General features: G+C 64.1%; 106 protein-coding genes, 1 tRNA gene and 1 other RNA gene (2 of these 108 running past the window's edge). 54 read left to right on the top strand and 54 right to left on the bottom strand.

Going from position 1 to position 115,343, the window contains the following annotated elements; all coding sequences use genetic code 11:
• From ASG84_RS12000 to ASG84_RS11985, 4 genes are all read left to right on the top strand, one after another.
• Positions 1-426, top strand: partial view of a PIN domain-containing protein gene (locus tag ASG84_RS12000; protein ID WP_057477246.1) — the 3' portion only. Its footprint begins 18 nt before the window's first position; only the last 426 of its 444 coding nucleotides appear in the window; its start codon lies beyond the left edge, outside the window; the stop codon is at positions 424-426.
• A 129-nt stretch (positions 427-555) separates the two neighbouring features.
• A complete protein-coding gene (locus ASG84_RS11995) occupies positions 556-4,935 on the top strand; it encodes a non-ribosomal peptide synthetase (RefSeq protein WP_235581633.1) in 4,380 nt (1,459 codons plus the stop codon).
• A 50-nt stretch (positions 4,936-4,985) separates the two neighbouring features.
• Entirely contained in the window at positions 4,986-5,462 is a 477-nt protein-coding gene (locus ASG84_RS11990; protein WP_057477244.1) for a DUF2231 domain-containing protein, read from the top strand.
• Positions 5,455-6,174 (top strand): VIT1/CCC1 transporter family protein, encoded by a 720-nt coding sequence (locus tag ASG84_RS11985; RefSeq protein WP_057477243.1) that lies wholly within the window; start codon positions 5,455-5,457, stop codon positions 6,172-6,174. The genes ASG84_RS11990 and ASG84_RS11985 overlap by 8 nt, the downstream gene beginning before the upstream one ends.
• A 6-nt stretch (positions 6,175-6,180) precedes the next feature.
• Here the strand turns inward: ASG84_RS11985 and ASG84_RS11980 are convergent, their stop codons facing one another.
• The 3 genes from ASG84_RS11980 to ASG84_RS11970 all read right to left on the bottom strand — a co-directional run bounded on the left by ASG84_RS11980 (position 6,181) and on the right by ASG84_RS11970 (position 7,934).
• Complete coding sequence (locus ASG84_RS11980; RefSeq protein ID WP_057477242.1) at positions 6,181-7,062, bottom strand: M56 family metallopeptidase; 882 nt, start codon at positions 7,060-7,062, stop codon at positions 6,181-6,183.
• The gene (locus ASG84_RS11975) at positions 7,059-7,433 is read right to left on the bottom strand and encodes a BlaI/MecI/CopY family transcriptional regulator (protein WP_057477241.1); all 375 of its coding nucleotides are present in this window, start codon (positions 7,431-7,433) and stop codon (positions 7,059-7,061) included. The genes ASG84_RS11980 and ASG84_RS11975 overlap by 4 nt, the downstream gene beginning before the upstream one ends.
• A 129-nt stretch (positions 7,434-7,562) precedes the next feature.
• Complete coding sequence (locus tag ASG84_RS11970; protein ID WP_057477240.1) at positions 7,563-7,934, bottom strand: MerR family transcriptional regulator; 372 nt, start codon at positions 7,932-7,934, stop codon at positions 7,563-7,565.
• 111 nt (positions 7,935-8,045) lie between these two features.
• Here ASG84_RS11970 and ASG84_RS11965 point away from each other — a divergent pair, with 111 nt between their 5' ends.
• The 4 genes from ASG84_RS11965 to ASG84_RS11950 all read left to right on the top strand — a co-directional run bounded on the left by ASG84_RS11965 (position 8,046) and on the right by ASG84_RS11950 (position 11,981).
• A complete protein-coding gene (locus tag ASG84_RS11965) occupies positions 8,046-9,008 on the top strand; it encodes an aromatic alcohol reductase (protein WP_156399483.1) in 963 nt (320 codons plus the stop codon).
• 93 nt (positions 9,009-9,101) lie between these two features.
• Positions 9,102-9,956, top strand: coding sequence for a tryptophan 2,3-dioxygenase (locus tag ASG84_RS11960; RefSeq protein WP_057477239.1), 855 nt, complete (start codon positions 9,102-9,104; stop codon positions 9,954-9,956).
• The gene (locus tag ASG84_RS11955) at positions 9,956-11,164 is read left to right on the top strand and encodes a kynureninase (RefSeq protein WP_057477238.1); all 1,209 of its coding nucleotides are present in this window, start codon (positions 9,956-9,958) and stop codon (positions 11,162-11,164) included. Before ASG84_RS11960 ends, ASG84_RS11955 begins: the two co-directional genes overlap by 1 nt.
• Positions 11,145-11,981 carry a PaaX family transcriptional regulator gene (locus ASG84_RS11950; protein WP_057477237.1) on the top strand — a complete coding sequence of 279 codons (837 nt, stop codon included), beginning with the start codon at positions 11,145-11,147 and terminating at the stop codon, positions 11,979-11,981. The genes ASG84_RS11955 and ASG84_RS11950 overlap by 20 nt, the downstream gene beginning before the upstream one ends.
• Here ASG84_RS11950 and ASG84_RS11945 read toward each other — a convergent pair.
• From ASG84_RS11945 to ASG84_RS11905, 9 genes are all read right to left on the bottom strand, one after another.
• Positions 11,978-12,721 (bottom strand): queuosine precursor transporter, encoded by a 744-nt coding sequence (locus ASG84_RS11945; RefSeq protein ID WP_057477236.1) that lies wholly within the window; start codon positions 12,719-12,721, stop codon positions 11,978-11,980. The genes ASG84_RS11950 and ASG84_RS11945 overlap by 4 nt on opposite strands.
• A gap of 79 nt (positions 12,722-12,800) precedes the next feature.
• On the bottom strand, positions 12,801-13,682 hold the full coding sequence (locus ASG84_RS11940) for a hypothetical protein (RefSeq protein WP_082520942.1): 882 nt from the start codon (positions 13,680-13,682) through the stop codon (positions 12,801-12,803).
• Between the two features lie 103 nt (positions 13,683-13,785).
• Positions 13,786-14,646 (bottom strand): tRNA glutamyl-Q(34) synthetase GluQRS, encoded by an 861-nt coding sequence (gene gluQRS, locus ASG84_RS11935; protein ID WP_057477234.1) that lies wholly within the window; start codon positions 14,644-14,646, stop codon positions 13,786-13,788.
• 57 nt (positions 14,647-14,703) lie between these two features.
• Positions 14,704-15,678, bottom strand: coding sequence for an NAD(P)H-quinone oxidoreductase (locus ASG84_RS11930; RefSeq protein WP_057477233.1), 975 nt, complete (start codon positions 15,676-15,678; stop codon positions 14,704-14,706).
• A complete protein-coding gene (locus tag ASG84_RS26910) occupies positions 15,675-16,493 on the bottom strand; it encodes a nuclear transport factor 2 family protein (protein WP_082520941.1) in 819 nt (272 codons plus the stop codon). Before ASG84_RS26910 ends, ASG84_RS11930 begins: the two co-directional genes overlap by 4 nt.
• On the bottom strand, positions 16,494-17,435 hold the full coding sequence (locus tag ASG84_RS11920; RefSeq protein ID WP_082520940.1) for a 3-carboxyethylcatechol 2,3-dioxygenase: 942 nt from the start codon (positions 17,433-17,435) through the stop codon (positions 16,494-16,496).
• Positions 17,436-17,446: 11 nt separating this feature from the next.
• Entirely contained in the window at positions 17,447-19,066 is a 1,620-nt protein-coding gene (locus tag ASG84_RS11915) for an FAD-dependent monooxygenase (protein ID WP_057477232.1), read from the bottom strand.
• A gap of 43 nt (positions 19,067-19,109) precedes the next feature.
• Positions 19,110-19,961, bottom strand: a complete 852-nt coding sequence (locus ASG84_RS11910; RefSeq protein WP_057477231.1) for a fumarylacetoacetate hydrolase family protein — start codon at positions 19,959-19,961, stop codon at positions 19,110-19,112.
• Between the two features lie 35 nt (positions 19,962-19,996).
• Positions 19,997-21,331 carry an MFS transporter gene (locus ASG84_RS11905; RefSeq protein WP_057477276.1) on the bottom strand — a complete coding sequence of 445 codons (1,335 nt, stop codon included), beginning with the start codon at positions 21,329-21,331 and terminating at the stop codon, positions 19,997-19,999.
• Between the two features lie 169 nt (positions 21,332-21,500).
• Between ASG84_RS11905 and ASG84_RS11900 the strand changes: the two genes are divergently transcribed.
• On the top strand, positions 21,501-22,205 hold the full coding sequence (locus tag ASG84_RS11900; protein WP_156399482.1) for a GntR family transcriptional regulator: 705 nt from the start codon (positions 21,501-21,503) through the stop codon (positions 22,203-22,205).
• Positions 22,206-22,256: 51 nt separating this feature from the next.
• Here the strand turns inward: ASG84_RS11900 and ASG84_RS11895 are convergent, their stop codons facing one another.
• Complete coding sequence (locus ASG84_RS11895; RefSeq protein WP_057477229.1) at positions 22,257-22,967, bottom strand: haloacid dehalogenase type II; 711 nt, start codon at positions 22,965-22,967, stop codon at positions 22,257-22,259.
• Between the two features lie 159 nt (positions 22,968-23,126).
• Between ASG84_RS11895 and ASG84_RS11890 the strand changes: the two genes are divergently transcribed.
• Complete coding sequence (locus tag ASG84_RS11890; protein WP_235581632.1) at positions 23,127-24,563, top strand: radical SAM domain-containing protein; 1,437 nt, start codon at positions 23,127-23,129, stop codon at positions 24,561-24,563.
• Positions 24,564-24,617: 54 nt separating this feature from the next.
• Here ASG84_RS11890 and ASG84_RS11885 read toward each other — a convergent pair whose 3' ends face one another.
• Both ASG84_RS11885 and ASG84_RS11880 read right to left on the bottom strand, forming a co-directional pair.
• Positions 24,618-25,577, bottom strand: a complete 960-nt coding sequence (locus tag ASG84_RS11885) for a ferritin-like domain-containing protein (protein ID WP_057477227.1) — start codon at positions 25,575-25,577, stop codon at positions 24,618-24,620.
• A gap of 520 nt (positions 25,578-26,097) precedes the next feature.
• Complete coding sequence (locus ASG84_RS11880) at positions 26,098-27,459, bottom strand: FAD-binding protein (RefSeq protein WP_156399481.1); 1,362 nt, start codon at positions 27,457-27,459, stop codon at positions 26,098-26,100.
• Positions 27,460-27,899: 440 nt separating this feature from the next.
• Here ASG84_RS11880 and ASG84_RS11875 point away from each other — a divergent pair, with 440 nt between their 5' ends.
• From ASG84_RS11875 to ASG84_RS11830, 10 genes are all read left to right on the top strand, one after another.
• On the top strand, positions 27,900-28,790 hold the full coding sequence (locus tag ASG84_RS11875; RefSeq protein ID WP_162248331.1) for a polysaccharide deacetylase family protein: 891 nt from the start codon (positions 27,900-27,902) through the stop codon (positions 28,788-28,790).
• Between the two features lie 24 nt (positions 28,791-28,814).
• Positions 28,815-30,479 (top strand): NAD-dependent malic enzyme, encoded by a 1,665-nt coding sequence (locus ASG84_RS11870; protein WP_057477225.1) that lies wholly within the window; start codon positions 28,815-28,817, stop codon positions 30,477-30,479.
• A complete protein-coding gene (gene fumC / locus ASG84_RS11865) occupies positions 30,476-31,945 on the top strand; it encodes a class II fumarate hydratase (RefSeq protein WP_235581631.1) in 1,470 nt (489 codons plus the stop codon). Before ASG84_RS11870 ends, fumC begins: the two co-directional genes overlap by 4 nt.
• 76 nt (positions 31,946-32,021) lie before the next feature.
• Positions 32,022-32,720: an SDR family oxidoreductase gene (locus ASG84_RS11860; RefSeq protein ID WP_057477224.1), complete on the top strand. Its 699-nt coding sequence runs from the start codon at positions 32,022-32,024 to the stop codon at positions 32,718-32,720.
• A complete protein-coding gene (locus tag ASG84_RS11855; protein WP_057477223.1) occupies positions 32,717-33,289 on the top strand; it encodes an ester cyclase in 573 nt (190 codons plus the stop codon). The genes ASG84_RS11860 and ASG84_RS11855 overlap by 4 nt, the downstream gene beginning before the upstream one ends.
• Positions 33,290-33,344: 55 nt before the next feature.
• Positions 33,345-33,533: a hypothetical protein gene (locus ASG84_RS11850; RefSeq protein WP_057477222.1), complete on the top strand. Its 189-nt coding sequence runs from the start codon at positions 33,345-33,347 to the stop codon at positions 33,531-33,533.
• Positions 33,534-33,569: 36 nt separating this feature from the next.
• Positions 33,570-34,454 carry a LysR family transcriptional regulator gene (locus ASG84_RS11845; protein WP_057477221.1) on the top strand — a complete coding sequence of 295 codons (885 nt, stop codon included), beginning with the start codon at positions 33,570-33,572 and terminating at the stop codon, positions 34,452-34,454.
• A 20-nt stretch (positions 34,455-34,474) separates the two neighbouring features.
• A complete protein-coding gene (locus ASG84_RS11840) occupies positions 34,475-35,704 on the top strand; it encodes a restriction endonuclease (protein ID WP_057477220.1) in 1,230 nt (409 codons plus the stop codon).
• Between the two features lie 136 nt (positions 35,705-35,840).
• Positions 35,841-36,176 (top strand): DUF3732 domain-containing protein, encoded by a 336-nt coding sequence (locus ASG84_RS28740; protein ID WP_082520939.1) that lies wholly within the window; start codon positions 35,841-35,843, stop codon positions 36,174-36,176.
• Positions 36,177-36,208: 32 nt separating this feature from the next.
• A complete protein-coding gene (locus ASG84_RS11830) occupies positions 36,209-37,642 on the top strand; it encodes a hypothetical protein (protein WP_057477218.1) in 1,434 nt (477 codons plus the stop codon).
• Positions 37,643-38,313: 671 nt separating this feature from the next.
• On the opposite strand, the gene ASG84_RS11820 is transcribed toward ASG84_RS11830, so the two are convergent.
• From ASG84_RS11820 to ASG84_RS11805, 4 genes are read right to left on the bottom strand one after another with little or no spacing between them, the layout of a single operon-like run.
• Positions 38,314-39,345 carry an ABC transporter ATP-binding protein gene (locus ASG84_RS11820; protein ID WP_057477216.1) on the bottom strand — a complete coding sequence of 344 codons (1,032 nt, stop codon included), beginning with the start codon at positions 39,343-39,345 and terminating at the stop codon, positions 38,314-38,316.
• The gene (locus ASG84_RS11815; protein WP_057477215.1) at positions 39,342-40,130 is read right to left on the bottom strand and encodes an ABC transporter permease; all 789 of its coding nucleotides are present in this window, start codon (positions 40,128-40,130) and stop codon (positions 39,342-39,344) included. The genes ASG84_RS11820 and ASG84_RS11815 overlap by 4 nt, the downstream gene beginning before the upstream one ends.
• Positions 40,127-40,966 (bottom strand): ABC transporter permease, encoded by an 840-nt coding sequence (locus ASG84_RS11810; protein WP_057477214.1) that lies wholly within the window; start codon positions 40,964-40,966, stop codon positions 40,127-40,129. The genes ASG84_RS11815 and ASG84_RS11810 overlap by 4 nt, the downstream gene beginning before the upstream one ends.
• Positions 40,963-42,198, bottom strand: a complete 1,236-nt coding sequence (locus tag ASG84_RS11805; protein WP_156399479.1) for an ABC transporter substrate-binding protein — start codon at positions 42,196-42,198, stop codon at positions 40,963-40,965. Before ASG84_RS11805 ends, ASG84_RS11810 begins: the two co-directional genes overlap by 4 nt.
• Before the next feature lie 144 nt (positions 42,199-42,342).
• Here ASG84_RS11805 and ASG84_RS11800 point away from each other — a divergent pair, with 144 nt between their 5' ends.
• Positions 42,343-43,011, top strand: a complete 669-nt coding sequence (locus ASG84_RS11800) for a TVP38/TMEM64 family protein (RefSeq protein ID WP_235581630.1) — start codon at positions 42,343-42,345, stop codon at positions 43,009-43,011.
• Entirely contained in the window at positions 43,008-43,619 is a 612-nt protein-coding gene (locus ASG84_RS11795; protein WP_057477213.1) for a CDP-alcohol phosphatidyltransferase family protein, read from the top strand. The genes ASG84_RS11800 and ASG84_RS11795 overlap by 4 nt, the downstream gene beginning before the upstream one ends.
• Here the strand turns inward: ASG84_RS11795 and ASG84_RS11790 are convergent.
• The gene (locus ASG84_RS11790; protein WP_057477212.1) at positions 43,591-45,057 is read right to left on the bottom strand and encodes a dihydrolipoyl dehydrogenase family protein; all 1,467 of its coding nucleotides are present in this window, start codon (positions 45,055-45,057) and stop codon (positions 43,591-43,593) included. The genes ASG84_RS11795 and ASG84_RS11790 overlap by 29 nt on opposite strands.
• A 36-nt stretch (positions 45,058-45,093) precedes the next feature.
• Between ASG84_RS11790 and ASG84_RS11785 the strand changes: the two genes are divergently transcribed.
• The 4 genes from ASG84_RS11785 to ASG84_RS11770 all read left to right on the top strand — a co-directional run bounded on the left by ASG84_RS11785 (position 45,094) and on the right by ASG84_RS11770 (position 47,852).
• Positions 45,094-45,744: a class I SAM-dependent methyltransferase gene (locus tag ASG84_RS11785; RefSeq protein WP_057477211.1), complete on the top strand. Its 651-nt coding sequence runs from the start codon at positions 45,094-45,096 to the stop codon at positions 45,742-45,744.
• 114 nt (positions 45,745-45,858) lie between these two features.
• Positions 45,859-46,287 (top strand): NAD(+)--rifampin ADP-ribosyltransferase, encoded by a 429-nt coding sequence (gene arr / locus ASG84_RS11780; protein ID WP_057477271.1) that lies wholly within the window; start codon positions 45,859-45,861, stop codon positions 46,285-46,287.
• 47 nt (positions 46,288-46,334) lie between these two features.
• Entirely contained in the window at positions 46,335-47,201 is an 867-nt protein-coding gene (locus ASG84_RS11775) for an alpha/beta hydrolase (protein WP_057477210.1), read from the top strand.
• A 33-nt stretch (positions 47,202-47,234) separates the two neighbouring features.
• Complete coding sequence (locus ASG84_RS11770; protein ID WP_057477209.1) at positions 47,235-47,852, top strand: dihydrofolate reductase family protein; 618 nt, start codon at positions 47,235-47,237, stop codon at positions 47,850-47,852.
• A gap of 13 nt (positions 47,853-47,865) precedes the next feature.
• Here ASG84_RS11770 and ASG84_RS11765 read toward each other — a convergent pair whose 3' ends face one another.
• A complete protein-coding gene (locus ASG84_RS11765) occupies positions 47,866-48,588 on the bottom strand; it encodes a mycothiol-dependent nitroreductase Rv2466c family protein (RefSeq protein WP_057477208.1) in 723 nt (240 codons plus the stop codon).
• 68 nt (positions 48,589-48,656) lie between these two features.
• A complete protein-coding gene (locus ASG84_RS11760; RefSeq protein WP_057477207.1) occupies positions 48,657-49,340 on the bottom strand; it encodes a hypothetical protein in 684 nt (227 codons plus the stop codon).
• Between the two features lie 235 nt (positions 49,341-49,575).
• Here ASG84_RS11760 and ASG84_RS11755 point away from each other — a divergent pair, with 235 nt between their 5' ends.
• Positions 49,576-50,793, top strand: coding sequence for a diaminopimelate decarboxylase (locus tag ASG84_RS11755; RefSeq protein WP_156399478.1), 1,218 nt, complete (start codon positions 49,576-49,578; stop codon positions 50,791-50,793).
• On the opposite strand, the gene ASG84_RS11750 is transcribed toward ASG84_RS11755, so the two are convergent.
• The 7 genes from ASG84_RS11750 to ASG84_RS11725 form a co-directional block, all read right to left on the bottom strand.
• A complete protein-coding gene (locus tag ASG84_RS11750; protein WP_057477205.1) occupies positions 50,756-51,454 on the bottom strand; it encodes a response regulator in 699 nt (232 codons plus the stop codon). The two genes, ASG84_RS11755 and ASG84_RS11750, sit on opposite strands and share 38 nt — an antisense overlap.
• A complete protein-coding gene (locus ASG84_RS11745) occupies positions 51,447-53,993 on the bottom strand; it encodes a sensor histidine kinase (protein WP_057477270.1) in 2,547 nt (848 codons plus the stop codon). The genes ASG84_RS11750 and ASG84_RS11745 overlap by 8 nt, the downstream gene beginning before the upstream one ends.
• A gap of 32 nt (positions 53,994-54,025) precedes the next feature.
• The gene (locus ASG84_RS11740) at positions 54,026-54,664 is read right to left on the bottom strand and encodes a potassium-transporting ATPase subunit C (RefSeq protein ID WP_057477204.1); all 639 of its coding nucleotides are present in this window, start codon (positions 54,662-54,664) and stop codon (positions 54,026-54,028) included.
• A 1-nt stretch (position 54,665) separates the two neighbouring features.
• The gene (kdpB, locus tag ASG84_RS11735) at positions 54,666-56,762 is read right to left on the bottom strand and encodes a potassium-transporting ATPase subunit KdpB (RefSeq protein ID WP_057477203.1); all 2,097 of its coding nucleotides are present in this window, start codon (positions 56,760-56,762) and stop codon (positions 54,666-54,668) included.
• Positions 56,759-58,531 carry a potassium-transporting ATPase subunit KdpA gene (gene kdpA / locus ASG84_RS11730; RefSeq protein WP_057477202.1) on the bottom strand — a complete coding sequence of 591 codons (1,773 nt, stop codon included), beginning with the start codon at positions 58,529-58,531 and terminating at the stop codon, positions 56,759-56,761. The genes kdpB and kdpA overlap by 4 nt, the downstream gene beginning before the upstream one ends.
• A 4-nt stretch (positions 58,532-58,535) precedes the next feature.
• Positions 58,536-58,634, bottom strand: a complete 99-nt coding sequence (kdpF, locus tag ASG84_RS26900) for a K(+)-transporting ATPase subunit F (RefSeq protein WP_082520937.1) — start codon at positions 58,632-58,634, stop codon at positions 58,536-58,538.
• Between the two features lie 281 nt (positions 58,635-58,915).
• Positions 58,916-59,824 carry a LysR family transcriptional regulator gene (locus tag ASG84_RS11725; protein ID WP_156399477.1) on the bottom strand — a complete coding sequence of 303 codons (909 nt, stop codon included), beginning with the start codon at positions 59,822-59,824 and terminating at the stop codon, positions 58,916-58,918.
• 139 nt (positions 59,825-59,963) lie between these two features.
• Between ASG84_RS11725 and ASG84_RS11720 the strand changes: the two genes are divergently transcribed.
• Together ASG84_RS11720 and ASG84_RS11715 are read left to right on the top strand one after the other, a co-directional pair.
• A complete protein-coding gene (locus ASG84_RS11720) occupies positions 59,964-61,379 on the top strand; it encodes an MFS transporter (protein ID WP_057477200.1) in 1,416 nt (471 codons plus the stop codon).
• Complete coding sequence (locus tag ASG84_RS11715; protein ID WP_057477199.1) at positions 61,376-62,122, top strand: 3-hydroxybutyrate dehydrogenase; 747 nt, start codon at positions 61,376-61,378, stop codon at positions 62,120-62,122. The genes ASG84_RS11720 and ASG84_RS11715 overlap by 4 nt, the downstream gene beginning before the upstream one ends.
• A gap of 282 nt (positions 62,123-62,404) precedes the next feature.
• Here ASG84_RS11715 and ASG84_RS11710 read toward each other — a convergent pair.
• A tRNA-Ser gene (locus tag ASG84_RS11710) sits at positions 62,405-62,492 on the bottom strand.
• Positions 62,493-62,587: 95 nt separating this feature from the next.
• Here ASG84_RS11710 and ffs point away from each other — a divergent pair.
• Positions 62,588-62,682: signal recognition particle sRNA small type (ffs, locus tag ASG84_RS26895), an RNA gene on the top strand.
• Between the two features lie 55 nt (positions 62,683-62,737).
• A complete protein-coding gene (locus tag ASG84_RS11705; RefSeq protein ID WP_057477198.1) occupies positions 62,738-64,024 on the top strand; it encodes an aminotransferase class I/II-fold pyridoxal phosphate-dependent enzyme in 1,287 nt (428 codons plus the stop codon).
• Positions 64,025-64,091: 67 nt separating this feature from the next.
• Here the strand turns inward: ASG84_RS11705 and ASG84_RS11700 are convergent, their stop codons facing one another.
• Positions 64,092-65,609, bottom strand: a complete 1,518-nt coding sequence (locus tag ASG84_RS11700) for a DHA2 family efflux MFS transporter permease subunit (protein WP_057477197.1) — start codon at positions 65,607-65,609, stop codon at positions 64,092-64,094.
• A 105-nt stretch (positions 65,610-65,714) separates the two neighbouring features.
• On the opposite strand from ASG84_RS11700, the gene ASG84_RS11695 reads away from it, so the two are divergent.
• Both ASG84_RS11695 and ASG84_RS11690 read left to right on the top strand, forming a co-directional pair.
• Positions 65,715-66,386, top strand: coding sequence for a TetR/AcrR family transcriptional regulator (locus tag ASG84_RS11695; RefSeq protein WP_057477196.1), 672 nt, complete (start codon positions 65,715-65,717; stop codon positions 66,384-66,386).
• 173 nt (positions 66,387-66,559) lie between these two features.
• A complete protein-coding gene (locus tag ASG84_RS11690) occupies positions 66,560-67,804 on the top strand; it encodes a lipase family protein (RefSeq protein ID WP_057477269.1) in 1,245 nt (414 codons plus the stop codon).
• A 24-nt stretch (positions 67,805-67,828) separates the two neighbouring features.
• Here the strand turns inward: ASG84_RS11690 and ASG84_RS11685 are convergent, their stop codons facing one another.
• Positions 67,829-68,158, bottom strand: coding sequence for a YnfA family protein (locus ASG84_RS11685; protein WP_057477195.1), 330 nt, complete (start codon positions 68,156-68,158; stop codon positions 67,829-67,831).
• 100 nt (positions 68,159-68,258) lie between these two features.
• On the opposite strand from ASG84_RS11685, the gene phoU reads away from it, so the two are divergent.
• Genes phoU through ASG84_RS11670 form a run of 3 tightly spaced genes read left to right on the top strand, consistent with a single transcriptional unit; the run spans position 68,259 to position 71,021 of the window.
• Positions 68,259-68,912, top strand: a complete 654-nt coding sequence (gene phoU / locus ASG84_RS11680; protein ID WP_057477194.1) for a phosphate signaling complex protein PhoU — start codon at positions 68,259-68,261, stop codon at positions 68,910-68,912.
• Positions 68,913-68,949: 37 nt separating this feature from the next.
• Positions 68,950-69,753 (top strand): transglutaminase-like domain-containing protein, encoded by an 804-nt coding sequence (locus tag ASG84_RS11675; protein WP_057477193.1) that lies wholly within the window; start codon positions 68,950-68,952, stop codon positions 69,751-69,753.
• Positions 69,754-69,788: 35 nt separating this feature from the next.
• Positions 69,789-71,021 carry a hypothetical protein gene (locus ASG84_RS11670; RefSeq protein WP_156399476.1) on the top strand — a complete coding sequence of 411 codons (1,233 nt, stop codon included), beginning with the start codon at positions 69,789-69,791 and terminating at the stop codon, positions 71,019-71,021.
• A 20-nt stretch (positions 71,022-71,041) separates the two neighbouring features.
• Here ASG84_RS11670 and ASG84_RS11665 read toward each other — a convergent pair whose 3' ends face one another.
• Positions 71,042-71,626, bottom strand: a complete 585-nt coding sequence (locus ASG84_RS11665; RefSeq protein WP_057477191.1) for a DUF6461 domain-containing protein — start codon at positions 71,624-71,626, stop codon at positions 71,042-71,044.
• A gap of 48 nt (positions 71,627-71,674) precedes the next feature.
• Between ASG84_RS11665 and ASG84_RS11660 the strand changes: the two genes are divergently transcribed.
• The 3 genes from ASG84_RS11660 to ASG84_RS11650 are packed head-to-tail and all read left to right on the top strand — an operon-like array spanning position 71,675 to position 77,090.
• Complete coding sequence (locus ASG84_RS11660; RefSeq protein WP_057477190.1) at positions 71,675-72,250, top strand: HhH-GPD-type base excision DNA repair protein; 576 nt, start codon at positions 71,675-71,677, stop codon at positions 72,248-72,250.
• 53 nt (positions 72,251-72,303) lie between these two features.
• Complete coding sequence (locus ASG84_RS11655) at positions 72,304-74,697, top strand: helicase-associated domain-containing protein (protein WP_057477189.1); 2,394 nt, start codon at positions 72,304-72,306, stop codon at positions 74,695-74,697.
• A 44-nt stretch (positions 74,698-74,741) separates the two neighbouring features.
• Positions 74,742-77,090 carry a DNA polymerase III subunit gamma and tau gene (locus ASG84_RS11650; RefSeq protein WP_057477268.1) on the top strand — a complete coding sequence of 783 codons (2,349 nt, stop codon included), beginning with the start codon at positions 74,742-74,744 and terminating at the stop codon, positions 77,088-77,090.
• Between the two features lie 12 nt (positions 77,091-77,102).
• Here the strand turns inward: ASG84_RS11650 and ASG84_RS11645 are convergent, their stop codons facing one another.
• Entirely contained in the window at positions 77,103-77,339 is a 237-nt protein-coding gene (locus ASG84_RS11645) for a hypothetical protein (protein WP_057477188.1), read from the bottom strand.
• Positions 77,340-77,573: 234 nt separating this feature from the next.
• Here ASG84_RS11645 and ASG84_RS11640 point away from each other — a divergent pair, with 234 nt between their 5' ends.
• Positions 77,574-78,785: an acetyl-CoA C-acetyltransferase gene (locus tag ASG84_RS11640; protein WP_032379975.1), complete on the top strand. Its 1,212-nt coding sequence runs from the start codon at positions 77,574-77,576 to the stop codon at positions 78,783-78,785.
• An 8-nt stretch (positions 78,786-78,793) separates the two neighbouring features.
• On the top strand, positions 78,794-80,929 hold the full coding sequence (locus ASG84_RS11635; protein WP_057477187.1) for a 3-hydroxyacyl-CoA dehydrogenase NAD-binding domain-containing protein: 2,136 nt from the start codon (positions 78,794-78,796) through the stop codon (positions 80,927-80,929).
• 42 nt (positions 80,930-80,971) lie between these two features.
• Here ASG84_RS11635 and ASG84_RS11630 read toward each other — a convergent pair whose 3' ends face one another.
• The 5 genes from ASG84_RS11630 to fadD5 form a co-directional block, all read right to left on the bottom strand.
• On the bottom strand, positions 80,972-81,637 hold the full coding sequence (locus ASG84_RS11630; RefSeq protein ID WP_057477186.1) for a GntR family transcriptional regulator: 666 nt from the start codon (positions 81,635-81,637) through the stop codon (positions 80,972-80,974).
• Positions 81,638-81,650: 13 nt separating this feature from the next.
• Positions 81,651-82,823, bottom strand: a complete 1,173-nt coding sequence (locus ASG84_RS11625) for a cation:proton antiporter (protein WP_057477185.1) — start codon at positions 82,821-82,823, stop codon at positions 81,651-81,653.
• 19 nt (positions 82,824-82,842) lie between these two features.
• Positions 82,843-83,325: a cation:proton antiporter regulatory subunit gene (locus ASG84_RS11620; protein ID WP_032379978.1), complete on the bottom strand. Its 483-nt coding sequence runs from the start codon at positions 83,323-83,325 to the stop codon at positions 82,843-82,845.
• Between the two features lie 47 nt (positions 83,326-83,372).
• Entirely contained in the window at positions 83,373-83,687 is a 315-nt protein-coding gene (mihF, locus tag ASG84_RS11615; RefSeq protein WP_008712632.1) for an integration host factor, actinobacterial type, read from the bottom strand.
• A 234-nt stretch (positions 83,688-83,921) separates the two neighbouring features.
• Positions 83,922-85,496 (bottom strand): fatty-acid--CoA ligase FadD5, encoded by a 1,575-nt coding sequence (gene fadD5 / locus ASG84_RS11610; RefSeq protein ID WP_057477184.1) that lies wholly within the window; start codon positions 85,494-85,496, stop codon positions 83,922-83,924.
• 120 nt (positions 85,497-85,616) lie between these two features.
• Here fadD5 and ASG84_RS11605 point away from each other — a divergent pair, with 120 nt between their 5' ends.
• Entirely contained in the window at positions 85,617-86,669 is a 1,053-nt protein-coding gene (locus ASG84_RS11605) for an alpha/beta hydrolase (RefSeq protein ID WP_057477183.1), read from the top strand.
• 1 nt (position 86,670) lies between these two features.
• Here ASG84_RS11605 and ASG84_RS11600 read toward each other — a convergent pair whose 3' ends face one another.
• Together ASG84_RS11600 and ASG84_RS11595 are read right to left on the bottom strand one after the other, a co-directional pair.
• Positions 86,671-87,588 carry an oxygenase MpaB family protein gene (locus tag ASG84_RS11600; protein ID WP_057477182.1) on the bottom strand — a complete coding sequence of 306 codons (918 nt, stop codon included), beginning with the start codon at positions 87,586-87,588 and terminating at the stop codon, positions 86,671-86,673.
• A gap of 2 nt (positions 87,589-87,590) precedes the next feature.
• A complete protein-coding gene (locus tag ASG84_RS11595; RefSeq protein WP_442970927.1) occupies positions 87,591-89,108 on the bottom strand; it encodes an aldehyde dehydrogenase family protein in 1,518 nt (505 codons plus the stop codon).
• 107 nt (positions 89,109-89,215) lie between these two features.
• On the opposite strand from ASG84_RS11595, the gene ASG84_RS11590 reads away from it, so the two are divergent.
• Positions 89,216-89,890, top strand: a complete 675-nt coding sequence (locus ASG84_RS11590) for a GntR family transcriptional regulator (RefSeq protein WP_057477180.1) — start codon at positions 89,216-89,218, stop codon at positions 89,888-89,890.
• Positions 89,891-89,896: 6 nt separating this feature from the next.
• Here ASG84_RS11590 and ASG84_RS11585 read toward each other — a convergent pair whose 3' ends face one another.
• Genes ASG84_RS11585 through ASG84_RS11575 form a run of 3 tightly spaced genes read right to left on the bottom strand, consistent with a single transcriptional unit; the run spans position 89,897 to position 93,171 of the window.
• Positions 89,897-92,263, bottom strand: coding sequence for an FdhF/YdeP family oxidoreductase (locus ASG84_RS11585; protein ID WP_057477179.1), 2,367 nt, complete (start codon positions 92,261-92,263; stop codon positions 89,897-89,899).
• A gap of 49 nt (positions 92,264-92,312) precedes the next feature.
• A complete protein-coding gene (locus ASG84_RS11580; protein ID WP_057477178.1) occupies positions 92,313-92,573 on the bottom strand; it encodes an acyl-CoA-binding protein in 261 nt (86 codons plus the stop codon).
• Between the two features lie 28 nt (positions 92,574-92,601).
• The gene (locus ASG84_RS11575; protein WP_057477177.1) at positions 92,602-93,171 is read right to left on the bottom strand and encodes a TetR/AcrR family transcriptional regulator; all 570 of its coding nucleotides are present in this window, start codon (positions 93,169-93,171) and stop codon (positions 92,602-92,604) included.
• Positions 93,172-93,194: 23 nt separating this feature from the next.
• On the opposite strand from ASG84_RS11575, the gene ASG84_RS11570 reads away from it, so the two are divergent.
• Both ASG84_RS11570 and ASG84_RS11565 read left to right on the top strand, forming a co-directional pair.
• On the top strand, positions 93,195-94,127 hold the full coding sequence (locus ASG84_RS11570) for an oxygenase MpaB family protein (protein WP_057477176.1): 933 nt from the start codon (positions 93,195-93,197) through the stop codon (positions 94,125-94,127).
• Positions 94,128-94,156: 29 nt separating this feature from the next.
• Entirely contained in the window at positions 94,157-94,939 is a 783-nt protein-coding gene (locus ASG84_RS11565; RefSeq protein WP_057477175.1) for an alpha/beta fold hydrolase, read from the top strand.
• A 54-nt stretch (positions 94,940-94,993) separates the two neighbouring features.
• On the opposite strand, the gene ASG84_RS11560 is transcribed toward ASG84_RS11565, so the two are convergent.
• Positions 94,994-96,310 (bottom strand): class I SAM-dependent methyltransferase, encoded by a 1,317-nt coding sequence (locus ASG84_RS11560; RefSeq protein ID WP_057477174.1) that lies wholly within the window; start codon positions 96,308-96,310, stop codon positions 94,994-94,996.
• Positions 96,307-97,752 carry an FAD-binding oxidoreductase gene (locus tag ASG84_RS11555; protein WP_057477173.1) on the bottom strand — a complete coding sequence of 482 codons (1,446 nt, stop codon included), beginning with the start codon at positions 97,750-97,752 and terminating at the stop codon, positions 96,307-96,309. Before ASG84_RS11555 ends, ASG84_RS11560 begins: the two co-directional genes overlap by 4 nt.
• 258 nt (positions 97,753-98,010) lie before the next feature.
• Between ASG84_RS11555 and ASG84_RS11550 the strand changes: the two genes are divergently transcribed.
• Entirely contained in the window at positions 98,011-98,445 is a 435-nt protein-coding gene (locus tag ASG84_RS11550) for an SRPBCC family protein (RefSeq protein ID WP_057477172.1), read from the top strand.
• Here the strand turns inward: ASG84_RS11550 and ASG84_RS11545 are convergent.
• Positions 98,442-99,092 (bottom strand): hypothetical protein, encoded by a 651-nt coding sequence (locus ASG84_RS11545; RefSeq protein WP_235581628.1) that lies wholly within the window; start codon positions 99,090-99,092, stop codon positions 98,442-98,444. The two genes, ASG84_RS11550 and ASG84_RS11545, sit on opposite strands and share 4 nt — an antisense overlap.
• 63 nt (positions 99,093-99,155) lie before the next feature.
• Between ASG84_RS11545 and ASG84_RS11540 the strand changes: the two genes are divergently transcribed.
• From ASG84_RS11540 to ASG84_RS11525, 4 genes are all read left to right on the top strand, one after another.
• A complete protein-coding gene (locus ASG84_RS11540; protein ID WP_057477170.1) occupies positions 99,156-99,587 on the top strand; it encodes a cytidine deaminase in 432 nt (143 codons plus the stop codon).
• A gap of 234 nt (positions 99,588-99,821) precedes the next feature.
• Complete coding sequence (locus ASG84_RS11535; protein ID WP_217901741.1) at positions 99,822-100,133, top strand: YbaB/EbfC family nucleoid-associated protein; 312 nt, start codon at positions 99,822-99,824, stop codon at positions 100,131-100,133.
• A gap of 3 nt (positions 100,134-100,136) precedes the next feature.
• Positions 100,137-100,745 (top strand): recombination mediator RecR, encoded by a 609-nt coding sequence (recR, locus tag ASG84_RS11530; protein ID WP_032379989.1) that lies wholly within the window; start codon positions 100,137-100,139, stop codon positions 100,743-100,745.
• A gap of 127 nt (positions 100,746-100,872) precedes the next feature.
• On the top strand, positions 100,873-101,895 hold the full coding sequence (locus ASG84_RS11525; RefSeq protein ID WP_057477169.1) for a type IV toxin-antitoxin system AbiEi family antitoxin domain-containing protein: 1,023 nt from the start codon (positions 100,873-100,875) through the stop codon (positions 101,893-101,895).
• 18 nt (positions 101,896-101,913) lie between these two features.
• Here ASG84_RS11525 and ASG84_RS11520 read toward each other — a convergent pair whose 3' ends face one another.
• From ASG84_RS11520 to ASG84_RS11510, 3 genes are all read right to left on the bottom strand, one after another.
• Positions 101,914-102,624, bottom strand: a complete 711-nt coding sequence (locus tag ASG84_RS11520; RefSeq protein WP_057477168.1) for a type 1 glutamine amidotransferase — start codon at positions 102,622-102,624, stop codon at positions 101,914-101,916.
• A complete protein-coding gene (locus ASG84_RS11515; RefSeq protein ID WP_057477167.1) occupies positions 102,617-103,879 on the bottom strand; it encodes a Mur ligase family protein in 1,263 nt (420 codons plus the stop codon). The genes ASG84_RS11520 and ASG84_RS11515 overlap by 8 nt, the downstream gene beginning before the upstream one ends.
• 119 nt (positions 103,880-103,998) lie before the next feature.
• Positions 103,999-104,895, bottom strand: a complete 897-nt coding sequence (locus tag ASG84_RS11510) for an EamA family transporter (protein WP_057477267.1) — start codon at positions 104,893-104,895, stop codon at positions 103,999-104,001.
• Positions 104,896-104,967: 72 nt separating this feature from the next.
• Here ASG84_RS11510 and ASG84_RS11505 point away from each other — a divergent pair, with 72 nt between their 5' ends.
• Positions 104,968-105,879, top strand: a complete 912-nt coding sequence (locus ASG84_RS11505) for a LysR family transcriptional regulator (protein WP_057477166.1) — start codon at positions 104,968-104,970, stop codon at positions 105,877-105,879.
• Here ASG84_RS11505 and ASG84_RS11500 read toward each other — a convergent pair.
• From ASG84_RS11500 to ASG84_RS11490, 3 genes are all read right to left on the bottom strand, one after another.
• Positions 105,848-106,225 (bottom strand): SHOCT domain-containing protein, encoded by a 378-nt coding sequence (locus ASG84_RS11500; RefSeq protein WP_156399475.1) that lies wholly within the window; start codon positions 106,223-106,225, stop codon positions 105,848-105,850. The genes ASG84_RS11505 and ASG84_RS11500 overlap by 32 nt on opposite strands.
• A gap of 210 nt (positions 106,226-106,435) precedes the next feature.
• Positions 106,436-108,247, bottom strand: coding sequence for a 2-isopropylmalate synthase (gene leuA, locus ASG84_RS11495; protein WP_057477164.1), 1,812 nt, complete (start codon positions 108,245-108,247; stop codon positions 106,436-106,438).
• Between the two features lie 151 nt (positions 108,248-108,398).
• Entirely contained in the window at positions 108,399-110,087 is a 1,689-nt protein-coding gene (locus ASG84_RS11490; RefSeq protein ID WP_156399474.1) for an FUSC family protein, read from the bottom strand.
• Between the two features lie 148 nt (positions 110,088-110,235).
• Between ASG84_RS11490 and ASG84_RS11485 the strand changes: the two genes are divergently transcribed.
• Together ASG84_RS11485 and ASG84_RS11480 are read left to right on the top strand one after the other, a co-directional pair.
• Complete coding sequence (locus ASG84_RS11485; protein WP_057477162.1) at positions 110,236-111,501, top strand: aspartate kinase; 1,266 nt, start codon at positions 110,236-110,238, stop codon at positions 111,499-111,501.
• A 2-nt stretch (positions 111,502-111,503) separates the two neighbouring features.
• Complete coding sequence (locus tag ASG84_RS11480; protein ID WP_057477161.1) at positions 111,504-112,526, top strand: aspartate-semialdehyde dehydrogenase; 1,023 nt, start codon at positions 111,504-111,506, stop codon at positions 112,524-112,526.
• Positions 112,527-112,581: 55 nt separating this feature from the next.
• Here ASG84_RS11480 and ASG84_RS11475 read toward each other — a convergent pair whose 3' ends face one another.
• Positions 112,582-113,652 carry an ABC transporter ATP-binding protein gene (locus ASG84_RS11475; RefSeq protein ID WP_057477160.1) on the bottom strand — a complete coding sequence of 357 codons (1,071 nt, stop codon included), beginning with the start codon at positions 113,650-113,652 and terminating at the stop codon, positions 112,582-112,584.
• Positions 113,653-113,769: 117 nt separating this feature from the next.
• On the opposite strand from ASG84_RS11475, the gene ASG84_RS11470 reads away from it, so the two are divergent.
• Positions 113,770-115,343: the 5' portion of a multicopper oxidase family protein gene (locus ASG84_RS11470; protein WP_057477159.1), read on the top strand. 259 nt of this gene lie beyond the right edge of the window; 1,574 of the gene's 1,833 nt are visible here — the first part of the coding sequence; its start codon is at positions 113,770-113,772; its stop codon lies off the right edge, out of view.

Below are 115,343 nucleotides of genomic sequence, written 5' to 3'. Positions count from 1 at the left end.
CGGGGTGCTGTTCTCGTCGATACCGACGTGTTCAGCATTCTGTACGTCGACCCAGGCAAGGCTGCGAATCGTGGTCATCCTGTCGACGAACTGCGTAGACAACTGGCCGGGCTTCAGGTCGTGATTGCGTTCCAGACGCGGGCAGAGGTACTCGCGGGAACGATGATGGGTAATTGGGGTGAGCGCAGAGTGGCAGACACCCGAGTCAAGCTCGACTCGGCCCCTACGATCTCCATCGACCGCGAGGTCGTCGACGCCTATGCAGTGTTGACCGCAGCGTGCAAGCGCGCGGGTCATGCGCTGCACAACAAAATTCACACCGGCGATCGCTGGATCGCAGCATGCGCAATCTCGAAAGGACTGCCGTTGTTGACTCTGGACGGTATCTATTTCGGAGCACCGGACTTGGTTCTGCTGAGAGATTGAGTGCCCGCCTCGCACAAGCGTCCACCATGTGCGGCATCCGTCTCACCGCCAGCGCGTACTCTAGTACTACTGAGTGTGTAGTAACTGGATCGCAGTGGGGGGACCACGATGTTCGACGACGCCATACCTGTGAGTTCGTCCCAGGCCGACATCTGGCTGGCCCAGCAATTCATGCCGGACGTGCCGTTCACCATTGCGTATTACGTCGACATCGTCGGTGCCGTCGACGTCGACGTTTTGGCCGCGTGCGGTAGTAAGGCGCATCGAGAGTTCTCGTCGTCGACCATGCGGATCGTCGAGGTCGACGGCACTCCGATGCAGCGGTTCGTAGACGCGGAGACCGAGCCGGAACCAGTGGAAATTCTGGACTTCCGTGGACACGACCGTCCGGAAGAAGCGGCGACCCGATGGATGAACGACGACTGTCGAACAGCCCTCTCGATGTACGGCCGGCTGGTGCGACTGCGAGTACTCCGTGTCGGTGACGATCGCGTGTTCTGGTACACCAGGGCCCATCACATCGCGCTCGACGGCTATGCGTCGATGAAGGTGCTCGAGCGGGCGGCGGCTCTGTACGCCGGGGCGCAGGACAGCGTCGAGCCTCCACGGATCGATCCGACGACTCCGGCGGCGCTTCTCGCCGAGGACGAGCGCTACCGCGCATCCGCTCGCGCGCGGCGCGATCGTAAGCACTGGGAATCCGCCGACCTCGGTTACGCCGCTACCTGGGGCCGGAATTGGCAGCCTGCATCGGTTCCGATCGTCGTCGGGGAGGATCGGTCGATTTCACTGACCGCGTCGAGCCGGGCCCAACACGCCACGTCGACGGTCGTGATCGCTGCGTTCGCTGCCTTCCTCGCGCGGATGAACGATGTAGACGACGTCGATCTGTCACTGCCGGTCTCGGCGAGGCCGACAGCGATGCTTCGCCGGGCCGGGTCCTCGTTGTCTCATGTGGTGCCGTTGCGGTTGTCGGGCGTCGGATCGGCGACGGTGAACAACGTGGTCAAGTCCACCGAGGTGGCGATCGGTGCCGTGCTCCGGCACCAGCGGAGCAGGCCGCAGGCATCCGCGAGCGGAAATGCCATCACCGCAGGGCGTTTCGGGCCGACGATCAACGTGATGATGTTTGCGAACACCGTGGCCGTCGGGGACTTCGACGGCGAGATCAACATCCTGACCACAGGCCCGGTGTCGGATCTTGCCGTCAACATTTATCCAGGTCGACGCGGAGCCCGTCCGCGCATCGACTTCGAGGCCAATCCTGCCGCCTACACGCCGTGGGACCTGGCGCGTCACCACGAGCGGTTCCTGCACTTTCTCGACCGTTTCGCCGAGTCCGGTTACGGCGACACGGCGGTGGCCGACCTGGACCTGTTCCTGCCCGGGGAGCCCGACGCGACACCCGCCTCCGTCGGCATGGCCGTGACCGAGCGTGGATCACTGAACGACGTGTTCTCGACGGCAATCGCGAAGCACGGCAATCGAATTGCAATTCGGGACGCAGAAGTCGCCGTGACCTACGGTGAGTTGGCCACGAGAGTGTCAGCACTTGCGTCCACTTTGGCTGCCCGAGGAATCGGTACCGAGGACCGGGTCGCCGTTCGCATCGGCCGTTCCGTCGAGGGGGTCGTCGCTTTCTGGGCAGTCGCACGAGTGGGTGCGGTGTACGTTCCGGTCGACCCGAATCACCCCCGTGAGCGGGCGCAGTTCGTGGTGCGTGACAGCGGCGCGGTGTTGGGCCTGTGCACGGGCGGTGGCGAACTCGGTGATGTGGAGTGGCTGGACGTCGATGACATTCTCGCGGAGGGAGACCCGACCACAGTCGCGACCACTGCACTGCACCACGCGGCCTACGTCATCTACACCTCCGGGTCCACCGGTACTCCCAAAGGCGTCGTCGTCACCCACGATGGCATTGCCGCGTTGGTGCAACAGATCAGAAGCAGCTACGACCTCGACGACGAGTCGCGAGTCTGTCACCTCGCCTCGCCCGGATTCGACACTGCCATCGTCGAGGTGCTGACTGCAGCGACCGCGGGCGCGGCGGTGGTGATCGCGCCCGCGGGTAGATACGGCGGCGCCGAACTGTCGGATCTGATTGTCCAGCAGGCGATTACACATCTGCTGATCACGCCCTCGGCGCTGGCGACGTTGGATCCCTCGGCGCTCGCGAACGTCGGGACGATCATCATCGGTGGTGAGGCGGCTCCGCAGGATGCGGTCGACCGCTGGTCGGCAGGCAGACGACTGCTCAATGCCTACGGACCCACCGAGACGACCTGCAGTGTCACGATGACCGAGCGGCTGCACCCGGGCAGTGCGGACGGAATCGGTCGAGCGATGGTGGGCGCGAAAATTCACCTTCTCGATCGCACTCTGCGGCCTGTTCCCTCGGGAGCGGTCGGTGAAATCTACATCGAAACTGCCGGAGTCGCGCGAGGATATCTCGGTCGCACCGCGGATACATCGGCGCGATTCGTCGCGAACCCGTTCGGCAGCGGGATTCGGATGTTCCGAAGCGGAGATCGTGCGCGTCTGCGCGGTGACGGTACGCTCGAGTTCCTCGGCCGCACCGACGATCAGATCAAGATCCGGGGAAATCGTGTCGAATTGGGTGAAATAGACGCGGCGTTGCGGGCGTTCCCGGGTGTCAGTGCGGCATCATCGGCATTGCGTCGCAGTCGAACTGGGGATCTGCGTATCGACGGCTATGTCGTAGCCGCGCTCGATGGAAATGTGCTCGACACCGAGCGCATTCGCAAGGAGCTCGCCGAGCGATTGCCCGCCCACATGGTGCCGGCGACCCTGTCGATCCTCGGCGAGATTCCGCTGACGATCAATCGAAAGGTCGATCGCGGCGCACTTCCTGTTCCGGACCTGACCGCTTCGAGGACCGGCACTCCGATCGAGCCGTCCGGTGTCACCGAGGAGATGGTGGCGGCTGTGTTCGCGCGTGTGCTCGATAGGGGTGGCATCGATTGCGCCGCTTCGTTCTTCGATCTCGGGGGCGATTCGCTGGCGGCGACCAGAGTCGTAGCATCGGTGCGGGCCGAGGCCTCGGTGGACGTCGGCGTCCGAGACCTGGCCGTTTCCCCGTCCGTTCAGGCGCTGGCAGCACGGATCGACGAGCGTCGACTGATTGGGCGGCAGCAGGATTCGCGACCCGAACGAGGTCTGGCGGAGGGGATGGTCGCAATCCCGCTTGCGCCGCAGCAACGCCACATCGATCGAAGTGCGCACCTCCCGCTGTACAACTTGCCGTTCACGGTCACGATTTCCGGTCGGTTCCACGCGGCGGCAGCCTCGCAGGCGATGACCGACCTGATCGATCGGCACAGCACCCTGCGAACGCGGTATCCGGATGTCGACGGGGTTCCGGTGCAGGTCGTCGAGCCGGATTCGGCGATGGCGGTACCGACCCTCGATGTTGTCGACTTCGATGACGCCGCAGCGGTGCAGACCCTCGAGCACCCCTTCGACGTGCGCACCGAGTTCCCGATTCGGGCGCGCCTGTTTGCGATAGCACCCGATCGCCACGTGCTCGCGTGCGCCGTCCACCACAGTGCAGCGGACGGGTGGTCACTAGGGCTGTTGGCGTCGGACTTCGTGCTGGCGTATCACGCCAGGATTGCCGGCACCGCACCGTCGTGGCTCGAATTGCCGCTGCACTACGTGGATTACAGCGTTTGGGCGGCCAATCGAGACAAGTCGGCCGATCTCGACTTCTGGCGCGCAGAGTTGTCGGACATACCGAGATCGAGGGAGTTGCCACTGGACCGTCCTCGCGGGCAGGACTGGGATTTCTCCGGGGCGCGCACGTTGCTCCGTTTCGACGCAGACGCCACCGAGAGCATGTCGTCTCTGGCGCAGCGTTGCGGGACAGGACGATTCACCGTACTTCGCGCAGCACTGTTGCTTCTGCTCGCCCAGACGACGGAATCGACCGACATCGTCATCGGGACTCCGGTTGCCGGTCGTGATGACCCGAGACTCGAGCAACTCGTCGGTACCTTCACCAACACCGTCGCCATCCGGACGAAGATCGACGAGGCCACGACCGTCGAGGACATCGTGCGAGCAGCCCGTGCAAGCGAATTGCGGGCCCTCGACCATGCCACGGTGTCGTTCGAGGATGTCGTCGTCGATCTCGGCGCCGAGTCGACGGAGGCGAGGCACCCAATTTTTCAGGTGGCGCTGTCGTTGGATGTCTTCTCCGCCGCGACCGTCGACGTCGGGGATGTTCGCTTCGAGATCACCCCTCGACCGATCGACATCGCCAAGTGCGACCTTCATTTTCACGTCACCGAACATCGAGACGGCGAAGGTAAGGCTATCGAGACCGCGGTCGATATCGTCTATCCCGCAGCACTGTTCGACGCGAATACAATTGTGGCACTGGGGAAAAGTCTCGAGCAGATCATGTATGAGATGGTCGCAGAACCCGACTCGGTGTGGCGAGATCTGATCACCGTCGAACCGTACGATCAACTACTACACAACGTGTAGCATGTGCCGTGCGTGAGTAGCACGCGACATCGAGACCAGCGGGAGAATCCATGTCCACCTTCAACGGCCTACCGGCCCACATTCTGCTCGTTCACTTCATCGTGGTGCTGGCACCGCTCACCGCGATCCTCGCTGTCGCCGCCAGTATCTGGTCCGGTGTGCGCAGCAGGCTCGTGTGGCTCATTGCGGCCCTTGCTGTGTTCACGTTGGTGCTGACTCCGCTGACGACCGAGGCCGGCGAGTGGCTCGAGAAGCGTGTCCCGGAAACCGCCGCGGTCGAAACGCACACCGAGGTCGGCGACTGGATGATCTACTTCTCCGTCGGTCTGGTCGTCGTCGCCGCGGCACTCGTGTTCCTGCATCTGCGTGAGGGTCGGGGAAACGCGCCCGTCCGGTGGCAGTCCATCATGGTGGTGGTGTTGGCAGTCGTGATCGGAGCGACCACAATCGTCCAGGTGTACAGAATCGGAGAGTCCGGCGCTCGCGCCGCATGGGACGACGTATCGGCGACGGCCGGCGATGAGTGAGCCCGAGCCGAGCCTGCACGATCACGAGCCTCACGGTGATCTGTCAGGCCGACTGAACTGGCTTCGAGCCGGGGTGTTGGGTGCCAACGACGGCATCGTCTCCACCGCCGGTCTGGTCGTCGGTGTCGCGGCCGCAACCACCGACCGTGGGTCGCTGCTGACCGCAGGCGTTGCCGGTCTGGTTGCAGGAGCTGTATCCATGGCACTCGGGGAGTACGTCTCGGTGAGCACGCAGCGTGACGCCGAGCGTTCGCTGTTGATCAAGGAACGCCGAGAACTGGACGAGCAACCTGAGCAGGAACTGGCCGAGCTCGCGGCACTGTACGAGGCCAAGGGGCTGTCGGCGGACACTGCGCAGACCGTCGCTCGCGAACTCACCGACCACGATCCGTTTGCCGCGCACGTGGACGTCGAATTGGGAATCGACCCGGATGCGCTGACCAATCCGTGGCAAGCGGCCGCGTCGTCGGCTGTGTCGTTCATCAGTGGTGCGCTCTTGCCGTTGCTGTCGATCCTGCTGCTGTCCGCTTCGCTGCGCATTCCGGTCACATTCGTCGTGGTGTTGCTGGCACTGGCGTTGACCGGAACTATCAGCGCACGCCTCGGTGGAGCGCCCAGTCGCCCGGCGGTCACTCGAATCGTGATCGGTGGTGCGATCGCGATGGCGGTCACCTATGCGATCGGCCAACTCGCAGGCGTCGCGGGCATCTGACCGAGGTCAGCGGAAGATCGAGGTGGCGGCTTCTCCGGTTTCGGGTACCACCACATCTTGGACGACGTCGAACAACGCCACCGAGATGACGGTGAACGCGAGGACGAGGACCATCCCGGCGGCGAGAATTCCGCGGTCGGGGCGGTGCCGCGGCGGTTCGCTGAGTGCCTGCACGCGTCGCACGACGTCGCCGCCGGTACTGGCGAGAGTGTGGGTCCCGTGGTCGAGATGGGCCCGAAGCAAAGCAGTTCTGGCAATGGCAGACAACGTATCTCGACGGCCCAGCGCAGCCGCGCTCTCGTCTGCTTGACGCTCCGCAGCGTGTCGTACCGTGACGGCCAGCGGCCCGAGAATCGGATCGACTCCGGCCGCGATCTCGCACATCTGGATCCACACGCTGTGCCGGTGCCGCAGGTGCGCGCGCTCGTGTTCGAGAACCGCTCGTAATTCGTTGTCAGACAGCGCTTCCACCAGACCCGTGGTGATCACGACGGCACCTCCGCCCGAGGGGACGGCGAAGGCGTCGGGAACGTCGGAGTCGACCACGACGATGCCGCCCGTCGCTCGCGCCTCGTCACCGAATTCGGATGCGATGGATGTACTGACGACTACGCGTCGGACGTGACGGGTTACTTCGACGGCACGCCAGAACATCAACGCGCAGAGGGCGATTCCCAGTGACACCCACACAATCCGAGCCGACGCTAGCAGAACCGCAGCAAGCGCGGCCAAGGATGCGGCGACTGCAAACGCCGTGACCATCGACAGGATCGGGAGCAGAACTACGGCGGTGGACGGGTTGAGTCGGCGGTCGATGTGGTCGGCTCCGAACCGCAGCAGCAGCGACAGCACCCACGGCAGCATGGCCACGATGAGGAGCAGAGTCATCGATGCTCGGCTGAATCCGATTTGGCGAGCAGTTCTCGCAATGTGGCCTCGTCCTCGGGCTCGAGTGCGGCCACGAAGCTGGCCAGTACGTCGGCGCGCTCGGCCCTGGTACCGAGTTCGGTGCGCATCCGCATCGCTGCGCGAAGTGCAGGGATCTCGTCGACCGGGGCGTTGAGGGTGTAGACGAAGGAACGCCCTCGCCGCTCGCGATCGACGAGGCCTTTGCCGTGCAACCGCACCAATGCAGTCATGACGGTCGTGTGGGCGAGATCCGCGCCGAGATGCTCCCGTGCCTGAGCAACCGACAATTCCGTGTGCTGGCCGAGCAACTCGAGGATCGACTCCTCCAACTGTCCGGACGCTCTACGCACTGCGATTCCTCACTCGGGTCGGGTACTTCGAGGATAGTTCAGTGGGCGGCGTTATCGACACCCGAATCGAGGTCGACTACCGCGGAGTCCAGATCAGGGCGACTCGGCCGTGGTCCTCCGGTGCGTCTTCTAGCTAAGGAGGTCTGCGTGGTCGGTGCTACGGAGGTAGTCGATGACGGCCTCGCGGCTTTTCTCGAGACACACGATTCGGTTCTCCACCACCCGCAACTCACGCGCGAGTTCCTCTGCAGCCGCGCGACCACTTATCGCCGAATGCTGCTCCGGCTCAGGAGTTTCGATGTCGAGGACGATCTTGATCATGCGCGTGGAAAGACCCGCCTCGACGAGCGCGCGCACGTGGCGTGCGTGCTCGATCTGCTCGTCGGAGTAATCGCGGTACCCGTTTGCCGACCGCGCAGCGTCGATGAGTCCCTGCTGCTCGTAGTACCGCAGCATCCGTGCCGGCGCTCCGATCGCATCCGCTGCCTCACTGATTTTCATGCCGGGGTCCTTCCGTCGGTGGCCACCGATTTGACCTTGACAGTGATGTCAACGTTTATGGTCGCAGACGTGTTCGGCACCCGATCCTCGGGGAGCCGAAGAAAGGAACACATGATCAACGACTGGAATGGCCCGTCACGGAAGATCCTCGTGATCGGAGCCGGTGAACTCGGCATGCCGGTTCTACGCAACGTCGTCCGTCGAGCTGCTGGTGTCGCTGAATCTGTCGTCGATGTCTTGCTCCGTGGGACCACGATCGACTCCACCGTCCCGGCCAAGCAGCACGACGTCGAGGAGATCCGCGAACTCGGGATAGGCATCGTTCGTGGTGACCTGGTCGAGAACACCGTCGATGACCTCGCTGCGGTCTTCGCCGACTACGACACCGTCATCGGCTGCACCGGGATCACCGCAGGATTGGACACTCCGATGAAAGTCGCGCAGGCGGCCTTGCAGGCGAAGCTTCCGCGATACTTCCCGTGGCAGTTCGGTGTCGACTTCGACGTCATCGGCCGGGGCAGCCCCCAGGACATCTTCGACTCCCAGCTCGACGTGCGGGATCTCCTCCGTTCACAGCACGACACCGAGTGGGTGATCATCTCCACCGGCATGTTCATGAACTACCTTTTCGATGCCGGCTCCGGGATGGTCGACCTCCCGAACGACACCGTCAATGCCCTCGGGACCGTCGACACCGCAGTGACCGTGACCATGCCGGAGGACATCGGCGCGCTCACCGCGGAGATCCTCTTCGCCGAGCCGCGCATCCGTGACGAGATCGTCTTCGTCGCCGGGGACACGATCACCTACGGCCAACTCGCCGAGACCCTCGAAACAGTCCTCGGTCGTCCGTTCGCGCTCCAGGTGTGGTCGGAACCGCTCCTGATGGCAGAACTCGGTGCAGACCCGGACAACATGACCCGGAAGTATCGCGCCGTCTTCGCACAGGGGCGCGGTGTCGCATGGGACAAGGCCGACACGTTCAATGTCCGGCACGGGATCCCGACCACGACGCTCCGCGAGTGGGTCGCACAGAACCTCGCCGAGCGCACCGCCACCGTTGTCGACCGTTGATGGACGTGCGACTCAGTGACCTACGAATATCTAGCGGGCGGCACATATCTGTAATACGGTGGACTCACCAGCCCACCACCTCGAGGACGATCCATGAGCGTCGAAGCCAATACTCGCGCGATAGAGAAGACTGTCGTCACCGACTTCAGTGACCGCATGAGCTACGGCTCGTACCTGGACCTCGACACGTTGCTCAGCGCCCAGAAGCCGGTGAGCACCCCGGAGCATCACGACGAGCTGCTGTTCATCATTCAGCACCAGACCACCGAGCTATGGCTCAAGCTGGTACTGCACGAGACACTGGCCGCGCGGGCGGCTCTCGATGCCGACGACATCGGCACCACGCTCAAGTGCGTAGCCCGGGTCAAGCACATTCAGAAGACGTTGACCGAGCAGTGGTCGGTGCTGGCCACTCTGACGCCGACGGAGTACTCCCAGTTCCGCGACTTCCTCGGCAACTCTTCGGGATTCCAGTCGTATCAGTACCGGGCCGTGGAGTTCGTGCTCGGCAACAAGAATGCGGGCATGCTGACGGTCTTCGAGTCGGATCCGGCTGCGCACCAGTTGCTTTCGACGCTGCTGCACGAGCCGAGCCTGTACGACGCGTTCTGGCAGTCGTTGGCGCGGCAGGGATACGACGTACCGGCATCGGCCCTCGACCGGGACGTCACCGCGGCATACACGTACAACGAGGACCTGATGCCGCTGATCAAATTCGTCTACGAAAACCACACCGAACACTGGGCGGTGTACGAGGCATTCGAGGAGCTCGTCGATCTGGAGGAGAACTTTCAGCTCTGGCGCTTTCGGCACATGCGCACGGTGCTCCGTACCATCGGGATGAAGAGTGGAACCGGAGGGTCGAGCGGTGTCGGATTTCTGCAGAAGGCACTCGAACTCACCTTCTTCCCTGAATTGCTCGCTGTCAGAACGGAAATCGGCCGATGATGGAACGTGCAGTCGAACTCGACAACAAGGATCCGCTCCGCAGCTACCGCGACAAGTTCCTCGGCAGTGACGATCCGTCGATCAGCGCGTATCTCGACGGCAATTCGCTGGGCCGGCCCACCAAGGCCAGCGTCGAACGGATCAACACCTTCATGAGCGACGCCTGGGGCGGACGCTTGATCCGCGGCTGGGACGAGCAGTGGTTCGACCTTCCCGTCACCATCGGCGACGCCCTGGCCGACGCCACCCTGGGAGCCGCGCCCGGCCAAACCACGATCGGCGATTCGACGACGGTACTGCTGTACAAACTGGCGCGGGCGGCGATCGCTATGCGGCCTGGCCGCACCGAGATCGTCATCGACCGTGACAACTTTCCAACCGACCGATACTTGCTCGAAGGTATTGCGGCCGAATCGAATATGACTCTGCGATGGATCGAGACGGACCGCCGCGGTGGCATCGAACCCGAACAACTCGCCGAGGTGGTGGGGGAAAACACCGCCCTGGTGGTGATCACTCACGTCGCCTACCGTTCCGGCTTCCTCGTCGACGTGGCGGAGGCAACGCGTATCACGCACGCAACCGGTGCCCTGATGCTGCTCGATGTGTGTCATTCCGTCGGTTCGGTACCGATGGAATTCGATTCCTGGGGAGTCGATCTGGCGGTCGGGTGCACGTACAAGTACCTCAACGGAGGTCCGGGATCACCGGCCTTCGCGTACGTGCGCAGCGATCTTCAGGGCGACTTCGTCCAGCCGATCTGGGGCTGGATGGGCCGGGCCGATCCCTTCGAGATGGCTCAGGGTTACGTTCCGGCACAGGGTATTCGACGCGTCATCAGCGGAACGCCGTCGGTATTCGGCATGATCGCGATGCAGGACACCATCGAGATGATCGCCGAGGTGGGCATGGACGCGATCCGTGCGAAGTCCGTGGCACTGACCGAATACGCCCTCGAACTTGTCCGCGAGATGCTGGTACCGCTCGGGGTGGAGATCGCCTCACCGGAGGACTCGACTCGACGCGGCGGGCACGTCACCATCGACCATCCCGATTTCAAGGCGATCACCGCTCGTCTGTGGGAGCAGGGTGTGATCCCGGATTATCGAGCGCCACACGGTATTCGCCTGGGGCTGAGCCCTTTGAGTACCTCGTACCGTGAGGTGTACCTGGGTATCGTGGCGATTCGTGACGAACTCCGCGCCTAGCACCGCCGGGGCCATCCTCGACGACTTCGACTCTCGTCCGGGAAGCGCCACGTCACTCGTACGCACGGTGCTCGGGGCCTACGTTCGCCCCCTCGGTGGTTGGTTCGCCATCGCTGACTTCGTGGTGTGGATGGACGCGCTCGGGGTGCCACCGGAGAGCACGCGCATCGCGGTGACGAGGTTGAAGAAGAAGAGCGTTGTCGAATCCGGTAATCGTGAGGGACGCACCGGCTATCGCATCACCGAGCAGGCCGACGCGATGTTCGCGCGAGGCGACGGCCGGATATTCGGCTTCCGGCGGATGGCCGACGGCGATCCATTCCGGTTGATCTCGTTCACCATTCCCGAGACACAACGCGCGGCTCGGCACCAGCTGAGGCGTCGGCTCACGTCGATAGGTTGTGGGACCGTCTCACCAGGATTGTGGATCACGCCCGAATATCTGGCGGCGGAGGCCGCTGCAATCGTCGACGCGTTGGAGTTGTCGCAGTACGTCACGACGTTCGTCGCGTCCGAGGTCGCGCCTCCCACCACGCTGCGTGAGAGCGCCGAGCAATGGTGGGATTTGGCCGGCATCGCCGATCGTCATCAAGCATTTCTCGAGGTCCTCGACGGCACGTCCCCGGCTCGGAATTCCCGCGACGCGTTTGTCACGTTCGTGCCGTTGCTCGACGAATGGCGCGTCATTCCCTACGTCGACCCTGGTCTTCCGCCGTCCATGACGCCGGACGACTGGCCGGGCACCCGGGCCGTCGCCATGTTCGAGACGGCCCGGGAGCGTTACTTCGACCTCAGTCTGGAATGGGTCGCGTCCTAGCCATCCTGGTACGACGGCTCGCGCTTCTTGATGTACGAGATCACGCGGTACGTGATCGGCATGACGATGACCTCGGCCAGCGTCTTCCACAGGAATCCGACGATGACGTAGTTGATGAAGTCGGTCCAGGTGCTGATGCCGATGACTCCGGCGGCGATGGAGCAGAAGATCAGGGTGTCGAAGAATTCGCCGACGATGGTCGACCCGATCAGTCGCGCCCACAGGTGCTTTTCCTTGGTGCGTTCCTTGATCTTGACCAGCACGACGGAGTTGAGGAGCTGCCCGACGGTGTAGCCGGCGAGACCGGCGAGGACCAGTCGGGGGACGACGCCGACGACGCTCTCGAGTGCGGCCTGGTTCTCGTAGAACGAGGCGGCGGGGAGTTCGATGGCGATCCAGAAGCACACGGAGGTGAGCAGCAGGGAGCCGAAGCCGAGGTAGATCGCGCGGCGCGTGGCTTTGAAGCCGTAGACCTCGCTGAGCACGTCACCCAGGATGTAGGCGAGGGGGAAGAGGAAGAATGCGCCGTCGGTATTGATCGGCAGAATTTGGAACGGTCCGAGCATGACGTCGGACGAGGCGAAGAAGGCGACACCTTTGCTGGCGGCCACGTTCGAGATCAGCAGCGTCGCCACGAAGAGCGCGACGATCGGGGCGTAGTAACCCTTGCTGATGTGAGCGAACGTGGCCTGCCCAGACTCGGTGCCGCCGTTGGGGGCGGTGTGTTCGGTAGTAGTCACTGCTCGATCCAAGCACCGAGACGACGATGGGCGCGAATCCCCGGGTGAGGGATGCGCGCCCATCGAGGCGGACTACAGGTCAGGCGACGCGTCCACGCACCGTGACGCGGTAGGCGTAGGTTCCGGCGATGATCGTGATCGGGATGGTCACCAGTAGGCCGATGCCGACCAAGATCGCGCCGACGATGTTGAGGCCGAACAGAGCGAGCGCGAGCACGAAGATCGTGCCACCGTTCGAGGCGATCGCCTGGGCGCTGGCCTTGATGGCGGGGATGGGTTCGTCGCCGCGGTCGATGACGAACTGGAAGGTCCACCAGGTGAAGAACGTGATGACGATGCCGGGGATGACCAGCAAGATGTAGCCGATGCCGGTTGCAATGCCGACCAGGATGCCGGCGATGACGACGGCGGCAACATTGCCGAACTGGAAAAAGGACCCGAACGCGGGCTTGATCCCGTCGACCTCGTGCAGAGCGCCGCGAACGAGTGCCGCCTGGATGAGGAGTGAGACGACACCGATGATGACGCTGAAGATCAAGCTGAGGAAGAAGCTGTCGGAGCTCAACACGTAGTTCAGAACGACCTGGATGATTCCGGCGGCGAGGACGATGCCGACCCAGACGAGTGCGTTCTGCTTGAACTTCTCGAAGCCGTAACCGATGGCCGTTCCGACGGACAACTGCGACGTCATCGGCTCGTTACCGAACGACGGAGGCGGCGGGTAGTTGCCCTGCGGGGGAGGTGGGTAGCTGCCCTGCGGGGGCGGTGGGTAGCCGCCCTGTGGCGGGTAGCCGCCCTGCTGGGGGTATTCGCCGGGAGGAGGTGGGTAGCTCCCGGGCGGTGGGTAGTTGCCCTGTGCAGGGGGCGGGTAGTTGCCGGGTGGTGGGTAGCCGCCCTGCGGCGGTGGATAGCCACCGGGGTTCTGTGGATCCTTGTCGGGGTCGTAGCCGCCTGAGGTCATCGTGTCCTTCTCCCTCGGGTTGAGTTCTCGCGGTCACTGTACGTCCGATTCATCCTGAGTTGGGTTCTGTCGCGTTGCAACGTGATCTCGATCGGTTCGTAGATCAGAGATTTGCGGGGTCGAACACCCACGGTTCGCGCGGCATCCGCGTCGGCTTCCACTTCTCCAGCAGCTCCTCGGCGTCCTTCGCTCCGGGCATACCGAGGGAGGCGATGATGAGTGCCCACCCGTCGGGTCGTTCGCGCAGTGTTACGGCACCGTCGCGCTTGGCCAATCTCTTGCCCTCGACATTCAGCGCGAGGGGAACATGGACGTAGGTGGCCGGGGTGAGGCCGAGGAGCTGAGCCAGATATCCCTGGCGAGGCGCGGAGGTGAGCAGATCGTCGCCGCGCACGATCTGGTCGACGCCTTGCGCACCGTCATCGACGACGACGGCAAGGTTATAGGCGGGGACGCCGTCGGATCGACGGAGCACGAAGTCGTCCACCTGGCCCCGAAACAGGCCGTGCAGCTGATCGACGACGGTGAATTCGGTTACCTGCGAACGTAATCGGATGGCCGGTGGGCGGTCCTTCGCTGCTTTCTCGTCAGCGGTCAGGTTCCTGCAGGTGCCGGGATATGCGCCGTCGGGTGCATGCGGGGCCGATGCGGCCTGCAGTATTTCCCGACGCGTGCAGAAACATTCGTATGTCATCCCCGCTGCGGTGAGCGCGCGAATCGTCGCGTCGTAGATTTCCCGACGCTCGGATTGCCGCATGATGGGCCCGTCCCAGTCGATGCCGATGGCGGCGAGGTCCTCGAGTTGGCGTTGCTCGGAGCCGGGTTTCACGCGATCAAGATCCTCGACGCGCATGGCGAACCGCCGTTCGGTGGAGCGGGCGAAGAGCCACGCCAACAATGCGGTTCGGAGATTCCCGAGATGGAGATCGCCGGAGGGACTGGGGGCGAAGCGTCCGGCGGGCATGGGGACAACTCTAGGTCGGGTGCGCGGATCTTCCCGCCCGGACCGTCGCGTCGGTGATCAATTGCGGCAATCGAGGAGGACTTTCCCGATGTGTGCATGGCTGTCGAAATAGTGATGAGCAGCAGCGACCTGGGAGAGGGGGAAGATGCGGTCGGTAACGGGGCGGATCGACGCCGAGGCGAGTAGCGGCCATACCAGGTGCTGCACTTCGGACATGATCGCTGTCTTCTGCGCCGAGGAACGATCCCGCAACAGCGTTCCGGTAATGCTTGCCTTCTTCTTCATCAGCATCGAGAAGTCGAGTTCGGCGGTGGTCCCGCCTTGCATCCCGACTGTGATGATGCGTCCAAAGTCGTTCAGGGCGCGGAGATTGCGATCGAGGTAGGAGCCGGCAACGGTATCGAGGATGATGTCGGCACCTCCGGCTGCGATCATTTTCTCGGCGAAATCTTCGGTGGTGTAGTCGATGCGGATGTCGGCGCCGAGCTTGCCGGCGTGGGCGAGTTTGTCGTCGGTGGATGCGGTGACGGCAACGCGGCCGCCGAGGGCGGTGACGAGCTGAATTCCGAATGACCCGATGCCGCCACTGGCACCGTGGATCAGCACCGTCTCGCCGTGCTCGAACCTGCCTGTCATACAGATGTTCGAGACCAGGGTCGCCGCGACTTCTGGGACTCCTGCCGACTCGAGCAGATTCATGCCCTCCGGTGCGGGAAGCACGTGCCCTTCGTCGACGGCGACCTTCTCGGCGTATCCGCCGGACGCCAACAGGGCGACGACCGGATCACCGACGGCGAAACGGGTACTGCCGGTGCCGAGCCCGCCGACCGTCCCGGAGACCTCGAGGCCGAAGATGTCGGTGGCACCGGCGGGCAGGTTGTACCGCCCGCGACGCTGCAGAGCGTCGGCCCGGTTGAGTCCCGCTCCGGTGATGTCGATGAGAACCTGACCGGGACCGACAATCGGGTCGTCATGTTCTTCGACGGCGAGGGCGTCCGGACCACCAGCGGTGTGGAATCGGACGGCTCTCACGCTCGGTAGCCTTGGTGCTCGCACAGGGGGAGATAGTCCTCGCGAATCGGCGCGAACACGTCGATGTTGAGGGCGCGTTCGTCACCGATCGGCTCGGCGCAATGCGGAAGTCCGCCGGGGATGTGCACTACCGCGGGTGCGTGCAGGTCGAATACGTCGTCGCCGACGTAGAAGCGCATCGCCCCGGCCAGTACGTAGCTGAGCTGGTCGAATGCATGCGAATGCGGGCCACGGGTGGTGAAGCCGGGCTCGAACCAGTTGATGGTGGTCAAGGCCCCGTCGGAGCGAATTGCACTCCGTGCGAACCCGGGTCGTACTTCCTCGAAAGGAAGGTCGTCGAGGCCGAACATCGTTGCTGCCGCGTGTGCACTGTGGTCGGTCGGTGTGGCGACACGAAATCCGCGTCGGATGGTGCGGCGCCGAATTCGCCAGCGGCCGTCGACGAGGGCGTATTCGTCCTCGTAGTCGCCGACCATGAAGGGAGCGGTGTCGGTGGTGTCCTCGGTGTCGCTGCGGTGCACGGTGGCGTAGAGGGTGCCGTGCAGGCGGTCGTCTTCCCAGTGCAGTCGGTGGTTGGTTTCGATGTGCCGGGAGGTACGCGGTAGGGCGGCCCGGGCGATCCCCCAAGCGGAGATTGCCTCCTTGCCGATCAGATCTTTCGGCGGTAGTCCGAGCAATTCGCCGTCGCCGGTGTACAGCTCGTGCAGTGTGTCGGCCTGGCCGTGGTCGAGTCGATAGGCGTGCTCGGCGGTCAGCGCTTGGATGGCGAGCCGGGTCTCGGTATCGGGTTCCGTGCGTACGGGTGTGGTGGGCATTCAGGACTCCTGTAGTGCGGTCATCATTCCGAAACCGGTCATCCATTCTCGGACAGGCCAGTACCAGCGGTCGGTGACGGTGTAACTGCCGCCGGTGGACAGAGCTGCGAATGCGGCTACCCAGCTGCGGATTTCGTGAGCGGAGTGGCCGCCGTTCTTTTCCATCCAGTCGTTGGTCCACGAATCGGTTTCGGAGACAGCCCCATTGGCGAAAGTGTTCATAACTGAAGCATCGAAGCCGGGGTTGATCTGCTGGAAAGAATTGTCGCCGGCCGCGTGAGCTTTTCCGGCGTCGATCACCCGACGCTGTCGCTCGGCGCGCAACTCCGGTGACGGGTTTCTACCGTCGATCAGGCGGGCGAGCACCTCAGGGGTTGCTTCGTCGAGCCGCGGTACCGGCGGGTCGTGAGAAAGTCCCCCGGATCCGACGATCAATATTCGCTTGTTCCACGACTCGATCTCGCGGCCGATCGATTCGCCGAGAAGCCGGATGCGCTGCATGGGGCCGAGAGGTAGCCCGACCGCGTTCACGAAGACGGGCACCAAAGGATTGGTGTACTGCTTGCCGAAGAGAAATTCCAACGGTTGGGCGATGCCGTGATCGACGTGTAGTTCCTCGGACTGCGCCACGTCGATCCCGTCGTCGAGGACTGCAGAGACCAGTCGGCGAGCCGCTGTTCGGTCGACTGGTAGCGGACCGGGTTCGGTGCCCCAATCGCCGACGGCGCGAGCCCCGGATCCAATGCAGAACGCAGGCATCATGTCGTAGAAGACGCCGTTGTAGTGGTCGGGTCCGAAGACGACCGTCAGTTCGGGGTCGAAGTCAGCGACGAAGGTGCGGACGCGGTCGATCGCTACATCGACTGCCTTCAATACGCCGGGATCCGGGTCGTTGATTCCGTAGAGGGGTGAGTGCGAGAGGGCGCACAGTGCCAGGGGCATGAGGGTCTCCGTCAGCGATTCATAGTGGTTGTGCCGGAAATGGATTCGGACAAGTTGGTGGCTGCGTCGGCGAGCCCGGGTACGAAGGCCGCCAGCGCGGTGAGGGCATCGTCTTCATGATCCGGCGTATATGCGGCGGCGACGTAGTGGTCCGGCCGAACCACGAGAGTGAGCGGTCCGTCGGTGTTCGGGCGGAATGTTTCGGTCGAATCGTGAATCACTGTTGTTCTCCACGCGAGGTCGTAAGCGGACGATGCCGGTCCACCGAGCCGAACGATCTCGACGGTGCCGTCCCGGTCGATCGGAAACCTCAGTAGAGACCATCCAACGCCCAGAACGGTGTCGAGCGGAACAGCGGTGTCGTCCGCAAGGGTGACGACCGGTTGGGGGAGTGAGCGTCCCACCAAGTACGCGACGGACGAGGGCAGGGTTGGTGCCGGTGGCACGACGCAACCGGTGGTGAAGTGGGGCTGCTGGAGAAATTTCATCTCGGTGATCCAGCGTTTGGCGGCCGGGACCACCCCGGATGCGGTGATCAGCGCGTCCCGGACGATCGTGACGACGGGGCTGGTACTCATCACGATCCGACCGATGCGGTGGGACAGCTTCACCATCTGCGCTGCGTGGGGCCGGCGTTCGGTCTGGTAAGTCCCGATCAGGGCACCTGTGCCGTGGCCTTCGACTTCGCTCGCCACCTTCCACGCGAGGTTGGCGGCGTCCCGGATTCCGGCATTGAGTCCTTGCCCCGCGAACGGAGGCATCAGGTGGGCCGCGTCGCCGGCGAGCAGCACCCGTCCGCGTCGATAGTCGAGCGCGATGCGTTGGTGCGCAACGTAAACGGCGGCGCGACGGATATCGGCGGGACGCACCGGCCGGCCGACGAGCGGGCGGAGTAGCTCGTCGATCGCTGCCGGGGTGGTCATGTCCTGCTCGCTCTCTCCCGGCAGCAGCATGAACTCGAAGCGGCACCGTCCTTCGACGCCGGGAACCACGACGCCGGGACGGGTGCCATTGCAGTGAAAGTCGGCAAACCTCTCGTGCTCTTCGGTTCCCACGATGTCGATGACGATCCACTTCTCGACCTGCGTGGAGCCCTCCATCTCGATCCCGAGCCGTGATCGTGTCGGACTCTTGCCGCCGTCGCAGGCCACGACCCATCGGGTTCGGATACTTCCTGTTCCTGCGGGGTCGACCACTTCGGTGTCGGCATAGGCGTCGTGATTGGTGATCGCGACGGTCTCGGTGTCGAATCGCAGGTCGATGTTCGCTCGGCCACGCGCGGCGTCGAGCAACAGTTTTTCCAGCACCGGCTGATCGAACTGCGATTTTCGGGGATGTCCGAGCGTGGGAGTGCCGGGGTGTACCTCGGCAAGGAGTTGACCACGTCTGCCGAAGTATCGGGAGCCGGTGTCCATCAGCATCTGCGGGGCCAGTCGATCCATGATTCCGATCTGCGCCATGACCCGGAGCGTCTCGTCGGTGATGCTGATCGCCCGCGGTTCGTCGGTGGTACCGGTGTGCTTTTCGACCAGGATCACAGTCAGCCCCTGGTCGGCCAACAAACTCGCGCTCGTCAGCCCGGTAGGGCCGGCACCGATCACCAGAACGTCCGCGTCGAACACCGTGTCCATCGGACTACTCACCTCCGTATCGCGTGCGGCCGGGGAATCAGCGTCAGGCAACCCGGGTCACCGTGTTGCGCAGCACTCCCAGCCCGGTGATCTCGACTTCCACCTGATCGCCATCGGAGAGCAAACCCTGTGGCTGCATGAAGAATCCGACGCCACCGGGCGTGCCGGTGACGATCACATCGCCCGCTGCCAGGCGCGTGAAGCCGGTGACGTGAGCGATCAGCTGCGGAATAGAGAAGTACAGGTCTGCCACCGACGCCTTCTGTCGGACATCGCCGTTGACTCGGGTTTCGAGGGACAACGCGGAAACGTCACCGAGATCGGCTGCTGGAACCAGCCAGGGGCCGAAGGCTCCGGTGCCCGGAAAATTCTTTCCAGGAATCCACTGGGTGGTGACTCGCTGCCAGTCGCGTGCCGTGAAATCGTTGTAGGCCGCGTAGCCGGCCACGTACTCGAAAGCCTCCTCCTCCGCGACGTGGAAGGCGTCCTTGCCGATCACCAACGCCATCTCGCCCTCGTAGTCGAACTGCTCGGTCGACGCGGGCATCTGCGCAGGCTGCTGATGGCCGATCTGCGTGTCCGCGAATCGGGTGAACACGGTGGGTGCCTTCTGTTCGGTCCGACCGGTCTCCTGTTGATGGGTGCGGTAATTCACGCCGATGCACAGAATTTTGCCGGGGTCGCTAATGGACGGCAGGTACTCGATGTCGGGTTCGTGGCGGGCCGGTGCCTGCAGGTGCTGGTCTGTGATGCTCCCGAAGGTGCCGTTCACTACCGCGGCCCGAAGAGTGGCCGCCAGGTTCAGGCCGGTCGGTCCGAGATCGTAGGCGCGGCCGTCGTCGATCACACCCCAGGTAGGAGCGCCGTCGGCGGAGAGGAAGCTGGCGTAGTTCATGACGATGTCCTTTTCATGACGGTGAATACAGGGAATCAGTGAGAGATATCGGTGCGGAAGGACTCTCGGGTGAGGAGGACCGCGCATGCGCTGATCAGAAAAGCTGCAGCGGCGAATACGGCCACGAAGGTGGCGTCGGAGCCACCGCCGGCGTCGAGGAGCTGGACCGCGATCAACGGCGCGAAACCTGCCCCGAGAGTGGCTGCCAGTTGATAACCGAGCGAGGACCCGGTGTAGCGGGAAGTGGTGCGAAACTGTTCGCTGATGAACGAGCTCAGCGTGCCGAACAGGCACCCGACGACCAGCCCGTACCCGAGGATGTAGCCGGTGAAGAGCAGGGCGGTACTACCGCTGCCGAGCATGGACAGGATCGGGTACACCAACACCACGCCGATGCCGAATCCCCCGAGTAGAACGGGGCGACGACCGACCCGGTCGGAGAGCGCACCGGAAAGCGGAATGGTGAAAATGTTGACCGCCGCGCCGACAGCCGCGGCGAACAGTGCGGTGGATCGATCAGCGCCACCGAGTACGGCGTAGGTCAAGCCGAATGTGGCCATCAGTGATTGGAAGGCGGTGGCACCGGCTCCGGACAAGCAGGTCAAGATCACAGCCTTGGGTTCACGAAGCACCTGTGCCAGCGGCGATTTCCGTTCCTGCTCGACGCTGTCGGCTTTCGCCAAGGCCGCAGTGAACAGCGGTGATTCGGTGACGCTCAGTCGAATCCACAGACTGATCACCACGAGAATCGAGCTGAGCAAGAACGGAACTCGCCATCCCCAGGACATGAAGTCGTCCTCGGGCAGCAGGGAGAACAGGCCCATGATGGTGGCGGCGAGAACGGCACCGGTCGGTGCACCGGAGTTCACGATCGCGGCCGCCAATCCCCGCTTGCGACCGTCGGAGTGCTCGAGGGCCATCAGCGTGGCTCCGCCCCATTCGCCGCCGACCGCAATCCCCTGAACCACCCGAAGTGTGATCAGCAGCAGCGGCGCAAGCACACCGACTTGTGCTTGGGTGGGCAGCAATCCGATGGCGGTGGATGCGCCACCCATCAGGGACATGGTGAGAACCAGCATCTTTTTTCGTCCGAGGCGATCTCCGAAGTGGCCGAAGATGATTCCACCGATCGGCCGCGCAAGGTATCCCACGGCCAGGGTTCCGAACGACGCGATGGTGCCGACTACCGGGTCGAGATCGGCAAAGAAGATGTGGACGAACACGAGACTGGCAGCAGTTCCGTAAACGAGAAAGTCGTAGAACTCCACGGCGCTGCCGAGGTAGCTGGACAGAAGCACTCGACGCATATGTCGGCGTTGTTCCGGTCCCTGCTGTGCGGTGGGCGTCGCCGCGGGAAAAACCTGGGACATGATCCACACTCCGATGGGTGGGCCCCGGTCGAGGGGGCGGTTCGGTAGCCTCGCCGGTTCGCGTTGTACGTGTCGGCAGTCTCGATTGTGAGGGCTGTCACCACCGTAGAACCAGGGATAAAACATTGTCAACCTAAAATATATTATTCGTGATTGCTACACTCTGGTCGTGGCTGCGCAGCAAGCAATGAACAGCGCGGGAACCCGCACCATCGACGAACTTCGGTGCGCAATCCTCGCCGGAGAGTGGGAGCCGGGAGAAAAGCTGCCCCCAGCCGCTCTCGCTGAACGGTTCCGCACCAGTACCACCGTCGTCCGCGAAGCGCTGACCCGGTTGTCCGGCGCAGATCTCGTCGTCGCCAAGCCCAATCGCGGCTTCTTCGTACGGGATCTCACGTTGCGTGAACTCAGTGATATCACTGAACTTCGTTGCACCACAGAGGAATTGGCGCTTCGGCTGTCGCTGGAGCGGGGAGATGTGCAGTGGGAGTCGGATGTCATTGCCGCCCATCATCAATTGGTTCGTACACCCCGCCGCAGGAAAGACGACCCGACCCACATCAGCGAGGACTGGGCTTCGGCGCACCGCCGGTTTCATCTGGCGCTCCTGGGAGCGTGCAACTGCGAACCCATGATCCGCCTGGCATCCAATCTCGCCGACTCCACCGAGCTGTACCGCCGGTGGGCGGCCCCGTCGGTTGCCGCGACCGTGCGCAATGTGGAAGAGGAACATCGACTGATCCTCGAGGCTGTTCTGGCTCGTGACATCGATCGAGCCGCTGAACTGCTGCGCAGTCACTACGAAGCCACGGTTCAGGTGGTCCTTCGCTCCGGACTGGATTGGACTGGCGCCTCGAAGTCCACGGCCGGGTAGAGCACGTTCCATCTCACTCGCAAACGAAGCCGCCTGAAAGTGTCTCGCGAGCTAACCGGACCGGAGAAGTTCCTCGAGGTGCACCAGGGAATTCGCGGTGAGGTCGGGGTCCTCGAAATAGCTCGGGTAGGTGGTGCCGGTTCGGTTGATCCAGGCAGTGCGCAGCCCGGCACGGTGTGCGCCGTCGATGTCCCAGGGGTGGACGGCGACGAGCATGGCCTCGTGGGGTTCGACGTCGCACCGATCGAGCGCGTATCGGTACGACTGCTCTGCGGGTTTCCATGCCCCGGCTTGGTCGACGGACAGCAGCATCTCTGTGTGTTCCAGTACTCCGGCACTTTCGAGGAGTTTTCGAGCGACGCCGACCGCGCCGTTGCTCAGGGTGATCAGTCGAATGTCGAGTGCAGCCAGTGCTTCCATGCCGTCCGCGACGTCGGGATGCACGCCCAGACCCATGAAACCGCCCATGATGTGCTCGACGGCATCGTCGATGTCTCGATCCAGCGTCTCCCGGGGCAGCATGACTGCAAGCAGCCCGGATGCGACGTCCGCGAATGGCCGAGCCCCGCCGGCCGCGGTGAGGGCGAAGCCGTCACGTAGGACACTCGCGAACCACAGCGACGCGAGTTCCGCGGGGGCTCCCACGTCTGCGAAGCGCTCCGACAACGGCGACATGTCGGACAGCGTTTCGTTGACGTCGAAGACGATCACGCGCGGTCGACGCAGCGCAGGCGACTCGTTCGGGTTATCCGCATCGTTCACGAACTGCGCTCCTTGTGGTTCTCTTTTCCTCGGGGCAACGACGAGGCTCACCCGACGGTATCGACATTCTCTGTGCCGCGAGTGGACTTCTCACGTCGACCTCGGTGCAGGCCGGCTCGGTGACCTGATGCGTACCGTGGAGTCCGACGGGAGGTCCGAGTGAGCTGGACGAACATTCGCGCAATGCTGGGCCGCGTCGAGGCGAGCACCCGCCCGGTGGATCCGCAGACGCGCGCGGCGCTGGACGAGCGGTGGGCGGCGTTACCCGTCGGCGTGCGGACGCCCTCGCAGACACTGGGCCGGCACGCGGTGGGATGCGAGGGCACCCATGGGGTCTTTCCGAAATGCAACCTGACGTGCAGTCCCTGCTATCACAGCGCAGACGCCAACAAGGTTCGCATCGATGGCGAGCACACCCTGCGTGAGGTGGCGGCGCAGATGAGACACCTTGCCGCTCGACGCGGACCGCGGGCGCACGCACAGCTGATCGGCGGGGAGGTGAGTCTGCTCGCCCCTGAGGTTCACGCTGCTGCGCTGACGATCATGCGCGAGCACGGCCGCGAGCCGATGTCGTTCACGCACGGCGACTTCGACTACGAGTATCTGCAGTCCGTCGTCGTCGGTGAGGATGGCCGCCCCCGCTTCGGACGTGTTTCGTACGCAGTGCATTTCGACAAACTGATGCGTGGCCGACGCGGAATCCCGAGGCCCAGGTCGGAGGCCGAGCTGCATCCGTATCGACAGCGGTTCGCCGAGATGTTCGCGCGGTTGAAGAGCGAGCACGGGGTGAGCTCGTATCTGGCCCACAACATGACGGTCACTCCGGACAACATCGACGAGGTGGCCGAAGTCGTCGAGAACGTGGTCGCCATGGGTGGCTACTCGATGGTGTCCTTCCAGCCCGCGGCGTTCGTCGGGGACGCGCGGCGGTGGTCCGGTGGCTACCGGGAGGTCGATATCGACATGGTGTGGGATCGGATCGAAGTCGCTATGCAGCAACAGATTTCGCACCATTCGATGCAGTTCGGTGATCCTCGGTGCAACAGAACGGCATTGGGATTCATGGTCGGAGGCCGGTGGCATCCGTTCATCGACGTGACGCACTCCGCCGAGGTCGATGCGCGCGACCAGTTCTTCCGGCACTTGGGTGGAGTGAACTTCGGCGGCACCCCACCGCCGCTACTGGTCCTCAAAGTGCTGCGCGTGCTTATCGGAATCCCACGGGGTGTGCTCGTGGCCGTGCGGTGGGCCCGCAGTGTTGTGCGTCGATGCGGTGGCGTCCGGGAGCTGTCGGTGGCGTTCGCTCGCCGGCGCGTTCGTCCGATGACGTTCGTCGTTCACCGGTTCATGGATGCCGAAAACGTTTCTCCCGCTTGGGCGATGATGCAGTCCGGTGAGACCGCATCGGATCCGGTGCTGCTCGAAACGCAGGAGAGATTGGCCGCGTGTACCTACTCGATGGCACATCCGGAGACCGGGGAACTCGTCCCGGCCTGCGTGCAGCACTCGGTGCTGGATCCGGGGGAGAACCAGGAACTGCGAAAGCTGTTGCCTTTACTCGTGTCCGGCTCGGAGCCCACTGGTTGCTGTGGCTGACGTCCGCACGGGTGGTGTCGAAGTCACGCGACACCACCCGAGCGAAACCGTCTGCTATCCGCCGCTGGTGTTGAGCTCGCCGTTGACGCCTGCGGGGAAGAATCCACCGGACGTGACCGGAGCCGGGTTCAGGTACACGATATTGAGTACCTGGCCCGGTGAGCGGGAGTACGCGATTCCGTTGGCGTCCAGGGGAACCAGGTTGGCGGCACCGTTGAGAGTGATTCCCTGATCCAGATCGTCCGGCCCATCGAGGCTGTCTCGGGCGTCGGAAATGGCGTTCGCGGGCGTTTCGAGACCCAGAGAGAACAGGCTCGTCCGGATGATGCCCGCGTGGTACGCCTCGGCAGCCAGAATGCCGGCAGCGGCTTCGAGATACGTCTTGTTGGTCACCAGCGGTGCCGCGCCCTTGTATGCGGTGACGCCGACGTCCTCGAAGATGAACGCGCCGAGCAAGAAATTCTGTTCGTTCGCGTAGACGTCGAAGGTCTCGCCCTCACCGATCAGTCCTGCTGCCATGGCTGCCGCGTTGAAGCTCGCGTCGAGGTCGATCGCCGGTCGCGCCACTGCCGCGTTTCCGAGTGCTCCGCGCAGGAACGCCACGTGATTGAGTTCGTCGAACGCGATTTCCTCGGCATACGCCTTGATCAACGTACTGTCGAACGTCACCTGCCGACCTCCGGTGACGGGCCCGGGAGTTCCGGTGCCGCCCACCAGAGTGTCCGGCAGACCCTTTCCGGTCACCGCCCGTTGATAGAACTCCGCTTCCAGGTACTCGAGGTTGAGCGCGAAGTTCAGGATCGCTGCATCGGAGGGGCCTTGGCCGGGCATTCCGGGGATGAGCGGGCCATCCGAGGAGCCGAAGGGGAAGGCAGATGCGACGCCTGAGCCCACAGTCATTGCCGCGCCTGCGCCCAAACCGGTGAGACCGGCTGCCCTCATGAAACGTCTGCGGTCGAGACCGTTTTCTGAGCTGCTACTGATGGCCTTGGTGATGAATTTCTTGTCGAACATATGCGACTGTGCCTCTCGTCCGGGTGAAGTGCATGATGCCGACGCCCCCGCGGACCAGGCAACAGTAGCCCCTCGAACGACTATCTGTACTTTTCCTCAGAAATTGCCTATAACTACTGGCAGAGGCCCTGTGTATTGTCCAGCGACGCCTCTGGCGGTGAGCTGGGGCTCGGTTATGAGGTGGCGGGCGAGTCCTGGTTGAACGTGTTCTGCCAACGGCCATCTTGTTGGAGCCTGGTCGGGGTGACGAACGCCGGACCGCAGGTGATGGCGACTAGATTTTCTGCCTGCAAGTCGGATGCGGTTGTCGCGATCACCGTATGGACGGCGTTCTCGTTCAGGCCGAGGACCGCGACGACGAACTCGTCCCCGCTTCAGCACAGGAGCATGTCGCGGCAGCGGAGGCTGCGGCTGATGGTGTCGGCGTCCCGTGCCAGCACGAGTAGATGTCATAAGGACACTCGGGGCGCGCCCTGCCAGGGTCACCGATCTTCGGGTCGGCGGCGTCGACTCGTCGCAGCTACCAACGCGCGGATGGAGCGAACACACCGGCCGGGTCGACCGCGTGTCGGGCCGCCTCCAGTCGCTCCGATTCGGTAATGGTCCATCCTGCCCGCACCAGATCCATCGACCCTGTGCCTGCGAGATTGAGAAATGCGCGGTCGGCGGAATCAGCCGTGAAACGCGAGAGGAGTTCGTCGAGTACGCCTGGTAGGTCCGCTGCGATGGCCGGCTCAGCAACCCCGATCAGATACAGGCAGAACGCGGCCGAACGTCCGCCCACCGAGCCGGGGGACCGCGGCGACCGATCCAAGGCCCCGCCCATCAATCGCAATTCGACCGTGGCGACGGGCAGGTCGGCGGCGGACAGGACCGCGTCGATTGTCTTTTCGGTCATCGTCGACAACAGCAGCCCGCGCTCGATCACCGGCAACGGTTCGACCGGGTCCATGTGAATCGAGGCCAACGCGGTCATCGGCATCGTGGCCACCGTGTCGATGATGGGTTCGGTGATCGAGCGCATCGGCGCGAGCAGTTCCTGGCCGCGTTCGGCGGATCCGACGTGGGCGTACCGCAGGTGTAGGACGGTGCGGCCACGAAGCTCTACCGCGAGGGCGGGGTCCGGCGGTAAATGCAGGAGCGCGATCGATGTCGAGACGGATTCCGGCACAGCCTGTACCCAGGTCCGCCATGCGTGAAGAACGGTGGGCGCGTCCTCGAGATCGAAGAACATGCCACCGCCGAACACGGTGTGCATCGGCAGCAGATCGATCACCATTTCGGTCACGATGCCGAACCCGCCGCCGCCCCCGCCCCGCAGCGCCCAGAACAACTCGCCGTCCGTCTGCTCGTCGATCATGGTCACTCGGCCAGCGGCAGTGACGATCTGGAACGAGCGCACCAGGTCGGCGGCGAATCCGATGGTTCGACCCAGCGGGCTCAGCCCACCGCCGAGGGTGTACCCGACAGCTCCCGCAGCGGTCGATGACCCGGACGGTGCGCCGAGATCGAACACCGCGGCCGCGTCGAGTACCTGCTGCCACCGGACACCGGCACCGACGGTCGCAGTGCGTGCACCGGCATCGATGTGTACGTCGCTCAACCGTCGGGTAGAGATCATGATCGACGTGTCGTCCGTCGCGCGGGCACCGTGGCCGGTGGCTTTGACCGCCACCCCGAAACCGGCGGCTGCTGCGACTCGAACCGCCGCAGCAACATCGTCGGCATCGTCGGCGACAACCACTGCGGCCGGTGAATGAGACACGGCGACATTGAATCCGGCCACCTCGCCGTCGTATTCCGCGGAACCCGGGCCCCACACCGACCCCCGTGTGGCGCGGTCCAACAGGTCGGTGATCGGGATGCTGTCGGCGAATGTCATGTGTTCCTTATCGTCGTGGGGAGGCTGTGGTGTCGTTCGTCCTCTTTTGTTGTACCGCAACGTGTTCGACAAGTGCGACCGGTCGACAGTGGGCGGTGACTGCTCCCCGGGAGATGCGGTCGGTGCACTGACGAGGGCGGGAACAACGCCGTCGAGTCGCGCCACACCGCCCCTCACCAGCACAGACTCGAGGCACCCCGCTGCGTCGACGACGGCAGCCCGCGACCAGACCCGCCTGGCTGCGATTCGTAGGTTCGATGGAGACACAAGAAAAAGCGACGGGTTCGTAAGCAGACACCATCAGCCGCGCGGCGGCTATCGAAAGTCCGAATGTCGGTGGACCGAAAGATCGATGCCGCGATGGGATTTTTATCGGGATGCTCAGAGCTGTACCGATCGTCGAACAACGCACCCGCACATTGCGAGAACAGGACATGATTATGACGACACATCTCTGGCCCGATGGCGCTCGAATGGCGGTCACCGTCTCGATGCAGTTCGAGGCAGGTGGACAACCGATCAGCGGGGCCGGCGGACCCATCACCGAGCCGATACTGTCCGGATACCCCGACCTGGGTCAGAACAGCTTCTACGAATACGGTGCCCGCGAAGGCGTGCCCAGAATCCTGGACCTGCTGGACAAGCACTCGATACCGATGACGTCGTTCATGATCGGCGATGCGGTGCGGCGCCACCCGAAGATCGCGGCCGAGATCGTGGCCCGCGGGCACGAGGCGGGCGCACACGGGCGGCGATGGGAGCGGCAGTACCAACTTTCCCGCGACGAGGAAGCCGCATGGATTGCGGACAGCGTCACCGCAATCGAAGAGGTCACCGGAACGCGGCCCACCGGGTACAACAACTACTGGATCCGGCCCGGTGTGAACACCTTGGAAGTACTGCAGGAGCAGGGTTTTCGGTATCACATCGATGATCTGTCCGCGGACGAGCCGTTCCTGCAACGGATCAACGGTGAGCCGTTCGCGACGGTGCCGTACTCGGTACACCTCAACGACATCGCCAGCTTCGACTTCCCTGGCTTTTCCCCGGCCGATTACGAGCAGCAACTGGTCGACGAGTTCGACCAGCTCTATGCCGAAGGCGCGCACCGGCGCACGATGATGATCATCGGCCTCCACGACCGACTCTCGGGCCACGCCTCGCGCGTGCGGGTCCTCGACCGAGTCTTCACCCGTCTTCGCGAGCGCGGCGACGTCTGGTGGGCACGCAAGGACCAGATCGCGCAGTGGACGCTCGATCACCCGGACACCGCGACCTGGGTCGACCGCGATCCGGCACCGATCAGCGGGCTCCCCGGCCGCAGCCACTGACCACCGACAGCAAGGACTTCCCACATGGACAACGGACAACGCGTCCTGCACGATGCCTACCGCAACCGGGGCACCGCATTCACCACCGAACAACGCCGCGCGCTTGGGTTGACCGGTCGGCTCCCCGCATCCGTCGAAACTATCGACGAGCAGGCCGCACGCTCGTACCGGCAACTGACATCCCAACCGGACGATCTCGCAAAGTACGTGTACCTCAATGCATTACACGATCGGAACGAGATCGTGTACTTCCGCCTTCTCACGGACCACCTCGCCGAATTGCTACCCGTGGTTTACGACCCGACCATCGGCGACGCCATCGAACAGTGGAGCCACGAGTACCGGAGATCGCGTGCGCTGTATCTTTCCATCGACCGCATCGACGACGTCCGCGCGTCGTTCCAGACACTGGGCCTGGGCCCAGACGATGTCGACCTCATCGTGTGTTCCGACGCCGAGGAGATCTTGGGTATCGGCGACTGGGGCGTCAACGGCACCGATATCGCGGTCGGCAAACTCGCCATCTACACCGCCGCTGCGGGCATCGATCCCGCCCGTGTCATTGCCGTCAATCTCGATGTGGGAACGGACAACCGAGCGTTGCTAGACGACCCCGCCTACCTCGGCAACCGGCACGAACGAGTCCGCGGCAAGAAGTACGACGAGCTGATCGAGACGTACCTCGACGTCGCAAGCGAGTTGTTCCCGAACGCCTTGCTGCATTTCGAGGATTTCGGACCGTCGAATGCCCGGCGGATCCTGACCGAGCACGGTGAGAAGTACCGGATCTTCAACGACGACATGCAGGGCACCGGTGCCATTGTCATGGCCGCCGTGATGTCCGGCATGAAGGTCACCGGCCAGAATTTCGCCGACCAACGGCTCGTCGTGTTCGGCGCGGGTACCGCGGGAACGGGTATGGCCGATCAGATTTCGGCGGCCATGGTCGCCGACGGCCTGACGCCCGAGCAGGCGCGATCACGGGTGTGGTTGATCGACATCAACGGGCTGATCACCGACGACATGACCGCGCTTCCCGACTACCAGCAGCCCTATGCGAGGCCGGCCGGGGAGATGTCCGACGGCGGCGCCGCGATGGACCTGTTGTCCGTCGTCGAAGCGGTGCGCCCCACCATCCTCATCGGAACCTCCACCGTCGCAGGGGCGTTTACCGAGGAGGTGGTCCGTGCCCTGTGCGCGGGGGTGAAGCGCCCAATCCTGCTCCCTCTGTCCAACCCGACGAGTCGCATCGAGGTGTCGCCGCGCGATGCCGTCGTGTGGTCCGACGGTGCTGCGCTGGTGGCGACCGGGATTCCGGCCGATCCGGTGGAACACGGCGGCGTCACCTACCAGATCGGGCAGGGCAACAACGCCCTGCTCTATCCCGGACTCGGCTTGGGAATCATCGTCTCCGGTGCGTCGCGGGTCACCGACGCAATGCTCCTCGCGGCCGCGAACGCCGTGGCCGGACAGGTCGATGTCAGTGCGGCAGGTGCCTCGTTGCTCCCGCCGGTAGAGGACCTGCGCGCGTCGTCGGCGATCGTCGCTGCCGCTGTGGCCTGCGCCGCAGCCGAGGAGGGCGTGGCGACGAAGACCCACCACGACGTCGAAGCTGCTGTGCACGAGGCGATGTGGATTCCCGAGTACGGACCGTTCGATGTCGAGAACTACCGCGAGGCCGGCCGGTGAGCAACCACGGTGAGCCGTCGATTCCCACGATGTCGGATGTGCCCATCGGGATCGATACAACGGGTACGCGCAGCGAGAGCGATTCGATGGGCAGTATCGAGGTGCCTGCCGACAAGTATTGGGGTGCGCAGACGCAACGGTCGTTGCAGCATTTCTCTATCGGAGACGACCGCATGCCGAAGGCGGTCTATCACGCGTACGGGCACGTCAAGAAGGCGGCAGCGATCGTCAACGGAGAAGCCGACCGATTGGAGACGTGGCGACGCGACCTTATCGTGAGTGTGACCGACGAGGTGATCGACGGGCGCCTCGACGAACATTTTCCGCTGTTCGTGTGGCAGACCGGTTCGGGCACCCAATCCAACATGAACGTCAACGAGGTCATCGGCAACAGGTGCATTCAGCTCACCGGCGGGGAACTGGGATCGAAGACGCCGATTCACCCCAACGACCACGTCAACATGGGGCAGTCCAGTAACGACACTTTCCCCACCGCGATGCATATCGCGACTATCGCGATCATCACCGATCGCCTGCTGCCGGGGGCGAATTCGTTGCTCCGGGCGTTGCAAGAGAAGGCGCATGCGTGGCGCGGGGTGATCAAGATCGGACGAACGCACCTCGAGGACGCCGTCCCGCTCACAGTCGGCCAGGAGTGGTCCGGGTACGCAGCGCAACTGCAACAGGCACTCGACCGCGTGGACGACGGCGTGAGGGGACTGTATTCCCTCGCGATCGGCGGCACCGCAGTCGGAACCGGGATGAACGCACCCGACGGGTTCGGCGCAGATGTCGCCGCGCAGATCGCCGCGCAGACCGGTCGCCCGTATGTGTCGGCGGACAACAAGTTCGCCGCTCTCGGTGGGCTCGACGCGATGGTCGCAGCGAGTGCGGCACTGCGCTCGTTGGCCGTGGTGCTGATGAAGATCGCCAATGACATCCGGTGGTCGGCCTCGGGGCCGCGAGCCGGACTCGGCGAACTGATCTTGCCCGCCAACGAGCCCGGCAGTTCCATCATGCCCGGCAAGGTGAACCCCACTCAGTGCGAGGCAATGGTGATGGTGTGCATTCAGGTGATCGCCGACGACACCGCCGTGGCGTTCGCCGGTTCGCAAGGCAACTTCGAGCTCAACGCGATGCGCCCGATCATCATCGACAACGTGCTCCATTCGGCCACGATTCTCGGCGACATGTGCGCGAAGTTTACCGAATATTGCGTCAGTGGAATCGAATTGAACCGCGACACGATCGCGGGGTACGTCGACCGGTCGCTGATGCTCGTCACCGCACTCTCGCCCGTGATCGGGTACGAGAAGGCGGCCGCCATAGCGCACCGGGCTTTGGCCGACGACAGCACACTGCGCGACGCGGCCCTGGCCATCGGATTCGTCGACGGCGACGAATTCGACCGGATCGTCGACCCGGCAAAAATGATCGGTATCGATAATTCCGATAGCAGCGAGTGAAAGCATCGATTGTTCGATGGTCGAATTCTTGCTTGACTGAATTCCGAACGCACACCACAACGAAAGGATCTCCTCGATGCGCGTACTTCTGGTCAGTGGAGCCTCGGGAATCGGACGGTCGATCGCGTCGGCCGTTCTCGACCGCGGCGGCGAAGTCATCCTCGCTGGGCGACACCGCGATTCACTCGATGCCGCAGTCTCGGAACTCGGTCCGGGGGCGAGTGCGGTGACGATCGATCTCGGGGACGAGTCATCCATTGCGCTAGCTGCCACGTCGGTCGGCGCGGTGGACCACGTCGTCAGTCTCGCAGCAGATCACGCGAACGGGCCCATCACGGAACTGGACCCGGGTGCCATACGACATGCGTTCGACGCCAAAGTGATCGGGCCGATCCTGTTGGCCAAGCACTTCTCACCGCAGGTGCGCGAGGGGGGCTCGTTCCTGTTCTTCTCCGGCGTCGCCGCCTGGAAACCCGCACCCGGCCTGTCGGTGATGGCGACGACGAACGGCGCGGTGGCGTTCCTGACCGAAGCACTCGCGGTCGAACTTGCACCCGTCCGCGTCAACGCCCTGTCACCCGGCATCGTGGACTCGGGGGCCTGGGACTCCATGGGATCAGGCAAGGAGACGCTGTTCGCGGACACTGCACGCACCAACCCCGCCCGCAGAGTCGGCCAACCGTCCGACATCGCCGCCGCTGCACTGTCTTTGCTGACGAACACCTTCGTCACCGGCGTCACCCTGCACGTCGACGGGGGAGGGCGGTTGGCATGAAACTCCTCACGGCAATGGCTGCACTGGTAGCCGTGACGCTGCCAATGGTGGCATGTTCCACCGGCACCATGACCACCGATCAGCCTCTGGTGGATTCTGCGGTCGACCTGGTCGCGCCGGGCACAGTGAACGTCGGCGACGCACCGGTCACGGACCGAACCCGCGAGGTCGTTCGTATCGCGCAGACGCTGTACACGTTCTGGAACACCGGCGACACCGCGTACCTCGACCGAGCAGTGGACCCCGGCTTCGTCGACAACACGCTGCCGCCGGGACGCCCGCAGGGCCCGGCCGGACCCGTCGCGGCGTCGAACACGTTCCGCGCTGCGGTTCCCGACCTGACGTGCGAGCTCGCCGATCTGTACGTCACCGGCGACACCTTCACCGCACGGTTGATCTTCCGGGGTCATTTCACCGGCACCTACGACGGCCGCACCGGAGCCGGTCAACCGATCGACTTCGGTGCGATCGACATCCAGCACGTCGGCGATGCTCGCATCGACGCGGACTGGCACCTAGAAGACAACCTCACCTTCCTCCAACAAGCCGAACTCGTCGCGGTCGGCTGACCGAATCGAGCCCGCCACCATCGCACAACAATTCTCGCGAAAGGAATTGACACACATGAACATCGACCCGAGGATCAGAATGGCCGCAGGCATCGTCATGGCTGCGATCTCGTATGTCGTCGCCGTCACGAACTTCATCGACGGAGACATCCGGTCCGGCGTGATCCTGACGCTGATCGGCATCTTCTTCAGCACAGTGCTCGTGCAGACGACATCCCGCTACCTGAAGAGGGATTCCAACTAGAGGCGCCGAACTGTCGACGTCGCATACCCTCGACCGATGCCGACCCTGCGAGCCCTCGAATGCTTCGTCGCCGTCGTGGACGCCGGTTCCGTCACCGCGGGGGCAGCGCAGTTGCATCTCTCGCAACCCGCATTGTCTCACCAGCTGGCGTCGTTGGAAACCGAAATCGGCACCCCGCTGCTGGAACGGCTCCCGCGCGGGGTGCGGCCGACCCCGACCGGTCGCGCGTTGCTCGACGACGCGCGAGCCACACTGTCGGCTGCCGACCGCATCGTGCGGACCGGACGAGCGTTGGCGGAGGGACGTCAAGGCCGACTGCGACTGGCGTGCGCCGAAAGCATGACCGTCCCACTCCTCGCGCCCACGCTACGAAAATGGACGAGAAAGTACCCCCACATCGGACTGGATCTGACCGAGTTCACCAGTGCGGACGCGATGGCGGACGCACTCTCGAACGGCGACATCGACCTCGCAGTCGGTCCGGCCTCGACGCAGTTCACCGGCGTGACCCACGAGATCGGAACGGAAGACGTCGTCGCGGTGATCCCGGAGGGGCTCGATCTCGCCGACAAGCCTGCTATCCGATGGACCGATCTCGCAGGCAGACCGATCGTGCACTACCACCCGTCGAACGGTCTACGCGGGTGGTTCGACTCCGTCGCGACAGCCCACGGCGTCGAGCTCGAGGCTGTCACCCATACCCGAAACGCCACGACGGCAGCTCAACTCGCCCACGCAGGCCTCGGAATCGCCCTCGTTCCGACCACCGCACTGCCCGCGCGGTTCGCCGGCATTGTCACTCCGCTGCGGCCACCGCTGCAACGATCGGTCGTCGTGATGGTCGGAACGCAGACAGACGCACTGACCCGCCGGTTCGTCGACGACCTGGTGGCGCGGGGAATGGGAGCGCGGCGCAGCTGACCCCGCGCGCCGATGTCTCCTTGGCCGGCGCCGAGTACTCATCGGACATCCGCTGGACCAACGGGCAACATTCCGAAAGGCTTGCTGCGCAGGTCCTCTTGGACGCGGGCTTCGAACGCTTAGACCCCTCCCACCCCTACGGTGGCAAAGACGGTGGACGCGACGGCGTCTGTACGCGTGACGGGCGGCGGTACGTGATGGCCGTCTACTTTCCGCGTGGCCCGAAAACCTTCTCCACCGTCAAGAAGAAGCTGCTCGACGACCTCGCGACGGCGCGAGCGCACAATCCCGACGGAATGGTATTCGTGACCAACCAGGAAGTTTCGCTCTCCAATCGCGCTAAACTGGTCGCCCTCGCGGCGGACATTGAGATTGTGGTGTTCCACATGGAGATGGTCGCAGCCGCCCTGGATCAGCCGCACATGCATTCAATCCGGCAGAAGTACCTTGACATCGTTGCGACTCCGCCGCCGCTGAACATCACATTGGACATCGATGGGGCTGCGCACTTCTTCGTCAACAGCGAACTTGTACGCGACTCGCTCTTGGAGTTGGAGATCGAGGACATTAAGAAGAAGTCAGCCGCAGCGCGAGAGCTTTCACCGACAGATCGACAGCATTTTCAGATAATGGCCCGCGCAATGGGTTCTAGCGGGCCGGCCGCTCCGCCCACTTCGGACCAGGTGGACAGCGCGATCGCCTTCGTTCGGACCCGAATGGAGCGCGCCTGGCCGCGCAGCGCGAATTACCTCGCAGTCAGAGCTTTCTCCGGGATTAAGTTCAACGTCGGGAACAGAGCCGAGTCGTTCCTGCACAAGGTCCAGCTCGTCGTGACCTTCCACGGTGCACATGGATACGAGAAGGAGGATGTGGGCACCCACCTCCTCGAAAAGCTCACGGATCCGGACTTGGAACCTGCAAATTGGTGGGAAGGGAATGCCTCCGCCTGGTCGAGCCCACGACTGGCCGACGACCCCATTGATTTTGAGAACGTCGGCGAGGACTTGCACGTGACGATCGACCTTCCAGAGGTACGTCCAGAACCGGTGACGTGGACGAGTGGCGCTGACGAAATAGTCCTTGTAGTGCCCGCGCAAACCGATTCCGTTCGGGTCAGCTGGGTTGCCACGGCCAGTGGTTATGGAACCGCGCAGTACGGCGAGACCATCACCCTCGCGGTCGAACCAATTGATATGAGTGAGTCTCTTGTTCGCTTGCTCAAGGCCGGCAGTGCCGAACAAGGACAGTGAGCTGCAGAGCGCAAGCTGAGTTGAGACGAAGTGTGCCCCCCTCAATCATGCGCGCCGTCAACGACATCCTTACGGCAATCGCCAGAGCGCCTGGCGAAAACCTAGCCACCGATGTCTTTCATGTGAGCCGGCGAAAATTGAGTCGACACCAACCCCTTCGCTAGCCCTGCTGCCCGTACTGCGCTTCCTCATAATCGACCAGCCGACAAAAGCCTTCTATCCTTCAGAACTCGCCAAGAACACCGGGGCCGTCGACGACGCAGACTGCGCCGCAGTGTCGGCGATGTTTACCGTCATGCGTGATGTGTTCGAGGAGCTGGCTCCGCGGATGCAGATCACCGTCAGCGATCACGCCGATCTTGCGGGGGAACAGTGGTTCCAAGACGCGGTGGTCCATCGATGGCGTGACAGCTCGCGTCTAGAGACTGCAGAGTGGACTGACACCGGTCCTTCGGACGCTACAGAGGCCTGAAGATCCACTAAAAACAATCGCTTAGGACGCAGATGTTCGAGATGCACGCTCGTTGGCTGGAAGAACTGAAAAGTCACGTCAACACCGCTGGAGAGATCACTCATACAACTGGATACATGACACTGGTTGCGATCAGCTCCGAAATCTGCGACGTCTGTGCGGACCCTGGCAAGCATGACTACTGGACTTGGCGGTCGCTCGCCACCGACCTCGGCGACGCCCTCAAATACCTGGGTCCCAAGATGGCAGGTATTCTCACGACACCGATCACGGCGATCCTCGACGCCATCCGGAACGAACTGTTCATCCCGCGTAACGGAAAGAACCCTGTAGTCGACGACACCAAACGTGCTCTCGTTACCCGCTACGCGATAGCGCTGCATGACCTCCTCGACGAAGACATCGTCATTCTCTCGTCGTGGCGTGACCTGGTAGAAGCGTGCAAAAACGACGACCATCTCGTCTACCCGTACGACCGCATCGCGTTCCTGCGGGACAATCTCTTTGCGCTGATCAGACACAGGCGACAGGATGACGGGCCTTGGGGAACATCCCAAACCGCAGTCGGCATTCTTTTCGATTACGGCCATCGGGTGAGCCGAGCCCAGCACGCGTTGGGGGACAAAGCTTTTGAGTTCGACCCGCGCCACCAGTCACGTCCTACCGGTCTCGATGACCCTGGACGAATAGACCTATCTGAATGTTGGATCGTGCGACGAGCGCAACGTACTGAGTCGGTGGTGTGGTTCCGAATCGCAGACGCATACACCCGTGCGCTCAGCTGCCTGACACACGACAACATCACCTTCTACCCAGCTCAAGTGCTGGCCGGTGGGATCATCGACCACGCCGTGGCCCGCCAACTATTTCCCGTGGTACCCGAGGAACTCCTGACTGATCGGATCAGCAGCTTTCAGCAGTCGGGGGAGATAGACGAGTACACAGGTATTGAGCACAAACCAGGGCTCGTGTACGCGCGAGTGGTGGTCCCCTCCGCCGAACCGCATCTCGCGGGGGCAGAAGCCCGCGCTCACCTCGATGCCCTGTTGACCCTCACCCGTCCATCCAAGGACACTTGGAGGGTCCTCAACGGCGAGCTCCTATTCGGCCAGGGCAGGATGCCGGGTCTCGACTGGGGTCCCAAACGCCGCCGGAAGACCACCATTTTCCCGGAAAATGACTGTACGGCTGCCAATTTGGATGCTCTTTCCGATTCTGGATACACCATCACATCCGAAGTAGCTGGCCGCCTACGGCCCGTTCACCTCCTGATCGACCAGATCGAGTCGGCCGACGATTCCGAGTCGATTGTCATGGCGGCGGTACGAGCCATCGAACACCTCAACACGTGGGCAACCCGTGCCACCGACAAGTGGTACCGGTTCGTGAAGTCCTACCTCGCTGAGGAATACACCAGGTTGGCTTTCTGGAGCGCGCCACCCAGACGACGTTCGAAGCAATCGTAAGAACCCTCCCGGACACGTCTCCTACAGCGTCACCTCAACCTGTCCTCGACACGATCCGCGACGAAGTCGAAGGCGGTACATAGGGAATGAGCTTTGACCGACTGAAGGCGCTGGGCTACATCGCAGACCTGAAAACCATCTATACGAAGCACCCACTCATTCGGCGACTCCGCGAAGTAGAGCACATACTAAGCTCGGGTCGATCGATTCAAGATGCCTTCGACCAAGAAGAACGTCGGGTCGACGCCCGAGTAGCCCGACTCACACGCACCCGCAATGCAGCGATCCACGGAGGGCCGCTTTCGCCCTCCGCATGCGACTCAGTAGTGGACTTCGCCCGGGCGCTATCGCTGCAAGCGTTGAGCCATGCCGTCACCTCTGCCATGTCGGGGACTGACGTGCAAACCGTCATGGACCAACGACGACTCGCAGAAGTGCAGCGTGCCGACGACCTGAGACGAAAAGCTACGCTCAAAGACTTGTTCAATTCCTGAGTCGAATGCGCTCTCAGCATCCCGCACTGACAATGTAAGGGACAACCGTCAAGAAAGGTTGACGGTGCGGAAACTGTCGTTTGCGCGTCTTGGGATTCGCCGTGCGGCTCACGTCGCTTGACTTCATTCGACCTGGATGATTGCTGGGTTGTGTCCCGCACGGGAAATGTCATTACCTCAACGTTCAATAACAAATCTCGCGTCAACAGCAAGGTCCAACGCAACAACGTCTCCCACCGCCACTGAAGACCCCGCCGCCAGCTCCACCTTCACCACTGTCGACCCCACACTCACGTCCGCGATACTACGAAAACCCGTCGGCCGCAATGCCGAAACCACACCTCGGATATCGCCGTCCCCCAACCGAATCAGCTCGTGCCGCAGCAATAACACGGCCGGCCCTGACGGCAGATCCAGACCGTCGACCTCAAGCTCACCCAGCTCGGACCGATGCATCCCAACTCCATCCCACTGCCCCGCGATTTCGTTCATCCCACCCATCAGTCGCGACACTGCCAGCGTGCTCGGTCGCGTGTAGGCGGTCGCGATATCGGAGTGATGCTCCAATCGACCGTCGATAAGCACCGCCACGGAATCGGCCAGCACGGCCGCTTCCTGCTGATCGTGGGTGACGAGCAGCAGGGTCTGATCGAGCGACGAACGCAATTCGCGAACCAGGTCATGCATCTCGGTGCGCAGCACCGGGTCCAAAGCGCTGAAGGGCTCGTCCAACAACAGCACTCGCGGGGATCCAGCGAGTGAACGCGCCAACGCCACCCGCTGGGCCTGCCCGCCCGACACCTCGGAGACCGCGCGATCCCCGATATCACCCAGATGAACCAGGTCGAGGTACTCCCGGGCACGTTCGCGCGACCGCTTGCGACTCTCCCCGGCCGCTCGGTATGCGAAACCGATGTTGTCCAGCACGCTCATGTGTGGGAACAACATCGGACGCTGGAACACCATCCCCACCCCGCGGTTCTCGGCCGCAACGCCGTTCACCTCACGGCCGTCGATGCGCACGGTGCCGGCAGTGGGTGAGTCCAGTCCCGCGATAAGCCGTAGCGCAGTGCTCTTGCCTGAGCCCGACGGCCCGAGAATCGCCGTGCAGGATCCCGGTGACACGGTGAGATCCAACGAATCCAGAGCCGCACCCGCTTGACCGGCATGGACTTTCGTGAGTCCGCGAACGGATAGTTCGACGCTCATCGGGCACTCCTACGACGCAACCGGGCCAGCATGAGCACCAGCAACAACGGCGGCACGACGGCGGCTACCGACAGCGCAGCCACCACGGAATCGTTACCAGCGCCGGCAGCGAATGAGGCAACGAGAATGGGCACGGTGACCAGTCTGCCCCCGCCGATCAACAGCGTGATCACGTAGTCGCTCCACGCCACGAGGAAGGCGAGCAACGCCGCCCCCGCCAACGCCGGAGCCAGCAGCGGAATGCGAATCCGCCGCAGAACCATGGCATTCGACGCACCGAGTGTGCGCGCCTCCTCCTCGTAGCCGATGTCATACGCGCCGAATGCCACTCGCATCAGATACGTCGTATACGGAATGGCCGCAACGGTCAGCAGCGCGATCACCGCCACCGTGCTCGGAATGCGCGAGCGCAGCACCAGGACATCGAGTCCCAACGCTACGGCGAACGGCGGCAAGGCCAGCGGAGCGAAGAGAACGCCGGCCACCAGAGCGGGGAAACGCACGGTACCGTTCACGAGTGCGCGAGCCGCCAACGCGCCCAATGGCGTTGCGATGGCGGCGACGGCGAGAGCGAGCATGGTCGATCGCACGAACGCATCGGCACCCCCGGCGTCGAGGGCGCTGCGGACGCCGTCGAATCCCCATTCCTGGGGAACCGGCCCGGGAAACGACCAGCGATTACTGATGGCCCACAGGACAACCGGAATCAGCGGCAGCAGGAACCACAGGCCCAACACGGCCCGGCCGAACGCTGGAAAGACCCGAGTCACTTCCACCTTGTTCATTTCCACGCTGCCGATCTGCGCAGATAGTGCAGGGCCACCGCGGCCACGACCACCGTCAGAGCGGTGGCGATCGTCGCGGCAGCGGCGGCCTGCGGACGCGTCTGAAGATCGATCGAGGTGAACAGACGAATCGCCATCACCGACAACGGCTCCGGATACGGACGGCCCAGAATGCGGGCCACTTCGTACGACCCGACGGTGTACGCGAACGCTATGGCCGCCGACGCGATCAGTGCGGGCCGCGCCAACGGCAGCGTGACCAGTCGCAGCCGCGCCCAACGGCCTGCGCCCAGTGTCGATGCCGTCTCGTCGAATGCGGCTACTCGGGTGGCGAGCGTGCCCGCTACGACGACGGCGACGAAAGCCGATTCCTTCCAGGCGTATTCGGCGACGACGGCGATCCACCACTTCCCACCGACCAACTCCGGCCAGCCGCCGTCGGTCATGCCGAAAATGCGGGGCAGCATCCCTGAATCTGCCAGCAGCAAAGCCATCGCCGCGGCGCCGATCAGGTGCGGCACCGTGACGGTCAACCCGGCAGTGACCAGCGCGGCGCGTCCACCCGACAAGGCCGTCAGCGCCGCGGCAAGCCCGATCACCGCGGCCAGAGCCGTCGAGACGACAGCGATCGACAGTGTCAGCGCGACCGAGCGCCACAGGTCATCGCCCAAGGCGGAGTACGCGTCGACCGATAGTTCGGGGGTTCCGACCAACGGCATCAGACCCAGGCTCTGCAGCACCACGGTTCCGAGACCGCCGCCGACGACGAGAACAACCAAGACGACGGCGGGGAGGACCGCCGCTGTGCCGCGAAAGCTCTTCGTGGACGCGCTCACTGACCGGCGAGCACGCTTCGACGCCATCCCTCGTCGAGCGGGGTGACCCACTCCGCGGACAGCTCCGGGTGTGCGTTCGCCGAGATCACCTCGTACGAAGGAACCACCGGCGACGACGGGAGCTGCTCGAACTGCGCCCGCTCCTCCGGGGTCAGACGCGCGGTGTCCAACGCAGTGAACTGGCCCCACACGTCCGGCGTCGCCTTTGCAAGTTGTTGCTCGGGCGACAACGCGAGATTGGCAACCACCTGCGCGGCGGCCGACTTCCCTGACGTCGAGGGAATGGCAAGGAAACTCGCATTCCCGACGGTTCCCTCGTCGAGAGTCAGGACGCGGGTCTCCGGCGGAAAGGTGCCGTCGGCGACGAGTTTCGGGAGGGTCGCGGGGCCGTACGTCATGGTCATGTCGACTTGGCCACCGGCGTAGAGGGCGTCGAGCTCGGAGGAGGACTGCGGATACGTCGTTCCTTCGCGCCACAGTGACGGGGCGAGCTCGTTCAGTCGATCGAACAGTGCCGGGGCCAGGCGATCGTAGGAGTCCTGATCGAACTGAGCGGGAACCTCGTCGACGCCGCCGGAGGCATTGATCAACGCTTCACGCACGAACACCGAGCCGGTGAAGTCCGGGGGAGCGGGGTAGGTGAAGCGGCCAGGGTTCGCGCGAGCCCAGTCGAGCACGCCGTCGAATGTCGTTGGCGGATCGGGGATGGCTGCTGCGTTGTAGACCAGTGTGAATTGAGCTTTGTGCCAGGGTGATTCGCAGTTCTCGACCGGAGTGCCGAAGTCGTCGAGCAGCAGCGGATCCTCGGGATCGGTCAGTTCCATGTTCGGTAGATTCTGCGTCCAGCCGCACAGCCACGCGCCGGCCTGCTTACCGGTGCCGAAGTTCGCGCCGTTGACCCACACCAGGTCCACCTCGCCGTCGGTGACCCCGGCCTGCCGCTCGGACAGGATGCGGTTGACGGCATCGGTCGTCGATCCCACCGGCACCCGGCGTAGCGTGACGCCCTCCTCGGCGGCCGCGGGGGTGAGCACGTCGTCGACGTAGGCGTTGCCCTGCTCATCGCCGCCGTACATCCACAGTGACACCGTCTGCCCCTGTGCCTGCTCCTGGATCTCGCTCCAGGACAAGTCCTCGGCGCGCGGAGCCTCCGATGATGGTGCCGCGCAGGCGGTGAGCAGCAGCCCTGCGCTCGCTGCAATCGTCACTGCACGCCGTACCGATCGAATCACTGTGGGTCCTCCAGATCAACCGAAGCAGCCGTCGTCGACGCTGCCCTCACCACCGTAATCGGTCGTATGAGACAACCGCTGAACTCGCCGTCACTCCGGCTGTGTGCACAATGGATCCTGACCGTCGGACGAGAGGTACACATCGTGACGCAGGACCGCCCGACGCGTAGTCGTCGCGGCACCACCCTGAAATTGCTCGGGGCTGCCGTGGTCGTCATCGCTCTGGTGATCGTGCTCGGCACCGTCGACCTGCCCGATCCGTCGTTCATCCGTGATCGAGTGGCGTCGGCCGGGCCGTGGGGCATCGCGCTGTTCGTCGTGCTCTACGCCGTCCTGTCGGCCACTCCGTTCCCCGCCAGCACGTTGACCATCGCGTCGGGACTGCTGTTCGGATTGGCGGTGGGCGCAATCGTCGTGGTGTTCGCCGCGACGATGGGGGCGTATCTCGGGTACTGGGGAGCGCGGGCGCTGGGTCGCGGTCAGGTGGCGCGCACGGAATGGGACAGGCTCCGCCGGCTCGACGCCATGCTCGGACGACGCGGATTGCTGTCGGTTCTGCTCGTGCGGCTGGTGCCGCTGCCCTTCTCCTTGGTCAACTACGCGGCCGGAGTCAGTGCGGTGGGGCAACGTGACTACGTGGTGGGCACCATGATCGGCATCGTGCCCGCGACCGTCGCCTACACCGCACTCGGCGCCTACGGAACGTCTCCGCTGTCGTGGCCGTTCGCCATCGCATTGCTCGCGGTCCTGGCGATAGCTGCGGGTTCGGCGCTGCTGGCCCGACGTCTCGGATTGACCGGAGCTGCCGAATGATCGACAGCTTTCTGCGCCGCCACCTCGACGGCCCACTCGATCGTTGTGCCCGCGCCCTCGACCGGCCCGCGATCACCCCGGACCGGATCACCGCCGCCGGACTCGTACTTGGCCTGGGTAGTGCACTGGCAGCGGGCCTGCAGTTCTGGTGGCTCGCGTTGGTGTTGTGGATAGTCTCGCGCATCGCCGACGGTCTGGACGGGCCTCTTGCGCGTCGGCGTTCCACTACGGGCGGTGCCGGCGGATTCTTCGACATCACAGCCGACTTCGTGGTCTACGGCACGACGGTGGTGGGCGTCGCGGTGGGTGCCTCGGCCGCGTACGACGCCCCCTGGTGGCCGTTCCTGCTGGTGCTGTTGGCGTACTACATCAACGGCACCGCGTTTCTGGCGTTCTCCTCGATCGCCGAACGCACCGGTCGCACCATCGACGACGGCCGCTCGCTGTCCTTCCTCGGCGGATTGGCCGAGGGTGCCGAAACGATTGCGGTGCACTGTCTCTGGCTGCTGCTGCCTGGTATCTCGTGGCAGATCGCTGTGATCTGGGCGGCGGTGGTCGCGGTGAGCTCCACCCAACGGATCATCGCCGGGTATCGCGCTCTTTCCTGACAATCCATGTGCCGCGCACCTTCGCCAGTGCGGCCGTTGCTCGGGAAATCACCGGAGAACCCAACTGCAACTTCACGTCCGCGATCGCTGCGTTCCACGGCCCGTCGTTGTACGTCGGATACGGGTGCGTTGCTCCGGCCAGGTCGCGGGTACGCAGGCCCTGCTCGACGGCCAGAATCAGCTCCCCGATCGTCTCGCCCGCTCGCGGTCCCACCACGCAGGCTCCGACGATGCGCCGCTTGGCGTCGAGCACGAGCGTCGTCGATCCGTTCGTCGTTCTTTCGGTGACGGCCCGATCGACGTGATGGTGGTCGAGCGTCTGCAGTCGAAGCCCACGCTGCCCCGCGGTTCGCACATCGATTCCGGCCGAGGCGATCTCGGGATCGGTGAACGTCACTCGCGGGGTCCCCGTCGTACTCACTGTTCGGTTCAGGCCGAGCACGGCGTTGCTCGCGGCCAGGCTGCCGTGCACCCCTGCGGTGTGCGTGAACTGCGGATGACCGGTGAGATCTCCGGCCGCCCAGATGCGGGGATTGGTGGTCCGCAGATGCTCGTCGACCCGAACGAATCCGTTGTCGTCCAATTCCACACCGGCCGCGTCCAGCCCGAGGGATGCGGTGCGCGGAGTCCGCCCGGTAGCGATCAGAACCCGGTCGAAAGCGATCTCGACGCCCGTGTCGGTGGTCGCCGAACCCTCCTTGATCTGCACAACAGCGGTGGAGGTCAGGACGCGCACACCCTCGTCGGTCAGTGCCTGCGTCAATGTCGAGGTGGCCGACGCGTACTCGCGCGGCAGGATCGTGGACGACCGTCCGACCAGAGTCACGTCCGATCCGAGACGCGAAAATGCTTGCGCCATTTCGCAACCCACCGATCCGGCCCCGACGATCAGCAGTCGCTCCGGCAAGTCCTTCAGATCCCACAGGGTATCGCTGGTCAGGTAGTCCACGTGCTCGATGCCGTCGATCGCCGGCACCGTGGGATGCGCGCCGGTGGTCACGATCGCCTGACCGAAATGCAGTTTCCGCGTACTGACGGAAACGGTGTTCGGCCCGGTGAAGACTGCGTCTCCGTGGATCACATGTACTCGGGCCTCGGTAAGAGCCTCCGGTGAATCGATCGGCGCGATCTCGGCAATCGCACCGTGTACGTGCTGCATAACGCGCGCGAAGTCCACAATCGGTGGCTGGGTGACGATGCCGAACTGGGACGCGGATCGAACCGTCTGTGCCACCGAAGCCGCCGCGAGCAGTGCTTTGGACGGCACGCATCCGGTCCACAGGCAGTCGCCTCCGGTGCGGTCCCGCTCGATCAATACGACGCGAATGCCGAAACCCGCCGCGGTCTTCGCCGCCACGATGCCGGCGGTACCGCCGCCCACCACAACCACGTCGGCGCGGTCGTCGGGCACACTCGAAGACGAACGACGGATTCCCATACCTCCCACTATGCCCGTGTACCGGAGGGACCCGAGATGAGACGACCGACCAAGTACACCTTCTCGGCGCGCCTGTATGACGTGATCTCCTTCGAATGGCCGGTGTATCGCGCCGGTCGAGAGGCGGCGTTCGAGCTGCTGAATCTGCCTGTAGGCAGCCATGTTCTGGATCTCGGCTGCGGGACGGGGCTGAACTTCGCCGGGTTGCAGCGGATGATCGGCCCGACCGGCTCGATCACCGGAATCGACGCCAGCCCGCAGATGCTCGAACAGGCCCGACGGCGAGCTGACCGGGGAGGTTGGGACAACGTCACGCTCGTCGCAGCCGACGCCACCGCCCTGACGTCGGCGGATCTTGGGGAGCAGGCCCCGTTCGATGCGGCCCTGAGCACCTACGCGCTCTCGTTGATGACGCCGTGGCGGGCGGCCCTCGATGCGATGATCTCGACTACGCGAACGGGCGGCGTCGTGGCCGTCGTCGACATGCAACGGCCCGTGGGCCGGGCAGCTGCGTGGACCCCGCTTGCGAAGCTTGCGTGTCGACTCGGTGGGTCGGATATCGAGGCTCATCCGTGGACGGCGATGACTCCACTGCTTCGGGATCTGTCGACTCGCGCTGTCCGCGGTGGCCACATTCAGGTTCGAGTCGGGACTGTGAGCCCTCGCCTGGCAGAGCCGAATTCATGAACTAACTCGTCTGCGTTGCTTTCAGTGTATCGCCGGGGTGGGGGCTTGCGGCAAGACCCCGTCGAGCATGCACAATCTTCCGGCTACCGACACGGAGGAGTTTCTATGGCAGACATGGCCGATACACCGGAGCGTTTTCGAGTGCACGAATCCGGTGCTTACTTTCATGGCACCAAGGCCGATCTTCGGGTTGGTGATTTTCTGGTCCCGGGCTATCGCTCCAATTACCGTCCCGAGCACATCTCGAACTACATCTACATGACCAAGGTGCTGGACGGTGCCGTGCTCGCGGCGGAGATGGCCGTCGGCGAGGGGGATCCGCGGGTCTACATCGTTGAGCCGACCGGCAGCGTGGAGGACGACCCGAACGTGACGGACAAGAAGTTTCCCGGCAACACGACGCACTCCTATCGCAGCGCAGAACCGGTGCGGATAGTCGAGGAGACGACCGACTGGGTCGGACATTCGCCCGAATACCTGCAGCGGTTCCGAGACGGTCTCGAGAAGTTGAGACAGACGGGCACGGCGGTTCTCTACGACTAGGCGACACCGTCCGGTGAGTTTTCGCTCGGACCGAGGTCCACCCCATCATGACGACACAGACAGTTTCCGTTCCGGGTGCGACCCTGACCTACGACGTGGTCGGCGAGCTCGAGCCCGGGGTCACTCCCTTGGTGCTCATCGGATCACCGATGGATGCGAGCGGGTTCGGGACCTTGGCATCGCACTTCCGCGACCGCGTGGTCGTCACGTACGACCCGAGAAATGTCGGACGTAGTCGACGCGACGACGCGACCGCCGCGGTCACCTTCGGCGAACATGCCGACGACTTGCACGCCGTGCTCAACGCCGTCGGCCATGGTCCGGTCGACGTGTTCGCCTCGAGTGGGGGTGCGGTCAATGCGCTGGTGCTCGTCGGCAAGTACCCGTCCGATATTCGGACGTTGGTGGCCCACGAACCACCCGCCGGAGGCACTCTGCCGGACCGCGAGAACATTTCGACAGTGTGCACAAACATGGTGGCCACCTACGACGCTCACGGCCGGGGACCGGCCATGGCCCAGTTCATGTCGCTGCTGATGCATGCAGGCCCGATCGACGACGCGTTCTTCGCTCGCCCGGCACCGGACCCGGCACAGTTCGGGCTCCCGACCGAGGACGACGGCACCCGCGACGACGCCCTGATGTCCAACATGCGCGGGGGAGGCGTCGACTTCGCACCGGACGTCGATGCGCTACGTGCAGCACCCACCACCGTGGTGATCGGCGTAGGGGAAGAATCCGGCGGTCCCGAGGACGGTCACATCGCGGCTCGCGCAGCGTATTCGACTGCAACGCTCCTCGGATCGGAGCCGATCGTCTTTCCCGGCGGCCACTCGGGCTTCCTCGGTGGCGAATTCGGTCAGACGGGAAAGCCGACAGAATTTGCCGAGACATTGCGGAAAGTGTTGAGCTGAAATAGTTTTCGCCCTACCGAATCAGGAGCAATCATGGGCCTCATCACGTTGGAGCTGTTCGCCACCCTCGACCTCGTCGCGCAATCACCCGGAAGCCCCGAGGAAGATCCCGAAAACTTTTCCTACGGCGGCTGGCAGGCGCCGCTGCTCGACGAGATTTCCGGGGCACAAGTCGACGCTGCATACGAGGGCACAGATGCGCTCCTGCTCGGGCGACGCACCTACGACATCTTTGCCGCGTACTGGCCGAACCAAAAAGGCTCGTTCGCAACGTTGTTTAACGCGATACCAAAATACGTGGCCTCGCGCGGCACACCCGATCTGCTCTGGGACGGCTCGACCCAACTCGGACCGGACCTGGTCGATGCGGTGCGTGAGATCCGAGAGAGGCATGACCACATCAAGGTGGTCGGAAGTCTCGATCTGGTTCAGACTCTGTTGCGCGACAAGCTCTTCGATCGACTGGATCTATGGGTCCACCCCATCCTTCTCGGAGTGGGCAAGCGAGTGTTCGCCGACGGCACCGTGCCCAGCAACCTGACGCTGCTCGAGCCACCGGCCGTCGACGGCAAAGGCACCGTGTACCTGCGTTACGCCCTCGACGTCGGAACACCGGACGTCGGCAACATGGACGACGTGCTGGGCAACTGATGCGGCCGACGTCTCACTTCTTCTGGCGTCGGCTTCCTGCGTGCCAGTCCTGTTGCACGCCCGCCTCGTCCTCCTGAACCCCGAGTGCTTTCAGCTGGGGGAGTTCACGCAGGCTGCGCTTCATCTCAGCGAAGCCGGGGAATCGAGCGAGACCGATCACGTTGTCCCACAGCGCGACTGCCTCCTCATCGCTGGGGAGTCGGCTGATGACCGGACCGAAGAACGCGACACCGTCCGGTGGCTCGAAGGCGATGATGGGGGTGCCGACGTCCTTGCCGGTGAGCGACAGAGCATGATCGGTTTCGCCTTGGATCTCCTCGTCGAAGGACGAATCATCCAGTGCTGCCGTGTGACGAGCGGGCAGTCCGAGTTCTTCGAGGATCGGACCCAGGAACTCTGCGGTGCCGCGATGTCCGTGGCTCTTCGCGTCGTCGGGCACCACCTCGGTGTCGAAGATGTGTGTACCGAGGGCCTCGTACAGCGGCCCGACAGCGTCCGACCCATGCTCACGACGAACAGAGGCAGCGGCCCGCAACAGTCGTAGACCCGCGGTGTGCCCTGCCTCGTACTCGGGTGGAAAGTGCGCGTCGTAGTCGATGTGAGAATTGAGAAGGCGCAACGAAATGAACCGCCAATCGACGGTGTACTCGCGCTGGGCTTGGACCTTGCGGACCCACTTGCTCGTCATCCAGGCGAACGGGCACACCGGATCGAAATAGAAATCGATATCGGCCATCGAGTGAACGCTCCTTCTCGGCATGGAAAGTCTGTCCACTCGACGGTATACGCCACCTCCCGGAACGCTCAGCCTGCCGCCGCTTGCGCCGGTATCACCGAGACGGCAGGCCGTGGCACGTTCCATCGATTGCACCCCTCGCGTAGCGCAGCGTTCACGGCGAGCACGACTGATGTCAGGTACGGGACGGAACAGTTCATCCACTGCTCGGTCGATCCTCCGCTCAGAACGATGCGGTGCACCGGTGACTCGCATGCCGTGGACACGGATGCTCTGCGCAGCAATTTTTCGGTCGCCGAAGCCCACTCGTCCGGGTCGCCGGAGTTGTCGACGTCGCTGTGGAGGCCGACGACCTGCACCCGACGACCGCAGAGTGCTGCCGGCGCATCGTTGTCGAGATAGACATATTTCGTTCGTTGCGCGCACTCTGTCAATCGAGCGATCTGCGGCGTCGTACCGGCGATGAAACGGAACACCCCGCGGTGCACGGCACTGCGGATACCGTCGGTGCCGGCTCCGCATCGAAACACAATTTGGTTCGGTCGAATCCCGCTGAGCTGCACACGATCGAGCTCGTCGTCGTCGTGCGCGAGGACAGTGACACCGGAGTTCCGAACCCAGGTGGCGATAGCGTGGTCGCCGAGCTCGGCCGCGCGGACCCCGAAACCGACCCCTGGCATGACCCGACGCATGAGGTGGATCGAATTGTGCAGTTGTGTCGAGTGATCGGGCGCTTCGAGCGAGAGTGTCATGCATTCAGATATACGCCCGAGCGAACCGCTCCGGGCTTTCGTTGACGGAGTTTTGATGCGACGTACAGAGATTCTTACGGGGTGCAGATGGCGCGAGGTGCATCTGTTACCGCGGTGTCAAGGTCATCGTCCGTAGCGTCAATTTCCCGTCAAGGCAGGGTTGTTCACCTCCAATCGGGACGATGATCGACTGGAGGGCCGCACCCGATCGGGTATTGACGAGGAGACGTGTTCGATGACATTGTTGGATTATCTGCCGTCGCTCAGAGGGGCGCTGTCGTCGCGGTTGGACCATGCCGTGTGGCCGAGCACGACGCACTATCGGCACGGTCGAGTGACCGTGGCAGGAATGTTCCTCGACGACATCGCCGATCGTTACTCGACGCCGGTGTGCGTGATCGACGAAACCAGCCTGCGCGGTAGGTGCAATCGCATCGCGCTCGGGTCGTCCACAGCCGAAATGCTCTACAGGCCAGGCAGTGTGCTGGCGCCGGTCGTCGCGCGCTGGATAGGGGAGCAGCACTTGACGCTGGTCGTCGACTCGATGGCAGCGTTGTCGTCCGCCCGGCAGCTCGGTGTCGATCCCTCCCACATCGTCGGCCGAGCGCAGAGCGCGCAGGCTGCAGATCACTTTCTGTCACTTCCGGTGGGTGAGCGAGTGGGCCGAATCGTCGTCGCCGCAGGTCTTCACCGGATTTCGGATGCGGACCGTACCGTGGCCCTCGCACAGTCGACTCTGGTCAGCACCGATGGCAATCGTGACTACGCGGCGAACGTCATCGCTCAGGTTGTCGACTGCCCTGCAACGGTATTCGACGGTGTCGAATGCAGCGCGTCCACTCTCGACGGGGTGTTCGCGCGGATCATCGAGTCCCTGGGAGTGATGGCTCAGGCCTACCGAGATCACGGCGTGCTCGGCGGTCGGTTGCATCTACGGATCGATTCTCCGACGGGACTCGATACTGCGCTCCTGTCCGACGTCGTCGAAGACGCCATCGACGAAGGCTGCATCCGGCATCGCTTTCCGCGTCCGCAGCTCGCCGTCGAGACCGGGGAGTCGATCACCGACGCGTCCATGGTGACGGTGTGCCGCGTCCGGTCGATCGACCGGACGGATCCGCAACGAGCCGTCGTGGTGGTGGACGGTGGAACCGGTTGCGCCCCGGCCGGTCCCGCAGGGGCGGTCATCGCCAACCGCCACAGCCTCGGCGAGGAATTGTTCGTACTCGCCGACGGCAGTGACCCTCTGCGCCGGTGCGTGATCGACTCGGCAGTGTCGCTCCCGGCCGATGTTCGGGTCGGGGACGTACTCGCGATCGCCGACGGTCCCGGCGACTGCCCGACCGTCCTCACACTGTCCGACGGTCGAGCTCAGCATCTGGATCTGCTCCCCGAGATGCTTGCTCCGGTCCGCTTCACTCCACGAGTCGGTACCCCATACCCGTCTCGGTGATGAGATGCCGGGGCTTTCCCGGGTCGACTTCGAGCTTGCGTCGAAGCTGGGACATGTAGATCCTCAGATAGTTGGAACCGTGATCGTGCCCGGGACCCCACACCGTTCTGAGTAGTTCCTTCTGCCCCACCAGCTTGCCTGCATTGCGGGCCAGCATCTCGAGGACTCCCCATTCGGTGCGCGTGAGATGCACGATCTCGCCATCTCTGGTCACAGTCTTGGAGGCCAGATCGATCGTGAAGGACGAGGTGGTCACGAGCGGGTCCGCAGAGGACGTCCTGGTGGCTCGTCTGCGGACGGCGACCCGTAGCCGGGCCAGAAATTCGTCCATCCCGAACGGTTTGGTGATGTAGTCGTCGGCACCGGCGTCGAGGGCTTCGATCTTGTCGCCGCTGTCGGTGCGGGCGGACAGCACGATCACCGGTATCTCGCTCCATCCTCGCAACCCGGCGAGCACGTCCAAGCCGCCGATATCGGGCAGTCCGAGGTCGAGAATCACGACATCGGGGTGCTCGGACGCAATGGCGCGTAGCGCGCCCGTTCCCGTGGACGCGGTGACGACGTTGTACCCGCGGGCGGTGAGGTTGATACGCAGTGCGCGCACGATCTGCGGTTCGTCGTCGACAACCAGAACCTTGATCGCGGAACGGGATTCACCCATGGGTCTGCTCGGAGAAGTCGACTCCGGCGGTCGATTCCGCTCGGGCCAATTCGACGGTCATGGTCACCCCGCCACCTGCAGTGTCGGACACCGTCACCGAGCCTCCCATGGCTTCGACGAACCCACGCACAACGGAGAGTCCGAGTCCTACGCCCGTGGTGTTGTCGCGGTCGCCCGATCGTTGGAAGGACTCGAACACAGCCTCTTCGCTTCCGGGCGCGATCCCCGGGCCGCTGTCGGCAACGGTGATCACCGCTCGGTCCCCGATGTAGGCGGCCCCGACCCGTACGGGCGATCCGGGGGCGTGTCGTAGCGCATTGTCGATCAGATTCGCCAGCACGCGCTCGAGCAGACCTGCGTCGGCGGAGACAGCGACGTCGTCGACATCGACGATGACGAGTTCGCGACCTGTGTGCGTTCCGACGAGCGCTGCATCCACAGTGTCCTCGACGTACACGATGGACCGGCTCGGCTGGATGACTCCTGCGGCCAACCGCGATGAATCGAGTAGGTTGCCCACCAGACCCGTCAGCTGGTCGGCCGATTCCTCGATGGTCGCCAACAGCTCTGCGGTGTCCTCGGCAGAGAATTCGACATCCGTCGCGCGCAGACTCGACACCGCAGCCTTGACCGCCGCGAGCGGTGTTCGTAGGTCGTGGCTGACGGCAGAGAGCAAAGAACGCCGAAGACGGTCGGCTTCCTTCAGTCCTGCTGCGGCGCTGGCCTCCTGGGCGAGTTCGGTCTGCCTGATCAGACCCATGGCCTGGTTGGCTACGGCGCTGAGCACACGTCGATCGTGCGCGCCGGTCTTGGTCCCGGACAGCAGCAACGTGAAGGAACCGTCGGGGGTGTCGATCGCGGTGTCGGCGTCATCGGGCACGGCGGGTGGAGAATCACCGACAGATTCGACGATTACACCGGCACCTCTGATGATCGAGACCGCGCGCTGGGAGTACGTCTCCCGGACTCGCTCCAACAGCGTTCGAATGTCGCCGCCCCGCAGCACCGTTCCGGCGAACAACGTCAGGAGCTCGGCTTCCTGCGACGCCCGCCGAGCTTCGCGGGTGCGTCGGGCGGCCGCGTCGACGAGAAATGCCACTGCGACCGCCACGATGAGCAGCACCACCGCGGTGACGAAATTGTCGGGTTCGGCGATGGTGAAGCTGTACCGCGGGTCGGTGAAGAAGTAGTTCAGCAACAATCCTGCGATCAACGCCGACAGGGCCGCGGGCACAACACCGCCCAGGAGCGCAACGGCAAGTACCACCACGAAGAACAGGGCGCTCTCGCCGCCGAGAGCGAGATACGGATCCACCAACAGCATCGCCATCGCAGAGACGACGGGCACGACCACAGAAGCTGCCCAGGACAGAATTCGTCGGTGCTTCGGGTTGGGCGGAATCAGCCGGCTCAACCGAAAACCTCGGCTGACCTGGTTGTGGGTGACCATGTGCACATCGATCTTGCCCGAGTTCTGAATGACCGCAGCGCCGATACCTTCGTCGAGTATTCGGGCCCAGCGAGACCGCCGTGAGGTCCCGATGACGAGCTGGGTTGCGTTGGCCCCCCGTGCGAAGTCGAGCAGCGTGCTCGGCACGTCGTCACCGACGACGCTGTGCATACTTGCGCCGAGACTCGCAGCGAGTACCCGGACTTTCCCCATCTGCGGTGCCGAGACGCCGGTGAGGCCGTCACCGCGGATCACGTGCAGCACCATCAGTTCTGCGCTGGACCGCGAGGCGATCCGGCTTGCGCGACGCAACAGGGTCTCGGACTCCGGACCACCGGTCACCGAGACGACAACACGCTCACGTGCCTCCCACGTGTCGGTGATGTCATGTGTACTGCGGTATTTCGCCAACGCAGCGTCGACCTGATCGGCGATCCACAACAACGACAGTTCGCGCAGGGCAGTCAGATTGCCTTGACGGAAATAGTTGCTCAGCGCTGCGTCGACCTTCTCGGCTGCATAGATATTGCCGTGGGAGAGTCTGCGGCGCAGCGCTTCTGGAGCCACATCGACCAATTCGATCTGTTCCGCCGCCCGCACCACCGAATCCGGAACGGTTTCTCGTTGCGGCACCCCGGTGATCTGCTCGACGACATCGTTGAGACTTTCCAGATGCTGCACATTCAGGGTCGAGACCACATCGATTCCCGCTGCCAGCAATTCCTCGACGTCCTGCCAGCGCTTCTCATGGGCGCTACCCGGGGTGTTGGTGTGGGCGAGTTCGTCCACGAGAACCAGCGAAGGCTCACGCTCGATGATCGCCGCGACATCGAGTTCATGCGCGATCGATCCGCGGTAGTGAACTATCCGCGGAGGAACCAGTTCGATGCCGTCCAGCAATGCGGCGGTGCGGGCGCGGCCGTGGGTTTCCACCACGCCCGCGACCACATCGCATCCACGTTCTTGCCGACGGTGCGCTTCACCGAGCATCGCGAACGTCTTACCGACACCCGGCGCGGCCCCGAGATAGATGCGCAGTTCACCGCGATCGAGTCCGCCGGACCCCCGCTTGCCGGTCTTTTTTCCCATGTCGTCTACCTGCTGCCCTGGACCGTCGAGGCTCAGCTCGTACCGCATCCCGGAGACGTCAGACCGAGAGCGACATTGAGTTCCGGCACGTTCACGGTCTCGCTACCGAGGAAACCGAGTTGCCTGCCGTCAGTGTGTTCGGCGACCAGAGCGGTCACTGCATCGACGCTCGTGTTGTTGACCTGCGCGACGCGTTGGATCTGAATCGCCGCGTAGGCGGGGCTGATATCGGGGTCGATACCCGAGCCGGATCCGGTGACCGCATCCACCGGCACAGCGGCCGGGTCGACGCCTTCACGCTCGGCGATGACTGCGCGACGTTCCTCGATGAACGCCGCCAGAGCTTCGCTACTGGGGCCCTGGTTGGTCGGCAACGACGCGGCCGGGTCGCTCGGGGCAAAGGCATCCTCGTCGGAGATGGACCCGGTAACTCGGTTGTGGAAGAACGGATCCGGCGTTCCCTCTTCGACCTGCGGGTCGACGCCGATCAGACTGCTCCCGACGACGCACCCGTTCGCGTCACGCAGCGGCGACCCTTCGGCAGAGCTGGATCCGATGCGGCTCACCGCCCATACCGCCGCTGGATACCCGATACCGACGATGACCGTCAGAGCCAGCAATACGGACAGTCCAGCCACGATCTGACCGAGAAATCTTTGTACGAAACGCATGTCAGCCTATCCCTGGGATGAAACGAACGACGAGGTCGATGAGCCAGATCCCGATGAACGGGGTGATGACGCCGCCCACTCCGTAGAGCAGCAGATTGCGGCGCAGCAGTGTCGACGCGCTCGACGGGACGTAACGAACACCTTTGAGCGCCAGCGGAATCAGCCCGATGATCACCAGAGCGTTGAAGATGACCGCGGACAGGATCGCCGATTCGGGAGTGGCGAGACGCATGATGTTGAGGGCGCCGAGTTGGGGATAGACGACGCTGAACATCGCCGGCAGAATTGCGAAGTACTTCGCGAGGTCGTTCGCTAGAGAGAACGTCGTCAACGCGCCACGGGTGATCAACAACTGCTTGCCGATCTCGACGACCTCGATCAACTTGGTCGGATCGGAATCGAGATCCACCATGTTGCCGGCCTCTTTCGCTGCCGACGTGCCGGTGTTCATTGCGACGCCCACGTCGGCCTGCGCCAGAGCGGGAGCGTCGTTGGTGCCGTCGCCCGTCATTGCGACCAGGCGGCCGCCTTCCTGCTCCTTGCGGATCAACGCAAGCTTGTCCTCGGGTGTGGCCTCGGCGAGGAAGTCGTCGACACCTGCCTCGGCTGCAATGGCTTTCGCGGTCCGTGGATTGTCGCCGGTGACCATGACGGTCCTGATGCCCATGGCCCGCAACTGAGCGAATCGCTCCGCGATGTGGGGTTTGACCACATCGGAGAGTTCGATGACACCGAGTGCGCGCGCGGGGCCGCCCTGGGGTGCAGTGGCGACCACCAGTGGCGTGCCGCCCATCTCGGCAATGCTGTTCGAGATGTCGTCGATCTCCGGGGCGATCGAGGGACCGCCGTTGCTGCGGACCCATGCCAGCACCGAATCCGAGGCACCCTTACGAACCTGAGTGCCGTCGAGATCGATTCCGCTCATTCGGGTTTGAGCGGTGAAGGCGACGAACTCACCGGTCTTCTCGGTGTCCGTGGCGTGCAGAGGCAACGAGTATTCGACTCCGCACAGATCGACGATACTGCGGCCTTCGGGCGTGCCGTCGGCGAGGGAGGACAACCGTGCTGCTGCGGCGAGTTCGCCTGCCGTCGTGCCGGGTGCGGGATGCAGCCCGGTGGCGCGACGGTTGCCGAAGGTGATCGTGCCGGTCTTGTCCATCAGGAGCGTGTCGATGTCGCCTGCTGCCTCGACAGCGCGGCCTGACATCGCCAGGACGTTGCGCTGAACCAGTCGGTCCATGCCGGCAATTCCGATGGCGGACAACAACGCTCCGATGGTCGTCGGAATCAGACATACCAGCAGCGCGATCAGTTTGATCGGGTCCTGCTCCTCGCCACCGTAAGCGCCCATCGGTCCGATCGCGACGACGGCGAGCATGAAGATGATCGTCAGCGACGCCAACAGGATGTTCAGCGCGATCTCGTTGGGGGTCTTCTGGCGCGATGCACCCTCGACGAGCGCGATCATTCGGTCGACGAAAGTCTGGCCCTGGGCGGCGGTGATGCGTACGACGATCTCGTCGGAGAGCACTCCGGTGCCACCGGTCACCGCGGAACGGTCACCGCCGGATTCACGGACGACCGGCGCAGATTCGCCGGTGATGGCCGACTCGTCGACGCTCGCAATGCCTTCGATGACATCGCCGTCTCCCGGAATGATCTCGCCGGCGGAGACGACGACCTCGTCACCGACCTTCAATTCGGTGCCGGGAACCTCTTCGATGGTCCCGTTCGACGTCCGACGGCGCGCGACCGTATCTCGCTTGACCGCACGCAGGCTTGCGGCCTGGGCCTTGCCTCGGCCCTCGGCCACCGACTCGGCAAGGTTGGCGAACAACAACGTGAACCACAGCCACGCCGCCACGAGCCAGGAGAACACAGAAGGATCGAGGATTGCGAGCACGGTGGTGACGACGGAGCCGATCAGCACCACGAACATGACCGGGTTGCGGGCCAGATGCCGTGGGTCGAGTTTGGCAAACGCGGACGGCAGTGACGTCCACATCTGCCGAGGACTGAAGTACCCGGATCGGACCGGGGTGGGGGAGTCGTCGACGTCGGTTTCGTCGTCGACGAGCCTGGATGAGGTGACGGTCATTGCAGTGCCTCTGCGATCGGGCCCAAAGCCAGGGCCGGGAAGAATGTCAGTGCCGCAACGAGAACGGCGGTTCCGAGTACCAGTCCGGTGAAGAGCGGTCCGGTCGTGGGAAGAGTGCCGGGGTTCGGCGCGGTGCGCTTGGATGTGGCGAGCGAACCGGCCAGTGCCAGTACGAAGATGATCGGCAGGAAGCGCCCGAGCAGCATCGCAAGGCCGAGGGAGGTCTGGAACCAGTCGCTGGTGACGGTCAACCCGCCGAACGCGCTGCCGTTGTTGTTCGAGGCGGAGGCGTAGGCGTAGAGGACCTCGGTGAATCCGTGTATCGATCCTGGCGTACCCGGGTCACCAGAATTGCCTTGGAAGCCGGTGGTGGAGGACAGGATCACGGTGATCGACGTGCCGATCAAGACCAAGGCGGGCATCACCAGTACCGACAGTGCGGCGAGGGTGATCTGACGCTGCCCGATCTTCTTGCCGAGGTACTCGGGTGTACGGCCGACGAGGAGTCCACCCACGAACACCGCGATGATCGCCAGCACGAGCAATCCGTACAGACCGGTTCCGACACCACCAGGGGCGATTTCGCCGAAGAGCATGTTGAGCAGGACGGCTCCGCCGCCGAGGGGGGACATGCTGTCGTGCGCGGAATTGACTGCGCCGGTCGAAGTTCCCGTCGTCGCGACGGCGAAGAGAGTGGATCCGGGGATGCCGAACCGAACTTCCTTGCCCTCCATCATCGAACCTGCGGCCTGGGCTGCGACGCCTCGTGCACCGGACTCCGCGACGGCAGCGACAGTGAGGAGCGATGCGAACAGCGTCGCCATGACCGCCAGCAGGGTCAGACCTTGACGACGGTCGCCGACCATCGTGCCGAACGTGCGGGTCAGTGCTACCGGGATGAGCAGGATCGAGATTATTTCGACGACGTTCGACAACGGGGTCGGGTTCTCGAACGGGTGCGCAGAGTTCGCGCCGAGGATTCCGCCACCGTTGGTGCCCAGTTCCTTGATCGCTTCCTGTGACGCGACAGGAGCCAATGCATTCGAGACGGACGACCCGTCGAGCCCGGTCGAGGGGAATCCGGTGTCGAAGGACTGAATTACGCCCTGCGTCAACAGGATCAGTGCAATGACGAACGACATCGGCAGAAGGATTCGGATGACGCCGCGGACGAGATCCACCCAGAAGTTACCGATCTCACCGCCGGCCCGCACTCGGACGAAGCCTCGGATGACGGCGATTGCGACCGCGATGCCGACGGCTGCGGAAACGAAGTTCTGCACCGCCAAGCCCAGCGGCTGCGTCAAGTTCGACATCGTCGTCTCGGGTGTGTACGACTGCCAGTTGGTGTTCGAGACGAAGGAGATCGCGGTGTTGAACGCGACCGACGGGCTCACTCCCGACAGTCCTCCGTTCAGTGGGAGTACACCCTGAACTCGTTGCAGCACATAGAGAAAGAGGACACTCGCAGCGGAGAAACCGAGGAGCGAGAGCGCGTACCCAACCCAGGTCTGCTGCGAGCGTGGGTCGATGCGGCACAGGCGGTAGATCAGCTTTTCGATACGAAGATCTGCCCATACGGTCGTGCCACCGCGGGTGCGCTGCAGGGTGGCTGTACTCCCTGCGGCACCGAGGCTCTCCGCTGTTGTGTCGACATCATGCTCGGTGGCAAAGACTTTCGCCATGTAGTCACCGAGGGGTACGTACGCGATCGCCAGCACGACGACGACCACGAGGATCTGGAGCGATGCTGCCAGAGCTGCAGTCATGTTCTCAGAACCTCTCCGGGTCGAGCAGAGCGACGAACAGGTAGACGACCACCGCGGCGGCGATCACCACGAGTACGACGTTGACAATTCCGTCGAGCGTCATTTCGTCTTTGCCTTTGCACTGGCAGTGGTCGCCAACGCTCGCAGAACCAGTGCGCATGCACCGAATCCCGCGGCCGTGACGAGGAGATAACCCAAATCAGCCATGAACGTTCAAGCCTCTTCGAAATAGTGCGGTCCAACACATCATCAGCGCTGGTCGGAGGGTCTACGACTCTCCGGTCACCGATATGTTTACGCCGTTGAAATTGGCCCGAAGACGATCCTTACGGTTCCTTTACGGCCGGGAATTCAGTCATGACACAAATATGACGCGGCCTTACGTCAGCTCTCTCCCAACAGAGCCGAGCGCTGCTCGGTCACGACCGCGCGGATCGCGTCGACCACTGCCGAAACTTCCGGTCGACGCAGGGTTTCGGTGCGGGTGACGAGCCAGTAGGTCAGTTTCACGGCGATGGCGTCGGGCAGGATTCGGTGGAGGTCGGGGTGACGGTCGGCCATGAAACACGGCAGCAGTCCGATTCCGGCCGACGCCCGCGTTGCTTCGACGTGGACGAAGACGTTGGTCGAGGTCACCGATTCGCGCATCGTGGGGGTGAAGTTGGGGGCCAGATCGAGATCGTCGACGTGCAGCATCGAGTCGATGAAGTAGATGAACGGGTGTGCGGAGAGGTCGGCCGGCACCTGTGGCGTTCCGTGTTCCTTCAGATACTCCGCTGATGCGTAGAGACCGAGCAGATAGTCCCCGAGCCGGATCGCCTCCGCGCGGTGCACCTGCGGTTGGCCGACGACGATCTCGATGTCCAGCCCGGATCGCTGCTGCGACGCCCGTCTGGTGACGGCCACAATCTCCACCGACACTCGGGGGTGGGTGCGTTGCACTCGGGCCGCGGCGGGGGCGGCAACGTAGGCGCTGAATCCGTCGGTGGCCGAGATGCGCACGACGCCTTCCAGTGCGGCTGCGTCCGTGGAGACCAAGGTGCGCAGCGCATCCTCGACGGCTTCGGCGGCCGACAGGGCCCCGCGGCCCAGTTGCGTCAGCTCCCAGCCACCGGCGGCGCGGGTGAGGACTCGGCCGCCGAGGGTGTCCTCGAGTGCGGCGATGCGTCGGGAAATGGTCGTGTGGTTGATGCCCAGGTCGTCGGCTGCGGAGCTGTATCGACCGGTCCGACTCACGGCGAGCAGCACCAGCAGGTCGTCTGCACTGGGGATCTTCGCGCCACCGCGGGTCATGTGTGCAGTTTTGCAGATCCGACCTGCGTTCATGGCTCTTGCGCCCAGAAAGATCTGCACCAATACTCAGAGCAACCCCACAGCATGTGTGGTCTGTCACAGACACGAGCATGCAGTGCCGAGCAACACAGGAGAGAACATGAGCGTCGATCAGCCGCTGACCGAACGACCCGAACCGGATCCCGATGCCACGCCCGCAGGCCTGAAGAAGGTCGTCGGCGCATCGATGGCCGGCACCATCGTCGAGTGGTATGAATTTTTCCTCTACGGCACCGCCGCGACGTTGGTGTTCAGCAAGATCTTCTTCGCTGCCGGAACGAGTGAGCTCGACGCCATCCTCGCGGCCTTCGTCACCTACGCCGTCGGCTTCGTCGCCCGGCCGTTGGGCGGCATCGTCTTCGGCCACTACGGCGACAAGTACGGCCGAAAGAAGTTGCTGCAGTTCAGCCTCGTCCTCGTCGGCGGAGCCACGTTCCTCATGGGCTGCCTCCCGACGTTCGAGGCGATCGGCTACTGGGCACCGGCCCTTCTGGTGACGCTCCGCTTCATTCAGGGCTTCGCCGTCGGCGGCGAATGGGGAGGCGCGGTTCTCCTTGTGGCAGAACACAGCCCGAACAAGTCTCGCGGCTTCTGGGCCAGCTGGCCGCAGGCCGGCGTGCCCGCCGGTAACCTGCTCGCCACCGTCGCACTGCTCGTCCTGACGACCACCCTGTCCGACGAAGCCTTCCTCAGCTGGGGCTGGCGCGTCGCGTTCTGGCTCTCCGCTGTCATCGTTTTCGTCGGCTACTACATCCGCACCAAGGTCTCCGACGCCCCGATCTTCCTCGAGGCACACAAGCAGGCCGAGGTCATCAAGGCCGCGTCGTACGGCGTCTTCGAGGTCGTGAAGCGTTACCCGCGTGGCGTATTCACCGCGATGGGCCTGCGCTTCGGTGAGAACGTCATGTACTACCTCGTCGTCACCTTCTCCATCACGTACCTCAAGGTCGAGGTGGGCACCGATACCAGCACGATCCTGTGGTGGATGCTGATCGCCCACGCGATCCACTTCTGCACGATTCCGTTGGTGGGCAGGCTCGCCGACCGCATCGGTCGTCGCCCGGTCTACTTTGCCGGTGCGCTCACCGCGGCCACCTGGGGCTTCTTCGCGTTCCCGATGATGAACAGCGGACACAACGTCGTCATCCTGTTGGCCATCATCATCGGCCTGATGTTCCACGCCTTCATGTACGCCACACAGCCGGCCATCATGGCCGAGATGTTCCCGACGCGGATGCGGTACTCCGGAGTGTCCCTCGGCTACCAGGTCACCTCGATCGTCGCCGGCTCGTTGGCCCCGATCATCGCGGTCAAGCTGCTGGACATCTACGGCTCGTCTGTGCCGATCGCGGTGTACCTGGCCGTGGCCTGCGCCATCACCGTGGTTGCCGTCATCGTAGCCAGGGAGACAAAGGGATTGGCGCTCGAAAGCATCGACATCGCCGACGCCAAGAATCTGGCCACCGAGGCCGAGCTGGCCAAGGCCGGCCTGCTCGATCAGAATGTGAAGCAGTGACCGACCTGACCGGACGCTCCGCTCTCATCACCGGGGGAGCGTCCGGCATCGGGGCCGCGTGCGCGCGTGAGCTCGCCGGCCGCGGTGCACACGTCACCGTCGCCGACGTGAACGACGTTGCCGCAAAGGAATTGGCGTCGGAGATCGGCGGTGAGGTGTGGTCGGTGGATCTGCTCGACACCACCGCGCTGGACGACCTGAAGTTGGACGTCGACATCCTCGTCAACAACGCGGGCATTCAAACCGTCGCACCGATAGTCGACTTCGACCCCGGCGCATTCCGTCGAATTCAGACGCTGATGGTCGAGGCTCCGTTCCTGTTGATTCGTGCGGCGTTGCCTGGGATGTATGCCCGCCGGTTCGGCCGGGTCATCAACCTGTCGTCGGTGCACGGACTGCGGGCGTCGGAATTCAAGGTCGCCTACGTCACCGCGAAGCATGCACTGGAAGGCCTGTCGAAAGTGACGGCCCTCGAAGGCGCAGCCCACGGAGTGACGAGCAACTGCGTCAACCCGGGTTACGTCCGTACGCCGTTGGTCGAAAAGCAGATCGTCGACCAGGCCAAGGCGCACGGTATCCCCGAGGATGAAGTACTCGAAAAGGTGCTGTTGACCGAGGCTGCGATCAAGCGACTCGTCGAACCTGCCGAAGTCGCCTCACTGGTGGGGTGGTTGAGCTCGGAGAACGCAGGCATGGTCACCGGGGCGTCGTACACCATGGACGGTGGTTGGTCGGCTCGCTAGATTCGGTGCCGCCCGTTCGCCCGCTGCGCCCCCACTGTGCCCGCCACTTTGGGCACCACTCTGGGATCAATGTGGATTTCAGTCGCTCAGATTGCAACAATGCCGCATTCATTCGGATCGGGTCGCCGCCCGTCACCGAATGAATGTGGCTTTGTTGCACTCAGACGGACTCGAACGCCCATTGATCCGAACCAGGGGACCGGACGTGAACGAGGTGGCGGCAGGCGGATTGCCTCACCCCGAACAGCAAGAAGCCCCCGTGACATGTCACGGGGGCTTCCTTGGCGGAGGATAGGGGATTTGAACCCCTGAGGGCGTTAACCCAACCCGCGTTCCAGGCGAGCGCCATAGGCCACTAGGCGAATCCTCCGTGGGGGAGCTTACCCGGTTACCCCCACCATCTCCCAAATCGGGAGGCGCGAAGGGTGGTGATGCGTTGCCCGACGGGAGGCGGCTACACTTCCTGATGGATCCCGCGCGGCGCGCATCCTGTGAACTCCCCCAGGGCCGGAAGGCAGCAAGGGTCAATGGGCTCTGCCGGGTGCGCGGGGTCCCCTTTATTTTCAGCGACACTGACACTGTCCGGGGAACCCCGTCACCGAGAGGCCGCTCCGCATGCCAGCGCAAACCCAGTTGGGTCTGATGAACCATGAGGAGCTCGCCTCCGAGCACGAGCGGCAGAGCGCGAAGTACACGCAGCTCAAGTCCGAGAACCTGAAGCTCGATCTCACTCGCGGTAAGCCTTCTCCCGAGCAGCTCGATCTCGCTGCCGAGCTGTTGACACTCCCCGGCGCGGACTACAAAGACGGCAACGGCACCGATTGCCGCAACTACGGTGGCCTCGCGGGTCTGCCGGAACTGCGCGCCATCTTCGGTGAACTGCTCGGAATCCCGGAGAAGAACTTGCTTGCCGGCAACAACGCAAGCCTCGAGATCATGCAGGACCTGGTGGTCTGGGCGCTGCTGCACGGGTTGCCTGATTCCCCTCGTCCGTGGTCGGCCGAGCCCAACGTTCGCTTCCTCTGCCCAGCTCCCGGCTACGACCGTCACTTCGCGATCACCGAGAGCTTCGGCATCGACATGATCCCGGTTCCGATGGGTCCCGACGGTCCGGACGTGCACGAGATCGCCAACCTGGTCGCGTCGGATCCCCAGATCAAGGGCATGTGGGTGGTGCCGAACTACGCCAACCCCACCGGTGCCGTCTACTCGGAGGACGTCGTTCGCGCGCTGGCCACCATGCCCGCCGCAGCACCCGACTTCCGCCTGTTCTGGGACAACGCTTACGCGGTACACCCGCTGACCGAAGAGTTCGCGCCGTCCTACGACGTCATCGGCATGGCGGCCGAGGCCGGTTTCCCCAACCGTGCGTTCGTGTTCGCGTCGACGTCGAAGATCACGTTCGCCGGTGCCGGCGTCAGCTTCTTCGGCAGCTCCGAGGAGAACCTCGCCTGGTACCAGAAGCACCTCGGCAAGAAGAGCATCGGCCCGGACAAGCTGAACCAGCTTCGGCATCTGCGTTTCTTCGGCGACGCCGAGGGCGTGCGGGCCCACATGGCCAAGCATCGCGAGATTCTGGCCCCGAAGTTCGCTCTGGTGCAGCAGATCCTCGAGGATCGGCTCGGTGCCTCGAAGATCGCGTCGTGGACCGAACCCAAGGGCGGCTACTTCATCAGCCTCGATGTTCTCGAAGGCACGGCCGCGCGATCGATCGCGCTGGCCAAGGACGCCGGAATTGCTCTGACGGCCGCCGGCTCGGCCTTCCCGTACGGAAAAGATCCGGAAGACAAGAACATTCGCCTCGCCCCGAGCTTCCCGTCGCTCGACGAGCTGGAGAAGTCGATGGACGGCGTCGCGACCTGCGTATTGCTGGCCGCGACGGAGAAACTGCTCGAAGGCTGAAAGCTTGTGAGCGGAACTTCGTAGCAGGCTACGAAGTTCCGCTCACATGCGGCGAAGCCGCTCTCACTCAGTGCCCGACGACAACCGCACCTTCGGGGGCGGTGGGCAGCGGTCCCTTCTTCAGGAGCGCGGCAGACAGCACCGCGCCGAGTAGGAAGATGCCCGACGCCCACCAGAAGGTGGTCGTGTAGCTGGCGATTTCGGCATTCGCCTGCAGCAGAGCCGCATCGGTTGCTGTTGCCATGTTGGTGCTGACGTAGCTGGTTGCTGCGTTGGCGGCGACGGTGCTCAGCAGCGCCGTGCCGATCGAGCCGCCAACCTGTTGCATCGTGTTCACCGTGGCCGACGCGACGCCGGAGTCGTCCGGGTCGACGCCTGAGATGGCTCCCTGCATGGCCGGTGCCATGGTGGCTCCGAGCCCGAGGCCCATGATGACCAGGCCGGGCAGGATGTGGGTAACGTAGCTGCTGTCGATGTCGATCTGCGTCAGCAGGCCCATTCCGATCGACGCCACGACGAGGCCGGTCGTCATCAGGATGCGGGGTCCGAAGCGGGGCAGGATCAACGCCGTCGACAGCGTCGCGGTGAGGATAAGCGACGCGATCATCGGCATGAACGCGAATCCGGTGGTGATGGGCGTGTACTTCAGCGTGTTCTGCAGGTAGTACGTCAGGAACAGGAACACCGCGAACATGCCTGCGCCGGTGACGAATACAGCGAGGAACGATCCCGCACGAGTGCGATTCAGAACGATCCGCAACGGCAACAACGGGTGTTCGACGCGCATCTGGATGGTCACGAACACCGCGAGCAGTACGACACCGGCGGCGAGGAACCCCAGGGTGACGGGATTGCTCCAGCCGTCGGACTCCGCGTGAGCGAAGCCGTAGACGATCGAGAACAACGCGGCCGAGACGGCGATCGTGCCGGGGATGTCGAGCTTGGGTCGGACGTCGACCTTGTGCTTGGCCAGGAACAGGAAGCCGCCGACGAATGCGAGCGCGGCGAAGATCAGGTTGACGTACAGGCTCCAGCGCCAGTTGGCCCACTCGGTGAGCATGCCGCCGAGCAGCAGGCCGAGAGCGCCGCCGCCGCCGGCGATGGCACCGAAGATGCCGAATGCCTTGGCGCGTTCCTTCGTGTCGGTGAAGGTGGTGGCCAGCAGCGACAGAGCTGCAGGCGCGAGAAGGGCACCGAACAGGCCTTGACCGGCGCGGGCTGCGACGAGCATGCCGAAGTTGACGGCTGCGCCGCCCACTGCGGACATCAGTGCGAACCCGACGAGTCCGATGAGGAACGTGTTGCGGCGACCGAAGAGGTCGCTCAGGCGGCCGCCGAGGAGCAACAGGCTGCCGAAGGCGAGCGCGTAGGCGGTGACGACCCAGGAGCGGTCGGCGTTGTCGAAGCCCAGGTCGAGCTGGGCGGCGGGGAGTGCAATGTTCACGATGGTCGCGTCGAGCACGACCATGAGCTGAGCCAGTCCGAGCGTCGCGAGAATCAGCCAACGATTCCGATGCGCACGCTCGTCGACCGACGAAGTGGTCGACGTGGCGTCGCCCACGTTCTCCGATGAAAGGGTGGTCATAGTGTCCTCGGTTCGACTATGCGGAGGTGTACCCTCCGGTTGTAGAGCAAAGGTAGCAGCTAAGTGGAGGACTGTCCTCCGCTTATCGGGTGAAACGGACATCGAATGAGTGTGAGAGCGGACACAGCGGCATCGAAGCCCCTACGGGCCGATGCCGAACGCAATCGACGTCGCATCGTGGATGCGGCCCGTGAGCTGTTCGCTTCGCGCGGTATAGACATCACCCTCGACGACGTCGCAGCCCACGCCAAGGTGGGCGTCGGTACCGTCTACCGGCGCTTCTCGTGCAAAGAGGAATTGATCGACGGCGTCTTCGAGCAGCGCCTGGAGGGCATGCTCGCCAGCGCCGAACGTGCCCTCGATACCGACGATCCGTGGGATGGGCTGGTGGGCTTTCTCTCCGATGTGTGCGAGCAGATGGCCTCTGATCGAGGCCTCGGCGATGTGGTTCTCGGATCGGACGAAGGCTGCCGCGGCATCGCAGAGGTGCGCCGACGGATCGACCCGTTCTTCGCGAAAATCGTCGCTCGCGCCTTGGAATCCGGTCAACTGCGGTCCGATGTTGCGGTGACAGACTTCTATCCGGTGCTGGGCATGATCGGCTCGACTGTCGAGTTCTCCAGCCATGTCGATCCCGCGAACTGGCGTCGGTACTTCACCGTGTTGCTCGACGGCCTACGCGGCGACTCGGTGCCTCGAACCGCGCTTCCCGGGCGTCCCTTCACCGACGACGAAGTGGACACGGCAAAGGCCGCGATGCATCACCGTCGCCGCTGACGGTGAGCAATCCAAAGTAGCTCTATGCGTTGTGTGACGCATCACGTAAGGTCCGTCACGATAAGTGCTACACGGGGTAGCGCTCACTTGAAGACAAGTGATCGACGTTGGGGGTTTCCAAGGTGCGGTACAAGCGCGTGTTCGGTTCGGCTGTCGCAGTAGCGGCAGTGTTCATGGGGGTGACGGCACCGACCGTGTCGGCAGCACCGTCTACGGGTTCGACCGTCGAGTCGGATTTCTATATACCACCGACCCCGCTGCCCGCCGGCGCGCCGGGTGACGTGATCCGTTCGGAGCCTTCGCATCTCGCTCTGTCGGTCCCCGGAATCGGTGGCCCGCTGCCCGGTGCCGCTACTCGAATCATGTACCGCAGCACCGACTCGAACGACGCGCCCAATGCCGTCACCGGCACCTACATCGATCCTGCCGCGGAGTGGACCGGCCCGGGTCCGCGTCCGCTCGTCGTGCTCGCCCCGGGAACTCAGGGTCAGGGCGATCAGTGCGCGCCGTCGAAGATGCTGAACAACGTCATCACCTACACCCCGCCGCTCGGCTTCATGGTCGAGTACGAGGTACTCGCCGCGTATTCGCTGCTGTCCCAGGGGTACGGCGTCGTCATCACCGACTACGAAGGTCTCGGTACGCCCGGTGCGCACACGTACGTCAACCGCGCCTCGGAAGGGCACGCTGTGCTCGACGCGGCTCGCGCAGCCCAGAAGTTGCAGGGCACCAAGATTTCCGGCGACGGCCCGGTGGCCGCGTACGGCTACTCGCAGGGTGGCGGAGCTGCCGCTGCCGCAGCGGAACTCGCGGATGACTACGCACCCGAGATGAACCTCGTCGGTACCTATGCGGGCGCACCGCCGGCCGATCTGAAGGCGACTCTCGAGCAGGTCGACGGCACCATCCTCACCGGCGTGATCGGGTACACCCTCAACGGTCTACTCAATTCGGACCCCGGTCTGCGGCCGATCGTCGACGAGAACATCAACGACGCAGGCAAGGCCATGCTGAATTTGGTGGCGAATCAGTGTGTCGGAGAGACGATTCTGAACGTCGGGTTGCACCGCACCAACGAGTACACGAAGACCGGCGAGCCGCTGTCGATGGTGCTGGACAGGCTGCCCGTCGCTCAGGAGATCTTGGCCAAGAACAAGATCGGTGAGCGGACACCGAACGCTCCGGTGTTGATCCAGTCCGGTACGTCCGACGACATCGTGCCCCACGGACAGGCCGTCGGTCTTGCCGGCGACTGGTGCGGCAAGGGTGCCACCGTGCAGCTGAGCTCGGCGCAGGTTCCGGCAATCGTTCCCGGATCCGGTGCAGGACATCTGATTCCGGACATCTTGGGCCTCGGCGAGGCGCAGAACTGGATCAAGGACCGTTTCTACGGAGTGCCCGCACCGTCGAACTGCTGATCTGCTGATGTACGGCCCGCGCGATCAGCGCGGGCCGTACATGATCACCGCAACGCCGATCAATGCGATCGTCGCGCCAGTGATGTCCCAGCGGTCGGGCCGAAAGCCGTCGAGCACCATCGCCCAGAGCAGCGATCCCGCGACGAACACTCCGCCGTATGCGGCGAGGATCCGGCCGAAGTTGGCGTCGGGTTGCAGGGTTGCAACAAATCCGTACGCGCCGAGGGCGAGCACCCCGGCTCCAGCCCACAGCCATCCCCGGTGCTCGCGAATTCCCTGCCACACCAGCCACGCACCGCCGATCTCGAACAAGGCGGCGAGGCCGAACAGTGCTATCGACTTCGACACAGTCATGTCGTTCAGAGTCCCACAGCAGTCGTGGGGGTGTAGAAAGATGTGTTCGGGGGTACGGCCTACAGGCCCGATAGGGTCGAACGGTAGGGGTTGAACACATATGCGGGACAGTTACGCCGAAATGTTGGATTCGTTGGCGTCGAGTCTGTCCGAAATGTCGCGAATCGCGGAGAAGGCGATGGCGGATGCGACTCGATCGTTGCTGACGGCAGACATCGTTCTGGCCGAGCAGACCATCGAATACCGCGAGGAGATCGACACACTCGCAGTCGAATGGGAGCACGGGGCATTCGGCTTCCTGGCTCTGCAGGCACCCGTGGCACACGATCTACGTCGCGTCGTCTCAGGAATCAACATCGTTGCCGATCTGCAGCGAATGGGCGGCCTTGCCGTACATATCGCCGAATTGGCTCGTCGCCGCCATCCCGCGCACGTGCTGCCGCCCGAGGTCGAGGGCGTGTTCGAGCAGATGGGCCGAGTCGCCGTCGCGCAGGCCGAGGCGACACAACGCGTGCTGGAAACCCGAGACGCCGAACTCGCCGCGAGTTTGCGCGTTCAGGACGAGGAAATGGACGAACTGCACCGCAGCCTGTTCATGCTGACCTCCTCACCCGATTGGCCGCACGGCGTGCCTGCCGCGGTGGACATCACGCTGCTCGGCCGGTTCTACGAGCGCTACTCCGATCACACGGTCGAGGTCGCCAAGCGGGTCATATTCCTGGTGACCGGCGAACGTCTCACCGACGAGTCATGATCTGCGCGAACGGCTCGGAGATGGCAGGATCAGCACGATGAAACGTGATGTCTCCGCGTACCTCGATGTCGACGTGACCGAGGCCAGCACCCTCGAATTCCAGATCGCGATCGCACCGCATCCAGGAACCGAAGTGTGGGAAGCGCTCTCGTTCACACTCGACGGTCAGCCGGTCGAAGCGCAGGAGATCAGTGGTGCCCACGGCACCCGTATTCACAAGCTGTACGCCGGAGTCGGCAAGCTCGAGGCGTCGTACTCGGCAACCATCTACGGCAACACCGAGCCGGCCCCGGTGTCCGATTACGATCTTTCGCTGTACCTGCGGCCCAGCCGCTACGCCGAAGCAGACAAGTTCTTCGGCTTCGCAGCAACCGAATTCGGTTCTTACCCGCCGTCGGAGAAGTTGCTTGCCGAGGTGTCGTCCTGGGTCGGTGCGCGGCTGAGCTACGTGCCGGGGAGCAGCGATCCCATCGACGGCGCGGTGGACACTTTGCTCGCGGGTGCTGGCGTGTGCCGCGATTACACGCACCTAGTGGTGGCCTTGCTTCGTGCGGTCAATGTCCCGGCTCGCCTAGTAGCGGTGTACGCACCGGGCTGCGATCCGATGGACTTCCACGCGGTCGCCGAAGCATTCGTCGAAGGCCAGTGGCGAGTGGTGGACGCGACCTGCCTCGCGCCGCGATCGACGCTGGTCCGTATCGCCACCGGACGGGACGCTGCCGACACCGCATTCCTGGACAACCACGGCGGATCGATCATCCTCAACAGCGCTGTCGTCGGTGCCGTCGTCGACGGCCCGTTGCCTTTCGACGACATCACTCAGCTGGTGTCGATCACCTGACGTCTGGTCCAGTTGGGCCGCATTAGGCTGCAGCCGTGCGATTGTCTCTGCGGCGTGGTGGTGTCCGGACCGATGGGATGGTCGCCGGCGTTGTCGTAGCGGTTGGTGTCGTTGCCGCAGGTCTCACTCACCAACCGATGGGGCAGTCGGGATTGGGCTATCTCAGTGAGCCTGTCGAATACCCCGTCGACATACCTGGGTGCGAGTACGTGGAGCCGCCCGAGGAAGATCAGTTCTACGGGGTGCTGACCACGGGCCAGGAGGATTACGACAACCCCGCCTACCCGTGGTTGACGTCGAAAAAGGCGAACGCGATGTCGATCGCGGTGAGCGAGGCCCTACCCCCTCGAGTCGACGTCGTGGACGGTCCGTCGTATCGGTTCGGGGGCGATCCGCTGGTCTTTCAACCCGTAGCCAGCGCGGACGCCGAATACGATCCCGGCACCTCCGCGGATGGGGTTGTCTCTCGCGACGGCGTCGAGGGTTCGCTGACGGTCAACGTCACCCGCATCGACGACGGGCCCAAGCCATGTCAGGCGGGATGGCTCGATGCCCGCGAAACTCTTTCCGACGGAACCGTCGTCGACACCAGGGACACCTGGGATGAACTCGACGGGGATCGCTCCCACTCCAATATCGTGCGCGTGTACGCACGCGATGGGTCCGTCGTCGTGGCGTCGTCCTCGGACCGGAACGCCGACTACGAGTCCACCGGTTCCGTGCCACTGTCGATCCAGGAGTTGCGAGCTATAGCGCTGCTGCCGGAATTGCAGTGGTCTACAACGGTTCCGGGTGAAACGCCTGCGCTCCCGATTCCGTGCGACACCAATTCCGAGGGCGCGGGACAGTTCTCGCTTCCGGCCGTCGGTCGCCTCAATGCCTCGCTGGACGACTTCTGGCGAGCGGCCGAGATTCCGGTGGAACTCGACAGACCGCTGGGCTCGATGCGAACCTCCCCCTCCGGTTCGGCCGGAGCGTGCGGAGCCGTGAAGGCCGGCGACGGCACCCTGTCGATCAGGGTCGTCGATGCGGACTATGAACCTGCCCAGGAGCCGTGGGGTGCGTTGACATTGCCGGACGGTTCGCAATTTCGTGATGACAACCCGGGTGCGAGCGGAATGACTCTCGACGGGGACCCGATCGATGACGTCACGTTGATCAAACCGTCGGGCACCCGGGTGGATGTCCAGATCACCTCTGCCGCAACAATTGTCGACCGTCCGGTGTTGCAGGCAATCGCGTTGGCGGTAGCCGGATCGGTCGACTGACCTCCGGCACGCGGTTCACCTCAACCCTCGTTGCACGTTTCGACAATGACAGGATCGATCGGATCAACTGTCAGCGCTACCACTCCGGCAAGCCGTGCCTGCAGGCAGAGACCGCCGGACATCCATTGCTCCCAGTCGATTCCGTCCTCCTCGTCGAGATACCCCTCGGGAGTCGATCGGTCGGTGGGGTCGGCTTCGCGGCCGAGCTCGAACTGCCGCTCGATCACGCCGTCGACTGCATATACGAAGGTAGAGAACGCATTCACATCCCACTGCACTGTGATGCTGGTGCCGAATGTGTCGGACAATTTCTCCGGAACAGGGGACAGTAAGCCTGAGATGGTGAACTCTTCGAGTACCCAGACCCAGTCGCCGGCTACGCCTGCATAGCGTCTTGCCATGTCACTGTCGGGGAGGGAGTCGGACCACTCGTCGACATCCATGTCGGCCGGCTTCCGCGATTTCGTGGGACTGACCGACGCGAACACCGCGAGGACAGCCTCGGGATCCGTCGAGCGCACGAGCGTGAAACACAGTCCCATGTCGAAACGGTCATCCTCGTCCGCCCATTCGAATTGTGTCTGCGAAATCTCGTCGGTATTCATGAACCGAGCCTTTCATCATTGCGGACGGTGCATGGCAGGATCGAGGTCATGTCTCGCACACTGCACCTCGTCGGCGATCCAGAGGCCGATGCATTGCTCGCCGAGGATCCGTTCGCGCTGCTGATCGGCATGTTGCTCGATCAGCAGGTACCGATGGAATCGGCGTTCGCCGGCCCGAAGAAGCTCGTCGACCGTCTCGGTGATCTGAAAGTCGACACCGTCGCCGACGCCGATCCGGACGAATTCGCGGCATTGTGTGCGCAGACCCCGGCCGTGCATCGGTTCCCGGGTTCGATGGCCAAGCGCATTCAGGGGCTCGCAGGATTTCTGGTCGAGAACTACGACGGGAAGCCGCAGGAGATCTGGACCCGCGATAACCCCGACGGTGCCGAGGTGCTGAAGCGTCTCAAAGCGCTCCCCGGATACGGTGACCAGAAGGCGCGCATCTTCCTCGCGCTGCTCGGCAAGCAGATGGGCGTCACACCCGACGGGTGGCGCAAGGCCGCCGGAGCCTACGGCGACGAGGATGCGCGTCGATCCATCGCCGACGTCGTGGACGAGAAATCCCTGCTCGAGGTGCGCGAATTCAAGAAGGCAGCGAAAGCGGCAGCCAAGAACAAGTAAGTCTGTCGGTGCCCGGCGGTACGTTCGGCAGAACTTTCACCGGGGGGTAGAAAATGACCGAGGGTATCGGGACGTACGAGGAGTGGCTGGCCTCGCTCGACGAGGACGAATTGATCGGTCTGCTGCGCCGCCGACCGGATGTGGCCACCGACCCTCCGCCGCGCTCGTTCGGATTGCTCGCACAGTTGCTCGGCTCACCGTGGCGAGTGGCGGCCCTGCCTCGAAAACTCGATCGCGGTGCGCTGGATCTGCTCGAATTGTTCGCCCTCATGGGCGATCTCAGTCGAGCCGAGGTCGGTCACTGGACCGGTGAGGGGACGGCGAACCAGTCGCCGGACATCGATGCCGCGCTGGCCGAATTGATGTCCTTCGGTCTGATTCGGCCGAACGTCGCCCCTGGATCGGACACCGTCGAATACCGTCCCGTCGATCTGTCCGGGGTCTTCTCGCACCCGTTCGGACTGGCTCTGCGGCAGCGAAAGTTGTTCCTGCGCTGCGCCGTCGAACAGGATCGGTTGGCTCTGCTTGCCCGTCTGGGGATCGATCCCGGGCTCGACAGAACTGCACGCGCGGACGCCGTCGCAGCCGCAATGACCCCCGAACGAATCCGCGCCCTGCATGACGATGGCCCGGTCGAGATGCGAGAGATGCTGTCTCGCTTCGTCGATGGCAACCCGGTGTCCCTGATCTTCGATGTGCCGCCGACCGCGGGCACCGCCGCCTATGAACGGGGGCTGCTGTATCGACTGGACGGGCATCGCGTCGAGATGCCGTTGGAGGTGAGCATCGCGCTGCGAGGGGAGGGGTGGCGTTTGCCCATCGAACTCGCTCCGCCGATCTTTGCCACACGCGTGCTCTCGCAGGACGACGTACGGCGGACTCGTTCCATTGCCTTGCTGCAGTTCTGCGAGCACACGCAGGCGCTGCTGACGTCCGTCGATACCGACGGCTTGACGATGATGAAGACCGGTGGCATCAGCGCCAAAGAACTGCGTTCGCTGACCACTCGGCTGGGATTCGCCGAAGAACACGACACCGCCCTGATGCTGATGCTTGCCCGTGAAGCCGGTTTGATCGCCGAGCGGGGGAAGACCGGCGTCGCATTGACATCGGCGTACGAAACGTGGTCCACCAGTGCGCGAGCCGAGCAGGCGGCCGTGTTGCTGGCAGCCTGGTGGTATTCGCCGTTCACCCCCACCCACCGGGTGCCGCGAGCCTCGCAGAAGGCCGTGCCGGTACTCAAGAAGATGCTCGACGACCCCGCGGCGGCAGACCTGCGCTCAACCGCGCTGACGGCTCTTCTGCGACACGATGGTCCCGATGATCGGACGACTGTGCTGCCGGGTCCGGACGAATTCGCCCGCTACCTCGACTGGCACATTCCCGTGGTCTCGACGAGCGCCGGCGCAGGTCATGTAGGTGCTCTCTGGACCGAGGCCACTCGACTCGGGGTGCTGGCCGGCGGTGCGCCTACAGATCTGTGCAGCATCCTGACGGAGTTTCCCGTCGGCCGGGACGGTGATCGCCGTCGAATCGCCGCGGCTCTGACCGACCAGCTACAGGACATGGCCGACCGGGTGCCGTTCTCGGTGCGGTTGCTGCCCGATTCCACGGCAGTGGTCACCGGACCTCCGAGCACCGAGGTGGCGTCGATACTCGGCGCGGCCGCTCAGCCGGAATCGCGGGAGGTGGCGTCGGTGTGGCGGTTCACCCCGGCGACGATCCGCAGCTTCTTCGACACGGGCGGCACCGGTGACGAGCTGATCGAGGCCCTGACCGGTATGGCCGAGGGCGACGTCCCCCAAGCGCTGGCGTACACGATCAAGGATTGTTGGCGCACGTACGGCGCACTCGCCGTGCGCAGGATTCCCTGCGCCATCGTCTCCCAAGACCAGGTACTGCTCACCACCATCGAGGAAGACGAGGCCTTGGCGGTACTCGAGTTCCATCGCCTCGCGCCCACGGTCCTGATCAGTTCGGCAACACCGATCGACACGATCGCGGTGCTTCGCAGGCACGGATACTCCCCGGTGCGGCACTCCGATACCGGGCAGCTCGAACTCGACAGCTCACCTCGGGTGCGCGCAGCAACCGCCCGGACGACGCAGCCGGCCGTCCTCTCTGCACGGCATCGACGCGATCCACGTGAGCTGGCACGGCTGCTGCGCACCGGCGACTCGGGCGGCGTCGACCAGGCGCGAGTACGAGCGTCACTGCAACATCACAGCCGGTTGCTGCCGAAGGAGCTCGATGTGTTGACCGACGCCGCAGCTCGTGGCACACCCGTCTCGATCGACTACCAGAACTCCAAGGGGGCCATCGTGCGGCACTCGATCTCGGATGCCCTACAGGACGGCAACTGGCTCTTTGCGCTCTCGGATTCCACCGGTACCAGGGAGAGCTTCGCGATCATGAACATCAGAGCGGTCTCCACCGGCCCACGGTGACGCGCGATGCAAGTGTGTCCGTGGTCGCCGGTACCCTTTCGGGCGTGGCCCTCTACCGGAAGTACCGTCCAGCGACGTTCGCCGAAGTCGTCGGCCAGGAGCACGTCACCGAGCCGATCAGCGTGGCGCTCGATTCCAACCGAATCAACCACGCCTACCTCTTCTCCGGCCCGCGTGGCTGCGGAAAGACGTCCTCGGCTCGCATCCTCGCCCGATCGCTGAACTGCGCGGAAGGGCCGACATCGACGCCGTGCGGAGTGTGCAACTCCTGCGTTGCACTCGCACCCGGTGGCCCCGGCAACTTCGACGTCGTCGAGATGGACGCGGCCAGCCACGGTGGCGTCGACGATGCCCGAGATCTGCGCGACAAAGCCGTGTACGCCCCGGCCGAATCGCGCTACGTCATCTTCATCATCGACGAGGCGCACATGGTGACCCCGGCGGGCTTCAACGCGCTGCTCAAGGTCGTCGAGGAGCCGCCGGAGCATTTGGTCTTCATCTTCGCGACCACCGAGCCCGAGAAGGTGCTCCCCACCATCCGCTCGCGTACCCACCACTACCCTTTCCGGCTGCTCGCACCGTCGACGATGCGCGTTCTGCTGGAGAAGATCTGCGGCCAGGAACAGGTCCCGGTAGAGGATGCGGTCTACCCGTTGGTCATCCGCGCCGGCGGCGGCTCGCCCCGTGACTCGCTCAGCGTCATGGATCAGCTGCTGGCCGGAGCCGGGCCCGAGGGCGTCACGTATCCGCGGGCACTATCGCTGCTCGGCGTCACCGACGTCGCACTCATCGACGAGGCCGTCGACGCATTGGCCGCGGGCGACGGCGGGGCACTGTTCGGCACCGTCGACAAGGTGATGGACGCGGGCCACGACCCACGCCGCTTCGCCGTCGATCTTCTCGATCGGCTGCGCGATCTGATTCTGATGAAGGCCGTGCCCGACGCCGGTGAGCGCGGGCTGGTCGACGTGCCGGGCGACGTCCTCGAACGACTCCGTGACGAGGCGGACCTGCTCGGTTCGGCCACACTGACCCGCTATGCCGAAATCGTGCACTCGGGTCTCGGTGAGATGCGCGGTGCAACAGCGCCGCGTCTGCTCCTCGAAGTGATGTGCGCCCGGATGCTGCTGCCCTCGGCCTCCGACGCGGAATCGGCTGTGCTGCAACGACTCGAGCGGGTGGAGCGTCGACTCGATGTGACACTCCCGGCAGGGGAGCAGGCAGCCGTCGCGCAAGCAGCGGCGGACCCGACGCGACCGCAGTTGCACGCCGCCGAGGAACCCGCGCCGTCGAGTTTCACCCCGCCCAGTTCTGCACCGCCCAGTTCGACGGCGCCGACCAAGTTCCAGCGACCGTCTCAACGGCCTCCGGCTGCTGAAGCACCACCCGTGTCGGCACCGACACCACCGCCGACACCACCGCCGACTGCTCCAGCCCCCGCGTCTGTTGTAGCGCCCGAGCCCGTTGTGGAACCGGTGCCTGCCGCACCAGCTTTGGAACCCGCCGCTCCGGAACCTGTCGTTCCGGAACCCGTCGAGACTCCCGAGCCGGCACCGACCCCCGAGACCGCCCGAGAACCAGAGCCTGCGGCCGCCCCAGAACCCGCGGCGACACCGAATCCGACGCCCTCGAATTCCGTTGCAGCGCAGCCGAACGACAGTTCGACTGACGCCGTGTCGCACGAGGATTTCCCGCCGGAACCGGAGGACGATTACGGCCCCGAACCGGAACCCGTATTCGAGCCGGAACCGGAACCTGCGGCAGCCCCTGCCGCTGCATCGAACGAGCCCGACGCGGCTGCGGTGCGCGCGGTGTGGTCCGAGGTCCGCACCAAGGTGCGGGACCGGAGCAGAACCGTCGAGGTCATGCTGTCCGGTGCCTCGGTACGCACCGTCGAGAACGGCACCATCACGCTCGGCCACGATTCGGCCCCGCTGGCCAAGCGCCTCGAGGAACCGCGCAACGCCGACGTCATTCGCGACGCCCTGCGTGACGTGTTCGGGGTGGAGTGGTCGGTGGTGTGTCTGGTCGGGGCGGCGGCCCCACCGGAACAGTCATCAGCAAAAAAAGATGAACCGGCAGCGAAACCCGCGTCGCTGCCGAAGTTCTCGAGGCCGAGCCAGGCAGGGGCTTCCCGCCTCACGTCGGACGGTTTCGGATCAGCGGGCGACGGTTCTACCGGCGATGCCGACATCCCGATGCCCGAGGCACCGGATTACCCCGACGAGCCGGAGCCGGTAGGCCCACCGCCACCGGAGACGCCGGAGGACGAAGAAGAGCTACTCAAGGCAGCGGCCGAGCCTGCCGATCCGACGGTTCGCCGCGACCCGGAAACGGTGGCGATGGAGCTGTTGGTCAGCGAATTGGGAGCAGTACCGCTCAAGGAGACCTGAGAGAGGAGTGGTTCAGCCGACGGTGAGATCCTCGTTGTCGGCGAACACGAGTCGCCCGCTGTCCAATGCCACGGCCCATCTCCTGGCCACAGCCCACTCACGCGACGTGGTGTCGGCGGCCTGAACGCCGAAATCCTCGACGATCGCGCCCGTCTCGTAGGCGTCCTGCTCGGCCTTCTCGTCGGTGCCGGCGGCGCGAATGTGTACCTTGACGCGCGAACCCACGGTCAATTCGTTGTCGGTTTCCATGGTCGCTCTTCTTCCACGCTCGGTAAATCTGATCTATCGGAGTGTCCCACGCACGGGTCGTTCAAACCTGAACCGGATCGTCGGGTCATCTACAACGCTCGTTTCGGTCCTTACGTCGGATCTTCTCGCGGCCCTACTGTGGCATGAGCTGAGGTCTGCCATGGCCTCGCACCGATGCGGTCGGCCGCGACTGCGACCGCGAGAAGATCGAGTATCTGGAAGGAACTGCGCGCTGTGACTACAGAGGCATTCATTTACGAGGCCATCAGGACTCCCCGAGGCAAGGGAAAGAACGGCTCCCTGCATTCGGTGAAGCCGATTTCCCTGGTGACGGGCCTGATCGACGAGCTCCGTCGACGTTTCCCGGACATGGATGAGAACCGGATCTCCGACCTCATTCTCGGAGTGGTCTCACCCGTCGGAGATCAGGGTGCCGACATCGCTCGTACCGCCGTGCTCGCTGCGAAGATGCCCGACACCGTCGGTGGCTTTCAGCTCAACCGCTTCTGCGCGTCCGGCCTCGAAGCGGTCAACCTGGCCGCGCAGAAGGTGCGTTCGGGCTGGGACGAACTGGTCATCGCAGGCGGCGTCGAGTCGATGTCGCGCGTGCCGATGGGCAGTGACGGCGGCGCGTGGGCCATGGACCCCGTCACCAACTACGACACCTACTTCGCTCCGCAGGGCATCGGTGCCGATCTCATCGCCACCATCGAGGGCTTCACCCGCGAGGACGTCGACGCGTACGCCGTCCAGTCCCAGGAACGCGCCGCGGCCGCATGGTCGGGTGGCTACTTCGCCAAATCCGTCGTTCCGGTCACCGACCAGAACGGCCTGCTGATCCTCGATCAGGACGAGCACATGCGTCCGGGCAGCACCGTGGAATCGCTCGGCAAGCTGAACCCGGCCTTCACCGGTATCGCGGCCATGGGCGGGTTCGACGACGTCGCGCTGCAGAAGTACCACTGGATCGAGAAGATCGAGCACGTCCACACCGGCGGCAACAGCTCCGGCATCGTCGACGGCGCGGCTCTCGTCCTGGTCGGTAGCGAGCAGGCCGGCAAAGACCTGAACCTGGTGCCGCGGGCCCGCATCGTCGCGACCGCGACCAGTGGTGCCGATACGACCATCATGCTGACCGGTCCCACCCCGGCGTCGAAGAAGGTTCTCGCGACCGCGGGCCTGACCGTCGACGACATCGATCTCTTCGAGCTCAACGAGGCGTTCGCCTCCGTGGTGCTGCGTTTCCAGAAGGATCTGAAGATCCCGAACGAGAAGCTGAACGTCAACGGCGGTGCCATCGCCATGGGCCACCCGCTCGGTGCAACCGGTGCCATGATCACCGGAACCGTGCTCGACGAGCTCGAGCGCCGCGGCGGCCGATACGCGTTGATCACCCTGTGCATCGGCGGCGGCATGGGCGTTGCCACCATCATCGAGCGAGTCTGAGGAAAACGATGTCTGACAATATGATTCAGTGGGACCAGGACGCCGACGGCATCGTCGTCCTGACGATGGACGACCCCAACCAGGGCGCCAACACGATGAACCAGCTGTACAAGGACTCGATGGGAGCCACCGTCGATCGCCTTGAGGCCGAGGTCGACTCCATCACCGGCGTCGTGATCACCTCCGCCAAGAAGACGTTCTTCGCCGGTGGCGACCTGCACACCCTCATCTCCGCTCAGCCCGAGGACGCCCAGCGGGTGTTCGACGAGGTCCAGGAAGTCAAGGCTCAGCTGCGCCGCATCGAGAAGCTCGGTAAGCCGGTCGTGTCCGCCATCAACGGTGCGGCACTCGGCGGCGGACTCGAAATCGCACTGGCGACGCATCACCGCATCGCCGCCAATGTCTCCGGCGTGCAGATCGGTCTGCCCGAGGTGTCGCTGGGACTGCTCCCCGGCGGTGGCGGTGTCACTCGTGTGACGCGACTGCTCGGCATCCAGACCGGCTTCATGTCGGTCCTGGCGCAGGGCACCCGGTTCCGTCCGGAGAAGGCACTCGAGATCGGCTTGATTCACGAATTGGTCGGCAGCATCGAGGAATTGGTGCCTACCGCCAAGGCGTGGATCAAGGCCAACCCCGAGGGTGGCGTCGCACCGTGGGATGTCAAGGGCTACAAGATTCCCGGTGGCACGCCTTCGAATCCGAAGCTCGCCCAGATCCTGCCTGCGTTCCCGTCGAACCTGCGCAAGCAGATCAAGGGCGCTCCGATGCCGGCTCCGCGCGCAATTCTCGCGGCGGCCGTCGAAGGTGCGCAGGTCGATTTCGACAATGCGTCGACCATCGAGTCGCGGTACTTCACCGAGTTGGTCACCGGCCTGGTGTCCAAGAACATGATTCAGGCATTCTTCTTCGACCTGCAGGCGATCAATGCGGGTAAGTCTCGTCCCGACGGCATCGAGAAGACCACCTTCACCAAGGTCGCGGTTCTCGGCGCAGGCATGATGGGCGCGGGCATCGCGTACGTGTGTGCCAAGGCCGGAATCGACGTGGTGCTCAAGGATGTTGCCATCGAGTCGGCACAGAAGGGCAAGGCGTACTCCGAGGCCATCGAGGCCAAGGCACTCTCGCGTGGCAAGACCACCCAGGAGAAGTCGGACGCTCTGCTCGCGCGTATCCACCCGACCGCCGATGCCCAGGACGTCGAAGGTGCCGACCTCGTCATCGAGGCCGTCTTCGAGTCGGAAGAGTTGAAGCAGAAGGTCTTCCAGGAGATCGAGGACCTCGTCGATCCGACGGCGCTGCTCGGCTCCAACACCTCGACGCTGCCCATCACGAGCTTGGCTCAGGGCATCAAGCGTCAGGAAGACTTCATCGGCATCCACTTCTTCTCACCCGTCGACAAGATGCCGCTGGTGGAGATCATCCGCGGCGAGAAGACGTCGGATGCGGCTTTGGCCAAGGCATTCGACCTGGTGCAGATCATCAAGAAGACCCCGATCGTCGTCAACGACAGTCGCGGCTTCTTCACCTCTCGCGTGATCGGCACGTTCATCAACGAGGCCATCGCGATGCTGGGTGAGGGCGTCGAGCCGTCCACCATCGAGCAGGCCGGTCTACAAGCCGGTTACCCGGCTGCGCCGCTGCAGCTTTCGGACGAGCTCACGCTCAACCTGATGCAGAAGATCCGCAAGGAAACCTACGACGCCATCAAGGCTGCCGGTGGAACCCCGCCCGAGGATCCGGCCGGCGAGGTCATCGACAAGATGGTCGACGAGTTCGAGCGTCCGTCGAAGGCCAAGGGCGCGGGCTTCTACGAGTACGAGGACGGCAAGCGCGCCGGCCTGTGGCCCGGACTGCGTGATGCGTTCAAGTCGGGTTCGGCGGACATTCCGTTCGAGGACCTCAAGGAGCGCATGTTGTTCATCGAGGCCATCGAGACGCAGAAGTGCTTCGACGAAGGTGTTCTGAACACCACCGCCGACGCCAACATCGGCTCGATCTTCGGCATCGGCTTCCCGGCCTGGACGGGCGGCGTGCACCAGTACGTCGTCGGCTACCCGGGTGGCCAGGCCGGATTCGTCACTCGTGCAGACGAATTGGTCAAGAAGTACGGCGATCGCTTCCAGGTTCCCGCCTCGCTGCGCTAGAAGGTCGTGCGCGTTTTGAGTACCCCTAGGGGCGCAAAACGCTCACGAGGGCGAAGCCCGATGCGCGATCAACCTCTCGGCGCCGTCTGTGAATTGCTGCTTCATCAATTCGCAGGCGGCGTCGATGTCGTTTCGAACCAGAGCCTCGATGAGCTCCTCGTGGTTGCGCACTGCTGCCCGTCCCCATTCGCGGTCGGTCGCGTACAGGCGGGTGGGGGTGTAGCGGGTGGCGTTGTTGAGAAACCACGCCAACTTGGACGACTCGGCCAGCCGGTTCAGTACGCGATGGAACTCGAACTCGATGTTCTCGACGTCCTCGGCCTTGCCGTTCTCGACGGCGGTGGACAGTGCCGCGGTGAGTTCGGCGAGTCGGTCGAGTTCGGTCTCGGTGATCTTCGGGGCCGCGCGGCGTACCAATTCGACTGCGATCGTGCCCTGCAACCAGAAGATATCCACGATGTCGGTCGGCGTCAGGGGCGACACCACGTAGCCGCGGTGCGGAACGAGCTCGACGATGCCCTCGCCGCGCAAGGTCAGCAGTGCTTCACGCACCGGGGTGACGCTCACTCCGAGCTCGGCTGCGGTCTCGTCCAGGCGGATGAAGTCCCCCGGGCTCACTTCGCCGGACATGATGCGGTGCCGGACGTGGCTGGCGACTTCCTCGGACAGCTGCGGCCGTCGCCTCAGAGCCGTCCGCTTGTCTGCCATGTCGAAAAGCCAATCACACCGCGGGCTTGGTGCGGAGTACTACCCGCGCGACGGGTTCGACGACGCGGGCTGCGATCGGTCCCAGGATGGCCATCAACAGCACGTACGCCGTCGCCAGAGCCGCCAGTTCGCCCTCCACCGCGCCTGCAGCCACGGCGAGACCCGCGATGACGATGGAGAATTCTCCGCGCGCAACCAGCGCCGCACCTGCGCGGAGTCGACCCGGTCTCCCGATTCCCTGACGCCCAGCCGCCCACCAGCCGGTCGCGACCTTCGTGGCGGTTGTGCTGACTGCCAGCACGACCGCCCAACCCAGTACCGGTGGGATGGTTGCGGGGTCGGTAGCGAGCCCGAAGACCACGAAGAACATCGCCGCGAACAGATCGCGGAGTGGTTCGAGGATGCGGGTGGCGTTGTCGGCCGTCGACCCGGAGATGGCGATGCCGAGCAGGAACGCACCGACCGCCGCGGAGACCTGCAGTTCCGACGCGATGCCGGCGACCAGCAGCGCCGATCCGAGCACTTTGAGCAGGACGACCTCGCGGTCGGGACTGTCGACGATGGCGGAGACGAATCTGCCGTAGCGCAGCGCCACGACGAGCACGAAGGTGATGACCAACAGTGAGATCCCGAGGGCTTGCAGACCGCCGAGGAAGCTCACTCCGCTCAGAACCGCAGTCAGGATCGGCAGGTAGATGGCCATCGCCAGGTCCTCGAACACCAGGATGGACAGCACGACGGGCGTTTCACGGTTTCCGAGTCGGCCCAGATCGGTGAGCACTTTGGCGATGATGCCCGACGACGAGATGTACGTGACGCCGCCCATCACCAGTGCCCCGACTCCGCCCCAGCCGAGGATCAACGCGACCACTGCGCCGGGCGCGAAGTTCAATGCGATGTCCAGCAGTCCGGCCATCCAGGATCGGCGTAGCCCGGTGACGAGTTCGGCGGCGGTGTATTCGAGTCCGAGCAGAAGCAGCAACAGGATGACGCCGATTTCGCTGGCGATCTCGCTGAATTCGCCGATGCCGCCGAGGTTGATGATGCCGCCGTTGCCGAATGCGAGACCGCCGAGCAGATAGAACGGGATGGGGGAGACACCGATTCGCCCCGCGAGACGAGCGAGAAGTCCGAGAACGAAGAACACTGCGCCCAGCTCGGTGAGGGCAAGTGCGCTCTCGGCCATTGCTCAGGCCCGACGGATCTCAGGCATTGCCGAGTAACTTGGCTGCTGCGTCCAGTCCATCCGCGGTACCCACTGCGACCAGCAGGTCACCTGCGGCCAGCGTGAAGTCGGGGGTGGGCGACGGTTGTACCTGGCCGGCGCGCATGACAGCGACGACCGATACTCCGGTTTTGGTGCGCATGGTGGTGTCGCCGAGGGTGCGGCTGACGAACCGTGAATTCGCCCGAATGGGAAGTTGGCGAGTGTTGATTCCGGGGAGGTCGCGATGCTCTTCCCCGAGCTGAGCGATGAGTTGCGGCGACCCGAGCAGATTGCCCAGGGCCGCCGCTTCCTCATTGCTCAGCGTGATCGATGCCTGCGTCGCATCGGGGTCATCCTTGCGCGAAACGATCAACTCGTTTGCGCCGTCCTTGCGGGTGATGACGCCTATGCGGCGCCCGGAAGCGAGGGCGAAATCTTTCCGCACCCCGATTCCCGGCAGCAGGGTCACTTCGACGTTCATGGTCGAAATGCTAGCCCTGCAGGTAACGCGTTATCGCAAGTTGCGAATCAGGATGCGACGGCAGCCAGCAGTGCTTCGCGCTGGTTGGCACCGAGGCCACCGATACGGCGGGTATCGGCGATGGACAGCTGCTCGAGCAGCTGTGCGGCGCGCACGGATCCAACACCCGGCAGGGCCTTGATCAGGGCGGACACCTTGGTCTTCTTGACGATCTCGTCGTTCTCCGCCTTGGCGAGAACGTCAGCGACGCTGAGTTCGCCGGACTTGACGGATGCGAGCAGCTTCGACCGCGCAGTGCGTGCCTCGGCCGCCTTGGCCAGCGCCGCGGTGCGCTGTTCCGGTGTCAATACTGGTAAAGCCATGGCCTGTTCTCCTCGATTGTGGTGACCCGTCGCTCGTTGACAGGTCTCGACCCTCTTGCATCGTGCCTGGTGGCTCTTCCAATCTAACCGAACAACACGGATGTCATTCACGGCCGAGCCACCGAACCTTCCCAGCCAGGCTACGTCCTATCCGATTCGCGGTGTGCCCCGACCAGCACTTAGGCCCATCCGGACCCCGAAACAGCGGGTGTTCGACGCCACGTATCGGGGTCGTCAGACTGTTGCCGGAGCGTAAGACTTCCTGAGGGCGACCTTGAGAACCTTGCCGCTCGCGTTGCGTGGGAGCGCGTCGACGACGACCAATTCCTTGGGGTGCTTGAACCGAGCCAGATGGTCGCCGAGCCAGACGATCAACTCGTCGAGCGTGAGATCCGGAGCGTCCTCGGAATCGTGCAGCGCGACCACCGCAACGGGTACCTCGCCCCATCGCTCGTCGGGCCGGCCGATGACCGCGGCTTCGCGGATCCTGGGGTGAGCGAACAGGATGTTCTCGACCTCGGCGCAGTAGATGTTCTCGCCGCCGGAGATGATCATGTCTTTCTTGCGATCGACGACGAACACGAAACCCTCCTCGTCCTGACGCACGAGGTCGCCGGAATGAAACCATCCGCCGTGGAAAGCGTCGGCCGTCGCGTCCGGGTTCTCCCAGTATTCACGCATCGTTGTCGGTCCGCGATAGACGATTTCGCCGATCTCACCTGGAGCCACATCGTTCATCTCGTCGTCGACGATGCGCGCCGACACGGTCGGGATCACGTGTCCGACCGAGCCGATCTTGCGCAGGGCATCGACTCCGTCGAGCACGCAGGTGATGGGCGACATCTCGGTCTGTCCGAACACCGCCACGTTCAGCGCGTCGGGGAAGGTCTCCGACATCGCTCGCAGGACCGTGTCGGACGCCGGTGCGGCACCCCAGGAAACAACCCGCAGCGCAAGCGTTCTGGGACTGCGCGCCTGCTCGGCGCACATGGCCTGCCACTGCACCGGGACGAGGAACAGGTTGGTGACTCCTTCGGCGGCAAGGACGTCGAGCAGCGTCCCCGCATCGAAAGCGCCGACAGGATGGACGACGGTCGGGATGCCGAGCAGCAGACTGGGCGCGAGGCTGCCCAGTGCGGCGATATGGAACATCGGCGACGCGCAGAAGCCGACTTCGTCGGTGGCGTTCATCTGAAGTGCCCGAATGCAGGTGAGCGCCTGTGCCTGCATGTTGGCGTGGGTCAGCACCGCACCCTTCGGCCTGCCGGTGGTGCCCGAGGTGTACATGATCAGTGCGGGAGCGTCGTCGGGGACGTCGACGATGTCCGCGGGCTCGCTGCCCGAGAGCAGAGTTTCGTACGACTCCCCGACGGTGACGGCGGCGTTGAGCGAATCACTCTGTGCGACCACTGCTTCGGCCAGAGGGGCGAGTGTCTCGTCGGTGATCACCACGGTCGCTCCGCTGTTCTGCGCGAGGAACGCCACCTCCGGTGCAGTCATGCGAAAATTCACCGGCACGGCCAGTGCGCCGAGAGCGTTGATCGCCAGGACCGCCTCGAGATACTCCGGTCGATTGAGCATCAGAATGAGCACGCGGTCACCGAATTCGACGCCGAGACCGGCGAGTGCGCCGGCGAACCTCGACACTCTGTCGTCGAGTTCGCGCCAGGTGATCGATCGGCCCTGGAACCGAAGCGCCACGGCCGCAGGCTGCATCAAAGCGTGCCGTCGGACCTGATTGTTCCAATTGTTCCGGCGCGCGAGATGGGGTTGCTCGATGCACTCGTCGACGCCGGACCGTTCGCTCATGGACTGCTCCAATATTTCTGTCGAGCACGATGAAATGTGATGCAGCTTACAGTGATTGTCGGTTGCGTATCGGCGGTCGAGCAGTGTCGGAACGGGCGGTCGGATTGTTACCCTGGCTCCATGCTGCACACCGGAAGACTGCTGGCCGGACTGGCCGCGTCGATGCTCCTTCTTGTCGGCGCGGGTACCGCTGTCGCTGCTCCGATCGATGTCCCGTGGTCGCCGGATGACGCGCTCGACTCCGAGGTGAGTTTCGAGTCCGGTGGCGTCACCTTCTACGGCAGCCTTCGCACGCCCGTCGGTGAAACCCGCGGCGTGGCTTTGGTGTTACCGGGCAGTGGGCCGACCGATCGCAACGGAAACTCGGGTGATCTGCAGCTGAACACGACCGCGTACGTTGCCGACGAGCTGTCCCGACGCGGCATCGCAAGTCTGCGATTCGACAAGCTCGGCAGCGGTCGTACCGGACTGGCAGGTGCAGACCCCAACAACCCTCCCGGCTTCGAGGCGCAGGTCGACAATGCCGCGGACGCATTGGCATTCCTGCAACAGCGGACGGGTGTCGGGGCGGATCGCACGACGGTGATCGGGCACAGCGAGGGTGCATTGACGGCGTTGCGTCTGGCCGACGCCGACAGTGCGGCGTTCAGCCATGTCGGACTGCTCGAGCCGTTGTCGATCCGCTACCTCGACTTGTTGACCGCGCAGGTGAACAGAAACATCGACCAGGCGGTGGCGATGGGTCAATTCACCCAGAAGCAGGCCGCCACGTCCCGGGATCGCTTTGCCCAGGCCGTCGCCGATATTCGCGCGGGGCGGGCGTTGTCCGCCGAGCCGGACTCGATCGTCGACGGTCTGGGACTGCGGCAGAGCGCCACTTTCCTGCGCGAAGCCGATGCGACGGACCCGGCGGATTTGGCTGCCGCACTGCCGGACTCGTACTCCTCGTTCCTGACCTGCTCGGACAAGGACCTCAACGTCTCGTGCGGCCAGGTCGAGAACATGCGAGTGGCCCTGGGGCACACCGACCTCGACTTTGCGCGCTTCGCCAACAGCTCACACATGTTGGGTGAGCTCGGCCCGCTGCCCGCGGATCCCAACACTGCACTTGCTCCGCTGCCGCTCTCATCGGAGTTTCGCGATGCCTTCGGCCGCTGGGTGGACGGACTCTGACCTATCGAGTTCGCAGTGACGCCGTTGTCACCGGACAACTGCGAATCGGCGGTGTAGCCGCGGTGCCCAGATCTCGCGGGCTGTACCCGACGGGATAGCCGGGATAGGTCTTGTTGCTCGGGTCGGCTGTCGTGCGTGAGTGCTTTCTCGTGGGTAGGAACCGTTCGATACGGGCCTTGGCGCGCAGCGCCCGTACCGCGACTCGTTCCACCGCGGGCGAGCCGGCGGGAAAGCCGAAGGCGTGGGCCATCCGGTCGTCCAGCAGCGCAAACACTCCCTGCTTTACCGCGGGCGTGAGCACAGCGGGGAACCAGGAGCAGTAGAGATCGAGGGTGTAGGTGCCGATGCGTCGATTGTCTTCACTGAACCGGAACGTGCGTTCCTCGTAGTCGAGCTTGAACTGGGCCAGCTCGGTGTAGGACTCGGGAATCTCCTTGATGCCCATCCTCTTTCCTACTTCGCAGTAGAAGTGGAACGTGGCGAGACGCTCGTTGGGATGCAGGCGACGCCACCCGTACGTGTCGATCCACTCGATCGGCTCGTAGATGAACGTCGTCAGCACGTAGAGCATGTCGTCGTTCGAGATGTCGTACTGCGCGTGCATCCGATTGACCACTCGAAGCGATTCTCGTCCCCGCTCCGAGTCGTATCCGTGTTCGAGCATTTCCGACATCAACAGAGAGGTGTCGTCGTAGCGCTTCTGTGGGCGCTTCTCGAACTCGCCCGTCGCGGCGAGCAACGCGGAAATTGTCGGAACGCAATACGTACGGAACAGCGCAAATTCGAGGGCGCGCTGATAGTCCCACGGGAACTCGTACCCGGCGGTGATGCGGTGAATCGTGTGGCAATCCCGCACCGGGTCGAGTTCCTCTATGCGCGCGAGCCAGCCGAATCGCCCCTTCTTCGGCGTGACCTCCATGATCAGCGTCGTCCGTGCCGAAGCTTCAGTGCCAGAACCGAGAGCTTCATGTTTCGTGCCTTGCGCTTCATCGTCAACAGATTCACCGGAGCGGCAAAGCTCTGCACCGTCATCGACTTGACGGTGCTGAACTCACGCAGGCCGTCGGCCCCATGGATCCGGCCGAATCCGGAGTCTCCGGTGCCGCCGAACGGTAGCGCCGGAACCCCGGCGAAGCCGAGCACCGAATTGACCGTCACCACTCCGCAATCGAGCTTCTCCGCGGCACGCCTCCCCACTGCGTCGTCCCGGGTGAACACCGAGGCACCGAGTCCGTACTTGGAGGCATTGGCCCGCTCGATGGCCTCGTCCAGATCTCGCACCTTGTTGACCACGACTGTCGGGCCGAAGGTCTCCTCGGTGATGGCGGTGGAATCCTCGGGTACATCGGTCAGGATCACCGGGTCGATGTACGGCCCGTGCAGCGAATCGAGACCGCCGACAACGGCTTTGCCGCCCTTGGCCAATGCGTCCTCGATCTGGCCTCGAACGATCTCGCTCTGCTTGCCCAAAGTCATCGGGCCGTAGGACGAGGTCTTGGTTCCACCGGGCTTCAATGCCCGTACGGCGGCGGTGAATTCACCGACGAACCGGTCGTACACCGGTGCGGCAACGTAGATACGTTCGACGCCCGCGCAGGTCTGGCCGGCATTGCCCATCGCGCCGAACGTCGCGAACTCGACTGCGGCCGCGATGTTCGCGTCGGAGTCGACGAGCATCGCGTCCTTGCCGCCGCATTCGGCGATCAACGGCGTCAACGATTTCGCGCACGTGGCCATCACCTTCTTGGCCGTGGCCGTTGACCCGGTGAAGGCAATCTTGTCGACGCCAGATTCGACCAGGGCCGTACCGGTGGAACCGTCGCCGGTGATTGTCTGGAAGACCGGATGCGGAACGGCCAGCGATGCCCACTTCTCTGCCAGCCACACTCCGACGCCGGGCGTGAGTTCGCTCGGCTTGAACACGACGGTGTTGCCTGCGGCCAGTGCGTAGGCGATCGAACCCATCGGGGTGTAGAGCGGGTAGTTCCACGGTCCGATGACCCCGACGACACCGAAGGGGCGGTATCCCACGTACGCCTTCTGATTGACGGCGAGCAGACCCGATCCGACCTTGCGCTGCCGGAGAGTCTTCTCGGCATTGCGCGCAGCCCAATCGAGATGTTCGACGCCCAGCATGACCTCGAGCAGCGAGTCCTCGTCGGGTTTACCCGTTTCGGCGGCGATGACCGTGGCCAAGCTCGCGGCGTCGCGGGCAACGGCGGATTTGAATTCCAGCAGCCAACGCTTTCGTCCGGCGAAACCCTGAGCGTCCCACCACCGCGCAGCCGACCGAGCGCACCCGACGACCGCGGCCACGTCGGCGGAATCCGCGACCGGGTAGGTGGAGAGGGCGGTTCCCGTTCTGGGGTCGAGGCTTTCGAAGGTGGCGTCGTTCGTTTGTTCGATCTGGTCCGTCACGGGTTCAATCCTCCAGCAGATCGCATCACATATATTTGATGTGATTCAATGTTGTCCAGGCCACACTATGCGTCACCTTCGGTTGCTACAACCCCGCTGCCCGGTCGTGCAAGAGCAGGAGCAGATTCATGACTCTCGATCTGACCCGAGCTGCGTCCTCGAAGCGTTCGATGCCCCGCCGACCCCAGTTGTCCGAGGACGTCGCCGGCCGCATTCGCCAACGGATCGTCACGGGACTCCTACGGCCCGGCTCGTTCGTGCGGATCGAGGAAGCGGCGGCCGAGCTGGGTGTCAGTGCCACTCCGGTCCGCGAAGCACTCGTGGCGTTGCGTGGTGAGGGACTGGTGGAACAGGTGCCGAATCGCGGCTACCGCGTCGTGGAACTGACACAACAGGACATCGACGACATCTTCTGGTTGCAGGGCACGATTGCTGCTGCGTTGGCCGAACGGGCATCCGGGCGGGTCACGGCGGAGCATCTCCAGCAGTTGACCGCCCTCAACGACGACCTACGCGAGGCCGTGACACGCGCCGACGCCGAAGCCGTCGAACGGTGTGAGTTCGAGTTCCATCGCGCCATCAACAAAATCGCGGGCGGCACCACTTTGGCGTGGTTTCTGCTCGGTGCCGTCAAATACACCCCGACGCATCTGCATGCGTCCAACGCCGAGTGGGGACAACGGGCGGTGCGTGGACACGACGAACTGATCGAGGCAATGCGTCGATCGGACCACCGAGCCGCCGGTGAACTGATGCGACATCAATTCACCGACGCGGCGGTCCTGGTTCGGTCGTTCAGCTGAGTTCGGTCAGCTCAAGTGGTGCGGCTGCGGGTGCGACTTGTGCCCCTCGTCCGAGCCCTCGTTGTCCTGATGGCCGTTGGCCGTACCCTGCACACCCGTCCCCGCCGGGACCATCGAGATGATCACCGACTTGGAGGTGGGGGTGTTGCTGTGCAGCGCAGTCGAATCCAGCGGGATCAGCGGGTTTGTTTCCGGGTAGTACGCGGCAGCCGACCCACGTGGGGTGTCGTACTCGACGATGCGGAAGGACGGCGCGCATCGTTCGATGTCGTCGTCGTCCCACTTGGCGACCAGGTCGACCATGTCGCCGTTGCGGAAGCCGAGCGTGGAGATGTCTTCTCTGTGCACGAAGATGACGCGTCGGCCGTTCTCGATGCCGCGGTACCGATCGCTGAGGCCGTAGATCGTGGTGTTGAACTGATCGTGGCTGCGCAGCGTCTGCAGGATCAGATGGCCCGGCGGAACCTGCAGCACGTCGATCGGTGACACCGCGAATTCGCCTCGGCCGCTCTTGGTTTCGAAGGTCCGACTGTCGCGGGGCGGGTGCGGAAGAACAAAGCCGCCGGGGCGTCGAACATTGACCTCGTAGCCCTCGCAGCCGGCGACGACACGCGAGATGTGCTTGCGAATGTTGCGGTAGTCGTCGCGGAAACCCTTCCAGTCGAGGCCGTATCGGTCACCGAGTGTCGCCTCGGCGATACCGCTGACGATCGCAACCTCCGAGCGCAGGTGGGGGCTCGCCGGCTTCAGCGGGCCACGGGACGAATGCACCGAGCACGTCGAATCCTCGACCGAGATCCACTGGTCTCCACTCGCTTGCACGTCCTTCTCGGTGCGCCCCAAGGTAGGCAGAATCAGGGCGGTCTCGCCGCAGACGAGGTGGGATCGGTTGATCTTGGTGGAGATCTGGACCGTCATGCGCATCTTGCGCAGCGCCTGGAACGTCACGTCACTGTCGGGCGTGGCCTGCACGAAGTTGCCGCCGAGTCCGAGGAAGAAATGGGCTTTGCCGTCGCGCATGGCACGGATGGAATCGACGGTGTCCAAGCCGTTCTCACGCGGCGGCTCGAAGTCGAACTCCGCGGCCATCGCGTCGAGGAACGCCACCGGGGGGCGCTCCCAGATACCCATCGTGCGGTCGCCCTGCACGTTCGAGTGGCCACGAACCGGCAGTAGACCGGCGCCGGCCTTGCCGATGTTGCCTTGCGCGAACGCAAGATTGGTGACTTCCTTGATGGTGGCGACAGCGTTGCGGTGCTGTGTCAGACCCATCGCCCAGCAGAACACGGTGGCCTTGGAGTCGCGCAGCATCTCGGCGGCCTCGGTGATCTGCGCAACCGACAATCCGGTGACCTCGGTGACGAGATCCCAATCGACCTCGGCAACGTGCGCTTTCCACGCGTCGAAGCCGACGGTGTAGTTGTCGATGAACTCGTGATCGAGTGCGTCCCATTGCACCAGCAGCGAGCCGATGGCCTGGAAGAGTGCGAGATCGCCGTTGATCTTGATGGAGAGGTGCAGATCCGATAGATCCGTTCCCGGTCCCACCATGCCCCGCGGGGTCTGCGGGTTCTTGAAGTTCAGCAGACCCGCTTCGCGAAGGGGGTTGATGGACAGGATCTTTGCGCCGTTCTGCTTCGCCATTTCGAGGGCCGAGAGCATACGGGGGTGATTGGTGCCGGGATTCTGGCCGGCCAGGATTATCAGTTCGGCGGTATGAACGTCGTCGAGCGTGACGCTGGCCTTGCCGATGCCGATGGATTCCTGCAGAGCGATGGACGTCGACTCGTGACACATGTTGGAGCAGTCGGGCATGTTGTTGGTCCCGAACGACCGCGCGAACAACTGGTACGTGAATGCGGACTCGTTGGAGGCGCGACCCGAGGTGTAGAAGATGGCCTCGTCCGGACTGGCCAGGCTCTTCAACTCGTCACCGATCAAGCGAAACGCGTCGTCCCACTCGATGGGCTCGTAATGGCTGCCGCCGGGCAGCTTGATCATCGGGTGCGTGATTCGGCCTTGCTGGCCGAGCCAGTGTTCGGTGTGGGAGTCCAGCTCGGCAATGCTGTGCTGCGCGAAGAACTCCGGGGTCGCCCGCGTTGTCGTTGCCTCCTCGGCGACGGCCTTGGCACCGTTCTCGCAGAACTCTGCGGCATGGCGGTGGCCGGGATCGGGATCCGGCCACGCGCAACTCATGCAGTCGAAGCCCTCGGCCTGGTTGAGCTTGAGCAGCGTCTGCGCAGTGCGCACCGGACCCATGTGTCCCAGCGCGCGCTTCATCGACACCGCGACGGCGGTCGCGCCCGCCGCATGCGTCTTCGGCTTCTCGATGTCGAGATCGGCCTCGTCGACGTCGCTGTCGGTGCGTCTCATGCGGGTCCCTTCGTTGCGTTAACCCCCGCACTCGACCATAGCCGTAGGCTCAGCCGGCGAGGAGCTTGGTCACCAGATCCACGTACTGCTGCTTCGCCGAATCCTGGCTCGTACCTTCGAGCTTCGCCCAGGCATCGAACTTCGCACGGTTCACCATGTCCAGCCGTCCGGGACGCTTACCCGTGGCATCGCCGATCGAACCCTGCTTGTACAGCGAGTACAGGCTCAGCAGATCGTCGTTGCTCGGCTTGGAGGTGAGCTTCTTGACGTCTACCTGCGCGTCGGCGAACGACTGATCGAGATCGGACATGGAAGAACTCCTTCGGTTAGAGGTGGTGTCATCCTCGCACGGAGGCATCGGAAATCAGCCGAATGCAATGCGCCACGAGGGCTTCGCGGGTGGCCGTGACAGTGCCGTCCAGGTAGCCGATGAACAGGGCGGTCAGTGCGCCGACGGTTCCGACGGCGATCAGCTGTCGGTCTTCGCTAGCGGGAAGTTGCGCCTGCACCAATTCGACGAAGCCGGGGAGCAGATCCAGACCGCGGCGGCTCAGCGCTGCTTCCGCCAACGGCGCGATGAGCAGCACCCGTCCGGTTCGCGGTTCGTCGATGATGAGCTCGACGAACGCTCGGACCGGCGCGGCGATGGTGTCCTCGGGCGACGCGTCCGAGATGGCGTTCTCCAGGGCTGTTCGCGCCCGCGACCCCACCCACGCGTACACCGCCCGGACGAAGGTGTCCCGGTCGGTGAAGGACTCGTAGAAGTACCTCTCGGTCAGTCCGGCGGTTCGGCAGACAGCGCGCACGTTGACGGCCGGACCGTCCTGAGAGCCCAGAAGCTCGACCCCTGCGGCGAGCAATGCGTCGTACCGCTTGGCCTTACGCTCCTCCAACTGTTGACTACGCATGTTGTCAAACCTAGTCTGACAACATGCGTAGTCAGAGTGGCAGCCCGGTCCCGCTCGGTCCCGATTCGCTCACCTGGGAATACTTCGGCGACTGGCGGGGGATGCTGCAGGGCGTCTGGTCCGGGTCGATGCAGAACATGCACCCCGGCCTGGGTGCCGGTGTCGAGCAGCATTCGACGTTCTTCGACGAGCGCTGGCAGCGCCTGTACCGATCCCTGTATCCCATCGGCGGGGTGGTGTTCGACGGCGACCGAGCCGAGCAGACCGCGCTCGAAGTGCGCGGCTACCACACGAACGTCAAGGGAATCGACGCCAAGGGCCGCAAGTACCACGCCCTCGATCCCGACACGTTCTACTGGGCGCACGCCACCTTCTTCATGGGCACGGTGCTCACCGCCGACCGTTTCATGGGCGGACTGACCGAGGCGCAGAAAGTGCAACTGTTCGACGAGCACGTGCAGTGGTACCGGCTCTACGGCATGAGTATGCGTCCGGTGCCCGCGAGCTGGCCCGAGTTTCAGCAGTACTGGCTGCACATGTGTCGAAACGTGCTGGAAGACAACAAGGCCGCCCGCGGGGTCCTGGACCTGTCGAAGCTGGGGCCACCGCCGTACGCGGCCTGGCTACCGCTGTGGGTGTGGGCGGTGGTGCGGCGTCCGGTGGCTGCGTTGTTCGTCTGGATCACCGTCGGGCTCTACGACGAGCCGGTGCGCGAACTCCTCGGTTACCGCTGGTCTGCGCGGGACGAGCAGAGGTTGGCGCTGTTCGGTAGAGCAGTGAACCTGGTGTTCGGTCTCGTGCCACCGCGGCGTCGACTGCATCCGCGTGGCCGGGCGGGATGGGATCGCGCTCTCGGTCGAATGTCGGCGACCGCACCGTTGGTGCACACGCCGGCTCGTAACCTGCCGCCCGTGGAGCGACGCTCGGACCCCTCGCATTACAGCCCGAATGTGTAGATCGACGGTCCAGGGGTACATGCAGGGGTATGTACAACGTCAGAACCGGACGCGGTAAGCCGCTTGTCCTCGTGCACGGGCTCGGATCCTCACACCGAAACTGGGACCCCATCGTCCCAGCGCTGGCCGCGCATCGAGAGGTGATCGCCCTGGATCTGCCCGGATTCGGGCAGACACCGCCGCTGCCCGAGGTCTCGATCGCGTCCCTCACCGACGCGCTTCGGACGTATCTCGACGACGAGGGACTGTCGGACGCCGATCTCGTCGGTAGTTCGATGGGCGCGCGCATGGTCGTCGAGCTCGGCCGCCGCGGTCACCGGGGCTCGATGGTGGCACTCGATCCCGGCGGCTTCTGGAACGACCGTCAGGTGAAGATCTTCGGAGCCACGATCACCGCGTCACTGGCACTGATGAAGAACGTTCAGCCGCTGGTGCCGTTCCTGGCCGGTAATCCGGTGACGAGAACGGCTGCGCTGGCACAGTTCTCGGCTGCGCCGTGGAAGTTGCCGAAGGGACTGGTCGAACGGGAGCTGAAGGGCTTCTCGGCCAAGACTTCGCCGTCACTGGACGCCGCCCGCAAGGCCTTGATCCACGGGCCGAAGCAGCTCGGTGCGCCGAAGGGGTCGTTGCAAGGCTCGCTGCTCATCGGCTGGGGCCGTCAGGACAAGGTGACGACTCCCAGCCAGGCAACGGTGGCGTTGGAGCGGTTCCCCGACGCCACCCTGCACTGGTTCGACAAGTGCGGACACTTTCCCCACTGGGATCAGCCCGTCGAGACGGCTCGAGTCATCTTGCGGGCGACAGGTCGCTGACGCTCCCATGTGCACGGAACTTCGTAGTCCACTACGAAGTTCCATGCACATCGGTCAGCCGTCCCACCAAGGCCGCAGGGGGACGCCCGCTTCGCCCTTCGGTCCGAGCTTGACGGCCAGGACCTGGTGTAGCTGAACCACATTGCGCTCGAACCCCAGGCGGGACCCGGCCATGTACAGACCCCACACGCGGGCTGTTCCCTCACCGGCTTCGGCGACGCAGGCGTCCCAGTTGTCGACGAGATTGCGGCACCATCCGGCAAGGGTCAGTGCGTAGTGCTCACGGAGGTTCTCTTCGTGGCGGACCTCGAGGCCGACGTCCTGGATTTCGGTGATGATGCGTCCGGAACCGGTGAGCTCCCCGTCGGGAAAGACGTAACGGTCGATGAAGCTGCCCGCTTTGGCGTGAGCGCGATTGTCCGGTCGGGTGATCGAGTGGTTGAGGAGTCGACCGCCGTCACGCAGCTTGGATTGGATGAACGAAAAGTACGACGGATAGTTGCCGACACCGATGTGCTCGGTCAGTCCGATCGACGAGATGGCGTCGAAGTTGGTCTCGGCTACGTCGCGGTAATCGGAGAACCGGACCTCGGCAAGCTCGGACAGGCCCTCCTCGTCGATCGCCTTCTGCGCCCACAACGCTTGCTCCTGGGAGAGTGTCACGCCGATGACCTGGACGCCGCGGCGCGCGGCGTAGCGCACCATCGAACCCCAGCCGCAGCCGATGTCGAGCAGACGATCGCCCGGCTTCAGGCCGAGCTTGTCGAACACCAGCCGATACTTGTTCTCCTGCGCGCCTTCCAGAGACTGATCGCTGTTCTCGAACGCGGCGCAGGTGTACGTCATCGACGGGCCGAGCACCATCTCGTAGAACGCGTTGGACACGTCGTAGTGGTGATGGATCGCTTCCGCGTCCCGGGTCTTGGAGTGGCGCAAACCTTCTGCGATACGACGCCACCGCGGAATCGCCTCCTGAGGCGGGGGAGCGATGGGCCGCAACACATCCCAGCCGAGCGACCGCGCGATCGATGTCAGTGTCATCGCAGATGGGCGACGGAAGTGCAGCTCGTCACCCATCAGTGCGAGCAACTCGTACGGATCGCCGGGATGGACGCCGGTGGCCTCCAGATCGCCCGAGACGTAAGCCCGAGCCATGCCCAGATCGCCGGGAGCGGTTGCGAGATAAGTGGTTCCGCGCGGGCTCTTGAGGTTGAGTCCGATTCTCGCGTCCTCGGGTCCCGCGGTACTGCCGTCGTATGCGGTGAAACGCAGTGGAATGTTGCCATCGGAGATCAGTTCCAGGATCTCGGAGATCTTGAGTTTCTGGTTGCTGTTCGCCGTTCGATTACCTGAGTCCTTGAACGTCGTCATTTGCGTTGCACCGCCTTCGAGTACAAATCCAACAATCGGGTTTCGGGGTCGTATTTCTTTTTCAGTTCTTCGTATCTGTCGCCGCCGTACAGCACGGCGAATTCATCCTCGGTGTAATAAGCGTCCGAGTACAGCGATTTATGCCCGTCGAAGTCGGTGACCTTCTTCTCGATGGCGCGGTTCGCCGCACCCTCGGGTTCACCGGCGACGATGGGTACCGAGGACCAGAAGCCGATATTGACGTACGTGCGTTTGGGCTCGAGCGGGTACAGGGGCCACGGCCGTGCCGGATTCGCTCCCGGCGCTGCCGGCTCACGAAGTCGCAACGGGCACAACCACAACGGCTCGATGGGGATGTTGCCGAGGAACCACGACACGAAGCCCGCGGTGTGTTCGATCGGAACTTCGACGTCCTGCACGACGCGTTCGCGCGGCGGATTTCCCTTGCGCTTCTCGAGTCGATCGGCGATGTCGTACTTACGGTCCAGGCCGATCAGCTTCCAGTAGAAGCTGCTGCGTCGATACTTGCGCGGCCAGAAGCGTCGAATTGTCGGGTTCTGGGTCCCGAATGCGCGAGAGCACCAGAACCAGTCGGTGTCCCAGCGCCACAGGTAGTCGTGAATGGTCAGCCGATCGGTCTTCGGTGTGTCCGAATTGTGCTGGATCGAGCGGTAGAAGATGTCTGCCCCGGTGTAATCGCTGACCGGCCCGGGTTCGTCGGTCTGAACGCCGAGCGTGAGATAACTTTCGTCGGCGCTGAAGACCACACCGTCGAGGTACTGGACCTCGATGCCGTCGTATTCGCGTCGGGTGACGATCGTGTCCATCGTGGACTGAAGGGTCACGAGATCGTGGAATCGTAGGTGGCGCAACGCGACATACGGCAGCACGGGCTCGAGCTGGATCTTCAGCCGAGTGGAGTAGCCGAGGGTGCCGTAGGAATTGGGGAAGCCCCAGTAGAGGTCGGCATGTTCGCCCTCGGGCGTTGCGGTGACGATCTCGCCGCTGCCGGTGAGGACGTCGATTTCGAGCACCGACTCGTGCGGGAGCCCGCTGCGAAACGACGTCGACTCGATGCCGAGGCCGGTGACGGCTCCGCCGAGGGTGATCGTTTTGAGCTGGGGGACGACCAGGGGTGCGAGACCGTAGGGAAGTGTCGCGTCGACAAGGTCCTCGTAGGTGCACATACCCGCGACATCGGCGGTGCCCGCCACAGGATCGACGGTGATGACCTTGCTCAGGCCGGACACGTCGAGTCCCGGGGTCTTCGATGTCGTCCTGGCCCGAAACAGGTTGGACGTCTTCTTCGCCAGACGCACCGTCGCATCGGTGGGGATCGCTCGATAGCTGCGAAGCAACTGCTCGACGCCCGACCGGTGCGCTGCGTAACCGCTCTCCCTCGGTTCTGGCCGTCGTCCGAGAAGAGCATCTACTGAAGCCACGTACAGACGCTATATCTCGTACCGCGTGGTATCCACCGGCCGAGGCGTCCGAGCAGTGAAACTTCACGCAACTGTTGCCGAATCAGGGCGGAAAATCGTCATATTTCAGACAAAATGGTTGCATCATGCATGTTTTTTCGGTCGGGTGAAAATTCTTTGTGACGAACGCCACATGCTGCTCGACGCGATGCCGGATGTGGCCGCCCGGCGAGGCAGGATGAATCCACATCCCGTTCGCAATCGAAGGAGAACGTTTCCGTGGCTCAGGTCAGTGCATCCAGTTCCGTCACCATCGCCACCACACCGGATCGGGTACTTGCCGCTCTCGCCGACTACGAGACCGTGCGCCCTCGCATCTTGCCCCAGCAGTACCGCGACTACGAGGTGGTGCAGGGCGGTCAGGGCGACGGAACGGTCGCAAAGTGGACCCTGCAGGCCACCGAGAAGCGAGTGCGCACTGTCGCCGCGACGGTCTCGGTCACCGGATCGACCATCACCGAACGTGACGCCAACTCCTCCATGGTCACCACCTGGTCGGTAGCCCCGGACGGCAGCGGTACCGCGGTCACCACGACGACGGAGTGGAAAGGTGCGGGCGGAATCGGCGGATTCTTCGAGAAGACGTTCGCACCGCTGGGCCTGAAGAAAATCCAGGCCGCGACGCTGGAGAACCTGCGTCGCGAGTTGATCTAGACCCGCTCGAAGTCGGGATCCTGGATGAGCGTCAGGGTTCCGACCACCACGGTGCGCATCGACCACAGGAACATCCCGTCGGGTCCGCGGTCGATCGTGTCGTAGGCCCCGGGCAGGGTGTCGAGGTCGGTGCGCGCGGCGATCGCGGCGTCGTACTCACGATCGCGACGGGCATCGTTGTAGACGATCTCTGCTAGTGCGACGGCATGCTCGACGACGGTGATCACGGCCCACGTCGCCTGCTTGGGGGTGAGGTCGTACCGCCGTCGGTAGCGCGTCTGTACGGCGTCGGCCATCCGAAGGGCGTCGATGGAACTGGGAGTCAGACCGATCAGATACTCCGCGATGCCCGGGTTGGAGTGAACCAGCTCGCGCATCGCGGAGGCGAGAGTCAGCAGGGCGTCGTGCATCGATTCGTCGTCGCCGGGAAGCGGAGGCGACCACCGGCGCAGAATTTCCTCCGCGACCAGGGCTTTGAGTGCGCAGAGGTCGTCGATGTTGTTGTAGATCGCGACGATCGACACGCCCAGGCTCTGAGCCACCGACTTCACCGAGACTTTCGGCAGAGTCAGGGCAACGCCCGCTTCGGCCATGGTCTCGGGAGTCACCCGGCGCTTGCGAGAAGAGTGACTCGCCGGCTGATCCATTCCGTAAGAATACGTGCGTTCAGTAGTGACAGATGTTCAGCCGCGGGGCTTTAGGATTGCGCGGTGACTTTCGCTTCCGCGCAACCCGTGACCGACGGAGAACGGGCGCTGGTCGAACTGGCCGAGCACACAATCGATTCGTCGACAGATGCAGTTCCTGGCCAAGACGGCATCCACACGATGGGTGCCGCGGTGAGAGTGGCGGACGGCCGAATCTTCGCCGGGGTGAATCTCTATCACTTCACCGGTGTCCCGTGCGCAGAGACCGTCGCGCTTGCAGCGGCTCGGGCGGCCGGTGCGACCGAGCCGACTCACATCGTGGCGGTCGGCAATCACGGGCGCGGGGTGAAGAGCCCGTGCGGCAAGGATCGTCAGATATTTGCCGACCTCTACCCCCTTATGCGCGTGATCATCGATTCGCCCGACGGCCTCGTCAGCGTTCTCGCCGGCGAACTCCTCCCCGCCGGATACGACCATCGCGCGGAGCAACGCTGATCCTCGTTACCGAGGGCGAACCGTCGTGCGGCATCGCCGGAAGGCACTGCGCTGAGTGTCCACTATTCGTCACCGCAGGCGCGATCCCGTGTCTGCCGCGAAATTGTGGACACTCAGGTCGGTATGTCGATTCGACGCGCAGTGAATCACAGCGATCCAAGGTGCGGCTACGCTGGTGTTCGCATCGAACCCACGCGAGAGGACGGCACAGTGCAACCCGGTGAGCAGCCCGACATGGCATCGATCCTGCAGCAGGCCCAGCAGATGCAGCAGCAGCTGATGGCGGCGCAGGCGGAGATCGCGGAGACCGAAGTGACCGGCCAGGCGGGCGGCGGACTCGTAGTCGCCACGGTCAAGGGAACCGGTGAGGTGGTCGGGCTGACCATCGACCCCAAGGTCGTCGACCCCGAGGACATCGAGACTCTCCAGGACCTGGTGATCGGTGCAATCGCCGATGCGTCTCGCGCGGCTCAGGCCGTCGCGAGCGAGAAGATGGGCCCCCTCGCTGGTGGTCTCGGTGGCATGCCCGGCCTGCCCGGGTTCTAGGCGGTGTACGAAGGTCCGGTACAGGATCTGATCGACGAGCTCGGCAAGTTCCCCGGGGTCGGTCCGAAAAGTGCTCAGCGCATAGCCTTTCACCTCCTCGGCGTCGAGCCTCCCGAGGTGGATCGGCTGATGCGCGCGCTGCAGCGTATCCGTGACGGCGTGCAGTTCTGCATCGTCTGCGGAACCGTGTCGGACAAGGAATTGTGCCGAATCTGCGCGGATTCGCGTCGCGACAGATCGATGATCTGCGTCGTCGAAGAACCCAAAGATGTTCAGGCCGTGGAACGTACGCGGGAATTCAAGGGGCGCTACCACGTACTCGGCGGTGCGCTCGATCCGCTGAACGGAGTGGGTCCCGATCAGCTGCGTATCCGAGAGTTGTTGACCCGCGTCGGAACTCAAGACGACGGAGTGGACGTCACCGAGGTCATCATTGCCACCGACCCCAACACCGAGGGCGAAGCAACGGCCACGTATCTGGTCCGCATGATGCGCGACTTCCCCGGCCTGGCCATTACCCGCCTCGCCTCCGGCCTGCCCATGGGCGGAGACCTCGAATTTGCCGACGAACTGACGCTGGGCCGCGCTTTGACCGGACGTCGACGAATGTGAGAGCGGCTTCGCCGCACGTGCATGGAACTTCGTAGCAGGGGTCGAATTTGTGCTCACGACCCCGAGTTATACACAGCCTGTGGATAGATTCTGACGCGGTCACCTCGAATCGAACATTCTGAGGTCCATGAGGACGAGACCAGCGGGAACCTGGCAGCGGCTACTGGACGCTCAGCACGGAATCATTACGACCAAGCAGATGTACGAGCACGGCGTCAACAAGGACTCGATCGACCATTGCGTGGAAACCGGTCAGTGGCTGAGGGTATTTCGTGGAGTCATATCGGTGACCAACGGGCCGTTGACGCGTGAGATGCAGCTGTCGGCAGCGTTGTTGTACGCAGGTCGAGGAGCACTGCTCAGTCACACCACCGCGGCTGAGGAATGGGGGTGGCAGCGGGTGGGATCGGGGCCTGTGCACGTCACCATCCCTTACGGATGCTCGGCGACGAGTCGGCCGCCGACGACGCGACACGCCAAGCGGAATTTCACGTCGGAGAGCAATGGACAAATCCATCCCGGCGTGATCGTGCATCGTTCCCGAGCGATGGAACACATCGGCATCGAAACGGATCCCGCGCGAACGAGCACTGCCGACACGGTCCTCGATCTCGTTGTTGCAGAGTCGACATCGAGGCAAGCGACTATCACGTTGGTCTCAGCGATGTCCTCGGGCAGCGTGAATGTTGCGGCCATGACGCGCAAGGTCGAAGATCGGCGACCGATGCGCTACCTGAAGCCGATTCTGCACACACTGACTCTCATGCGCGGCGGGGTGCATTCAGCACTCGAGCACCGCTACGTGCTCGATGTCGAGCAGGCCCACGGGCTCCCGGCCGCGAGGCGACAAGTTCCGGTCTTCGTCGACGGCCGGCAACTCTTCGAGGACCTTCGCTATGACATAGCCGACCTCATCGTCAGGCTGGACGGCCAGGCTTTCCACTCTGCCAAGCAACGGCGTTTTCGCGATCGACGCCGCGACAATGCTGCGGAACTGAGTAACCTGCCGCGGCTGATGTACGGCTGGCACGAAGTGACCGAGGACGCGTGTGGGGTGTATCGCGAGGTGCGGGAGGTGTTGGTCAGAGAGGGCTGGACCGACTCGTCGTACCCCTGCGAGCGATGCGCCCTTGTGAGCGGAAGTTCGTAGTGGGCTACGAAGTTTCGTTCACGTGCGGCGCAGCCGCTCCTTGCGAAGTTGCGTCACTTCGGGCAGATCGAGCGGAGCGAGAGTGGTGCCCAAGGCCCGCTCCAGCAAATAGTCCGCCAATTCTGGGTTTCGAGCGAGAACCGGCCCGTGCATGTACGTGCCCAGGACCGAACCTTGCACGACGCCCTCGCGTCCGTCGCCGACGCCGTTGCCTACCCCGTGGGTGACCTTGGCCAAGGGGGACGCATCCAGGCCGAGAGTTGTTCCACCGCGGTGGTTCTCGAATCCGGTGAGTTTCTGAGTGAGGCCGTCGAGCGCGGGCTCGGTGACGACCTCACCTATCGAACGTGTTGCCTGCGGTGCGGTGGTGACGTCGAACAGCGAGATGCCGTCGACACGCTCGCCGGCGGAGGTCTCGTACCAGTGGCCGAGTACCTGGATTGCGGCGCAGATCGCCAGCACTGGCGCACCGCGAGCGGCGGCGTTCTGCAATCCTGGGTAACGGGTGAGGTGACGCGTCGCCAGTCGTTGAGCCGAATCCTCCGCTCCACCAAGGGTATACACGTCGAGTGAATCGGGAACCGGATCGGTGAGGGTGATCTGCACGACCTCGGCGTCGATATCGCGCATGCGCAGCCGCTGTCGCAAAATGAGCGCGTTGCCGTTGTCGCCGTAGGTGCCCATCACGTCGGGCAGAACGAGGCCGATGCGAACGGTGGACTCAGACATCTTTCACCTCACGTGCCAGCGCGCGACCGAGATCACGGAATGCGGTGTAATTGGCGAGTACCTCGACCCGTCCCGGCGGGCAGGAGGCAATGGCCTGCAACGGATCTGCGACGGTGGTGTGCTTCGAGCCCGCGTAGAGCAGTCGTACCCCGAGGTCGGTCGCGCGCTCACCGGCGGCAACCACCGCGACGTTCTCGAAGTGCTCGAAGCGAACGTCCCACAGCCACGACAGGTCCTCACCGTCCGGTACCTGGCCGTTGACCGCGATGACGAGTCCGTCGCAGGTGGGGTCGATCATCGACAGCGCCTCCTGCCAGCCGGCGGGGTTCTTGGCGAGAAGCATTCGGACGGAATGAGATCCGTACTGGATGGTGGAGTAACGACCGGCGACCTCGTCGACGCTCGACGCTGCGGCGACGGCATCGGCGGCCTTTGCTCCGAGCGTCACAGCAGCGGCTACAGCTTGAGCTGCGTTGCCGCGGTTGGCTTTTCCTGGCAGCGACAACGTCATCGGCAGGACGAGCCCGTCGGGACCGTATAGGTTCTCGTCGTCGAGCCACCAGTCCGGCGTCGGACGCTTGAAGTCGCTGCCGGTGCTGTACCAGTGCTCGCCCTCCCAGAGGATGGGTTCGCCCGTGCGGGGGCAGCTGACCGAGTCGCCTGCCCATCCTCCACCGGCCGCGACCCACACGACATTCTGTGCATCGAATGCGGCGGAGGTGACGAGGACGTCATCACAGTTGGCTATGACGACGGTCTCGGGGTGCCTGGCCAGACCGGCACGCAGCTTGCGTTCGATCATGTTGATCTCGCCCACGCGGTCGAGCTGATCGCGACTGAGATTGAGCAACACGATGGCAGCTGGTTCGACGGCGTCGGACACATGGGGAACGTGCAACTCGTCGACTTCGAGGGCGGCCAGTTCGGCGTCGAAGTGCGCGTGCAGCGCCGCGACGATGCCCGCGTCCATGTTCGCGCCATCGGCCTGGGTGGCGACTTCGCCGAGTGTGGCCAGGGCTGCAGCGGTCATTCTGGTGGTGGTGGACTTGCCATTCGTGCCGGTGACGATGACGGTGCGTCGACCGCGGCCGAGCCCGCCGAGAATGTTCGGGTCGATCTTGAGTGCGATCAGCCCGCCGATCATCGAGCCTTTACCTCGGCCCGCCTTGCGGGAGGCCCACGTCGCCAGCTCCGCCGCCCGCAATGCCACGCGGCCCCGTGCGCCGATACGCCTGCGCTCACCCACTTCAACCATGCGCCGAGTCTGGCACAGAAGAGCATGCAGTTTCACGTCGGCGGTTTCTGCCTCTGGGTTGTTCCGCAGGCTCCACTCCCGCTACCCCTGGGTCGTTCCGCAGGCTCCACTCCTGGCGCTCACACCGGCGCTTTCTCCAGCACTTCGACGGGTCGGCGGGCGGCCATACCCCCGAGGCATCCGCCGATCACGACGACGCCGCCGATCAGTGCCAGTACGGACGGGATCTCGTCGAGGAAGATCCACGCGCCGGCGATCCCGACGACGGGGACCAGGAGTGAGAACGGTGCAACCATCCCGGCAGGGTTGCGACTCATCAGGATGGTCCACAGGCCGCTACCGATGATGGTGGCCGGAATCACGATGTACGCCAACGCGACCAGACCGGGCCAACCTTGTGGACCGAACGAATCGGCCAGCGCATGCCAGCCCGTGCTCGGTCCTTCGACGACGGCCGACAGCGCCAGCATGGGAAGCGGCGGGATGACTGTCATCCACAGCATCAGCGTCATCGGAGAATCGGCCTTGGCGAGTCGATTTCCCAGGTTGCCGAACGCCCATCCGAGGCCCCCCAGAAGCGTGAGGATCACCGGTAACAGGGTGGCATTCTGGGCGCGGTCCCATCCGATGAGCACCATGCCCAGCACGGCAATCGCAATGCCGATGGCCTGCCTGCGGGAAACGTGTTCGCGTAGCAGGACCGCTCCGAGAACGACGGTGAACGGCGCGGACGACTGCAGGACGAGCGACGCCAATCCGGTGGGCATGCCGGTGGCCATCGCTGCGAACAGGAAGGCGAACTGGAGAAAGCCGAACCCGAAGCCGTAGAGCAGCAACCACTTCAGTGGGACGTTCGGACGTGGGACGAACAGTACGACCGGGATGGCGATGACCAGGAACCGCAGCGCGGCAAAAAAGAAGGGTGGGAAGTGATCGAGCCCGACGCGGATGGCCAGGAAGTTCAGCCCCCACAGCACGGCGACGGTCAATCCGAGCAAGCGGTCGCGAGTGGTCATACCGTCAATCGTGACGGGCACGAATGATCAGCACAATCGAATATATCCGCATCTACAGTTAAGATTTTCTGCATGAACGTGGAGCGGCTCCGGATCCTCGCCGAACTTGCCGACCGCGGAACCGTCGCATCGGTCGCCGACGCGATGTCGATGACTCCGTCGGCAGTGTCTCAACAGCTCAAGTTGCTGGCTCGCGAGGCCGGCGTGACACTGCTCGAGCCCGACGGGCGTCGGCTGCGCCTCACCGACGCCGGGCGTGCGTTGGTGCTGCGCACCGACGATGTTCTCGCTGCCCTCGCCCGAGCCACGGCAGAGATGGACCGCTACCGAGCATCCCCGCAGGGGCGCGTCCGCGTGGCACTGTTCCCGTCCGGTGCGGCGCTGCTCCTGCCCGGAGTGTTGACGCGTCTGGCAGGCTCGGACGTCGATATCGACGCCCGCGACGAAGATCTGCCCGCATCTTCGGTGCCCGAACTGCTCGCTGATTACGACGTGGTGCTCACCCACCGGGATGATCGGGCTCCGTCGACGGCCGGCCCCCGGATCGAGGTGACGACCCTGATGCGCGAACCAATCGATCTGGTTCTGCCTCCCGATCATGCACTGGCACAGCACGAAACAGTGGACCTGAGGGAGCTGACAGACGAGCGGTGGATCAGCGTGAGGGGCGGGTTCCCCGTGGACGACGTGTTGCTCTCCGTTGCTGCTGTCACTGGGGTCCAGCCCCGAGTGATGCAGCGTATCAATGACTTTCGAGTGACCGAAACGCTCGTTGCCGCCGGGCACGGAGTGGCGCTGATGCCGCGCTATGCAGTCGTGCATCCTGGCCTGGTACGCCGACAGCTGTCGGGTGTGCTGGCAGGCCGCATCTACGAGCTCGCCACGAGGCCCGGCGCGCGTCGGCTACCGGCAATCGCCGCCGTGCTCGACGCGTTTCGACTGGAAGCCGAGTTCAGGACAGCGCTTTGGCCTTCAGCGTCCTGAACTCGTCCTGATCGATGGTTCCGTTGTCCAACAATGCCTTTGCGTGTGCGATCTCTTCGGATGCGGAATGTCCGGCGACGTGTTTGATGTAGTCCTCCTGCTGGTCCTTCGCGTGCTGCAGTGCAACGACCTGACGTTTGGCCATGCTGCTGCCGTTCACGATGAGGTACACCAACGCGGTGAGGAACGGCGCAACGATGAGGAAGAACACCCACACGGCCTTGAGAACCCCCGATGTCTTGTGATCACGGAAAAGGTCTCCGATGATCGAGAACATCACCATCAGATAGGCCACGAAGGCGAATCCGACGACGAGAAGCCAAAGAAAATCCCAGAAAGAGTCCATGGCGAACATCCATTCCATTGTGTGCCCCGACAGCTAGTTCAGTCTGGCATCGGCGGCACCCCATGCACACGGGTCTTTGGTCCCTTTCGTCGACCGGAAATGCGAGTGAGTCACACGTCGACCGCGCCCGCTGTCGTTGACGTGATGGCTCGACAATGCAACGCGCCGCCCACCCCGAAAGGTGAGCGGCGCGTCGTCCTGCAGAAAAATCTATTTCAGCGCGCGGTTCACGGCCGAGACGACGGCGCGCAGTGACGCCGTGGTGATCGATGTCGCTATTCCGACGCCCCAGACGGTGGTGGCGACGCCCGCAGGCGAGGTCACCGAGGCTTCGACGTAGGCCGCAGCCTGGGCGTCGTCGCCCGCGGACATGGCGTGCTCGGAGTAGTCCAGAACGCTGACGTCGTAGCCGATGGTCGACAGCGCGTCGACGAAGGAAGCGAGGGGCCCGTTCCCGGAGCCGGAGATCTCCTGCTCCACGCCGTCGACCTTGACCGTCGCGGTGATCGTGTCGGTGCCGCCGTCGTGCTCGGCCGCAACCACCGACTGCTTGATGCGCTCGAGCGGGCGGATGGGCGTCAGGTACTCCTCGGCGAAGACGTCCCACATCTCCTTGGGCGAGACCTCGCCGCCCTCACCGTCGGTGATGCGCTGCACGGCCTGGGAGAACTCGATCTGCAGGCGACGCGGCAGGTTCAGTCCGTGATCGGACTTCATGATGTACGCGACGCCACCCTTGCCGGACTGTGAATTGACGCGAATCACGGCCTCGTAGGTGCGGCCGACATCCTTCGGGTCGACGGGCAGATACGGAACCTGCCACGTGACGTCGCCGATGTCCGTACCTTGTTCGTCCGCACTGACTTTCATTGCGTCGAGGCCCTTGTTGATGGCGTCCTGGTGGCTTCCGGAGAAAGCGGTGTACACCAGATCTCCGCCGTACGGGTGACGCTCGGCGACGGGAAGTTGGTTGCAGTACTCCACCGTTCGGCGCACTTCGTCGATGTTGGAGAAGTCGATCTGCGGATCGACGCCGCGGGTGAACAGGTTCAGGCCCAGCGTGACGAGGCAGACGTTGCCGGTGCGCTCGCCATTGCCGAACAGGCAGCCCTCGATGCGGTCTGCGCCGGCTTGGTAGCCGAGTTCTGCTGCGGCGACACCGGTTCCGCGGTCGTTGTGGGGGTGCAGCGACAGTACGATGCTGTCGCGGCGGTCGAGGTTGCGGCTCATCCACTCGATCGAGTCGGCGTAGACATTCGGTGTTGCCATCTCGACGGTGGCGGGCAGGTTCAGGATCAGCGGCTTGTCGGGCGTGGGATCGATGATCGCGGTGACCGCGTCGCACACCTCCTTGGCGTAGGAGAGTTCCGTGCCGGTGTAGGACTCGGGGGAGTACTCGTAGCGCCAATCGGTATCGGGGAACTTGGCTGCTTCTTCGAGCACCTTGCGGGCACCGTCGGTGGCGATCTTCTTGATGACGTCACGATCGGCCCGGAACACCACTTTGCGCTGCAGGATCGACGTCGAGTTGTAGAAGTGCACGATGACGCTGCGAGCGCCCTCACAGGCGACGAACGTGCGCTCGATCAGCTCGGGACGGCACTGCGTCAGAACCTGGATGGTGACGTCGTCGGGGATCGCGCCGTCCTCGATGATCTCGCGGACGAAGTCGAAGTCGGTCTGGCTGGCCGACGGGAAGCCGACCTCGATCTGCTTGTACCCCATCCGGACCAGCAGATCGAACATGCGGCGCTTGCGGGCCGGGCTCATCGGATCGATCAGAGCCTGGTTGCCGTCGCGCAGATCCACTGCACACCACTGCGGTGTTCGGTCGATGATTTTGTCCGGCCACGTGCGGTCGGGGAGGGTGACCGCTTCCACTTCCTCGGCGAACGGCCGATAGCGGAACGTGGGCATCGAGGAGTTCTTCTGGGTGTTCCACGCGGGCTGGTCGCTGGGTGCGGGCCGCGAGGGCGGGGTGATGGTGCGAGATCCCGAGGTGAATGCGTCGGCTGGTGACATGGTCTTCGTCTCTCCGTACAGATCAAAACAATGTGTTCGACCGGCGCAACGAACCCCGCGACGGGAAGCCAGTCTGGTCTCAGACCCCGTCGCGGCTGTTAAGAAGGAGAGCTCGCAGCATGGGCTGAGTGTACTACCGCAGACCGACCACCTACCCCAGGGTTCGAGAGTCGACTTTTTCGGCGACGGCGTCGTGCCTGCGCTGCCACTGCTCGATGTCGTTCAGTCGTCCGACATCGGCGGCCGTCCAACACCGTGCGAGCAGTTCGTATCCGAGGTGATCGACCTCTGCGTGCTGGGCCCACACGCGGTGCGCCCAGCGGCGATCGTTGTGCGCCGCTTCGGCTCCCGCGAGCGCGGCACCGACCAGCTCGAACTGCACGTCCCGTCGAAGCGTCAAAGTGGTTGTTGCCGTTACCTTCTCGGTTCGCAGTGTCATCAGCAATCGGGCGGTCAGGTCCAGAACTCGCCGATCGGACCACAGGAGCGCTCGTCTGAAAGCGCCCGGTAGCAACAACCACAGCACCGCCAACGCGAGAGCAACCCCCACCGCGGTTTCGACCACCCGATCCACCACGATTCCGGTGAGCGGAGCACCCGGATGCGAGATGGTCCCCATCAACAACGCGAGCGGGGTGATGAACGTGACGGCGAGACCGTAGTTGCGCGCCACGCTGACCTCGATCGCGAACTGCAGCACCATCAGCACCACGATCACCGCAAGACCGGTGAGCGGCGAGAGATAGATTGCCGAGAACAACACCACTCCGGCCAGAGTGCCGCCGAGTCGCTGCATGCCGCGGTATGTGCCGTGGACACGATCGGGGCCCTGCTGAAGCACCAGAACCGCGCCGAGGATCGCCCAATCCGGCCTGCTCAAATCCAGCGCCACACTGATCCCGCCCGCTGCTGCCGCCGCGCAGAACACCCGGATCGCCGTGGACGCGGCGTGAGCGTCGCGATGCAACGACCGCCTCAACCGATACCCGACGCCGGGACGCGCCAACGGCAGCTGGTCCTGTGGCGTCTCCACGGCACCGTCCGGATCGGGCAGTGTGCCGGCCCGCGCCGACGTGCTCGTCGCAAACGCACGATGGGCGTCGAACAGGGTTTGTACGAGCGCCGGGCGCGAGGCCAGCTGCGCCGATCCGGCCTCGTACACCGCGGCCCACGCCGCATGCAGACGCGAGGCCGCGGCATGGCGATCGGCCACGGATGCCGTCGGCGATGTGGTGTATTTCTCGATGGCGGCCACCGCCGCGCCGACGGCAGTTCGTTCGGGCCCCCTCGGGTCTCGAACTACCCCCGACATCGCGATCACCAGCGCCGACGCGACGCCGATCGCCGCACAGACGGCACCACGGGCTGCGCTGATGTCGGCGGCGGGGAGGTACGACGCCACCGCGCACACCAGCACGAAGAAGAAGGCTCCCGGTGGACCGAGTCGAAGCGCTGCCACGACGTAGACCGCGACGAGCGCAAGAATCGACAGCACGGCTACAGGGATCATCCGAGCCCACCCGGTCTCGCCGAAGTCGAGGGCGAGCTGCCCGGCCGTCGCGCCGAGCCACACCGACGCGACCAGCGCGGCACCCGAGGTCAGCACCACCCACCAGCGCGAACGGTAAGGGCGACCCTCGCCGTAAATCACTGCGAAACTGCCCGAGACCACCAGCAATGCCTCGGTGTGGAAGCCGAGCAGCCACGCCAGGATCGCCGGAACACCGAACGCCAGCGCCGAACGCAGACCACCCGGCCAGCGACGGCCGACAGCGGGCAGCCCGAAAAGCACCCGCAGACCCTGTGGCGGTGGTGGCGGGAGATGTTCTGGAACGGTCACTGGAACATGTTAAGACAGGCGAAGCCGCAGGCAGACCACCCTGAAATCCCAGCTCGGAGCTACCCGAACCACTGTTCGGGCCGCTCGCTCGGTAAGGTGACCCGCGGACAATCGAACGATTGTCGGCTATCCAGCGGAGGTAATACGCGTGGCTCTCATCGTCCAGAAGTACGGTGGATCGTCGGTGGGGACCGCCGAACGTATCCGACGCGTCGCTGAACGAATCGTCGAGACGAAGAAGGCGGGCAACGACGTTGTCGTCGTCGTATCGGCAATGGGCGACACCACCGACGAACTGCTCGACCTGGCACAGCAGGTGTGCCCGGCCCCGCCTGCTCGCGAGATGGACATGCTGCTCACCTCGGGTGAGCGCATCTCCAACGCCCTGGTCGCGATGGCCATTCACTCGCTCGGTGCCGAGGCGCGGTCGTTCACCGGCTCGCAGGCAGGCGTCGTCACCACCAGCGTGCACGGAAACGCCAAGATCATCGACGTCACCCCGGGCCGCGTGCGCAGCGCACTCGACGAGGGCTCGATCGTGCTCGTCGCCGGATTCCAGGGCGTCAGCCAGGACAGCAAGGACGTCACCACGCTCGGTCGCGGTGGCTCCGACACCACCGCCGTCGCGCTCGCCGCAGCACTGAACGCGGACGTCTGCGAGATCTACACCGACGTCGACGGCATCTTCACCGCCGATCCGCGCATCGTGCCCAACGCCCAGAAGCTCGACACCGTCTCGTTCGAGGAAATGCTGGAGATGGCCGCCTGCGGGGCGAAGGTGCTCATGCTGCGCTGCGTCGAATATGCCCGTCGCTACAACGTTCCCGTACACGTGCGCTCGTCGTACACCACAAAACCCGGAACGATCGTCTCCGGATCTATGGAGGACATTCCAGTGGAAGAAGCAATTCTCACCGGCGTCGCACACGATCGCAGCGAGGCGAAGGTCACCGTCGTCGGTCTGCCCGACACCCCCGGCTACGCCGCCAAGGTCTTTCGCGCCGTGGCCGATTCAGAAATCAACATCGACATGGTGTTGCAGAACGTATCCAAGATCGACACCGGCAAGACCGACATCACCTTCACGTGCCCCAAGGCCGACGGCCCCACTGCAGTGGAGAAGCTCACCAAGCTGCAGGCCGAAATCGGCTTCGCGCAGGTGCTCTACGACGATCACATCGGCAAGGTCTCGCTCGTCGGTGCCGGCATGAAGAGCCACCCCGGCGTCACCGCGACGTTCTGTGAGGCCCTCGCCGACGCCGGCATCAACATCGACCTCATCAGCACCTCCGAGATCCGTATCTCGGTGCTGTGCAGCGACACCCAGCTCGACGACGCCGTACGCGCGCTGCACGCCGCCTTCGACCTCGGCGGCGACGAAGAAGCCGTGGTACACGCGGGAACAGGACGATAATCATGACCACAGTTGCAGTCGTAGGAGCCACCGGCCAGGTCGGTGCCGTCATGCGAACACTGTTGGAGGAGCGCAACTTTCCCGCCGACACCGTTCGATTCTTCGCCTCCGCGCGCTCGGCGGGCAAGAAGCTGCCGTTCCGCGGCGAGGAGATCATCGTCGAGGACGCCTCAACCGCGGACCTCACCGGCATCGACATCGCGCTGTTCTCGGCCGGTGCCACCCTCTCGCGTGAGCAGGCACCGCGCTTCGCGGCAGCAGGCGCAGTCGTCATCGACAACTCGTCCGCGTTCCGCAAGGACGACGACGTGCCGCTGGTGGTCAGCGAAGTGAACCCCGAAGCGGCGAAGAACCCGCCCCGCGGCATCATCGCCAACCCCAACTGCACCACCATGGCCGCCATGCCGGTGCTCAAAGTGCTGCACGACGAAGCCGGCCTGCAACGACTGATCGTCTCGAGCTACCAGGCGGTGTCCGGTAGCGGACTCGCCGGCGTGGACGAGCTCGCCACCCAGGCACGCGCCGTCATCGACAACGTCGAAAAATTGGTGCACGACGGTTCGTCGGTCGATTTCCCGGCCCCGAACAAGTACGTCGCACCCATCGCCTTCAACGTCCTGCCACTGGCCGGCGCGTTGGTCGACGACGGATCCGGCGAGACGGACGAGGACCAGAAGCTGCGCAACGAATCGCGCAAGATCCTCGGACTGCCGGACCTGCTGGTCAGCGGAACCTGCGTGCGCGTCCCGGTGTTCACCGGTCACTCGCTGTCGATCAACGCCGAGTTCGCTTCGCCGTTGTCGGTCGAGCGAGCCCGCGAACTGCTCGCATCCGCACCGGGTGTCTCGTTGGTCGATGTGCCGACGCCTTTGCAAGCCGCAGGTGCCGACGATTCCCTGGTCGGCCGCATCCGTCAGGATCCGGGCGTCCCCGAGGGCCGCGGACTCGCGCTGTTCGTCTCGGGCGACAACCTGCGTAAGGGTGCCGCGCTCAACACCATTCAGATCGCCGAGCTGCTGGTCTGAGGTCGTGCGCGTTGTGCGTACTTGGAGCTACGCAAAACGCGCACGACGTAGGTGGTCAGTTCAGGCGAAGGCCGTCGCCCGAGGCGTCGAAGATGTGCGCGTGCGCGTCGTCGATGCGGACGTGGACGCGGTCGCCCTTCTCCGGCGGGCTACGCCAGTCGGCCCGAGCGACAATGGTTTCGGACTTCCCGTTGATGTCTGCTCGTCCGAACACGAATGCTTCGGAACCGAGCTCTTCGACGACGTCGATCTCGAGAGCAATTCCGCTGTCGGCTATCTCGATGTGCTCGGGTCGGATACCGAACATCACCTCGGTCGCGGAACCGAGGGTCTGACGCGGCACCGGGATCACCTGATCGGCCAGGCGAACGCCGCCGTCGGTGACCGGAGCGCGGAACAGATTCATCGATGGTGAACCCATGAACCCGGCGACAAATGCGTTCACCGGAGTGCGGTAGAGCTCGCGGGGTGTGGCGCACTGTTGCAGCACACCACCTTTGAGCACCGCGACGCGATCGCCCATCGTCATGGCCTCGACCTGATCGTGGGTGACGTACACCGTCGTCGTGCCGAGCCGACGCTGCAACTGAGCGATCTGAGTACGCGTCTGGACCCTCAGTTTGGCGTCGAGGTTGCTCAGCGGCTCGTCCATAAGGAAGACCTGGGGTTGCCGAACGATGGCGCGTCCCATGGCGACTCGCTGCCGCTGCCCGCCGGAGAGGGCCTTCGGCTTGCGGTCGAGGTACGGCTCGAGGTCGAGCAGCTTCGCGGCCTCCTCGACGCGGGTGCGAATGTCTTCCTTGTTCGCCTTCGCCAACTTGAGGGCGAACCCCATGTTCTCGGCGACGGTCATGTGTGGATAGAGCGCGTAATTCTGGAACACCATCGCGATGTCGCGATCCTTGGGTTCGGAATTGGTGACATCCTTGCCGCCTATGAGGATGCGACCGGAATTGACCTCTTCCAGCCCTGCGAGCATTCGGAGCGACGTCGACTTACCGCAGCCGGAGGGGCCGACCAGAACGAGGAACTCACCGTCCTCGATGTGCAGGTCCAGCTCGTTCACCGCGGGGGTGTCGGAGCCGGGAAAAAGCCTGGTCGTGCGCTCGAACGAGATTGTTGCCATGACGAAATAGATCCCTCCACCGGCAGGAACGTGCCGGACGATCCGAGTGTGGGGTGACGGCGGGAGCCGACCAGCACATAGTATGGGCCCAATCACAACCAGGAGGAAGGTGGCCGGGTGAGCGGCTCCGTGTCCAGACGAACAGCCCTACGTGGGCTGGCGGTCGCCGCAGTGGCAGCCGGAGCGGCAGCAATCCCGGTGGCGTCGACGACGCGTCGAGCACTGGCCGACGACTTCCTCCGTGGTCAGAGCCCACTGCTGTTTCATTCGCCGCCGCTGACGCCGTTCCGAGACGAACTGCCGCGGTTGCCGCTGATCACCGGTACCGAGATCTCGCTCGACGCGCACAGCGCCACCCACACGTTCCACGCCGATCTCAGGCCCGCGCCCACCTTCGGCTACGGCCAGTGCGACTACCTCGGTCCCACCATCGAATCGCAGACCGGTCAGCCCTGGACGTTGAAGTACTCGAACACCACCGCCGGTAATCCTCTCGCCGCCGACATCGACACCTCGCTGCACGGTATGAGCGAGATGGACCGCACGATGACGCCCACAGCGCTGCACTTCCACGGCAGTATCACCGAACCGGCCAGCGACGGTCACTCCGAAATGTTGGTGCGCCCGGGCGAGTCGATGACGCACAACTTTTCCGGGCTCAACGACGCCGCCGGGCTGTGGTACCACGACCACGCCATGTCGATGACGCGTATCAACGTCTACGCCGGCCTGCTCGGTATGAACCTCGTCCGTGATCGCTGGGACACCGGCACCTCCGACAATGCCCTCGGCCTGCCCTCGGGTGAATTCGAGCTACCGTTGGTGCTGCAGGAAAAGATAATGAACCCCGACGGCAGCATGAGCATCCGCTCCAATATCACCGTGCCGCAAGGTAAGTGGGAAGGCGGCGGCACCGGCGACGTGGGTGTCGTCAACGGCAAGATCTGGCCGACGATGGAAGTCGCGCGGGGCATGTACCGACTGCGGCTCGTCAACGCCGGTTCGTACAGCGTGTGGAACCTGTTCTTCACCAACAGACTTCGCTTCTGGGTCATCGGTAACGACGGCGGATTGCTCGATGCGCCGGTGGAGACCACCAGCATCCGACTCGCACCCGCCGAGCGCGTAGACATCCTCGTCGACTTCGGAGCCGTCGAGGCAGGGGCGTTGGTCGAGTTGCTCAACGACGAGCCGCCGCCGGCGCAGGCCGCGTCGCTGGGAGCCGTCCCGATGCCGATGTTCTGCCAGTTCCGCGTCGCGTCCGCGGCAGGGTTCCGGGGCGGCATGCCGTCCCTGTTGCGCGGAGGTAAGGGGCAGCCGGATCTGTTGCCCGCGTTGCCGACACCCGCTTTCACGCGCACCGTCACCGTCAATCAGCCCTCCGGTGGGCTGAACCTGGACATGACGCTGATGAACCTGAACAACCTGCGGTATTCCGACCCGGACATCGAGATGCCCAAGCAGGGCACGGTAGAGATGTGGAACATCGTCAACACGACGGTGGAGCCGCACCCGATTCACCTGCACCTGGCGCACTTTCGGACGCTGGGCCGCATCCCGATCGACCTCGCCGCCTACCAGCGTGATTTCCCGCGGCCGACCTTCGGCACCAGATGGGCTCCGCCGGTGGAGAAGTTCCTCACCGGTCCATCGGTGCCGCCGGCCACCTGGGAAGCCGGGTGGAAGGACAC

Source organism: Rhodococcus sp. Leaf278 (assembly GCF_001426085.1).
In the GTDB taxonomy this organism is placed as follows: domain Bacteria; phylum Actinomycetota; class Actinomycetes; order Mycobacteriales; family Mycobacteriaceae; genus Rhodococcoides.
This window is presented reverse-complemented; position numbering and strand designations above follow the sequence as displayed.

Excerpts from the sequence above, each read along its gene's own strand:
- ASG84_RS11990 (WP_057477244.1), top strand. The coding sequence starts at position 4,986 with ATGTCCACCTTCAACGGCCTACCGGCCCACATTCTGCTCGTTCACTTC.
- ASG84_RS11985 (WP_057477243.1), top strand. The coding sequence starts at position 5,455 with ATGAGTGAGCCCGAGCCGAGCCTGCACGATCACGAGCCTCACGGTGAT.
- ASG84_RS11980 (WP_057477242.1), bottom strand. The coding sequence starts at position 7,062 with ATGACTCTGCTCCTCATCGTGGCCATGCTGCCGTGGGTGCTGTCGCTG.
- ASG84_RS11970 (WP_057477240.1), bottom strand. The coding sequence starts at position 7,934 with ATGAAAATCAGTGAGGCAGCGGATGCGATCGGAGCGCCGGCACGGATG.
- ASG84_RS11965 (WP_156399483.1), top strand. The coding sequence starts at position 8,046 with ATGATCAACGACTGGAATGGCCCGTCACGGAAGATCCTCGTGATCGGA.
- ASG84_RS11960 (WP_057477239.1), top strand. The coding sequence starts at position 9,102 with ATGAGCGTCGAAGCCAATACTCGCGCGATAGAGAAGACTGTCGTCACC.
- ASG84_RS11955 (WP_057477238.1), top strand. The coding sequence starts at position 9,956 with ATGGAACGTGCAGTCGAACTCGACAACAAGGATCCGCTCCGCAGCTAC.
- ASG84_RS11940 (WP_082520942.1), bottom strand. The coding sequence starts at position 13,682 with ATGACCTCAGGCGGCTACGACCCCGACAAGGATCCACAGAACCCCGGT.
- gluQRS (WP_057477234.1), bottom strand. The coding sequence starts at position 14,646 with ATGCCCGCCGGACGCTTCGCCCCCAGTCCCTCCGGCGATCTCCATCTC.
- ASG84_RS26910 (WP_082520941.1), bottom strand. The coding sequence starts at position 16,493 with ATGCCCACCACACCCGTACGCACGGAACCCGATACCGAGACCCGGCTC.
- ASG84_RS11920 (WP_082520940.1), bottom strand. The coding sequence starts at position 17,435 with ATGCCCCTGGCACTGTGCGCCCTCTCGCACTCACCCCTCTACGGAATC.
- ASG84_RS11915 (WP_057477232.1), bottom strand. The coding sequence starts at position 19,066 with ATGGACACGGTGTTCGACGCGGACGTTCTGGTGATCGGTGCCGGCCCT.
- ASG84_RS11910 (WP_057477231.1), bottom strand. The coding sequence starts at position 19,961 with ATGAACTACGCCAGCTTCCTCTCCGCCGACGGCGCTCCTACCTGGGGT.
- ASG84_RS11905 (WP_057477276.1), bottom strand. The coding sequence starts at position 21,331 with ATGTCCCAGGTTTTTCCCGCGGCGACGCCCACCGCACAGCAGGGACCG.
- ASG84_RS11885 (WP_057477227.1), bottom strand. The coding sequence starts at position 25,577 with ATGTTCGACAAGAAATTCATCACCAAGGCCATCAGTAGCAGCTCAGAA.
- ASG84_RS11880 (WP_156399481.1), bottom strand. The coding sequence starts at position 27,459 with ATGACATTCGCCGACAGCATCCCGATCACCGACCTGTTGGACCGCGCC.
- ASG84_RS11875 (WP_162248331.1), top strand. The coding sequence starts at position 27,900 with ATGACGACACATCTCTGGCCCGATGGCGCTCGAATGGCGGTCACCGTC.
- ASG84_RS11870 (WP_057477225.1), top strand. The coding sequence starts at position 28,815 with ATGGACAACGGACAACGCGTCCTGCACGATGCCTACCGCAACCGGGGC.
- ASG84_RS11860 (WP_057477224.1), top strand. The coding sequence starts at position 32,022 with ATGCGCGTACTTCTGGTCAGTGGAGCCTCGGGAATCGGACGGTCGATC.
- ASG84_RS11855 (WP_057477223.1), top strand. The coding sequence starts at position 32,717 with ATGAAACTCCTCACGGCAATGGCTGCACTGGTAGCCGTGACGCTGCCA.
- ASG84_RS11850 (WP_057477222.1), top strand. The coding sequence starts at position 33,345 with ATGAACATCGACCCGAGGATCAGAATGGCCGCAGGCATCGTCATGGCT.
- ASG84_RS11845 (WP_057477221.1), top strand. The coding sequence starts at position 33,570 with ATGCCGACCCTGCGAGCCCTCGAATGCTTCGTCGCCGTCGTGGACGCC.
- ASG84_RS11830 (WP_057477218.1), top strand. The coding sequence starts at position 36,209 with ATGTTCGAGATGCACGCTCGTTGGCTGGAAGAACTGAAAAGTCACGTC.
- ASG84_RS11820 (WP_057477216.1), bottom strand. The coding sequence starts at position 39,345 with ATGAGCGTCGAACTATCCGTTCGCGGACTCACGAAAGTCCATGCCGGT.
- ASG84_RS11815 (WP_057477215.1), bottom strand. The coding sequence starts at position 40,130 with ATGAACAAGGTGGAAGTGACTCGGGTCTTTCCAGCGTTCGGCCGGGCC.
- ASG84_RS11795 (WP_057477213.1), top strand. The coding sequence starts at position 43,008 with ATGATCGACAGCTTTCTGCGCCGCCACCTCGACGGCCCACTCGATCGT.
- ASG84_RS11790 (WP_057477212.1), bottom strand. The coding sequence starts at position 45,057 with ATGGGAATCCGTCGTTCGTCTTCGAGTGTGCCCGACGACCGCGCCGAC.
- ASG84_RS11785 (WP_057477211.1), top strand. The coding sequence starts at position 45,094 with ATGAGACGACCGACCAAGTACACCTTCTCGGCGCGCCTGTATGACGTG.
- arr (WP_057477271.1), top strand. The coding sequence starts at position 45,859 with ATGGCCGATACACCGGAGCGTTTTCGAGTGCACGAATCCGGTGCTTAC.
- ASG84_RS11775 (WP_057477210.1), top strand. The coding sequence starts at position 46,335 with ATGACGACACAGACAGTTTCCGTTCCGGGTGCGACCCTGACCTACGAC.
- ASG84_RS11770 (WP_057477209.1), top strand. The coding sequence starts at position 47,235 with ATGGGCCTCATCACGTTGGAGCTGTTCGCCACCCTCGACCTCGTCGCG.
- ASG84_RS11765 (WP_057477208.1), bottom strand. The coding sequence starts at position 48,588 with ATGGCCGATATCGATTTCTATTTCGATCCGGTGTGCCCGTTCGCCTGG.
- ASG84_RS11760 (WP_057477207.1), bottom strand. The coding sequence starts at position 49,340 with ATGACACTCTCGCTCGAAGCGCCCGATCACTCGACACAACTGCACAAT.
- ASG84_RS11755 (WP_156399478.1), top strand. The coding sequence starts at position 49,576 with ATGACATTGTTGGATTATCTGCCGTCGCTCAGAGGGGCGCTGTCGTCG.
- ASG84_RS11750 (WP_057477205.1), bottom strand. The coding sequence starts at position 51,454 with ATGGGTGAATCCCGTTCCGCGATCAAGGTTCTGGTTGTCGACGACGAA.
- ASG84_RS11745 (WP_057477270.1), bottom strand. The coding sequence starts at position 53,993 with ATGGGAAAAAAGACCGGCAAGCGGGGGTCCGGCGGACTCGATCGCGGT.
- ASG84_RS11740 (WP_057477204.1), bottom strand. The coding sequence starts at position 54,664 with ATGCGTTTCGTACAAAGATTTCTCGGTCAGATCGTGGCTGGACTGTCC.
- kdpB (WP_057477203.1), bottom strand. The coding sequence starts at position 56,762 with ATGACCGTCACCTCATCCAGGCTCGTCGACGACGAAACCGACGTCGAC.
- kdpA (WP_057477202.1), bottom strand. The coding sequence starts at position 58,531 with ATGACTGCAGCTCTGGCAGCATCGCTCCAGATCCTCGTGGTCGTCGTC.
- kdpF (WP_082520937.1), bottom strand. The coding sequence starts at position 58,634 with ATGACGCTCGACGGAATTGTCAACGTCGTACTCGTGGTGATCGCCGCC.
- ASG84_RS11725 (WP_156399477.1), bottom strand. The coding sequence starts at position 59,824 with ATGACCCGCGGTGGCGCGAAGATCCCCAGTGCAGACGACCTGCTGGTG.
- ASG84_RS11720 (WP_057477200.1), top strand. The coding sequence starts at position 59,964 with ATGAGCGTCGATCAGCCGCTGACCGAACGACCCGAACCGGATCCCGAT.
- ASG84_RS11705 (WP_057477198.1), top strand. The coding sequence starts at position 62,738 with ATGCCAGCGCAAACCCAGTTGGGTCTGATGAACCATGAGGAGCTCGCC.
- ASG84_RS11700 (WP_057477197.1), bottom strand. The coding sequence starts at position 65,609 with ATGACCACCCTTTCATCGGAGAACGTGGGCGACGCCACGTCGACCACT.
- ASG84_RS11695 (WP_057477196.1), top strand. The coding sequence starts at position 65,715 with ATGAGTGTGAGAGCGGACACAGCGGCATCGAAGCCCCTACGGGCCGAT.
- ASG84_RS11690 (WP_057477269.1), top strand. The coding sequence starts at position 66,560 with ATGGGGGTGACGGCACCGACCGTGTCGGCAGCACCGTCTACGGGTTCG.
- ASG84_RS11685 (WP_057477195.1), bottom strand. The coding sequence starts at position 68,158 with ATGACTGTGTCGAAGTCGATAGCACTGTTCGGCCTCGCCGCCTTGTTC.
- phoU (WP_057477194.1), top strand. The coding sequence starts at position 68,259 with ATGCGGGACAGTTACGCCGAAATGTTGGATTCGTTGGCGTCGAGTCTG.
- ASG84_RS11675 (WP_057477193.1), top strand. The coding sequence starts at position 68,950 with ATGAAACGTGATGTCTCCGCGTACCTCGATGTCGACGTGACCGAGGCC.
- ASG84_RS11665 (WP_057477191.1), bottom strand. The coding sequence starts at position 71,626 with ATGAATACCGACGAGATTTCGCAGACACAATTCGAATGGGCGGACGAG.
- ASG84_RS11660 (WP_057477190.1), top strand. The coding sequence starts at position 71,675 with ATGTCTCGCACACTGCACCTCGTCGGCGATCCAGAGGCCGATGCATTG.
- ASG84_RS11655 (WP_057477189.1), top strand. The coding sequence starts at position 72,304 with ATGACCGAGGGTATCGGGACGTACGAGGAGTGGCTGGCCTCGCTCGAC.
- ASG84_RS11645 (WP_057477188.1), bottom strand. The coding sequence starts at position 77,339 with ATGGAAACCGACAACGAATTGACCGTGGGTTCGCGCGTCAAGGTACAC.
- ASG84_RS11635 (WP_057477187.1), top strand. The coding sequence starts at position 78,794 with ATGTCTGACAATATGATTCAGTGGGACCAGGACGCCGACGGCATCGTC.
- ASG84_RS11630 (WP_057477186.1), bottom strand. The coding sequence starts at position 81,637 with ATGGCAGACAAGCGGACGGCTCTGAGGCGACGGCCGCAGCTGTCCGAG.
- ASG84_RS11625 (WP_057477185.1), bottom strand. The coding sequence starts at position 82,823 with ATGGCCGAGAGCGCACTTGCCCTCACCGAGCTGGGCGCAGTGTTCTTC.
- ASG84_RS11620 (WP_032379978.1), bottom strand. The coding sequence starts at position 83,325 with ATGAACGTCGAAGTGACCCTGCTGCCGGGAATCGGGGTGCGGAAAGAT.
- mihF (WP_008712632.1), bottom strand. The coding sequence starts at position 83,687 with ATGGCTTTACCAGTATTGACACCGGAACAGCGCACCGCGGCGCTGGCC.
- fadD5 (WP_057477184.1), bottom strand. The coding sequence starts at position 85,496 with ATGAGCGAACGGTCCGGCGTCGACGAGTGCATCGAGCAACCCCATCTC.
- ASG84_RS11605 (WP_057477183.1), top strand. The coding sequence starts at position 85,617 with ATGCTGCACACCGGAAGACTGCTGGCCGGACTGGCCGCGTCGATGCTC.
- ASG84_RS11600 (WP_057477182.1), bottom strand. The coding sequence starts at position 87,588 with ATGGAGGTCACGCCGAAGAAGGGGCGATTCGGCTGGCTCGCGCGCATA.
- ASG84_RS11590 (WP_057477180.1), top strand. The coding sequence starts at position 89,216 with ATGACTCTCGATCTGACCCGAGCTGCGTCCTCGAAGCGTTCGATGCCC.
- ASG84_RS11585 (WP_057477179.1), bottom strand. The coding sequence starts at position 92,263 with ATGAGACGCACCGACAGCGACGTCGACGAGGCCGATCTCGACATCGAG.
- ASG84_RS11580 (WP_057477178.1), bottom strand. The coding sequence starts at position 92,573 with ATGTCCGATCTCGATCAGTCGTTCGCCGACGCGCAGGTAGACGTCAAG.
- ASG84_RS11575 (WP_057477177.1), bottom strand. The coding sequence starts at position 93,171 with ATGCGTAGTCAACAGTTGGAGGAGCGTAAGGCCAAGCGGTACGACGCA.
- ASG84_RS11570 (WP_057477176.1), top strand. The coding sequence starts at position 93,195 with ATGCGTAGTCAGAGTGGCAGCCCGGTCCCGCTCGGTCCCGATTCGCTC.
- ASG84_RS11565 (WP_057477175.1), top strand. The coding sequence starts at position 94,157 with ATGTACAACGTCAGAACCGGACGCGGTAAGCCGCTTGTCCTCGTGCAC.
- ASG84_RS11560 (WP_057477174.1), bottom strand. The coding sequence starts at position 96,310 with ATGACGACGTTCAAGGACTCAGGTAATCGAACGGCGAACAGCAACCAG.
- ASG84_RS11545 (WP_235581628.1), bottom strand. The coding sequence starts at position 99,092 with ATGGATCAGCCGGCGAGTCACTCTTCTCGCAAGCGCCGGGTGACTCCC.
- ASG84_RS11535 (WP_217901741.1), top strand. The coding sequence starts at position 99,822 with ATGGCATCGATCCTGCAGCAGGCCCAGCAGATGCAGCAGCAGCTGATG.
- ASG84_RS11525 (WP_057477169.1), top strand. The coding sequence starts at position 100,873 with ATGAGGACGAGACCAGCGGGAACCTGGCAGCGGCTACTGGACGCTCAG.
- ASG84_RS11520 (WP_057477168.1), bottom strand. The coding sequence starts at position 102,624 with ATGTCTGAGTCCACCGTTCGCATCGGCCTCGTTCTGCCCGACGTGATG.
- ASG84_RS11515 (WP_057477167.1), bottom strand. The coding sequence starts at position 103,879 with ATGGTTGAAGTGGGTGAGCGCAGGCGTATCGGCGCACGGGGCCGCGTG.
- ASG84_RS11510 (WP_057477267.1), bottom strand. The coding sequence starts at position 104,895 with ATGACCACTCGCGACCGCTTGCTCGGATTGACCGTCGCCGTGCTGTGG.
- ASG84_RS11505 (WP_057477166.1), top strand. The coding sequence starts at position 104,968 with ATGAACGTGGAGCGGCTCCGGATCCTCGCCGAACTTGCCGACCGCGGA.
- ASG84_RS11500 (WP_156399475.1), bottom strand. The coding sequence starts at position 106,225 with ATGGACTCTTTCTGGGATTTTCTTTGGCTTCTCGTCGTCGGATTCGCC.
- leuA (WP_057477164.1), bottom strand. The coding sequence starts at position 108,247 with ATGTCACCAGCCGACGCATTCACCTCGGGATCTCGCACCATCACCCCG.
- ASG84_RS11480 (WP_057477161.1), top strand. The coding sequence starts at position 111,504 with ATGACCACAGTTGCAGTCGTAGGAGCCACCGGCCAGGTCGGTGCCGTC.
- ASG84_RS11475 (WP_057477160.1), bottom strand. The coding sequence starts at position 113,652 with ATGGCAACAATCTCGTTCGAGCGCACGACCAGGCTTTTTCCCGGCTCC.